Genomic DNA, 111,305 nt, shown 5'->3' on the forward strand with positions numbered 1-111,305 from the left:
ATGTAGGAGCCAGCTTGCCGGCGAAGAGGCCCTCAAGCCTTGCGCTGGCCAGGATGACGCTTTCGCTGGCAAGCCAGCTCTTGCGATCCGGGGGGAAATTCTTTCATTGGCCAGGAGGCCGCATGTTTACCCGAACCTTGCTGTGCCTGGCGCTGGCCAGCCCCTGGGCCTTGGCCGACAGCCCCGCCCAAGCCCTGCACCAGCGCCTGATCGTGCTCGACAGTCACCTCGATACCCCCATGCAACTGGCCCGCCCCGGTTGGGACATCACCCAGCGCCATCGCTACCAGGACGACCTGTCCCAGGTCGATCTGCCACGGATGAAAGAGGGCGGCCTGGACGGCGGTTTCTGGGCCATTTTCACCCCCCAGGGGCCGCTCACCGCCGAAGGCCGGACCCAGGCCAGCGAACATGGGCTGGCGGTGCTGGCGCGGATCCGCGACCTGCTGGGCGCCCACCCCGATGATTTCGCCCTGGCCCTGACGGCTGGCGATGTACCGGCCATTGTCGCCCGTGGCCAGCGTGTGGTTTTCATCAGCATGGAAAACGCCCAGCCCCTGGCCGCCGATCCGGCACGCTTGCACACCTATTACCGCCAGGGCCTGCGCATGCTCGGCCTGGTGCACTCGGCCAACAACGATTTCGCCGACTCGGCCACCGCCCTGCCGCAGTGGCGCGGCCTGAGCCCGGCGGGCCGGGAGCTGGTGGCCGAGGCCAATCGCCTGGGGATACTGCTGGATGTCTCCCATGCCTCGGACCAGGTGTTCGACCAGGTCCTGGCGCTGTCGAGGGCGCCGATCATTGCCTCCCATTCCAGCAGCCGTGCAATCACCGCCCATCCACGCAACCTGGATGACCGGCGCCTGCGGCAACTGGCGGCCAGGGGCGGTGTGGTGCAGGTCAACAGCTTTCCCAGCGACCTGATCAACCTTGCGCCCAATCCCGAGCGGGACAAGGCCCTGGGGCCGTTGTACCGCGAGTTCCGTCTGGCGGCGAGCATGAGCCCGGAACAGGTGGCGGACCTGGCCGAACGCATTCGCCAGGTCGAAGCCCGCTACCCGCAGCCCAGGGCCAGCCTGGACGATTACCTGCGCCACCTGCTGCACATCCTGGAAGTGGTCGGCCCGGATCATGTGGGCATCGGCGCCGACTGGGACGGCGGTGGCGGGGTACAGGGGCTCGAAGATGTCGCGCAACTGCCACGGATTACCCAGCGCCTGTTGGCGGCGGGCTACAGCGAAGCGGACCTGGCGAAGATCTGGGGCGGCAACTTGTTGCGCGTTCTCGACGCCGCCCAGGCCGTAGGAGCCGGCTTGCCGGCGAAGGGGCGCTGATGCCGGCGCGAGCCGTGGGGCTTCTTCGCTGGCAAGCCGGTTCCTGGCGGGGCGAGTATGGCCAGGCACGGCCAGGCGCAGGGCTATGCGCGGAGCGCAGAATCTTTTGGCTTGAATATGAAACAAAGTAATATTTGCATATGCTTAAAATGTATTTCTCTTATTAAATAAGCGCCCCTAGGATGGCTTCACATAGACCCAAGTGACTGCATAAGTCGCCGATCTATAACCGAACGCACTATCCATCCGCAGCAGGGAGCGCTTGCATGCCACTGACCAGAAGACAATTGATCGCCCGTATTGCCGCTGTCGGCGGGGTCCAGGCGGCGAGTGCGGTCATGGGCCTGTTCGGCGCCAGCGCAACGGCCGAAGCGTTCGAGGAAAACTACGCGGCGCTGCCCACGGCGGCGCTGGGCAAGGGCGCCAGCGTGGTGGTGATCGGCGCCGGGATCGGTGGCCTGGTCAGCGCCTACGAGTTGAGCAAGGCCGGGTTCAAGGTGACCTTGCTGGAAGCCCGGGACCGGGTCGGCGGGCGCAACTGGACGGTGCGTGGTGGCGATCGGGTGGAGTACAGCGACGGCAGCACCCAGGTCGCGCAATTCGGGGAGGGGTTCTACCTCAATGCCGGGGCCGGCCGCCTGCCCAGCCACCATCAGTTGATGCTCGGCTACTGCCGCGAGCTGGGGGTGGAGCTGGAGGTGCTGGTCAATACCAGCCGCAACGCCCTGGTGCGTCCGGACCTTGACCAGCCGGCGTTGCAGATCCGCCAGGCGGTCAATGACAGCCGCGGGCATTTTTCCGAGCTGCTGGCCAAGGCCGTCAATCGCCATGCCCTGGATCAGGAGCTGACACCAGCCGATCGCAGCAACCTGCTGAGTTTCCTGAAAACCTGGGGTGATCTTTCCGACAAGCTGGAGTACCTGGGTTCGGCCCGCTCCGGCTACAAGGTCTGGCCCGGCGCCGGCGACCAGTTGGCGCAGAAGAATGATCCGCTGCCGTTGCAGACCCTGCTCAACCCGGCGCTGACCACGGCGTTGATGATCGACGAATACCCGGAGTTCTCGCCCACCATGTTCCAGCCGGTGGGCGGCATGGACCGCATTCCCCAGGCCTTTGCCCGGCGCCTGAAAGGCCAGTTGCGGCTGCACAGCGAGGTGCGTTCCATCAGCAACCAGGCCGACAGCGCCGAAGTGGTCTACCTGGACCGGCGCACCGGCCGCACCCACAACCTCAAGGCCGACTACGTGATCAGCAGCCTGCCCCTGCCGCTGCTGGCCAAGGTGCAGAACAACTTCAGCGCCCCGGTGCGCCAGGCCATCGGCGCGGTGCAGTTCGGCTACGCCAACAAGGTGGCCTGGCAGTCGCGGCGCTTCTGGGAAAGCCAGTACCAGATCTACGGCGGGCTGTCGTTCATCAACCAGGAAGCCTCCGGGCTGTGGTACCCCAGCGGCGGTTTCAACCAGGCCGAAGGGGTGCTGGTGGCGGCCTACAACAACGGCGAAACCGCCCGACGGTTCGGGGAGAAAACCCTGGCCCAGCAGATCGAGATTTCCCGTCAGGCGGTGGAGCTCCTGCACCCCGGGCACAGCCAGGAACTGCGCAATCCGCTGGTGATTGCCTGGAGCAAGATCCCCTACAACTTCGGCCCCTGGATCAGCCATGAAGTGGCCGAGCCGGACTACGGCCTGCTCAACCAGCCCCAGGGCCGGGTCTACCTCACCAGCGACGGCCTGGCCCACAGCGGCGTGGGCATCTGGCAGGAAGCCGCCGCCGGCGCGGCGCGGCGGGTGGTGCGGCAACTTTTCCAACGGGCGCAAGGCTCGTCGCTACAGCAAACGGCCTGAAAAAGCCGAGCACTCACACAACAGCGGTAACCCATGCCGGGTAGCGGACCTCCGAGGCTGGCACACACAACCTTGGGAGCGTCTTTGCATGTCTTTGAAAAACACCGTCGTAGGGCTGGGGCTGTTGTTCGCCGCCAGCAGCAGTTGGGCCGCGGGAATCCAGCGCGTGCCGTCCAGCTACCCCAATTCGCCGATCCTGCAATCGGTGACCCTGCCCGCCAACAGCGAGGTGACCTACCTCTCCGGGCTGCTGCCGGACCCGGTGGATCCCAAGGCGTCCAAGGAGCAGATCCACGCCGAGGGCAACACCGAGGCCCAGGCCCGGGTGGTGCTGCGCAAGGTGGAGACGATCCTCGCCAGCCAGGGCCTGACCCTGGGGGACGTGGTGCAACTGCGCATCTACCTGGTAGGGGACCCGGCCCTGGGCGGCAAGCTGGATTTCGACGGCCTGCAAGTGGCCTTCCGCGAGTTCTTCGGCACCCAGAAGCAGCCGTTCAAGCCCGCCCGGACCACGGTGCAGGTGGCGGGGCTGGTGCTGCCCGGCGCCTTGATCGAAGTCGAAACCGTTGCCGCCCGAGCGCGCTGAGCCGCCTGTCAAAGGATCTGAAGTCATGAGTATTTCCTTGCATAAAATCCTCTTCGGCGCGGCCCCCCTGAGCCTTGGCCTGCTGGGCCTGGCGCTGCCCGCCGAACTGCTGGCGGCCGACGAAACCCTGGGCACGGTGGTGGTCACCGGGGTGCGCGGCAGCCAGCAACGCACGGTGACCGACAGCCCGGCGCCGATCGATGTGATCGACAGCGAGCAGTTGCGCAGCATCGGCCAGAACGGCCTGAAAGAAATGCTCGGGCGCCTGCTGCCGTCGTTCAACGTACCGACCATCAACGGCGGCGGCACGGCGTTCCTGGTGCGCGGGGTGAGCATGCGCGGCCTGGGCGGCGACCAGGTGCTGGTGCTGATCAATGGCAAGCGCCGGCACAACTCGGCGCTGATCAACAACGGCGCACGGGTCGGCAACGCCTCGGTGCCGGTGGACCTGGACCTGATTCCCACCGCCGCCATCGAGCGCATCGAAGTGCTGCGCGACGGCGCGGCGGCGCAGTACGGCTCCGACGCCATCGCCGGGGTGATCAACATCATCCTCAAGCGCAATGCCGAAGGCCTGACCTCCGACACCACCCTGGGCCAGTACTACGACGGCGACGGCACCACCGGCCACGAAGCCTTCAACTGGGGCAACAAACTGGGAGAGAACGGCGGCTTCATCAACCTGTCCTGGGACGCCAAGCTGCAGGAACCCTACGAGCGCTCCAGTGCCGCCAGCGGCCAGCTGTACTTCAAGCAGGCCGACGGCTCGCCGGACCCCCGGGAAAGCAATCGCCAGGGCTGGGGCACCGAGTACGGCCTGGGCCGCGACCGCACCACCAGCCTGGCCTACAACGCCGAGCTGCCTCTGGAGGACGACCTCAAGCTGTACTCGTTCTCGACCCTGAGCTACCGCAATAGCAACAAGGACCTGGGGCACCGCAAGCCCACCGACATCACCAGCCTGGCGGGCATTCCCAATGCGCCTTACCCCAACGGCGGCCAGGCGCGGCGGGAAATCCACGAGACCGATTTCCAGGTCGCCGGTGGTGCCAAGGGCCTGCTCGGTGGCTGGGACTGGGACCTGTCGAGCACCTACGGCAAGGATCGCGGCGTGCTCGACACGGCCAACAACCTGAACATTTCCAATGGCCCCTACAGCCAGCACGACTTCCACCTGGGCAACCTGGTGTTCGACCAGTGGACCAACAACCTGGACTTCTCCCGGGCCCTGGACATCGGCTGGAGCAGCCCGCTGGAAACCTCCTTCGGCGTGGAATACCGCTGGGAGAAATATGCGCTGGAGGAGGGCGAGCCCAACTCCTACAACCAGGGTAGCTATGTCCCCAACACCGGGCCTTTCGCCGGTGTGGTGCCGGACCCGGGGTTGTTCTCGGTCAACGGCACGACCCCGGAAGATGCCTACAGCCTCAAGCGCCACAGTGAGGCGGCCTATATCGACCTGGGCCTGAACATCACCCCCAACTGGTACGTCGGTGCGGCGGCGCGCTACGAGAAGTACAACCTAGGGGTAGGCGACACCACCAGCGGCAAGCTCACCACCCGTTACGAGTTCCTCCCCGGGTACGCGGTGCGGGCTGCGGTGAGCAACGGCTTCCGTGCACCGTCCCTGGCCCAGAGCGTCTTTTCCACCACCAGCACGGTCACCGAATTCGGCGCCGGTGGCACCACCACCTCGGTGCGTACCAAGCAGATGCGCCCCAACTCGCCGGAAGCGGTGGCGCTGGGCGCCAAGGACCTGGAGCCGGAAACCTCGCGCAACTACAGCCTGGGGTTCACCGCCGAGCCCACCGATCGGCTGCGCCTGACGGCCGACTTCTACCTGATCGACATCGACAAGCGCATTCTCCAGACCGGCATCCTCAAGGGCCCGGCAGTGTCGCAGATCCTGGTGGAGAACGGCCTCTCGCCGAACCTCGCCGGGCAGTACTACACCAACGCTGCCGACACCCGGACCAAGGGCGTGGACCTGGTGGCGGACTACCGCCAGTCCTTCGGCGAGTACGGCACGGCGAAATGGAGCGTCGCCTACAACCACAACAAGACCACCATCCGCGACCTGGCGGACACCCCGGCGGCCCTGTCGCGCCTGGGGGCGGGGTATGTGCTGTTCGACCGCCAGCAGCAGATCGACCTGACTAAATCCACGCCCAAGGACAAGTGGATCCTCTCCGGCAACTACAAGGTCGGCGACTGGACCACCAATCTGCAGTTGACCCGCTTTGGCGAGTACACCGAAGGCTCGAACATCCCGAGCAACGATCGCACCTACAGCGCCAAGTGGATCACCGACCTGGACGTGGCCTACGACGTGACCCAGAACCTCACCGTGGCCGTGGGCGCCAACAACCTGTTCGACGTATACCCGGACAAGATCGGCCTCAAGGCCTGGGCGGGAACCTATGAATACGGAATGTTCTCGCCCTATGGCCTGGGCGGCGGCTACTACTACAGCCGCGTCAGCCTGGCGTTCTGAGCATGACCACGATCACTCTCGCAGGAGCTGGCTTGCCAGCGAAGGCGGCGGCATGACCGGCGCAGGGTTCAAGGGCCATTCGCCAGCAAGCCGGCTCCTACAGCCGTGGCGTCCTGCCGGTCGTTTACCTGGTGGGAGCTGGCTTGCCAGCGAAGGCGGCGGCATGACCGGCGCAGGGTTCAAGGGCCATTCGCCGGCAAGCCGGCTCCTACAGCCGTGGCGTCCTGCCGGTCGTTCACCTGGTAGGAGCTGGCTTGCCAGCGAAGGCGGCGGCATGAAGGGCGCAGGGGGCAGGGGCGGTTCGCCGGCAGGCCGGCTCCTGCAAGGGCTGGTGTTGTGTTTGTGGCTGGGCAGTGCACTGGCGCAGCCGGCGCTGCGGGTGTCCAGCCAGAAGCAGTCGCTGAAGATTCTGCTGCAGGCGGCAGGCGAGCTGGAGCAGGTGCCGTACCCCATCGAGTTCGCCTCCTTCGCTGCCGCGGCCCCCACCGCCGAGGCCCTGGCCGCCGGGGCGGTGGATATCGGCAGCCTGGGGGATGCGCCCTTTGTGTTTGCCGCCGCGGCCGGGGCGCCGCTCAAGACCGTGGGGGTGATCAAGCTCAAGGTCACGCCGACCGCGGTGGCGATCGTGGTCAAGGAGGATTCGCCGCTGAAGCAGGCCGCCGACCTCAAGGGCCGGCGCATCACCACCACCCGGGGCTCCATCGGCCATTTCCTGGCCCTGGCCGCCCTGCGGTCGGTGGGCCTGCACGGCGCGGATGCGCAGTTCATCTTTCTCCAGCCGGCCGAATCCCGCAGCCTGCTGAGCAACGGCCAGGCCGATGCCTGGTCGACCTGGGACCCCTATACCAGCATGGTGCAGATGGAGGGCGGCAGCCGGGTGCTGGTCAGTGGCGAAGGGCTGTTCGCCGGGCACATGCTGCTGGTGGCCAACGACCAGGCGATTCGCGACAAGCCGCAGCAGATCGCCGACTTCCTGCAGCGCCTGGATCGTGCCTATGCCTGGGCCAACCAGCACCAGAGCGAGTTTTCAAAGATCCAGGCCGGCTACAGCGGTTTGCCGGTGGAGGTGCATGAGCGTTCCAATCGCTACTCGGTGCCCCGGCGTATCGCCGTAGGCCCGGCCGTGGTGGAGGACGTGCAGCACACCGCCGATCTCTACCGCGAGGAGGGCATTATTCAGAAGACTTTCGATGCCGCAGCTTACATGGATGCTCAATTCAATGAAGTTGAATGAGTGTGTGGCAGTTTTATTAATTGATCTCGGGAGGTTTTAAATAAATAAAGAGCAATAATGTCCTTCGCTTAATTTAACTATCAGCAAATTTCATAATCTTCTCGCAGCACTTTCAAAGTGCCTGTGGTGGCCGCTATTTGCCTGATTTTCGATACATTTTTAAGTTTGGATATTAGAGATAAAGGATATTTCACAAGGCCATCGCAACTGCCTAAGGTGGCCCTGAAACAAATTATTACGTTCTACCGATGTTGTTCTTCGTCGCTACTTCCAGGGAATTAAGGGAGCTTGCATGTTCACAGTCACTACGGCCGACAAACTTGAAGCGCGGCATATCCTCGATGTTGTGGAAAAACGCTCTTACGGCGTCCAGCTCAAAGGTTTCTGCCCACCGGATACCTTGCAGGTGGCGCGGGATCATCTGTATCAGCAGGAACTGCGCAGTGCCTTCAGCCAGCAGCAGGAATTCGTCCGGGTCGGCAAGGCCTATATCGAGATCCAGGATGAGCAGAGCCGGGCCGAATACCACGCCCTGGCCCTGCCCAACATTCGCAAGATCCGCAATCTGTTCCGGCCACTGGCCTCGCCCATCGACGAACTGCGCCTGCTGCTGGACGAAGTCTGGCCGCAGGGCGCGCACCTGTTGCAGGTGGACGGGCAGAAGTGTTTCGTCGGCATTGCCCGCTTCCAGGGTTCGGGGGTCGATCTCACGCCCCACACCGACAAGCTTGAACGCAATGCCCCCGAGGGCCACAGCCCGCAGTTGCTGACCCAGCTGTCCACCAACATCTACCTGGAGATCCCCGAGGATGGCGGCGAGCTGGAGATCTGGGGCATCGAGCCGGACGAGCAGGAGTACAACCGCCTCAAGGGCGAACGGGCCTACGGCATCGAACGCCACCTGCTGCCGCCGCCGGATTTCGTGGTCAAGCCCGAGCCCGGCGACCTGATCCTCCTCAACCCGCGGCTGATCCACGCCGTGCGCCCTTCGGCCAGCAGCACCCGGGTCACCCTCGGGGTCTTTATCGGTTACTACGGCGAACACCAGCCTTTGGCCTACTGGAGCTGAACTCATGAGCAAGGTGCAGGAAATCAACCTCAAGGCCTACTTCAACAAGGGCGGCGAGGAGCACGAATTCGACGGCAAGCGCGTGGTACTGGCGGTCAGCGTCGGCCAGGAATATCACGAGGACCAGAAGCTGCGGTCCACCATTCACTTGATCAACCAGTCCGGCTTCAGCCACGTCAAGGTGGTGGTGGCCGATACCCTGCAACGCCACAACAAGCACGGCAAGTCCCCCGGGGAGGCGCTGTCGGCGGCGATCCGCGATGGCGATGCCTGGCTGGCGCGCAACCAGAGCATCCTCGACGGCCTGCGGGTGCCGTACCACATCACCCGCTGGAACCAGGAACTGGCCAGCGACCGCTATGCCGAGCTGCGCCAGCAACTGAACCAGGTCTACCAGCAGCGCGAGGAACTGCGCGACGCCATCGACAGCACCATCGGCGTATTCACCGAGCGCCTGCGCCTGCGTGACGAACACGCGGACATCGAGCGGGCGGCGGCCCAGTGCCGGGAGTACATCCTGGAAGAGATCCCGATCATCCTGCCGCTGTGGGCCGACGAGGGTTACCACTACGTGCTCTACCCGCAGCAGATGACCACGGCCATGGCCACCAGCCGCGAGTTGCTGATCGAACCCCACAGCCCGGACCGGGTGCGCTGGCTGCCCCTGAAGTTCAAGAAGCGGGGGATCCCGATTCCCTTCACCTTGCCCGGCGCCATTCACCCCAACTGGACCAGCGGCGCCATCGCCATCTGATCCGCCGCGATCAATGTAGGCGCTGGCTTGCCAGCGAAAGCGCCCCTGCCGGCGTTGCCGTACTCAAGGGGCTGTTCGCCGGCAAGCGGGCTCCTACAGAGCGTTTTTTTATGACTGACAAGGAGTTTCCATGAGCGTTTTTGCGCAACAGCAACGCAAATGGTGGGCATTGCTCGGTGTGAGCATCGCCAGTTTTCTCGGCTGTGTGGATTTCACCATCGTCAACACCGCGTTACCGGCCCTGCAGGCCGACCTCGGGGCCTCGGTGGACGCCCTGCAATGGGTGATCAACGGCTTCATCCTGGCCCTGTCGAGCTTCATGGTGCTGGTGGGGCGCCTGGCCGACCTGCATGGGCGCAAGCGGGTGCTGTTCATCGGCCTGACGGTGTTCGGCCTGGCCTCCCTGGCGGCCGGGCTGGCGGGGCAGATCGATACCCTGATCGGCGCGCGGGTGGCCCAGGGGCTGGCATGCGCGGTGCTCTATACCGCCTCGGGGGCGATTGTCTCCAGCACCTTCGAGACCGCCGAGCAGGGTCGGGCCTTCGGCGTGCTGTTCGGGGTCAATGGAGTGGGGCTGGCGGTCGGCCCGGTGTTGGGCGGGCTGATAACCAGTGCCTTCGGCTGGCAGTGGATCTTTCTCATCAACGTGCCCTTCGTACTGCTGAGCCTGGGCATTTGCAGCTTCAGCGTGAAGGAGTCGCGTTCGGCCGAGACCGGGGCGCGCCTGGATGGTTGGGGTGCGCTGCTGTTGCTGATCGGCCTGCCGAGCCTGGTGCTGGTGATCGTCCAGGGCGGCAGCTGGGGCTGGGGCTCACCCCTGACCCTGGCCCTGGTGGCGCTGGCGGTGCTGGCCCTGGGCGCATTCCTGGCGGTGGAGCGGCGGGTGGCCGCGCCGATCATCGACCTCAAGCTGTTCGCCAACCGGCGTTTCGTTGCCGGGGTGGCGGCCAGTTTCGGCCTGGCGCTGTTCTACTGTGTGGCGTTTTTCGTCATGCCGCTGTACCTGGCGCAGATCCGCGGCGAAACGGTGCAGGCCAGCGGCCTGCTGTTGCTGCCCACCACCCTGGGGGTGGCGCTGCTGTCACCGCTGGTGGGGCGCCTGGTGGATCGCAAGGGGCCGGCGCTGCTGATCAAGACCGGGCTGCTGCTGTTCGTGCTGTCGGCGTTGTTGCAGGCCGGTTTCGATGGCCAGACTTCGCTGCCTTATCTGCTGGGCGCCTTTGTCGTCATGGGCCTGGGGTGGGCCAGCATTCTCGGGCCGTCCACGGTGCTGGGGATTTCCTCGGTGCCCCAGGAAGTGGGCTCGGTGGCCATGGGCTCGCTGATGACCTTGCACAACGTCGGTGGCGGTGTCGGGCTGGCGGTGGGGGTGGGGCTGTTCCATCACTTTTCCGCCACGCCGCTGGACGATGCCCAGGGCGCCTTTCTCAATGGTTACCGCGCGGTGATGGGCTTTCTGGCGGTGGTCACGCTGCTGGTCTGGGCCTCGGTGAGCCTGCTCTTGCGCACGGCCCCGGCGCCGGTGCCGACGGCCGAGGAGGGCACCAGCCGTGGCTGAGCGCGGCGGGCAGATGGGGCTGGGGGCCTTTCTCTCCGGCTCCGGCGCCCATGGCGGCAGTTGGCGCCATCCCCAGGCGGATGCCGATGCTTCGTTGAATTTCCAGCGCTACCGGCACTACGCGCAAACCCTGGAGCGGGGCTGTTTTGACGCCCTGTTTCTCAACGACAACGTGGCGGTGGGGGACCTGGACCCGCGGGTACTGGCCCGCAGTTCCTACAGCCTGCGCTGGGACCCGCTGACCCTGCTGCCGGCCCTGGCGGTGGTGACCCGGCATATCGGCCTGATCGCCACCGCCAGCACCTCCTACAACGAGCCCTACAACCTGGCGCGCAAGTTCGCCTCCCTGGACCACTTGAGTGAGGGCCGGGCTGGCTGGAACCTGGTAACCGGGCTGGTCGGCGGCGAGAACTTCAACCACCCCGAACCCCTGAGCCACGCCGAGCGGTACGCTCGGGCCGAGGAGTTCTTCAGTGTGGCCAGCGGGCTGTGGGACAGCTGGGCCGACGACGCCTTTCCCCGGGACAAGGCCAGCGGCCAGTGGCTGCGCCCGGAGCGCATGCACCTGTTGCAGCACCGGGGGCGGCACTTCCAGGTACAGGGGCCGTTGAATGCACCGCGGCCATTGCAGGGCTGGCCGGTGATCGCCCAGGCCGGGTCGTCCGGGCCGGGCTGTGAGCTGGCGGCGCGCTGCGCCGAGCTGGTGTTCACCGCCCAGACCGACCTGCAGCAGGCCAAGGCTTTCTATCGCGAACTCAAGGAACGGCTTCCCGCTTACGGGCGTCATGCCGGGCAGTTGAAAATCTTCCCCGGCATCGCCCCCACGGTGGGCCGCACCCTCAACGAAGCCGAGGAGAAGTACCAGCAATTGCAGGAATTGCAGGACCCCCAGGCACAGCTCAAGGCCCTGTCCTACCTGTTGGACCTGGGTATCGACCTGTCGCATCTGCCCCTGCATGCGCAGGTGCCGTTGCTGGACGACGCCGCCCCCACCGAGCGGCATAAAAGCCGCCGGCACCTGGTGCAGGAACTGATCCGCCGGGAGCGGCCGAGCCTGGCGCAACTGCTGCGCAGCCTGTCGGCCAGCGGGCACAAGGTACTGGTGGGCACGCCGGGGCAGATCGTCGATGAGCTGGCTACCTGGTACCAGGAATACGCCGCCGACGGCTTCAATGTGCTGTTCACCCATCTGCCGGGGGCCATCGACGATTTCGTGCAACTGATTACCCCCGAGCTGCAGCGCCGGGGTCTGTTTCGCCAGCGCTACACCGGCCACAGCCTGCGTGAACACCTGGGGCTGGCGCGGGTGGAAAACCGTTTCTTCAGCCACCGGGGCAATGGCTGAATGGCTGAAAGAGTCTTTACTCTCAAGGCGCAACGCCCATCGATCAACCCAGGAGCTACAGCATGTCCGGATGGTATGAGTTGAAGAAAAGCAGCAACGGCCAGTTTCGCTTCGTGCTCAAGGCGGCCAATGCCGAGGTCATTCTCAGCAGCGAGCAGTACACCACCCGCGCCGCAGCCGAGAACGGCATCGCCTCGGTGCAGGCCAACAGTCCCCTGGAAGAGCGCTACGAGCGCAAGAGCGCCAAGGATGGCAAACCCTATTTCAACCTCAAGGCGGCCAACCACCAGATAATCGGCAACAGTGAAACCTATTCCTCGGAAGCGGCCCGGGAAAAGGGCATCGCCAGCGTCAAGGCCAACGGCCCCAGCCACAACATCAAGGACCTGACGTCCGTTTAGGCCCGGCTCCACACACCCTCGACAGCACCAGGCCCGAACCCAGGCAGCGTTCGGGCTTTGTGCTGCCAGCGGGTTTTCACGAGCACCTGGCATTTGCCTGGAGGCCGGGCGAGGGCAGCGTATTGTGATCTGGCAGGCCGCCAGCCGATTGGCGACGGAGTTATGGCGCAATGCCATCATTTGCCTTATCCTCCGCGCCCGTCACCGGGCGCTCGGCAGGCCTGGCACTCTGGTTGACGTTATCAATCATTGTCCAAGGGATCTGCGACCTCATGATTCGCCCTCTCGTATTACTCGCCGCGCTGCTGGCGTTGAGCGGTTGCTACAGCCTGTCTTCCACGAAAGTTGCCGAGAGCATGCGCCCCGACTCGCAGTCGGGGGTGGCCTATGTGGTGGGGGTGGTCGGCATCTGGCCGAAGGCGGTGCACACCGCCAACGAACAAATGCTGCTGATTCGCCCGCGCGGCGGTGACGGGTTCGCCTCGGCGCGCTTGTACAACCAGATCTACGGCCGCACGCCACGGGATGTGCGCGAGACCTGGCACGGCATCGGCAGCCTGTTCGTGATGCCGCTCAAACCCGGGCGCTACGAGATCTACAACCTGCACTTCGACCGCGGCAACGCCACCGCCTGGAGCCGCGAAGATTTCTCCATCCCCTTGGAACTGGAAGCCGGCAAGGCTTATTACCTGGGTGATTTTCGCGCCGGCTGCCTGTCGGCGTCGGGGGCCAAGTGCGTGTTTCTGCACAGCGACCACCTGGAGCGCGACGCTGCCCTGGTGCGCGCCAAATACCCGCAGGTGCCGAACCTGCAACGGGTCGATCTGGAGAAGATGGAGGAGGTCACGTCGTTGATCGTCAGGGAGCAGGGGCCCAAGGCGTCGATGCTCAAGGCCATGCTGTCGGGGGATCTGTAATGCGTAGTCAATTGTGGTTTTTGATGGTGCTGATGCTGGGGCTTGGCGGTTGCCAGACCAGCCACAGTCTCAAGCCGGCCGAGGTGGATTATCAGCAGCGGCTACCGGCGATCAGCGTCAGTGTGATGGGGGCCATCCCTGCCGGCCTGATCCGTGACGAACTGCGTCGTCGCGGCACCTTCGAGCAGGTGCAGCCGGGGTTCAGTGCCGATGGCTACAACGTGATCGTGATGGCCAACAGTGATTACTTTGGCTGGCAGAACATTCCCATGGGGCTGCTCAGTGCCATGACCTTGTTTATCGTGCCGGGCCGGACCACTTGGGACAGCCAGGTGATGTTCCATGTCAGCCGCGGTGACCAGGAGGTGGCCAAGTATCGGGTCAGCAATCAGACCCGCTCCTGGCGTGGTTGGGCCAACACTGATGGCGGCCAATACCAGCATGTGCGGCGCATCACCGACGACTTCATTGCGCAGATGCTGCAGGACCCGCAGTTCAAGGCCCAGGCCCCGGTGGCGCTGGACAGTCACTGAGCCACGCTTGGACGCGGCACATGCCAAAGCCCGGACGGTGTCAGCCGTCCGGGCTTTTTTTTCAGGAAATCAACCCAGGCTCTGCAGCAGCGTCTGCAACTGTTGGCGACCGCTCTCGTTCAGCGCGAATACCGGCTTGCGCGGCTCGCCGGTGGGCAGCCCGGCGAGTTCCAGCCCGGCCTTGACCGTGGCCGGCAAACCGCCCTTGAGGATGAAGTCCAGCAGCGGCAACTGGCGGTAGAACAGCGCCCGGGCGCGAGCCAGGTCGTTGCTCAGCACGGCCTGATAGAGGTCGAGATTGAGCTGCGGGATCAGGTTCGCCGCCGCTGTGCACCAGCCACTGGCACCGGCAGCGAAAGCTTCCAGGGCCAGCGGGTTGCAGCCGTTGTAGAACGGCACCTGGCCTTCGCCCAGCAGTTGCAGCTTGTGCATGCGCTGGATGTCGCCGGTACTTTCCTTGACCAGGGTGACGTTTTCCACGGCGTGGAAGATCTTCAGGATCAGTTCCACCGACATGTCGGTGCCGCTGGTGGCCGGGTTGTTGTAGAGCATGATCGGCACGCCAATGCTGGCGCCGATGGCCTGGTAGTGAGCGAGGATCTCGGCTTCGCTGAGCTTCCAGTAGGAGGCGGGCAGCACCATCACCACGTCGGCGCCCTTGGCTTCGGCAAAACGCGCGCGGCGGATGGCCTTGGCGGTGGTCAGGTCGGAGACGCTGACGATGGTCGGCACGCGCTTGGCCACGTGGCGGATGCTGAACTCGCTGACCTGGTCCCATTCGGCGTCGCTCAGGTAGGCGCCTTCGCCGGTGCTGCCCAGGGGGGCGATGGCGTGGACGCCCGCGTCGATCATGCGGTCGATGGAACGCCCGAGGGCGTCCAGGTCCAGGCCTTCGCCGTTGGGGCCGAAGGGGGTGACGGTGTAGCCGATGATGCCGTGGATCTGGGTAGTAGGCATGGTGCAACTCCTGCAAGGCATAAGGGGTGGATCAGTTCAGGCAGTCGGCGTGTTTTTTCAGGTTTTGCCGAGCGTAGTAGTTGAAGGCGGCGCTGTGGCGCTTGGGCTTGGAAATCCAGTCGTGGGCTTCGCGGCCCAGCTCCGGGAGGATCGGCTTGATGGTGCCGGCGGCCATGGCCAGCAGTTGCAGCTTGGCCGCACGCTCGATCAGTTGAGCGATCACGCAGGCTTCCTCGATGCTCGCGCCGGTGGACAGCTGGCCGTGGTGGGAAAGCAGGATCGCGCGCTTGTCGCCCAGGGCGGCGGAGATGATTTCGCCTTCTTCGTTGCCCACCGGCACCCCTGGCCAGGCTTCGAGAAAGGCGCAGTCCTCGTACAGTGGGCAGAGGTCCATGTGCGACACCGCAAGCGGCACTTCGATCATCGACAGCGCGGCGACGTGGGTCGGGTGGGTGTGGATGATGCAGTTCACGTCCGGCCGGGCGCGGTACACCCAGCTGTGGAAGCGGTTGGCCGGGTTGGGCATGCCGTGGCCTTCGAGGACCTCCAGGTCTTCGTTGACCAGCAGCAGGTTGCTGGCGCTGATTTCATCGAAGCCCAGGCCCAGTTGCTGGGTGTAGTAGGTGCCGGGTTGCGGGCCGCGGGCGGTGATCTGCCCGGCGAGGCCCGAGTCGTGGCCGTTCTCGAACAGAATGCGGCAGGTCAGGGCCAGCTTTTGTCGGTCGGTCCACGTATTATCCGCCAGGGTATTTTGCATCTGGGTCAGGGCTTGCTTGACCAGTTGGTCTTTGGGCAATGCTAATGTCTTGGCCATGTCGAAGGTCCTTTGAGAAGTGCAATGGACGTCGGATCTGCGCTTCACCTGCTGCTTGCGACGGCGCTTGGTGAATCGCGATGACACTTAAGAGGCTATATGACACTTTGTGTCATTGGCAAGCGCCAATCGTTGTTTTCTAGATGGATTAACCGCTCTACATGTCTATCCGTTTGAAATTACTGAGAAAAAAACTGGGCGTGACCCTGGAAGCCCTGGCCGAGAAATCCGGGATGACCAAGAGCTATCTGTCGAAAGTCGAGCGCGGGCTGAACACGCCGTCGATCGCTGCCGCGTTGAAGCTGGCCAAGGCGCTGAACGTCAAGGTCGAGGAACTGTTCGCCGAGGACAGCATCAGCCTCGACAGCTACAGCCTGGTGCGCAGCGACCAGCGCCAGTCATTGGCAGCCAACGGGCAGACGCCGGGATATGCGGTGCTGGCCCATCAGGTCAGTGAACGCAATCTGCTGCCGTTCATCATCTATCCGGCCAAAGAGTTCAGTGACAAGACCTTCAAGGAACACCTGGGGGAGGAGTTCCTGTTTGTCCATGAAGGCCAGGTGGAAGTGGACTTCATGAACGAACGGGTGATTCTCAACCGTGGCGATGCATTGCACTTCAATGCGCAGAAACCCCACCGCATCCGTTCCGTGGGGGACGAGCAGGCGCAGTTGCTGGTGGTGGTGCACAGCAGCGAGGACTGAAGGCGTTCAGCACCGCCAGGAGCCGGCTGGTTGGCGAATGGGCACCAAGACATGCATCGCCCTGGCGGACGTCTTCGCTGGCAAGCCAGCTCCTACAGGGCGGGAGTGCTCAGCGCTCCACGGGCACCGACAGGGCCGGGTTGCCCAGGGCGTGGGTCTTGGAGTCGAAGAAACGCAGACTCAGGTCCAGGCCTTCGAACAGCTTGGCGTAGTGGCGTTTCTGGTGCTGGATGAACGCCGCGCTGCGCGGGTAGATGGAGATCGCCAGGGTCTGGGTCGCCGACTGGCGGATCGCCTGGACCAGGTGGCTGTCCTGGGGCCCCAGGTTGTGGCCGAAGATGCACAGCGCGCCGCTGTGATCCAGCAACTGCTGGTAGCAGAACGACAGGTAATCCGAGCTGCGGATGGTCTTGAGCTTGTCCGCCAGCGGCCCCTCGCTGACGAACAGCGGCACGTCGTCCAGGGTCTTGAGGGTGTTGTTGATGGCGAAGCTGCCCAGCAGGGTGCCTTCGGTGGAGGTCAGCTTGCGCGCGCTGCCGTCCAGGTTGCGCACCAGGTGCAGGCCGCCATGCAGGTAGAGAATGCGGGTCGGGGCGCTAGGGGCGCTGCCCAGTTCGAAGGCCGGATCGGCACCGTGGAACAGGTCGTCGATGCCTTGGCTGTCCTGTTGCACGGCCCAGTAGTTGAGCAGGTCATAGTTGCTGGTGAACACCGTGGGATAGCGCCGCAGTTCCTGGTTGATCGCCGCCAGGCTCTGCTCCTGGACCAGGCGCCAGGGAATGTGCACCGCGTGCACGGTGTTGATCAGCGCTTCCTTGATGGCGTAGTAGCGATTGCGCGGCGCCGCCGAGCTGACTGCCAGGGCCTTGTTGACTCGGCTGGTGGTTTTCAGGGCGCCCAGTACCTGCTCGAAACTGCGGGTCTGCAGGGCCTCGAATACGCTGAGCTCGGACTGGCTGAGGGGTTTTTCTTCCACTGTGCGAGCGTTTTCGAACAGTGAGTCGTAGGCAAAGTCTTCCCACACGGCACGGCTGGCGCCGTTGCCGATCAGCAGGCCACTGAACGGTGTGCTGGCACCCAGGGCGTTCCAGTCTTCAAGTTCGGCATCAAATTCCTGGAAATCCATCATCGCGGTCATCGGTCTCAAGGCTGGAGGTATTTCGGCTGGCGACTTTATCACGACCGACCCTTGAGCCAGATCAACAACGCCGGTGAGCGATCGGTCGATCCTGTTTGGCAAACATTGCATCGACACCGTGAAATCGGCATTCGCCGGGAGACCTTCTGATGAGCAGCACCTTTTTCATTCCAGCCGTGAACATCATGGGCATCGGCTGTCTCGACGAGGCCATGAGCGCCATCCGCAACTATGGATTTCGCAAGGCGCTGATCGTCACTGACACGGGCCTGGCCAAGGCTGGCGTGGCCAGCATGGTGGCCGAGAAGCTGGCCATGCAGGACATCGATTCGGTGATCTTCGACGGTGCCAAGCCCAACCCGAGCATTGCCAACGTCGAGCAGGGCCTGGCGCAATTGCAGCAGGCACAGTGCGATTTCGTCATCTCCCTGGGCGGCGGATCGCCCCATGACTGCGCCAAGGGCATTGCCCTGTGTGCCACCAATGGCGGGCAGATCCGCGATTACGAAGGCGTCGACCAGTCGGCCAAGCCGCAACTGCCCTTGATCGCCATCAACACCACCGCCGGCACTGCCAGCGAAATGACCCGTTTCTGCATCATCACCGACGAATCGCGCCACGTGAAAATGGCCATCGTCGACCGCAACGTCACGCCGTTGCTGTCGGTGAACGATCCGGCACTGATGGTGGCGATGCCCAAGGGCCTGACCGCCGCCACCGGCATGGATGCCCTGACCCACGCGGTGGAAGCCTATGTGTCCACCGCCGCCAACCCCATCACCGATGCCTGCGCCCTGAAGGCCGTGGAAATGATCAGCGCCAACCTGCGCCAGGCGGTGCACGACGGCAACGATCTGCTGGCACGGGAGAACATGGCCTATGCGCAGTTCCTCGCCGGCATGGCATTCAACAATGCGTCCCTGGGTTTCGTGCACGCCATGGCCCACCAGCTGGGCGGCTTCTACGACCTGCCCCATGGCGTGTGCAACGCGGTGCTGTTGCCCCATGTGCAGAGCTTCAACGCCACGGTATGCGCCCAGCGCCTGACCGATGTGGCCCACGCGCTGGGAGCGGACATTCGCGGTTTCAGCCCGGAAGAGGGCGCCCAGGCGGCCATCGCGGCGATCCGCACCCTGGCCCGTGATGTGGAGATTCCCGCCGGTTTGCGCGAGTTGGGCGCCAAGTTGCAGGACATTCCGCTATTGGCGGCCAATGCCCTCAAGGATGCCTGCGGCCTGACCAACCCGCGTCCGGCGGATCAGCGGCAGATCGAGGAGATTTTCCGCAACGCGTTCTGAGGGACGGGACCCTTCGCTGGCAAGCCAGCGAAGGGTTCATCCGCACGCCCGGCACCACAGACTCCCGAGCACCTGCTCCCGGCGTTGAAAGCGCCCGCGCCGCGGAGGATAGTGCGACCTGAAATGGCGCTCTATCCGCCTGTCACAAGGAGTCGTGAATGATCCGTTGCTCTTCCCTGGCCCCGCTTCTGGGCAGCCTGGCCCTGCTGGCCGGTGCCACATCCGCCGCCGCCCAGTGCCTGCCGCCGCCACGCAATGCCGAAGTCCCGGGCTTTTCCCTGTGCAAGGACTGGCCGGCCTTTGCCGACCAGAGCATCAGCCTGCTGTCCGAGCAGGTTCCGGACCCCAGCGACACCGGCACCGATGACGGCACCTACAACCTGCAACTGGCAGTGCTGGACCGCAGCAGCGGACAGGCCCTGGCCAGCTATGAGCAGCCTGCCGCCTTTGTCTCCGACGCCTTTCGCCTGGAGAGCGTGAAGCTCGATACCGGGCGCTTCCAACTGACGCCTCAGGTTCGAGCGTTCGGGGTCCGGGCCGCGTTCGAGGGTTCCTCCAGGGTCAACCCCTTCAATCAGACCTGGCTCAGCCTCTACGTGCGCGAGGGCAGTACCCTGCGCCCGGTGCTGGAGAAGTTCGTGGCCCATTCCTACAACGGCGAATGGGATGGCCAGTGCGCCGGCGAGGGCACTAAAACCACGCGCACCCTGGATATCGCCAAGACCCGCAGCCACGGTTACGCCGACCTGATCGTGCGTTCGGTCAGCGTCAGTACCCAGAGCAAAAAAGTCGGGGAAGAATGCCAGTCCACCTCCGTGGCCGCCAAACCGGTGGTCAGCACCCTGCACTACGATGGCCAACGCTACGTCCTGCCCAATGGCTTCAGTGGCATCTGATACCGGCGATCGATAAGGAAGCTTGATGAACCTGCTTGAACAATCGACCCGCGGGCTGGTGCTGTGCGCGTTGCTGGGCGTGGCGACGATGGCGCTGGCCGAGTGCGACAACAACCCCAATTCCCCGGGAGAACTCCATGTCTGCAAACCCTGGCCGGCGGAAGACGGCATCAACATCGGGGTTCGAGCAACGCCGGTGCAAGGGGCCGAAAACGCCAAGGTACCTCGCTACAACCTGGATGTGGCGCTGCTGCTCGACGACAGCGGCTGGGCCGTGGCCAGCTACAACAAGGACCTGGCCCGGCGTTCCGATGGCTTGGCCTTGCAGGGGTTGCAGATCGATACCGGGCGTTACCAGTTGAGCGAAGAGGAGCGGGCCTTTGGCCTGCGGGCCACCTACCGCCGCGCCTCAAGCACCCACCCCCATGAGAAAACCGTGCTGACCCTGTTCGTACGTGATGGCAAGGGCCTTCCGCCTAGGCTCGAAGGGCTGGTGGTGGATGAGCGCCGCGCTGAGCTCGGCCGGGGCGGTGAGTGTGTCGGGCGCAGCCGGACCCTGCACCGGACCCTGGAACTGGGCAACGGCCAGCGCAACGGCCATGCCGACCTGCTGGTGCGTACGCGAATCGTCGACACCGAGCATTTCAAGGGGGCGGCCGGTTGCGAGAGCCGCGACCTGGCGCCCAGGGACAGCCGTGTCACCTTGCACTACGACGGCCAGCGCTACCCCTTGGCGAAAACCTTGACGGGAGCGTGAACCATGCACAAGGGGCTCAACCACCTGAGCCTGGCCGTCAGCGATCTGGCCTCGCGATTGCTGGCCTGGCGCGATCATCCTTACCCGGGAATGCGCTTTTACTCCGCCGATTGAGAGACTGTTCCACAGGGGCAGCTGACGAAAGCGGCTGGTGGCAAGGTGCCTTGATCGTGCAGAATCCGCCACATTCCCCCTGTGCCTGGCGTTTTTGTCAGGCGCATCGTCCTGGAGTCTTGCTGATGACCTCATCGCTGTTGCTGGCCGTTATCGCCTCGGGTTTCATTTATGCGATCACCCCCGGGCCCGGAGTGCTGGCGGTGTTCGGCATCGGCGCGGCCCGCGGGCGGCAGGCGGGGGCCGGTTTTCTCTGCGGGCACATGCTGGGCGACGTGGTCTGGTGCAGCACGGCGCTGATCGCCATTGTCGGGGCCCGGGAGATCGGCAGCGATGCGTTCAATATCCTCGGCGTGCTCAGCGGCCTGTACCTGTTCTGGCTCGGCCTGCGGGCCATCCGCAGTAAACCGCGCGATGGCGATGAACCCCAGGGCCCGGCGCGCAACCCGTTCTGGCACGGGATCCTGTTCGGCCTGACCAATCCCAAGGCTTATCCGGTGGCGGTGGCAACCTTCACCGCGCTGCTCTCCAGCCGCGCGGAGCTGTTGACCTGGTCGATGCTGCCGGGGCTGATTGCCCTGAGTTTCCTTGGCGGCCTTGGCGCATACGCTATCCTCATCGGCATCGTCGGCGCGCGTAAGGTACGCAATTGGTACCAGCGCCACGAGCTGGCGATCACCCGGGTCTGCGGGGTGATGTTCATCGGTTTCGCGATCAATGCCCTGCTGCACGCAGTGCCAGGGTTGGTCGGCAACAAGGCGTGACGCGCCGCGCGGGTTGCGACGGTGTGCAGTTGCAGGCTTCGGCCTGCGACCGGGCTCAAGGGATGGGTACTCAGTGCATTTTTCATGGGTAGTAGCTTTCTCTGATGGCAACCAAGAACTCCGCGCCTCTGGCCAGTTTCATCGACCTGCTCCTGGACGCCGTGTGCGCCGTGGATGTCGAGGGTCGCTTCGTGTTCGTCAGCGCCGCCTGTGAGCGGGTCTTCGGCTACACCGCCGACGAGCTGATCGGCCGCCCGATGATCGAGCTGGTGCACCCGGCCGATCGTGAACGTACCTTGCAGGCCGCCCGGGAAATCATGGGCGGGGTGCCCAAGCCGAATTTCGAGAACCGCTACGTGCGCAAGGACGGGCGGGTGGCGCATATTCTCTGGTCGGCGCGCTGGTCGGAAGTGGACCAGTTGCGCATCGCCGTGGCCCGCGACATCACCGAGCGCAAGCAGGCGGAATCCCGGCAGGCGGCGCTGTACGCGATTTCCGAGGCGGCCCATGCCACCGAAGACCTGCTGGTGCTGTTCCGGCATGTGCATCGGATCATCGGCGAATGGCTGCCGGCGCTGAACTGTTCCCTGGCGCTCTACGACGAGCGCAGCGCCAGCCTGAGTTTTCCCTATCACGTCGATGACTGCGAAGGCAGCCCGGAACTGCCGGGCACCTTGATCGAACGCTTCTGCGTCGAGGTGCTGCAATGCGGCCAGCCCTTGCTGCTGGCGCCGGAGTGCCCGGTGAACCGGGTGCTCTGGAGCGAGTTCGCGGCTATCCAGGGTTCGCGCTGCTGGCTGGGCGTACCGCTGAATTCGCAAAAGGGCACCATCGGCGTGCTGATGGTCAAGAGCGCCCCGGGCACCGAAAGCTACAGCGAACAGGACCAGGAACTCTTGCAGTACGTCAGTGCGCAGCTGGCCGCGGCCATCGAACGCAAGCAGCTGCATGCACGCCTGCACTACATGGCCGAATACGATCAATTGACTCACCTGCCCAACCGCGAACTGCTGCGCGAGCGCCTGCGTTCGGCCCTGGCCCGGGCCCGGCGCGAGTCGGGGCGCATGGCCCTGCTGTATGTCGACCTGGACAAGTTCAAGGAGGTCAACGACACCTGCGGGCACGCGGTGGGGGACATGCTGCTGCAAGCGGTGGCCAACCGGCTCAAGGGCTGCGTGCGGGAAACCGACACCGTGGCGCGGATCGGCGGCGACGAGTTCGTGATCCTGCTGGAGAGCGTGCAGCACAGCGAGGATGCCCAGCGGGTAGCGGAGAAGATCCGGCGGACGCTGGGCGAGCCGCTGCGCCTGGACGGCCACTCGTTGAACATCCTGCCGAGCATCGGCATCGGCCTGTATCCCGAGCATGGCCTGGAGGAAAAGCAGCTGTTCAAGCACGCCGACGAAGCCATGTACGCGGTCAAGCGGGCACAGAAAAGCCGCTCCAACGCCTGAGCCGGCAAGCACCGGATGAAGCCCTGGCCCGGCCGTGCCGGGGTTCACCGTTCGTCGTGCAAGCGAGGGTTTTTCTAAACCTTTGCGCCCCCCACCTTTCCCTATGCAGACGGGAGCCATGGCTTCCGGCAGATCAATTTGCAAGCGGAGAGCCACCTCATGAACCCCATGGCCACAGTCATGCGCGGTGCCGGACTGGCACTGCTCCTGGGCCTTGGCGCCACCAGCGCCCTGGCCCAGTCCCCCGCGGATTTCATCGACGACGCCTCGGCCAAGGGCATGGCCGATATCGAAGCCAGCCGCCTGGCCCACCAGCAGACCTCATCCAAGGCGGTCAAGGAATACACCATCCAGGTGATCAACGACCGCACCACCGCCAACCAGCACCTGGCCAAGATCGCCAAGCAGCTGGACTTGCCGGTCGCCCCCCGGGAACAGGTGATGGACCAGGCCAAGCGCCTGATGCCCCGCGTACCTGAGGCCGAGGGCGAGGACTTCGACCGCGCCTACGCCGCCAGCCAGGTCAAGGCCACCGAAGAAGCCATCGAGCAGATCCAGCAGCAGGCGCAGACCAGCGAGGTGCCGGAGCTCAAGGCATTTGCCGAAGAGACCCTGCCCAAGCTGGAAAACCACCTGCAGATGGCCAAGGCCCTGCAGGCCGGGCGCCGGTCCGACCGGCTGGACGGTTGAGCCCCGCCGTTGCCCCATCCTTGCCCTTTAGTTGGAGAGCACCATGTCGACTCAACCCGTATCCAATCAGTACGCGATGCAGGATCCCCTGACCCAGTACCCCCAGCCGGAATTTCCCGACCAGCCGCAAACGGCGCCGGGCATCGACCAGGACATGATTCCCCGTCCCGACCACGGCGAGCACAGCTATCACGGTTTTGGCCGGTTGCTGGGGCGCAAGGCCCTGATCACCGGCGGCGATTCGGGTATCGGCCGCGCGGCGGCCATTGCCTATGCCCGTGAAGGCGCGGACGTTGCCATCAACTACCTGCCCGAGGAGGAGCGTGACGCCCGCCAGGTGATAGAGCTGATCAAGGCCGCCGGGCGCAAGGCCGTTGCGCTTCCCGGCGATATCAGCGACGAACGTTTCTGCCGCGACCTGGTGCGCCGGGCCCATGAGCAACTGGGTGGGCTGGACATCCTGGTCAACGTGGCCGGCAAGCAGGTGGCGCAGGAGGACATCGCCGACATCAGCACCGCTCAGTTCGACGCCACCTTGAAGACCAACGTGTATGCCTTGTTCTGGATCTGTCAGGCGGCCTTGCCGCTGATGCCGGCTGGCGCCACGGTGATCAACACCGCGTCGATCCAGTCCTACCAGCCTTCGGCCAGCCTCCTGGATTACGCCACCACCAAGGCAGCGATCGTGGCTTTCACCAAGGCCCTGGCCAAACAGGTGATCGGGCGGGGGATCCGGGTCAACGCCGTGGCGCCGGGGCCGATCTGGACCGTACTGCAACCCAGTGGTGGCCAGCCTCGGGAAAAGATCCCGCAGTTCGGCCTGCAAACCCCCATGAAGCGTCCGGGGCAGCCGGCCGAATGCGCCCCCCTGTACGTGCTACTGGCGTCACAGGAATCGAGCTACATCACCGGCGAAGTGTTCGGGGTCACCGGCGGCAACCCTCTGCCCTAGGATGATCGGCGCAGGGGCCAGCCTTCGCCGAGCCGATCTCAACACTGATTGAGATCGGTCTTGTCCTGCTGGCTGGAGGTGCTGACGGACAGCTCGGAATCGCCGCCCTGGCCGATCTCGCGGTATTCGCGGCGCATCTGCTCCAGCTGCTTGAGGTCCAGCCCGTCCAGGTTGAGCATGGCGTTGTGGGCCGCCTTGGTGGCCCGCAGCAGCTCGTCGATCTTCAAGTGCAGAATGTCGTTGTCGCGGTTCTGGGTGTTCTGGATCAGGAACACCATGAGGAAGGTGATGATGGTGGTGGAGGTATTGATGATCAACTGCCAGGTGTCGTTGAAGTGAAACACCGGCCCGCTGAGCCCCCAGATCAGAATCAGCAACAGCGCGCCGAGAAAGGTTTTCGGGCTGCCGGCCCACATCGACAGCGTTTGCGAAATCTTCGAGAACTTCATGACCGTGTTCCTTATGGGGGAGGTGTCTGAAGCTGTGACAGCAGGGCTCTGGTGAAAGTGCTTTTTTCCAGTGCCCGCTTACACCTCACAACACTCCTTCGCACAATAAAACAGGATTGTGCTGGAGCTGTCGGGGCGCTGGGCTTAACGTGGCCCGGGCCAGGTGCCCCATGGGGCGCCACGACGCTCAAGGAGGCAGCTTATGTCGGCCAGTACCGGTGCTTCGGTCATCGACCTGTATCACCAGGCGCAAGACTATTTCTTCGTTTCCATCTCCCAGTTCTATCGACGTTTCGGCAGTGGCCTGAGTGCCTATTGCACCGGGGTCGAAGCCAGCAGCCTGAACCTGTTGATGATGAATGTCTGCGCCGTCGACGAGCCGGGGGCGTTGGCCGAAGGCGTGGCGTTCCTGCAGCGCACGGGCATGCCGTTCTGTGTGGTGGTGCCCGAGGCGCTGGTGCCCCGGGTCAGCGGGCAATTGCACCAGCAGCATCTGCTGGCGGCGGACAAGACCACCTGCATGGTGCTCGATCTGACGCGCCATGAGCCCCGGCAAGCGCTTGCGGCGCAGGCCCAGGTGCGCTGTAGCGACCTGCGCCTGGAGGATTGGGCGCAGCCCGTGCAGAGTGCATTCGAGTCCGGCGAGGGGGGGATCGAGCAGTACCTGGCCCGGCATCGGGCGGCGCTGTCGGCGGGCCGGGCCCTGAGCCATTTCACCCTGTATGTCGAGGAGCGCCCGGTGAGTGCCCTGACTCTCTCGCTGCTGCCGGGGCTGGCGCGCCTGGATGACATCGGCACCGTGCAGGATTGCCAGGGCCAGGGCTATGCCACGGCGCTGATTCAAGCGGTGCTGGCGTTCGCCCGGGCCAGGGGCGCCAGGACCTGCGTGCTGGAAGCCTCCCTCGATGGCCTGTCGATCTACCGCAAGGCCGGCTTCGAACCGCTGTTCGACTACCGCACCTTCTGCCAGGAATGAGCCCGCCCTAGCGGGCAGCGTTCTGCCGGAACTGGCGCGGGCTGAGCCCGGTCAGGGCCTTGAACTGGCGGCTGAAGGCGCTGTGGTCGGTGTAGCCGCATTGCAGCGCCACCTCGGTGATGGGTTCTTCGGTGAGCAGCAACTGCGAAGCGTGTTCCAGGCGGACCTTGTGGATCATCTGCCGTGGCGTGAGGTGGAAGATGCGCTTGCAGTAGCGCTCCAGCTGGGCAGTGGACAGGCTGGCGATGCGGGTCAGGTCGTCCAGGCGGATGGCCTCGCTGTAGTGCTCGCGGATATGCCGGTCCACCGCTGCCAGGCGTTCATAGGCCGGATGGGTGTCATGGGCGGCCTGCAGGTCCAGGGAGATCCCGGCCATGCCGATGATCTGCCCGTCACGCCCGTACAGCGGCAGTTTGTGGGTCAGGCACCAGCCGGGCTCGCGGCTGCCATACAGATGCAGTTCCAGCTGGCCCTTGATGGTGATGCCCTGGCGCAGCACGCGCTGGTCCTGCTCGGTGTAGACCGGGCCGAGCACCGCCGGGAAGACTTCGGCGGAGGTCTTGCCCAGCAGGGGCCGCACATTCTTGAAACCGCAGCGCTGGGCCAGGGTCAGGTTCGCCACTCGGTAGCGGGCCTGCAGGTCCTTGATGAAGAACACCGCGCTGGGGATGCAGTCCAGCAGCGGGGTGATCGGCGCCATGTTGGCCAGCAGGCCATTGAGGTCCCGGGGTGCATGGGCGGCGATGGCCCGGGGCAAGTGGTGCAGCTGTGCGCCATCGATCATCGTCTGCCTCTCTCTATGGGGGCTTGGGGGATGGATCTGGGTCGATAAAGCCAAGGGGTTCACGGGCCGCCGGTTGCATTGTCGGCGCCGGGGCGTGCCTGCTGGCTGTCGAGCAGCAGCGTGGCGATCCGCGCCGGCACCAGGGGTGCCCGTGGCGGGGTGGGCGCCCAGCCGAACAGGCGGTGGGCCGCGCTGGCACAGACCCGGCCCTGGCAGGCGCCCATGCCGCAGCGGCTCTGCAGCTTGGCCTGGGCCCAGTCGGGGGCTGCGGCCACGGCGGCGTAGGGCACATCCTCGCACCGGCACAGCAGAGTATCAGCTCGGGCCAGTTGCAGGACCTGCGGCTGCAGCTCGAAATGCCGCAGCAGGCGCTCGGCAAAATGCTGCCAGTGACGGCGCTGCTGGATCAGTTCGGCGGCCCGGTCTGCCTGCCCGCTGGCCACACAGCCGGCGATCCGGCCTTCGATCAGCGCCAGTTCGCTGCCACCGATGCCCGTGCACTCGCCGGCGGCCAGGACCTGGGGCAGGCTGCTGCGCTGTTGCTGATCGACCGCGATGGCGCCCTGTTCCAGGCGGCAGCCCAGGTGGTTGGCCAGGCGCACATTGGGCACCAGGCCGAAGCCGCAGGCCAGGTAGTCGCAGGGGATTTCCAGGGTGCGCCGGCCCTGGCGGATGCGCACGGCCTGCAGGTGCTGCTCGCCCAGCGCCTCGACCACGTGGGCGTTGCAGCGATAGCTCGGGGTGGCCAGGCTCAGGGCCTGGGCCAGCTTGTTCGGCCAGCGCCACAACTGGGCGGCAAAACCCAGCAGCGAGGCCGCCGGGGCCTGTTCCAGCACCCGCACCACCCGGCCGCCGGCGCGGCGCGCGGTGGCGGCGCTGGCCAGCAGCAAGGGACCGCTGCCGGCGATCACCAGGGTCTTTCCTGCCACCGCCAGGCCGTTCTTGAGCAGCGCTTGCAGGCCGCCGGCCCCGGTCACCCCGGGCAGGGTCCAGCCGGGGAAGGGCAGCAGCAGTTCCTGGGCGCCACAGCACAGGATCAGTTGTTCGAATTCCACGTGCCAGGCCTGCCGCGCATCTTCGAGCAACAGGCTGTGGGTGCCCAGGGTCGAGATGATGCGGGTGGCACTGAGGTAGCGCACCGCCGGGTGCTGCAGCACCTTGAAGTGCTCGGCCTGGGCGGCGCTGGGCGGATGCTGGGGGCCGTGGCGCCAGATCTGGCCGCCGGGGCGCGGGTTGTCATCGACGATCAGGATCGAGCTGGCGCTGCGGCTGGCGGCCTGGGCGGCGGCCAGCCCCGCCGGGCCGCTGCCGACGATGAGGATCTGACACTGCAGGTGGCGGGCGGTCATTGGCTGCGCTCCACCTGCATGCCGTTCCGGCACAGGGTCTGGCAGGCCAGCTGGCGGCGGCCATCGATGGTCATCCGGCATTCCTGGCAGATGCCCATGCCGCAGAACACGGTCCGCGGCTGGCCACCGCAGGAGGTGCGGGTGCGCGGGTCGGCGCTGCCGGCCACGGCGGCGGCCACGCTGAGGCCGTCGGCCACCTGCAGGGCCTGCTGGTCCAGGTAGATGATCATGGCAAGTCTCCAGTCAGGGCGGCGAAGCGCCCGGGCAGATAGGGGCGCGGGTCGAGCGCCGGGCATTCGCCCAGCATCAGGTCCACCAGCAGTCGCGCGCTGCCGGGGGCGGTGGTGACTCCCAGGCCTTCATGCCCGACCGCCAGCCACAGGCCCGGTTGCCGCGGGTGTTCGCCGAGGATCGGCAGGCCATCCGGCGTGGCGGCGCGAAAGCCGGTCCAGGCGCGGATGCCGTTGAGCTCGGCGAGCGCCGGCAGGTAGTCCACGGCACGCCGCAGCATGGGCGCCAGTACGCTGGGGTCGATGGCCGGATCGAGGGTGTCGAACTGTCGGGACGAGCCGATCAGCAACTGGCCGGTGGGCCGCGGCTGGACATTGAACGCCACCGAGGTGCCGTGGCTGGCGTGGGCGCTGGCGGCGTAACCCAGCTCCACCAGTTGGTGGCCGACCTGTTGCGGGTAGCGGTCGCTGATCAGCAGATGGCCCTTCTTCGGGCGCAGGGGCAGAGCCGGCAACAGTTCCCGGGCAGCGAAGCCGTTGGCCAGCAGCACCCGTTGTGCCCTCAGCACGCGACCGTCGGCGAGCTCCACCTGGTCCCCGGCGACGCTGCGCACCCGGGCTGCCTGGCGCCTGATCAGCGAAGCGTTGCCGAGCAGCCAGTGGGCAGTGGCCGGGGCGTAGAGGATCGCGTCGCCGGGGATCTTCAGCGCACCGGCCAGGCCTTTGCGCAACATCGGTTCCAGGCTCGCCAGCCGGGTGCTGTCCAGCAGCTCGCCGCTGATGCCGTGGTCGGCCAGGGCCTGCTGCTTGGCCCGCGCCAGGTCCCTCTCGTGGTGGTCGGCGGCCAGCCACAAGGTGCCGCAGTTCCGGTAGGCGCAGGCCTCGGGCAGGCGTTCGCGCAACTGCCGCCAGAGGCCCAGGGAGTAGTGACTCAAGGCCAGTTCCGCCGGGTTGTCGTCCATCACCACCAGATGGCCCATGCCGGCCCCGGTGGCACCGCCCCGACCATCGTCGAGCACCTGCACCCGCAGGCCGCGCCGGGCCAGCTCATGGGCGCAGGCGGCACCGATGATGCCGGCGCCCACCACTATCACTTCGGCCTCGGCCACCGGCGTCACGAGCCGATGCCCCAGGCGAACGGATCGCTGTCGTCCAGCAGCAGAGTGGCTTCGGCGCTGATGTGGGCACTGCCGCGAAGGATCGGAATCAGTTGCTCGCCGGCCTTCTCATAGTGGGCGCTGAACTGGCTGCCGATGACACTGGCCTGGCGCCAGGCCTGGCCCGGGGCGAGCTTGCCGTCCGCCGCCAGGCACGCCAGCTTGGCGCTGGTGCCGGTGCCGCAGGGCGAACGGTCGTAGGCCTTGCCGGGGCAGAGCACGAAGTTGCGGCTGTCGGCTTGCGGGTCGTCGGCGAACAGTTCGATGTGGTCGATGACCCCGCCCTCGGCGCCGGTGATGCCGGCGGCTTCGAGGGCCTGGCGCACGTCCCGGGTGTAGTGGGTCAGGGCTTCGACATTGTCCAGGGCAATGCGCTGGCCGTGGTCGCTGATCAGGAAGAACCAGTTGCCGCCCCAGGCGATGTCGCCGTGCACCTTGCCGTGGCCGGGCAGTTGCAGCATCACCTGGGTGCGGTAGCGGTAGGCGGGGACGTTGCGCACGCTCACCGACAGGTCCTCGTGCAGGGTGGCCTCGACGGTGCCCACCGGGGTTTCGATACGGTGCACGCCCTGGTCGATGCGCCCCAGGTGATACAGCGAGCGCACCAGGCCAATGGTGCCGTGGCCGCACATGCCCAGGTAGCCGCTGTTGTTGAAGAAGATCACTCCGGCACAGGCGTCGCTGGCCTGCGGCTGGCACAGCAGGGCCCCCACCAGCACGTCGCTGCCCCTGGGTTCGAGGACGCAGGCCCGGCGCCACTGGTCGTGCTCGCGCTCCAGGATCTGCAAGCGTTCGGCCATGGAGCCACGGCCCAGGTCGGGAAAGCCGTCGATGACCAGGCGGGTGGGTTCACCCCCGGTGTGGGAGTCGATCACGGTTATTTTTTTCATGAGGGCACCTGAGGGCAAAGAGCTACAGAGTGGCCTTGGCGGGGGCGCTGCCGCTTGTGGGTTTTCGCTGTCGTGGATGACGAAATCGGCACAGTCCGTTCGGCTGTAGAGGCGGTGTGCGAGGAACGCGCCGGTGAGCCGCGAGCGCCGGGCAAGTGTGCCGATTTCGTCTCCTTCGGGGGTGAAAAGTCTCAAGCTGCGACGGGGATAAAAGGCGACTCTGGATTTCGTATCCAACGCCTGTCGGCCCGGCCGACCTCATACAAGGACAAGACCATGAGCCGTAAAGCCATCCAGTGGAGCGGTGTGTTCCCCGCAGTGACCACCCAGTTCAACGCCGATTTTTCCCTGAACCTGCAAGCCACCCACAAGGTCATGCGCAGCCTGGTGGACGATGGCGTCTCGGGGCTGGTGGTGTGCGGCACCGTGGGGGAGAACACCTCGTTGACCACCGCGGAAAAACTCGCGGTGATCGAAGTGGCCAAGGACGCCGCCGGCGGCCGGGTGCCGGTGATTGCCGGGGTGGCCGAATTCACCACCGAGTTTGCCCGCAACACCGTGCGCGAGGCCGCCAGGGCCGGGGCCGACGGGGTGATGGTGATGCCCGCCCTGGTGTACTCGGCCAAGCCCCATGAGACCGCCGCGCATTTTCGCGCAGTGGCCACCGGCACCGACCTGCCGGTGATGGTCTACAACAACCCGCCCATCTACAAGAACGACGTCACCCCCGACGTACTGATCGCCCTGCAGGACTGCGAGAACATCGTCTGCTTCAAGGATTCCTCCGGCGATACCCGGCGCTTCATCGACCTGCGCAATGCCGTCGGCGACCGCTTCGTGCTGTTCGCCGGGCTCGATGACGTGGTGGTGGAAAGCGTTGCGGTGGGCGCCGAGGGCTGGGTCTCCGGGATGTCCGTGGCCTTCCCCAAGGAGGGCGAGACGCTGTTCCGCCTGGCCAAGGAAAAGCGCTTCGAGGAAGCCCTGGCCCTGTACCGCTGGTTCATGCCGCTGCTGCACCTGGATGCCCGTCCGGACCTGGTGCAGTGCATCAAGCTCTGCGAGGAACTGGTAGGGCGTGGTTCGTCCATTACCCGGCCGCCGCGCTTGCCACTGCAAGGCGAGACCCTGGCCGAGGTCAAGGCGATTGTCGCCAAGGCCCTGGCCACGCGCCCGAGCCTGCCCAACGTCGGCTTGTAAGGCGTTCACGGGCGCCCAGGGTGAAGGGCGCCCGCTTCCAAACAACAGCTCCGGGCAGCCACAAGGCACAGCCCGGGTGCAGTGCTGCAAGCGTCGGACGGCCCCGCCGACGTGACATTCCATCTGCCCATTCCAATAATCCAAAACAGGCGCAGCCCCATGTCAGGCAAAGGCAAATTCAAGAAACAACTCTCTCTGGTGGACCTGACCTTTATCGGTCTGGGTGCGATTTTCGGTTCCGGCTGGCTGTTCGCTGCCAGCCACGTTTCGGCGATTGCCGGGCCGGCGGGGATCTTTTCCTGGCTGCTGGGCGGCTTTGCCGTACTGCTGCTGGGCATCGTCTACTGCGAGCTGGGGGCAGCCCTGCCCCGGGCCGGCGGGGTAGTGCGCTATCCGGTGTTTTCCCACGGGCCGCTGCTGGGCTACCTGATGGGGTTCATCACCCTGATCGCCTTTTCCAGCCTGGTGGCGATTGAAGTGGTGGCGGCCCGGCAGTACGCCGCGGCCTGGTTCCCGGCGCTGACCCACGAGGGCTCGAGCAACCCGACGATCATCGGCTGGCTGGTGCAGTTCGCCCTGTTGTGCCTGTTCTTCTGGCTCAACTACTACAGCGTCAAGACCTTCGCCAAATCCAACAACTTCATCAGCCTGTTCAAGTTCATCGTGCCGCTGCTGGTGATCGGGGTGCTGTTCACCTTCTTCAAGCCCGATAACTTCCATGTCCAGGGCTTTGCGCCGTTCGGTCTCTCGGGGATCGAGATGGCGGTCTCGGCGGGGGGCATCATCTTTGCCTACCTGGGGCTGACCCCGATCATTTCCGTGGCCAGCGAAGTGCGCAATCCGCAGCGCACCATTCCCATTGCCCTGATCCTTTCGGTGCTGCTCTCGACCCTGATCTACGGCCTGCTGCAACTGGCGTTCCTGGGCAGTATTCCCACGGAAATGCTGGCTAACGGCTGGAGTGGCATCAGCAAGGAGTTCTCTCTGCCGTACCGCGATATCGCCCTGACGCTCGGGGTCGGCTGGCTCGCCTACCTGGTGGTGGCCGACGCGGTGATCTCCCCCAGCGGCTGCGGCAACATCTACATGAACGCCACGCCGCGGGTGGTCTACGGCTGGGCCCGCACCGGGACCTTTTTCAAGATCTTCACCCGCATCGACGAAGAGTCCGGCATTCCGCGTCCGGCGCTGTGGCTGACCTTCGGCCTGTCGGTGTTCTGGACCTTGCCGTTCCCTTCCTGGGAAGCCCTGATCAATGTGGTCTCGGCAGCCCTGGTACTGAGCTATGCAGTGGCGCCCATCAGTGTCGCGGCCTTGCGCAAGAGCGCGCCGGAGTTGGCGCGGCCGTTCCGCGTGCGTGGTTTTGCCCTGCTGGGGCCGGTGTCCTTCGTGATCGCGGCGCTGATCGTCTACTGGTCGGGCTGGGGCACGGTGTCCTGGCTGCTGGGGCTGCAGATCCTGATGTTCGTGATCTACCTGTTGTGCAAGCGCCTGGTGCCCACCGATCACTTGAGCCTTGGCGAACAGGTGCGTTCGTCCCTGTGGCTGATCGCGTTCTATGCCCTGACCATCGTCATTTCCTACCTGGGCAGCTTCGGCGGCATCGGCGCCCTGGCTCACCCCTTCGACACCCTGACCGTCACCCTCATGGCCCTGTGTATCTACTACTGGGGCGCCAACACCGGCGTGCCCGGCGCCAAGCTGGTGCTGGACGGCGATGAGGTGGAATGAGGGTGCCCACTTTCAAGCAGACGAGGCAAACCATGACTGTTACTGGACAGATGCTGATCGGCCAGCAAGCCAGCTTAGGCACCCACGGGCATATCCATGGGCTGAACGCGGCCACCGGCGAGGTGCTGCAACCGGCTTTTGGCGGGGCCGCACCGGCCGACCTGGAGCGTGCCTGTGCCCTGGCCCAGGCGGCGTTCGAGCCTTATCGGCTGTTGCCGCTGGAGCGGCGGGCGGCGTTTCTGGAGAGTATCGCCAGCCAGATTATTGAGCTGGGGGATGAACTGATCGAGCGTTGCCTGCTGGAAACCGGCCTGCCCCGTGCCCGCCTGGAAGGCGAGCGCGGGCGCACCGTTGGCCAGTTGCGGCTGTTTGCCGCGGTGGTGCGCAAGGGCGGGTTTCTTGGGGTGCGGATCGACCCGGCGCAGCCCGGGCGCCAGCCTTTGCCCAGGGTCGACCTGCGCTTGCGGCAGATTAGTCTGGGGCCGGTGGCGGTGTTCGGTGCGTCGAACTTTCCTTTGGCCTTTTCCGTGGCCGGCGGCGATACCGCATCGGCCCTGGCGGCGGGCTGCCCGGTGATCGTCAAGGCGCACTCGGCCCACCCCGGCACCTCGGAGCTGGTGGCCCAGGCCATCGCCCGGGCGGCACGGCAGCAGGGAATGCCCGAAGGGGTGTTTTCACTGTTGTTCGACAGTGGCCGGGATATCGGCCAGGGGCTGGTGGCGGACTCGCGGATCAAGGCCGTGGGTTTCACCGGCTCGCGCAGTGGCGGGATGGCCCTGATGCAGATCGCCGCAGCGCGCGCCGAGCCGATCCCGGTGTATGCGGAAATGAGTTCGATCAATCCGGTGCTGCTGTTGCCCCATGCCCTTGAGGAGCGCGGCGAGCAGATCGCCCCGGCGTTTGTCGCCTCGCTGACCCAGGGCGCCGGGCAGTTCTGCACCAACCCGGGGTTGATCCTGGCCGTCGATGGGCCGGCGTTGCAGCGTTTTGAGCGGGCCGCCGCCGAGGCCCTCGGCCACGTGGCGGCGCAGACCATGCTCACGCCGGGCATTTACCGCAGCTACTGCCAAGGCGTGGCCAGCCTCGCGGCGCATGCCCGGGTGCAGCTCCTGGCCCAGGGCCCGGAAGGGCAGGGCCAGCAGGCGTGCGGGGCATTGTTCGCCACCTCGGCCGCGGCGTTCATGGCGTGCCCCGAGTTGCGCGGGGAGATCTTTGGCCCGGCCTCGCTGATTGTCCGCTGCGCCGACTTGACTGTCCTTCAACAGGTACTGCGCAGCCTGGAGGGCCAGCTGACCATTGCCATTCACCTGGGCGAGGGCGATCAGCCGCAGGTGCGGGCGCTGCTGCCGCTGCTGGAGAGCAAGGCCGGGCGCCTGCTGGCCAACGGTTTCGGCACCGGTGTCGAAGTGGCCCATGCCATGGTCCATGGCGGGCCGTTCCCGGCCACTTCCGACAGCCGCAGCACTTCCGTGGGCAGCCTGGCGATCCAGCGCTTCCTGCGCCCGGTGTCCTACCAGGACCTGCCCGAGTCGCTGTTGCCGGCTGAACTGCACAGCGCCAATCCATTGCAGGTGCCGCAGCTGCTCGACGGCCAGGGCCCGGGCTGACCCGAGGCGCGCCTGCTCTCCTCGGGAGTGCCGGCGCGCCTGCTCATCCTTCTTGCTTTACCTATCCGCAAACTCTCCCACAGGAGCGTTCCCCACCTGCCATAGAGGTTCCTGCATGTCTGAATACATCACCCTGTCACTGGATGAAGTCTGTGCCCTGTCCTATCAGGTCCTCACTCGCCACGGCCTGTCCGACGCCCATGCCCGGGCGATCGCCGAAGTCATCACCCAGGGCCAGCGTGACGAGTGCCATTCCCATGGGGTGTATCGTCTGCTGGGCTGCGTACGTTCGGTGCGCGAGGGCCGGATAGACCCCCGGGCCGAACCCAGCCTGCGGCATGTTTCTCCCGGGGTGCTGGAGGTGGATGCCCATTACGGCTACTCCCTGCTGGGTTTTCATACCGGTTTGCCGATCCTTGCGGAAAAGGCCCGCAGCCAGGGCATCGCCGCCATGGTGATCAAGCGCTGCTTCCACTTTTCCGCGCTGTGGCCGGAGGTCGAGGCGATTGCCGACTACGGCCTTGTGGGGATGGCGATGAACCCCAGCCATAGCTGGGTGGCCCCGGCGGGCGGGCGTCATCCGGTGTTCGGCACCAACCCCCTGGCCTTTGCCTGGCCGCGCCCGGGGGGCCAGCCTTTTGTCTTTGACTTCGCCACCAGTGCCATTGCCCGGGGGGATATCGAACTGCATGCGCGCCAGGGCAAGCCGATTCCCGAGCACTGGGCCATCGACGCCGATGGCCAGCCCACCACTGATGCGAAGGCGGCGTTGCAGGGCGCCATGCAGACGTTCGGCGGGCACAAGGGTTCGGCCCTGGCGGCGATGATCGAGTTGCTGGCCGGTGCCCTGATCGGCGACCTGACCAGTGCCGAGTCCATGGCCTTCGATGGAGGCGTGGGGGCTACGCCCTGCCATGGGGAACTGGTGCTGGCGTTCGATCCCAGGGTGTTTTTGGGGGAGGGCTATGCGCAGGGGCTGGAACGGGCGGAAGGGTTGTTCGCGGCGATTGCCCGACAGGGCGCACGGCTGCCGTCACAGCGGCGTTTTGCGGCCCGGGCCCGCAGCCTGGAGCACGGAGTGCAGATTCCCCGAGGGCTGCTGGAGGATATTCGCGGGTTGCTCTGAGGCCTGTTCACCGGCAGACGGCTCCTGCGGATGAGTGCAGGAGCCGGCTTTACGGCATCAGAAGCGTACGTTGGCCGCCAGCTCGGCGGAGCGCCCCGGCGCGACGGTGGCGAACATCCCCACGTGGGAGGCGTCGTAGTAAGTCTCGTCGGTGAGGTTGAGCACGTTGAGTTGCAGGTCCAGGTTCTTGTTCACCCGGTAGGCGAGCATGGCGTCGTAGCGCCAGTAGGAATCGAGGCTGCGGGTGTTTTCATCGTTGGTATAGCGCTTGTCCACATAGTTGGCGCCGCCGCCGACCTTCCAGCGGTCGGTGAGGGCGTAGGTGGTCCAGACCGAGCCGCTGTTGGGGGCGATGAACTTGGCCTGGTTGCCATCGAAGTTGGTGTTTTTTCCGGACGCATACTTGACCGTCTTGGCATCCAGGTAGGTGTAGCCCGCCATCACTTCCCACTGCTCGGTGAGATGGCCGGTGGCTCCCACTTCAAACCCCTTCACCTCGACGTCGCCGTCCAGCGTGACCTCGTTGCTGATCGGGTCGTAGGTCCGGGCGTTGGTCTTCTCGGTCTTGAACAGGGCCGCGGTCAGGGACAGGCGTTCGTTCAGCAGGTCCCACTTGGTGCCCAGCTCGATGCTGCGGCTCTTTTCCGGATCCAGGTTGCTCAACCGCCCGCCCGCGGCGCCGTCGGCCCCCCCGGATTGCCCGGCGGTTTCCCCCGATGGGTTGAACGAAGTGCCGTAGGACAGGTAGATGCTGCCGTACGGCAGGGGCTTGAAGACGATGCCGCTCTGGTAGGTCCAGAGGTTGCTGCGGTTGCTCTGCACACCATCTCGCACGTGGTAGTTGTCGAAGCGCGCCCCCAGGTTCAGGTCCCATTGTTCATGCAGGGCCATGGTGTCCATCACGTACAGGGCGCGGTTGTTGTGCTTGGTGACGCGATGCTGGCCATCGCCGCGTGGCACCGGGGTGAAGGGATCCTTGGGGTTAGGGTGGTTCAGGTCACCGAGGTCGGCGCTGCCCGCGCTGCCATAGCGGTTTTTCTCGTCGATCCGTTCCCGGGAGAATTCCAGGCCGGCGCTGTAGTTGTGGCCGATGGAGCCAGTGTCGAACTTGCCGAAAATATCGGTCTGGTTGATCAGCGAGGTATTGATCACGTTACGTGGGCGAGCGGTGCGTTGTGCGAGGTTGTTGCGCTCCTGGGCCGGTGTCGCAATCGGCCGGCTCATGATGTAGTCCTGCATGCTGCGCCCCTGGCGTGTGGTGTTGCGCAGGGTCAGCTGGTCATTGAAGTCGTGCTCCAGTTGCAGGGTGAACAGGTCGGCCGAGGTCTTGCGGAAGTCGCGTTTGCTGAAGCCGTAGAAATTGTCCCGGTCGACCTTGACCGGCTTGCCGCTGATGGCCGATACCGGAACACCCTGGTCGGGAATGTCGTCGCTCTGCATGTGGTAGTAGCTGAGGGTGCCGCGGGTATCGGTGTTCAGGCCGAAGGAAAAGCTCGGCGCCAGGCCCCAGCGGGTGACTTCCACATCGTCGCGCCCGGGGGTATCGGCTTCATGCTTCATGGCGTTCAGGCGCAGCGCCATGTTCTGTTCGGGCAGGTACTGGTTGAGGTCGACGGTGGTGCGGCGCAGTTGATCGGTGCCCAGGGTCAGGCTGCCGGCGGCGAAGGTTTCCTGCTGCGGCACTTTGCTGACCAGGTTGATGGTGCCGCCGGTGGAACCGCGCCCCGCGTAGGCCGAGCCCGGGCCCTTGACGATCTCGATCTGCTCGACGTTGAAGGCTTCGTGGGTCATGCGCCCGACATCGCGAATGCCGTCGATCATGATGTCGGTGCTGGCTTCGAAACCACGGATGAAGGGCCGGTCGCCCAGCGGCGTGCCGCCTTCGCCCGCGCCGAAGGTGATTCCCGGCGTGGTGCGCAGGGCATCGGCCAGGGTCGACACCGCACGCTCCTGCATCAGGGATTCGGTGATGATGGTCACCGACTTCGGGGTTTCGCGCAGCGGTGCGGTGAACTTCACCGAATCCGATGTTTCGCGCTTGTATCCCGGCTTGTGTTCGCCCTTGACGTGGGTGGTGCCGAGGGTGACGGATGCCGTGTCGGATGGGCGTTCGGTGGATTGCTCGGTGGCGCCGAGGCTGGCTTCGCTAAGGGCCATCAAACCGAGGGATGTGGACCACAACTTCCATGGGTGTGGGCGGGCAGGACTGGACATTTCAGATAAAGCCTCCGTTTTATTTGGAAGCGATTCTCATATGCGAATTTATGTCATTCAATCAGAACTATCTGAACAATCATGTCGAAAAGTGTATGCGTCGTTGTATGCGCGATAGCCGGCCCCTCCTCAGGACCGCTACCAAGGGGCCGTGGCCTGTTGCTGAACCGGAGGGTTCTTTTTTTTCCGGCGTTGCGGTTTCATGAGCGCCCCCTTTCAGGAAGCTCACGGATGAACCTGCATTTCGAAACCGCCCGCCTGTTGCTGCGCCCCCGTACCCTTGAGCACTTCCAGGCGTGCCTGGGTATGGATCAGGATCCCGAAGTCACGCGCTTCATCCCCGGGACCTGGGATGGCGGGCAGTGGCACAGGGACTTTTTACAGGGGCGCATGACCCAGGATTTCGGCCCGCGCTGCGGGTATTGGGCGATCTTCGCCAAGGACGCGCCGGATGAGCTGCTGGGCTGGGTTTCCTTCATTCCCTTCGATGCTGTGGGGCCCGAGCTGGAAATGGGCTGGCGCCTGGTGCGGCGGGCCTGGGGGCGGGGTTTTGCCAGCGAGGCCGCGCGGCGGATCGTCGAGCATGCGTTTGCCGACCCGGCGGTGCAGCGCATAGTCGCCGATGCCCATGTCGACAACGAGGCGTCGTTGGCGGTGGCGCGCAAGGTCGGTTTTCGCTTCACCCACAATGCCGATTTCGAAGGCTTGCCCTGCCGCTTCTTTGCAATGACCCGTGAGGATTTTTGCCAGCAACGGTCGGCTGGCTGAGGCGGGGGGGCAAGCGTGGGGCGCCGTTGGCGGCGCCCCGTATGGTCCATGCCTGCCGTCAGAGGTGGCGGCTGACCCACCACAGCACCAGGAAGGCAATGACGGCCACCAGGGCCGCGAACTGGAACAGATTGATCAGCCACTTCAGGCCCAGGGGGAATTTCCTGTAGTCCTTCACGTTCAGGCCGCCGTTGCGCAGGAACAGGTGGGGCATGGCGAACAGTGCGCCGATGCACAGCAGCATGAAGAAACGGCTAAGGGGGTCCTTGCCCAGGAGCGGCATGCGGATGGCAATGACCCGGCAGCGCGACAGGTGCTTGACCATGTCATCAAGCCTGAAATAGCCCAGGTAGACCTGGATCGCCAGGGACACCAGCCCGGCCATGACCACCAGGACCCAACCCGCGGTGTAGATATCTTTTGCGTTACACATATCTCTTCAGTGACCTCCTCAAGGTGGCGACCACGCGCTCAGCGTATTGCTCCTCCAGTGAGCCCTGGCACGCAGGGCAGCCGGCCACCATAGCACTTTGGGAGCCGTGTCGGGCGCAGGTGCTCCGGTACCCAGGGGCCAATGAGCACCGCATCAGGGCTGTTTAGCGCGGTCGTAGCCCTGGTCGGAGGCTGGGAGAGAGGGGGGGCAGGGCGGCCCTAGAGCTTGGCGCAACGCTCCACATCGGCCTGGGTGGTGACCTGGGTGTCGATGCCCAGGCGGTATTTGCAATAGTCGATGATCATCTGGCGCTGTTCATCGGTGAGCTTTTCCACGCGCCGGTAGTCGCCGTCATTGGCGTGGATGTTGAAGAATTCCAGGCGCAGGGTCGGGGATGTCTTGATAAACCAGCGGGTATGGGTTTCAGCCTCTTCAAGCTCGGTGTAGTAACCGAGGTTGAGCACCATCAGCAGGATGAGGGAGAGCAGCAACAGCAGTGTTTTCAAGGCACGGCTCCTTCCGTGGGGGGGCGCCAGGGGCGCGGGCTGCGAATGCTTCAGGTTTTTCCCCGGCTTGGCAAGCGCTCGGGCAGGAGGGGGGACAGCATCGATGGCGGGATTGGCTTCAGGTTCAGCAAGCAGACAGTTGCGCACTGGTAAAAATATCGGCACGCCTGGCAGGAGCCGGGCGGTGACAGGGGGCAAATGGTTTCAAGCGGATTCACGGCAGGTTGCCAAGAGTCTGCCGGGGCGAATGGCCCGGTGCATCCGTTTGCGAACCGCAGAGCGATCGTGGGCTCTGTACGAAAACTACCTGCGCTTCGATCAGACTGCGTTAAAAACAGGCTCGGAATGCTCATTTAGGTTCCTAAACTCCGCTTCCTCGCCTGTTTTTGCCTTGCCTGATCTTTGCTCGGCGAGTTTTCGTACAGACCCTGGGATCGCTCTTTTTTTGCCTGCATCCGGGCGTTTCAGCAACGGCATCAGACCAGGCCCAGGGTCGCGGGCCGGGAACCGGGGAACACCGCCTGTACCTGAGCGCTGGAAAGCCCCCAGGTAGCGCCCAGTAGGCCGCCGAGCAGATCCCGGTAGTTGTTGAGCACCGGGTAGTCGCGGTTCTGCAGCAGGCTTTGCGCGTTCACCGTCACTTGCTCGCCGGCCAGGCGCCCGCCGCGAATGCTGCCGCCCAACACCCAGTACACCGTGCCATGGCCGTGGTCGGTGCCCCGGGCGCCGTTCTCGCGAAAGGTCCGGCCGAATTCGGAGACCACGACCACCAGGCTGTCCTTCCAGTGCTCGCCCATGGCCTCGGCATAGGCCGCCAGCCCTTGCCCGAGGTTGGCCAGGTTGCTGGCCAGCTGGCCCTGGGTGCTGCCCTGGTTGACGTGGGTATCCCAGCCGCCGACATCGACGAAGCCCAGGCGATACTGCTCGCGCATCAGGCCGGCCATGCGCCGGGTCTGGGCGGCGAAGCTCTGTGCATTGGCGGCCCCGCGATTGGCTGCGAGCATCTCTTGCTGCAGCTCCCGGGAGACCTTCTGGCGCAGGGCCAGTCCATCGCTGGCCGCGGCGGCATAGGGCGTGTGCTGGTACATGGCGGCCAGAATCGCTGCCTGGCGCTCATCGAAGGGCGTCTTGCCGGCGCTGCGCAAGGACAGGTTGGGAATCTCCTGGCCGCCCTGGAAGCTCAGGGGCAGGGCGTCGGTAAAGGCGATAGGCGCGCTGTCGGGCACCTGCCGCGCCAAGCGTGCGAGGAACCCCGAGTCGTAGCGCCGGTGCTGCTGGCTCGGCTGGCCGGCCTCGATTGTGTCCTGGGTCTGGAAGTGGCTGCGGGACAGGTCGTCGGTGCCGGCAAAGGGCACGAAGGCGAGTTCCTGGCGCTGCCACAGCGGGTACAGCGAATCGCGCAGCACCGGGTTCAGGCCCCAGTGGCTGTCCAGGGCGATGGCGCTCTGCGGGTTGTGCCCCTCGGGCCGGGCTATCGCGAGGGTCGGGCGCGACTCGTAGTAGAAGTCGCTGCTGTAGGGCACCAGCAGGTTGTTGCAGTCATAGCCGCCGCGCAGGAACACCAGCAGGGTGCGCGGCGTCGAGGCCGGTGCGGCGAACAGCCGGGCACAAAACGTCAGGCTGGGCAGGGCGGCGGCTGCGATCAACAATTGGCGACGATTCATGACGGCTCCTGGTCAGGTGGGGCGCTCTCAGCGATTGTTGAAATCCGGCGAAGACAGCAGGAAGGTGTTCCATTCCTGGGGGGAAACGGCCTGCTCCAGGGCGTTGCGGGTGGTGCTGGAGAGGTAGGGGGCGATCGCCTGGTAATACATCGGCGTGGTGATCATGGGAAACCCCGGCCCCGGGACCTGGCTACCCTCGGCGGTGAACAGCCGGTTGTTGCCCGAGCCCATGGCCCGGGCGATTTCAAAGCGCCTGGCCATCTGCCCGGAACTCGACCAGCCACTGGCTACCAGCGGCCAGCCGTCGGGAGTGATGCGCCCGAACAGCGGCTGGCCCATCTGATTCAGCCAGTTGAGCAGTGGTCGCGGGTTGGCCAGGGGCTTGCCGTCATAGGTCAGGCGCAGCGCCGAGACCACGAACTGTTGCGGGTCCTTGAATTTCCTGCCGGCCGTGTGCAGCAGCTCCGGCGATTGCATCAGGGTGGCCATGACCTGGGCGATGTCGCCATCGCTGTCACTGAAGCTCTTGGCCATGCGCGCCACCAGCGCCGGCGGCGGCTCGTCCGCGACGAAGTACTGGGCCAGCTTGCGCGAGATGAACCGCGCGCAGGCCGGTTGCCGGGTGATGAGGTCTACGGCCTGGGTGATCTCGTCATACCCGCTGCCCTTGATGGTATGGCCCAGCAGGTGCTTGTCGCTGAAGTCGTGACGTTTGGGGTTGAACTGGAACAGGCCCTGTTGCACCACCAGGGGCTGCAGGTTGCGGGGAAAGCGCTGCTCGCGACCGTCCAAGGGCGCCAGCCCGGCTCCGGTGAGGATCAGCGCCAGCTGTTGCACGTCTTCCTGGCTGTAGCCGGCGTCGACGCCCAGGCTGTGCAGTTCCATCAGTTCACGGGCGTAGTTCTCGTTGACCTTGCCCCTGGCGTTGCTGCTGTTGTCCAGGTATTCGAGCATGGCCGGGCTTTGCAGGGTGGCCAGCAGCAGGTCCTTGAACTTGCCCAGGGCGTGGGGGCGGAGGGTGTTTTCAAGGTAGTCGGCGGTCAGCAGCCGCACCCTGCCCTTGCCCTGGAACACGCTGAAATGGTTGAGCCAGAACAGCACCAGTTGTTCCTTGAGCTGGTTGGGGCCGTAGACAGCTTGCAACAGCACACTGGACTGGGTCTGTTCAGCCAGTTGGGCGGCGTACTGGCGCAGGTCTTTTTGCGCCTGGTTGCGCGCTTCGCCCTCGGGCATTGCCTTGATCTGTTCCTGGCGCTGCCGGAACTCCTCCAGCAGGGAGCGGGGCGAATCGTTCAGGGCCGGATAACTGCGCAGCAGGGTGTCGATGGCCGGTGGCAACGGATCGTGCAGGCGATCGTCCAGTTGCGCCCTCAGCAGCTCATTGCGCCCCAGGGTGCGCAGGCGCTGGAGTTGCGCCGCGTCCAGGTCGAAGCCGTCACGCCGCAGCCATGCGATGTCGGCGGCACTGGGCGCTTGAGGTTGTGCGGCGTGGGCCAGGATTGGCAGCAGCACAGCCAGGGCAGTCGACAGGTACAGGCAGCGGGGCAACGGGGAAAGCCTTGGCATGGGCGGTTGGTCCGAAGTGAGAGGTCGCGGCCGATGGGGATTTTCGCCGTCCGTCGCCAGGTTCAGGGCAGGGCGTGAAGCCTGTCCCGGCTCCCTGGGCAGCACAGCGGTATAGCGTCGCAGGCTACCAGAGGGTTGTACCGGCTTTCAGTTGGCAATGCTCTAGGACAAGTGTTTCAACGCAGGGTTGGGGGGCTTGCCGTCGACCGTTCGTCCGACGGATGGAATTGGCAAGCACTAGTCACTGCGTCATGCTGTCGATGGATGTCGTAGTGCCACTACTTCAAGGCCCGACCCGGTTTCCGGGTGTCGTTCCATCCCTGCGTTGGTGAGATAGATTGGTGATGAGTGTGTTGATCCTGCCCGAGGCGCAATATGCCCGATAAGGCGCTGGCCGAGGAGCAGCGCCTGGCTGCCCTGTATGCCCTGGAACTGCTGGATACGGCCCGGTGCGAGCGTTTTGACCGCATCTGCCGGCTGGCCGCAGAGTACTTCAAGGTGCCCACGGCCCTGATCACCCTGGTGGACCGTGATCGGCAGTGGTTCAAGTCGCGGGTGGGCTTTGCGCCCGAGCAGACCCCCATCGAGCAATCGTTCTGCGCCTATACCATCAAGTCCGGTGATGTATTCGAGGTGGAAAACGCCCGCCAGGATGTGCGTTTCCACGCCAACCCCCTGGTGACCCAAGACCCGGGCATCGGTTTTTATGCCGGCGCGCCGCTGATTACCTCCACCGGGCATGCGATCGGCAGCCTGTGCGTCATCGATCGCCAGCCCCAGCGCCTGAACGCTGCCGAGCGTCAGCAACTGCGCGACCTGGCATCCCTGGTGATGGAGCAGGTGGAGCAGCGTCAGCGCCTGACCCGGCGCGACCCGGTGAGCAGGCTGCCCAACCGTGAGCAATTTCAGAGCGACCTGTACGACCTGGCGGATGAGAACCCGGGAGAACGGCGCGTGCTGGTGCTGGTGGACGCGGTGGACATGACCGTGGCCCACGAGCTGACCCTGGCCATGGGCCTGGCGCCGTTCGAGACCATCGTGCGTTTCCTGGCCCAGCAACTGCTCGCCTACCTGGGGCGCCATGTGCGGGTGTATCACGTATCGGTCAAGCGCTTCGGCTTCCTGCTGCCGGCGGCTCCCGGGATCGAGCGCTTCCTGGAAGGCCTGGTGCGGCGCCTGCGGCGTCAGCCGCCAGGGCTGGAACTGCCGATGATTCCCGGGGTATGCGCGGGCACGGTGGAGTTCTCCACGGACCGCGACGCCGTGCCCGACGTGTTGCGCAAGGCCATGTTCGCCCTGGAACTGGCGACCCTCAACCGCAGCACCTGGGCGCCTTACGACGTGGTGCGGGACCAGGCCTACCGGCGAGCCTTCAACCTGGCCTCGGATATCAGCGAAGCCCTGGACAGTGGGCAGATCTACCTGATGTTCCAGCCGCGTTTCGCCCTGCCCGACGGCGCCCAGGTCAGCGCCGAGGCGCTGATCCGCTGGGATCACCCCTGGCTGGGGCCGATTTCACCGGCGGAGTTCATTCCGGTGATGGAGCGCAATGCGTTGATCCACCGGGTAACCCACTGGGTGATCAATGCGGTGCTCGGCAAGCTGCAGGCCTGGAGCGACGGTGAAGTGCAGCGCCTGTCGATCAACCTCTCGCCCCAGGATTTCGAGGACCAGGACATCGCTGATGTGCTCAAGGCGGCCTGTCGCCGCCACGGCATCGAACCCCATCGCCTGGAAGTGGAAATCACCGAGGGTGCCTGGTTGCGTTCCAACCCGCGGGTGCTGGACCAGTTGAGCAAGATCCGCGCCCTGGGCATGGATGTGGCCATCGACGATTTCGGTACCGGCTACAGTAACTTCGCCTATCTGCATCAGATTCCGGCCAACGTGGTGAAGCTCGACAAATCCATGGTCACCGACCTTGAGAGCAGTGCCCAGCACCAGAAGATCACCCGCTCGGTCATCGCCCTGGCCCGGGAACTGGGCTACCGCACCGTGGCCGAGGGCATTGAAAGCTTCAAGTGCCTGCAGATGCTGCGCACCTTCGGCTGCGATGAGGCCCAGGGTTATTTCCTGGCCCGGCCCATGGTCCAGGAAAAATTCCTGGCCCGCAGCGCGGCCCAGCGCTTTCCACTACAGCAAGGCTACTGACTGCGGCTTCTGTAGCCGCGGTCGCAGGCTGCGAGCGGCCCGAAGGGGCGTTAAAAACCTTGAGGGCGCCGCACCTCCTCACCGCTGCGCTGCCACCAGCAACAGCATCGGCCGCTCCCGCTCCTCTGCCAGCGCCGGAAGGTCCTCGACCTGCTGCGCCGTGGGGCCCCACTCCTGCACATGGCGCAGGTTGAAGCCGGTATCGATCAGCGTGTTGAGCAGCGTGCCCAGGGTACGGTGCTGCTTGATCACCCCTTCGGCCAGCCAGTGGGTCACCCGCTCGCCTTCCTGCTGGTAGCTGTCCACCGGCCAGGACTGGCGGCCCTGCGCGTCCACCTGCCAGCCCGGGTTGCGCGGTGCCATGAAGATCGGGTGCTCGATGGAGAACACCAGGCGCGCCCCCGGTACCAGGGCCGCATAGACCTGGGCGAACAGGCCGGGCAAATCCTTTATGTAGTGCAGGGCCAGTGAGCTATAGGCCAGGTCGAAGCTGCAGGCGGGCAGGCGCAGTTGCTCCAGGTCCTCTTGCTGATACTGCACATTGGGTGCCGAGGTGGTGGCGCGGGCGGTGGCCAGCATCTTCTGCGAAACGTCCAGGCCCACTACCTGGCGGGCACCGTGCTCGCTGGCCCAGCGGCTGAACCAGCCATAGCCGCAGCCCAGGTCCAGCACCCGCAGGCCGTTCATCGGTGGCAGCAGGGCTTGCAGGGCCGGCCATTCCGGCGCGGCGTCGAGGCCGCCGAGGGAGCGGCCCATCTGGCTGTAGGCCTGGAAAAAAATCGGGTCGTCGTAGATGTTCTGAGTCATGTCGGGAGGCTCTATCAGGTTCGTGTGCAGCCCTGGTGGGCAGGGAATGTCATGCAGTTGAAACAGCTGAGGGGCTTCTCCCTCGCAGGGCGCGACGCAGGTATCGTCGATGGCCGGGCAGGTGGTGCAGCAAAACAGGTCGGATATCTTAGCCAGTTTTGCGGGCCGGGCCATCGCCGGATGCTTTGCACGCCAGGATCTTCATCGGCACAATCGCCGGCCGGGAACACCGAGTGTCCCCGGCCCCGAATTCGTACCCCAAGAGAGGCATCATGGGCAAAGCGAGAGTGACAGGCACGACGATCGAGGCGATCCGCGCGGCAGAGATGGCATTGGGGCGTACCTTGCCCTGCTCGTTCGCGCGCTGGTTGCTGGAGCACAACGGCAAGGCCCTGGGGGCGCTGGAGGTGTTTCCGGTCTTCGATGCCCGGGATCCGCGCAAGACCTGGGAGTCGATAGTCCGCCATTTCGAAGGCGGCTGGCGGGCCTGGCAGGACAACGTCTGCGCTGACCCGGCGGGTTTCTCCAACCTGCTGCCGTTCGCCCAGTTCGGCACGGGCGACTACTACTGCTTCGATTACGCCGTGCTGGGGGAGGCCGGTGAGCCGGTGGTGGTGCTCTGGTCCCATGAGACTGGCGCCACGTCCGTGGTTGCCGATGGCTATGCAGCTTTTCTGGCCTGCACCGATCGGCCCGGGTAGGCACAAGGCTTGGGCTTGAATGGTCAGGTCTGGAGGGAGAGATCGTTGCGGTTCAACGACTGGGAAACTGCTTGGAGCTTCTGCGTGGGTACGCAGATTGGGGAAGTGGAGCGGGTGAAGGGAATCGAACCCTCGTTATCAGCTTGGGAAGCTGGAGTAATGCCATTATACGACACCCGCTCGAACGGCTGACTTTGTACCAGATGTGGCCGTGGATTTGAAGTTTTTCTTTAGCTGACTTGCGCTTGCGCGCCGCTGACCTTCATCGCCAGCCCGCCCCATACCGTGAAAACCGGGGTTGTCACGGTATGCAGGCGGCGTGCGAGGAGGGCTTTTCAGAGGGCTCGTACATGCTGCTCCTGGACATGCGGGGCACGCGAACGGTTGTCGTATTGGCCCGGTTTGAGGAACCCCATCAGGGCCTGGCGGGTGTCGCGGCAGGCGGCCTTGTGCTCCATGTCGAGAAAGTGCCCGGTGGCCTGGATGGTGCTGAAGCTCGACTGCTGCACATGGTTGGCAAACAGCCGGGCATCGTTGGCCGAGGTGTATTCGTCCCATTCGCCGTTGATGAACAGCACCGGGACCTGGATGTTGCGTGCGGCCCTGAGGTAGCACTGGCGATCACCATGGAGCACATGGCTGATGTGGAAGTGCATCTGCCCGTACTCATGTTCCGCCAGGCTGCTGACGTGGCGATAATTGAAACGCTTGAACAGCGACGGCAGGTGCTTGCCGATGGTGTTGTTGACCAGGTCGCCGACGCGATGGCCATCGCGGCTGCCGAGGTAGTCGACACCGCGTTCCAGGTAGTCGCGCATCGGCTCGTTGATCACCGGCGAGAACGAGCTGATCACCGCCTTCTCGATGCGTCGCGGGCGCTGGGAGAGCGCTTGCAGGGCGGCGGCGCCGCCCCAGGAAAACGACAGCACATGTTCGGCGGCGAAGTGCTCGATCAACTCCAGCAGGATCTGCCCCTCTACTTCCTTGGTGAGCATCCGTTCGTGCCTGTTGTGGGCCTTGGAGCGACCCGCGTAGGGCTGGTCGTAGAGCACCACATTGAACTGCGGGTGGAGGTTCTTCACGGTCTGGGCAAAGGACGCAGTGGTGGCCAGTGAGCCGTTGACCAGAATGATGGTCTTGTCTGCGGCATCTGCGCGATAGAACTCCGTGTAAACCCGATACTGACCCTGTATATCCAGCACAGCGATTTCTGGCCTCATGTCATAAGACTCCTGGCAAGCGGGTATGCGCGCAACGTGAGTGTGCACGGGCAATGTGACAGGTAGGCATACGCCTGGAATCGGAGCCCATGTCGATCCGGTAAGGCAGGTCGACGGGTGTTGTTATAGGCGGGCGATTTGCCGGGGGGAAGGCAGAGCAGGCAGGGCTCAGGCCGGCAAAGGGTTTCTTAGATGTGTGGTTGTGACTCATCGGTCACAATTCGGCCGACGGACAGATTCAAGCAGGGCAACCGGGAACCTGCAAGGTCATTGGGCAAATTGTTCGACAGCTTCTGCCCAGCGGTCGTGTGGCGCGGCGCAACGCTCAGATCAGGCGTATTTCGGCGTCGCTCAGAGCACGGTATTCACCGGGGGCCAGGCGTTCGTCCAGCAGCAGCGGGCCCATGCGTTCGCGGTGCAGGCGCAGCACCTTGTTGTTGAAGTGGCCGAACATGCGCTTGACCTGGTGATAGCGCCCTTCGACGATGCTCAGCCGGGCGCTGCGGGGGCCGAGGATCTGCAGTTGAGCGGGCAGGGTGGTCAGGTCCTCGAAGGCGAAATACAGGCCATGGGCGAAAGTCTCGACGTATTCGGGGCCGATCTCCTGCTCGGTTTCCACGTAATAGAGCTTGGGCAGTTTGGTCTGGGGCTGGGTCAGGCGCCGCGACCAGTTGCCATCGTTGGTGATCAGCATCAGCCCGGTGGTGTTGTAGTCCAGGCGCCCGGCGATATGCAGATCCTGCGGGTCCGGCTCATGGATCAGTTCGAGCACGGTCTTGTGCTCGGGGTCGCGGGTGGCGCTGACGCAGCCCATGGGCTTGTGCAGCATGAAGTAGCGCGCCGGCTTGCCGGCCTGCAGCACTTCGTCGTCCAGCTCCACCCGGCTGAACTCGCGGACCTCGGCCTTGGGGTCGCTGACCGGCTGCCCATCGATGCGAATGCGTCGTTGCACCAGCAGCACGCGCACTTGCTGGCGGTTGAAACGGGGCAGGTTGCTGAGAAAACGGTCAATGCGCATGGTGATCGGTGGCTATCGGCTGGAGGGGCTCAGGGACGGGGCAGGGTAGCGGCGCGCAGCTGCGCGTCGACCCCGGCACAGCGCGGGCACAGGCAGGCCTGGTTGCGCAGCTCCGGCGCCAGGGCTTCGATGATCGCCGGGTCGATGTCCACGCTGTAGCACCAGCAGGCCTGGCCGGCACGGCGCGGGTCGGCCAGGGTGCAGTCGTTGCGGGCACCGCAGGCGGGGCAGAGTTCAGGTTCATTCATGGCTGGAGTGAGGCATTTCCATGCAGGTTCGATTGCGTCCGGTGTGCTTGGCACGGTACATCGCGTGCTTGGCACGGTACATCGCGTGGTCGGCACGGGACAGCAGGCTGTGCAGGGTGTCCTGGGCTTGCAGGCTGGTCAAGCCGATGCTGACGGTCAGTTGCAGCGGCTGCCCTTCATAGTGATAGCGCTGCTGTTCGGTGAGCAGGCGGATCTTCTCGGCGATGCCCAGGGCCACGCTGCTGTCGGTGTCCTTGAGCAGGACGATGAATTCTTCGCCGCCCCAGCGGCAGACGATGTCGGACTGGCGCAGGCAGCCCTGCAGGTCCCGGGCGAAGCCACTGAGCACCTGGTCCCCGGCCAGGTGGCCGTAGGTGTCGTTGAGGCGCTTGAAGTGGTCCAGGTCCAGCAGCATGGCGCACAGCGGCGTCAGGTCGCGCCAGGCCTCTTGCAGGGCCTGGGCCGCCAGCAGGTCGAACCCGCGGCGGTTGGGCAGACGGGTAAGGCTGTCGAGGGTGGCCTGGGCTTCGATCTTGCGCTGATAGCGGCGCACCACGGCGCTGAGCAGGACCAGCACGATGGCGGTGATCACCAGGCAGATCAGCAGGTTCAGGTACAGCGACTGGCGGATACTGTTGAGGGCGCCGTCTTCGCGTTTGTCGACGAACAGGTACCAGTTCAGCTCGGGAATGAAGCGCACATTGAGAAAGTGCCCCTGGCCCTGGGAATTGTATTCATAGCTGCCGCTGTGGGGCTTGGGCAATTGGCTCAGCAGCTCCTTGAGGCTGTCCAGCTCATGAAGCGACTGGCCGCTGCGGGCGCCCTGGGGGCCACCGTCGGCACCGGTGAGGACGATGCGGCCGAAGGCGTCGACGAAGTACACGCTGCGCTGGTAACGCTGCTGGTACTTGTCGATCAGCTTGATCACCGCATCCACGGTCAGGCCGACCCCGGCGGCGCCGATGAAGCGGTCCTGGTAGTCGTAGACCTTGTAGTTGATGAAGAAGGTCAGCTTGTCCTGGTTGGCCAGGTCCGGGTCGACGTTGATCTCGTAGGGCGTGCTCATGTCGCGTACGCGAAAGTACCAGGCGTCCCGGGGCTCATCGGCCTTGACCTTCTTCAGCACGCCCTTGGCCTGGTAGTAGGTGAGGCTGGTATTGGAGACGAAGAACGCGGTGTAGGCGTCGTAGTGGGTCATGACCTCGTTGAGGTAGCGGGTCATCTGGCTCGGGTCGCGCTCGCCGGCCACCACCCAGTCGCGCATGAAGGTATCGCGGGCCATCATCGAGGAGATCAGCACCGGCCGCACCAGGTCCTTCTGGATTTCCGAGTACACGGTATCGGAGGTCAGGGGCAGTTCGGTATTGACGATGCTGTCGCGGATCGAATCCCGCGAGGCGTAGTAGCTGAGCAGCGAGGTGGCGAGAAAACCGCTGCCCAGCAGGGCGATCAGGACCAGAACCAGCGAGCGCTGGGAATACAGGGGAGAGCGGCGCGGCATGGTGATTCCGTGATAGTGGCCCGATGACGCATTCTAGTGGCACGGCGCGCAAATAACTCGTTCATCACGCGCCTGAATTGTCTCGATTTCGATACGTTTGCCAGGCGCTGGAAGGCCCGCGGGGGGGCTCGTTGCAACTGGAGCCTGCAAGGCCGCCAAGCAGGCCCCGCCACTGGTCGGTGAAGTCATCGGGGCGCTGCTACGCGGCGCACCGCAAAGGCGTTTTGCGGTCCTATGCAATGCCAGTCATGCCGTTTCGATTGGCGTCGTCCAGCGTCGCTGGTACGGCTTGCACGCGGTCCGGGAGGCCGCCATGTTCCGTCGAATCTTGCTCGGTGTTGTGCTTGGTTTGAGTCTGTCCGCCTGTGTGCCCTATTACGTCGAGCCGGGGTACTACCGCACTGACGTGTATGCGGTTCCAGGCCCCTATTACTACGGTGGCTACCCCTACTATGGAGGCGGCTACAGGCCTCACTACTATTACCGGCCCTACTATCACGGGGGCTACGGGCCGCACTACTACGGCGGCTACCGACGCTGGCACCACTAGCCGGCACCAAGGCCCGTACAACAGGCCACCGCCTCGGATGACAAGAGGCCAAGGGCCGAGAGTCGTTGCCCACAGCGCTGCCTTTGCCTGAGGCAGCGCTTTTTCGTGGGCGTGGAAAACCGCGGGAAAGGACGTCAGCAGCACTTGTTTCAAAGTGTTGCGCAAATCGCACCACAAGCGCTTTTCACGGTCAGATATTGCGTCAGTCAGCCTGTTGCTGATTGCCGCCTGCCAGCGTCGCTGGCGAGGCTTCTTCGCGGTCCAGGAGGCCGCCATGTATCGTCGACTTCTACTGATTGCCTTACTGGGTTCGAGCCTTGCTGCGTGTGCCCCTTATTACGGTGGAGGCTCCGGCTACTACAGCTCGGAGGTCTACAGCGCTCCCGCGCCGGCCTATTACTACGGTGGCGGGTCTTCCTACTATTCCACGGGGCGCAGTTACTACCCACCGCGCTACTACCAGCCGGCGCCGCGCTATTACCAACCGGCCCCGCGTTACTACCAGCCACCGCGCGCGGTATACCGGCCTTATCCGAACCAGGGTTGGGGTGGGCATGGCCGGCCGAACAACTGGAGCAACCAGGACTGGGGCGGCCACGGCGGGCGTGACAATGGAGGGCGCGGCGATCACGGGCGCGGCGACCATGGCCACGGTGGCCGCGGTCATTGAGCCGAACCCTGTAGCCGCTGCCGCAGGCTGCGACCAGGTCCGCAGGACCTTCGGCGAGTCCACTGTCGCCGCGTCCTTTCGGGCAGTGCGCAGCCTGTGACGATCTAGTAATCCGTCAGGTCCGCCAGGGGATGGCGACCTTCCCAGGCCTTGTGGAAATGCGCCTCCACCACGGCCTCGGGCACGCTGTTGATATCCGCCCAGTGCCAGTGCGGCTGATGATCCTTGTCGATCAGCCGCGCGCGCACGCCTTCGGCAAATTCCGGATGCCGGCAGCAGTTCAGGCTCAGGGTGTACTCCATCTGGAACACCTCGGCCAGGGACAGGTAGCGGGCGCGGCGGATCTGTTCCCACACCAGGTGTGCAGTCAGCGGGCAGCCTTCGACTAGGGTCTTGGCTGCACGGCTGTAGAGGGCATCGCTGTGGTTGTGCAATTGGCTGATAGCCCGCCAGGCACAGCCCACGTCACTGACATCCAGCCAGCTGTCGATCTGTTGCCGGCGCGGCAGCCATTGAGCGTCGGGCATCTGCTCTAGGGCTTCCTGTTGCAGGGCCTTGAGCAGGCTGTTGAGCTGCCTTGGGGTCTGTTCCTGCCAGTTCAGTTGCAGCAGGCCCTCGATCAGCGCTTCCTGTTGCTCATCGAGCAGGAAACGGTCGGCAAGGTTCAGGTCCAGAGCGTCGCGGCCGTTCATATGGGCGCCGGTAAGGCCCAGGAACAGCCCGAGCTTGCCGGGCATGCGCGACAGGAACCAACTGGCGCCCACGTCCGGGTACAGGCCAATGCTGATTTCCGGCATCGCCAGGCGGCTGCTGGGGGTGACGATACGAATGCCAGCACCTTGCAGCAGCCCCATGCCGCCACCGAGGACATAACCGTGGCCCCAGCAGATCAGTGGTTTGGGGTAGGTGTGCAAGCGATAGTCGAGGCGGTATTCCGCGGCGAAGAAGTGCCCGGCCAGCGGCGGCACTTCGCCGGGATGGGCCAGGCAGGCCTGGGCCAGGCTGCGCACTTCGCCGCCGGCGCAGAAAGCCTTGGCGCCGTTGCCGCGCAACAGCACGCACACTACCTGCGGGTCCTTGGCCCAGGTGTCGAGGTGTTCGCTCAACTGCTGGATCATGGGCAGGGACAGGGCGTTCAGGGATTTTTCCGCGTCCAGGGTGGCAATGGCGATGCGTGCACCATCGGTGCCGGTGAGTTCTTCGACGTGCAGGTTCATCGTGACCTCGATGGGAAATTTAAGCGGTCAGTATGATCGCTGTAAGGGAAAGTGCCGGTTCTGTGTCAGATCAATTGACAAGCGAAGTGGGCTTTCCTAGGGTGCGGCCATTGTTTTTTCACGGGCATGGCCATGACTGCTGACGATCGTATCAAACTCGAACCGAGCTGGAAGGAGGCCCTGCGTGCCGAATTCGACCAGCCCTACATGAGCGAACTGCGGGAGTTCCTGCGCCAGGAACATGCCGCCGGCAAGGAAATCTACCCGCCGGGGCCGATGATCTTCAACGCCTTGAACTCCACGCCGCTGGACAAGGTCAAGGTGGTGATCCTCGGCCAGGACCCCTACCACGGGCCGGGTCAGGCCCATGGGTTGTGCTTCTCGGTGCAGCCCGGGGTGCCCGCGCCACCGTCGCTGGTGAATATCTATAAAGAGCTCAAGCGCGACCTGAACATCGACATCCCCAACCATGGCTACCTGCAGAGCTGGGCCGAACAGGGCGTGCTGATGCTCAACACCACCATGACCGTGGAACGGGCGAACGCCGCTTCCCATGCGGGTAAGGGCTGGCAGTTCTTCACCGACCGGATCATCGAAGTGGTCAGCGAGCATCAGCCGCACCTGGTGTTCCTGCTGTGGGGCGCCCATGCCCAGAGCAAGCAGAAGCTGATCGACGCCACCAAGCACCTGGTGCTGACCTCGGTGCACCCGTCGCCCTTGTCGGCCTACCGCGGCTTTCTTGGTTGCGGGCACTTCAGCCGCACCAACAAATACCTCGAGCAGAACGGCGAGACGCCGATCGAGTGGCGCCTGCCGCCGTTGTAACCAGTGCTCGATGGGGAGGCTGCTTGGCGGCCACCCCACTCGCGACTTGAACCAAGGCATATCTGTAGCCGCTGCCGCAGGCTGCGAACTGCCCCTAGGGACGCAGCGGTGGTTCGGCCACTGAAAGTCCTGCGGACCTTGTCGCAGCCGGCGGCTACAGGGGGCCTTTGTTCCAGTGGCGGAACAGGGGCTCGGCGAGAAACAGCACGAACAGCAACCTCATGACCTGCATCGCCGTTACCAATGGCACCGACAGTTGCAGGACCTCGGCCGTCAGGCTCATTTCCGCAATACCGCCGGGCATCATGCCGAGGGTCAGCGAGCGCAGGTCCAGGCGGGTCAGGGCGCTCAGGCCCAGGGCTGCGAGGCTGGCGATCAGCATGGTCAGGGCGGTGCCGATCAGGGTGCGGCCCATGAACGAAGGGGCCCGGCGAAAGAACTGGCGGTTGAAGTGGCAGCCCAGGCCGCTGCCAATCAGCCACTGGCCCATCTGGCTGGCGCCGTCGGGCAGGCCGATGTGCAGGTCCCAGGCGATGCTCAGTGTCGCGCTGAGCAGCAGGGGGCCGAACAGCCAGGGGTTGGGCTGGCGCAGGCGCTGCCAGAGCCAGGCCAGCAGGGCACCGGCCGGAAACAGCAGGGCCAGCCAGCGCCAGTCCACCGTAGCGGCATGCAGGGCGGGCGTGCCTTCCCCCAGCAGGTACTTGAACGCCGCCGGCACACAGAGCACCACCGTCAGTACCCGCAGGCTCTGCCCGGCCGCTACCCGGCTGAGCACCGCGCCGTTGCGCGCGCCGAGGTTGACCATCTCCCCGGAGCCGCCGGGCATGCTGGAGAAGAACGCGGTGGCCCGGTCCTCGCCGGTGCGCCGCAAGAGCCAGACCCCGACCACGCTGGACAGGCTGGTGACCAGGGCACCGAAGAAGATCAGGCCGAAATGGCTCAGCACCTGCTCCATCACCTGCGGGGTGAAGTGCAGGCCGATGCCGATGCCTACCACCCATTGCCCGCATTTGCGCCCGCCGGGGATTTCCGCCAGTTGCCAGGGCGTCAGGCAGCGCACCAGGATGATCGCCAGCAACGAGCCGACCATCCACGGCAGCGGCCAGCCGATCTGGCTGGCGAGGTAGCCGCCAACCAGGCCCACCAGGGGCGTGCCCCACCACTGTTTCCAAGTGGATTCAGACATCGGCCACGGCACGTTGCTGGGCCGCGCGCTTGCGCCAGATACGCAGCAGCGGCATCAGCAGCATGATCACGGTCAGCACCCAGACCCCGACGGTGATCGGGCTCGACCAGAGGATCTCCATGGCGCCGTTGGAAATCGACAGCGCCCGGCGCAGGTTCTGCTCCATCAGGCCACCGAGGATGAAGCCCAGCAGCACTGGCGACAGCGGGAAGTCCAGCTTGCGCAGGACGTAGCCGAAGATGCCGATGCCCACCATCAGGAACAGGTCGAAGGTGGTGGCGTGTACCGCATAGACGCCGATCCCGGTAATGATGGCGATCACCGGCACCAGGGCCCAGTTCGGCACCGCAAGGATGCGGGTGAAGATACGGATCATCGGAATGTTGAGGATCACCAGCATGATGTTGGCGATGAACAGCGAGGCGATCAGGCCCCAGACGATATCCGGCTGTTGCTGGAACAGCAGCGGGCCGGGGGTGATGTTGTACAGCGACAGGGCGCCGATCATCACCGCGGTGGTGCCGGAACCGGGCACGCCGAGGGTCAGCATTGGTACCAGGGCGCCACAGGCCGAGGCGCCGATGGCGGTTTCCGGGGCTGCCAGGCCGCGCTTGTCGCCCTGGCCAAAGGTGCCGCTGGCACCGGCGATGCGTTTCTCGGTCATGTAGGCCACGGCGCTGGCCAGGGTCGCGCCGGCTCCGGGCAGCACGCCCATGATGAAGCCCAGCAGGCCGCAGCGGATGTTCACCACGAACACCGAGGCCGCTTCCTTGAAGTTGAACATCATGCGCCCGGTGGCCTTCACCGCTTCCTGGCCGCGATGGGTCTTTTCCAGCAGCAGGAGAATCTCGCTGATGGAGAACAGGCCCAGCACCAGCACCACGAACTGGATGCCGTCGGTGAGGTGGATGTTGTCCCCGGTGAAGCGGTACACGCCGCTGTTGGCGTCGATGCCCACGGCCGACAGGAACAGCCCGATCAGCGCGGCGATGAAGGTCTTCAACGGTCGGTCGCCGGCCATGCCGCCCAGGCAGACGATGGCGAACACCATCAGCACGAAGTACTCCGCCGGGCCGAAGGCGATCGCCCACTTGGCCAGCAGCGGGGCGAACAGCACCATGCCGCAGGTGGCGATGAAGGCACCGATGAACGAGCTCCAGGCCGACAACGACAGGGCTACGCCCGCCAGGCCCTTGCGTGCCATGGGGTAACCGTCGAGGGTGGTCATCACGGTGGAGGCTTCGCCGGGAATGTTCAGCAGGATCGAGCTGATCCGGCCGCCGTATTCGCAGCCCAGGTACACCGCCGCCAAGAGGATCAGCGCCGATTCCGGCGGCAGGCCCAGGGCGAAGGCGATGGGGATCAGCAGCGCCACGCCGTTGATCGGGCCAAGGCCCGGCAGCAGCCCGACCACGGTGCCGATCAGGGTGCCGGACAGGGCGGTGACCAGGTTGTAGGGGGTCAGTGCAACGCCGAAGCCCTGGCCCAGATAGCTGAGGGTATCCATATCAATTCTCCAGAACGTCGAGCAGGCCGAGGGGCAGGGGGACGTCCATGACTCGGTCGAACAACCAGTAGAGGCCGACACTGAGCAGGCAGATGATCACCAGGCTGGGCAGCCAGCGGCCGCCGTACAGGCGGGCCATGGGCACGCCGATGAGAATGCTGGCGACGATGAAGCCCAAGGGCTCGAAGGCCCCGGCGAAGACCAGCAGCAAGGCCACGCAGAGGGCGATCTTGGTCAGGGTCTGCCGGTCCAGGGGCGGTTCTTCTTCGCTGTGCTTGATCGGTGCCGGGCGAAACAGCATGTACAGCAGGGCCAGGCCCATCAGCCCGAGCATCAGCAGGGGGAAGGCCCGCGGGCCCACCGGTTCGTAGGAAAAGGCCGCCTGGTAGGGCCAGGCCATCAGTGCCAGGCCGGCACAGGCCAGCAGCAACACCGCGGCGAAGAGACGTTGAACGAGCATGGCTAACTCCCGGGCCCGGCCCCCGATGCGCGAGGGCCGGGCCGTCAGAAAGGGACGGTCACTGGATCAGGCCGAACTCTTTGGCCAGGGTCTTGTAGTCGGCTACCTGCTTCTTCACGTAGGTATCCAGTTCCGGGCCGGTCATGGCGAAGGGGAACAGCTCGCGCTGGTCGCGCAGCTTGGCGAACTCTTCGGAGGCCAGCAGCTTGTCGAAGGCCTCTTTCCACCAGGCGTACTCCGCATCGCTGACCTTAGGCCCGAGGTAGAAGCCGCGTACCACCGGCCAGACGATGTCGTAGCCCTGCTCCTTGGCGGTGGGGATGTCTTTCATTTCCGGCTCGTCCAGGCGCTGCTCGGAGAACACCGCCAGCAGGCGCATGTCGCCGGCCAGGATATGCGGCATGGAGTCGGAGATGTCGGTACTGCCGACCTGGATATGCCCGCCCAGCAGGGCAGTGGCGATCTCGCCGCCGCCTTCCAGGGCGACATAGCGCAGGTCCCGCGGGTTGATCCCGGCGGCCTTGGCGATCAGCGCGGTCTGCATCCAGTCCTGGCTGCCGACGGTGCCACCGGAGCCGATCACCACTTTGCTCGGGTCTTTCTTCAGGGCCTGGACCAGATCGTCGAGGTTCTTGTAGGGCGAATCGCTTTTCACCGCGATGGCGCCGTAGCTGGTGCCCACCGCCGCCAGCCAGCGCACCGCGCTTTCATCGAAGCGGCCGAACTTGCCCTGGGCCAGGTTCAGCAGCGAACCACTGGACCAGGCCACCAGGGTCCCGGCATCGGCCGGACGCTGGGCCACCACCGCGTTGTAGGCCACGGCCCCGACACCGCCGGGCATGTAGGTCACGCGCATTGGCTTGGACAGGAGTTTCTCGTTGACCAGGGCGCTTTGTGCCAGCTTGCAGGTCAGGTCGAAGCCGCCGCCAGGGGAGGCCGGGGCGATGCATTCCGGGCGCTTGGGCTCGGCGGAGGCTGCCAGCAACTGGCCGGCGAACAACATGCAGCCGGCGGCGAGGGCGAGTTTGCGCAGTGAAAGGTCCATGAGCGTCTCCACAGGAGTTGTTGTAGGTATGTCCGGGTCATCCCCGACCCGTTTTTCGTAGGAGCGTGATAGGGGGGGCTTACCACAGCGCTACGCTGTAGCTCACCAGCAGGCGTACTTCATCCGCATCGCGTGCCGAATAGTTGGAACGGTAGGTGGCGTTGCGCAGGCGCACGGCGACGTCCTTGAAGGTGCCGCTTTGCACTACGTATTTGACCTCGGTGTTACGTTCCCACTCTTTGCCGGTGTCGCCGTTCTTCAGGGCAATGTTGTCGCCGCTGAGGTAGCGGGTCATGAAGCTCAGGCCGGGCACTCCCAGCTTGGCGAAGTCGAAGTCGTAACGGGCTTGCCAGGAGCGCTCCTCGGCCCCGGCGAAGTCGTTGATCTGCACGAAGTTCACCAGGTATGGGTCGCTGCCATCGACGTAGGGGAAAGCGCTGTCGCCGGACATGTGCTGGTAGCCGGCGCTGAGTTTATGCCCGTTGAGGGCGTAGCTCACCAGGCCGTTGAGGGATTTGTTGTCGATCTTGCCGCCGCGGGCCTGGCCCTGGTCGTCGCTGATGGCCAGGCGCAGGTCGGTGCCGAAGGTGCCCGGGCCCATGGGCTGGGAGGCTACCAGGCCGAGAAAGTGCTGGTTGTAGACATCGTCCAGTTGGGCGAAGTGGTAGCTGCCGGTGATCTTGTCGGTGAACTTGTAGTCCAGGCCGCCGAAATTGAAGTGCTTGCCGGCCACGGTGCCGGCGAAGCGGCTGTTCTTGTTGTTGAGGCGGATATCCTCGTAGTTGCTGTCATCGCGGTCCTTGGCCTTGTCCAGGCGACCACCGGTGAAGGTCAGGTTCTTGATCTCCCTGGAGGTCAGCAAGCCGCCCTCGAAGGTCTGCGGCAGGATGCGCCCGTCGTTGGGCTTGAGGATCGGCAGTTCCGGAATCAGGCTGCCGATTTTCAGTTCGGTGGCGGAAATCTTCACCTTGCCGGTCAGGCCGAGCTTGGAGTACTCGTTGGCCGCGCGCCCGTCATCGTGGGTCGGCAGCAGGCCGGTGCCGGTGCGGTCGGGGCTGGAGTCGAGCTTGACCCCGAGCATGCCCAGGGCGTCCAGGCCAAAGCCCACGGTACCTTCGGTGTAGCCCGACTGCAGGTTGAGCATGAACCCCTGGGCCCATTCGTCGCGCTTGGACTGCTGGGCGCTGGTGCCGTCGCGAAAGTCGCGGTTGAAGTACATGTTGCGGGTTTCGAAGGTGGCGCTGCTGTCTTCGATAAAGGCGGCCTGGCTCAAGGGCGCGAAACCGGCAAGGGTGGCGGCGCTGGCAAGAGCAGTCGGGGTCAGACGGGAAAAGCGCGTGGGCTGGACAGCCTGAGGGTGCGTGGATGGCATCCTGGAGTACTCCGTTATTGTTCTTATTTTGACGAAAACGCTTCGAGGCGTTTTGCGGGTCAGCGGCCTTCACGGCCAGGGCAGTCGAGACTGTCCGTGGCGGGACTCTAAAGGGCCAACCTTTCGCTAACCTTTCAGTGCACTTTCGTGGCTTTCGGGCTTCACAGCGGCGGTTGCGGCGGTACACTCCGCGCCAAAGAGCGGCGTCGATCCCCCCTGAAACGAGGTAAACAGCCATGCGAGTCCTGCTCGTGGAAGACCACCTGCAACTGGCCGAAAGTATCGCCCAGGCGCTCAAGAGCACCGGCCTGACCGTGGATGTGCTGCACGATGGGGTGGCGGCCGACCTGGCCCTGGGCAGCGAGGAATACGCCGTGGCGATCCTTGATGTCGGCCTGCCGCGCATGGATGGTTTCGAAGTGCTGGCGCGCCTGCGGGCCCGCGGCAAGAACCTGCCGGTGCTGATGCTGACCGCCCGCAGTGACGTCAAGGACCGGGTCCACGGCCTGAACCTGGGGGCCGACGATTACCTGGCCAAGCCCTTCGAGCTGACCGAGCTGGAGGCCCGGGTCAAGGCCCTGTTGCGCCGCAGCGTGCTGGGGGGCGAGCGCCAGCAGCGTTGCGGAGTGCTGGCCTATGACCTGGACACCCGGCGTTTCACCCTGGGCGAGGAGTTGCTGACCCTGACTTCCCGCGAACAGGCGGTGCTCGAAGCCTTGATCGCCCGCCCTGGCCGGGTCATGAGCAAGGAGCAACTGGCCTCCCAGGTGTTCGGCCTGGACGAAGAGGCCAGCCCCGACGCCATCGAGATCTACGTGCACCGCCTGCGCAAGAAGCTCGACGGCCATGCGGTCGCCATCGTCACCTTCCGCGGCCTGGGCTACCTGCTGGAAAGCCGCGATGCATAAGCCCAGCAGCCTGCGCTGGCGCTTGCTGTGGAACCTCGCACTGCTGCTGGTGGTGCTGATGCTGGCCAGCGGCCTGAGCGCCTACTGGAACGGCCGTGAGGCCGCCGATACCGCCTATGACCGGACCTTGCTGGCTTCGGCGCGAACCATCGCCGCCGGCTTGTCCCAGCGCGATGGCAGCCTGAGTGCCAACGTGCCCTATGTGGCCCTGGACACCTTTGCCTACGACAGCGCCGGGCGCATCTACTACCAGGTCAACGACATCCATCAGACACTGATTTCCGGTTATGAGAACCTGCCCGGGCCGCCGCCCGGCACGCCGCGAACCGATGATTACCCGGCCCTGGCGCGCTTCTACGACGCCCGCTACCAGGGCCAGAACGTACGGGTGGTGAGCCTGCTCAAGGCGGTCAGCGAGCCGAACATGAACGGCATGGCGGAAATCCGCGTGGCGGAGACCGACGAGGCGCGGGTGGCCATGGCCCGCAGCCTGATGGCCGATACCCTGCTGCGCCTGGGCATGCTGGCCATCGGCGCCCTGGTGCTGGTGTGGTTTGCGGTGAGTGCGGCCTTGCGCCCCCTGGAACGCCTGCGCGGGGCGGTGGAAGAGCGCCAGCCGGACGACCTGCGGCCGCTGCCCCTGGTCTCGGTGCAGCGCGAACTGTGGCCGCTGGTACGCGCCTTGAACCATTTCACCGAGCGCCTGCGCGGGCAGTTCGAGCGCCAGGCGCAGTTCATCGCCGAGGCCGCCCATGAGTTGCGCACCCCGTTGGCCGCGCTCAAGGCCCGCCTGGAACTGGGCTTGCGCGCGAGTGAGCCGGATACCTGGCGCGCCACTCTGGAGAGTGCGGCCCAGGGCACCGACCGCCTGACCCACCTGGCCAATCAGTTGCTGTCCCTGGCCCGGGTGGAAAACGGCGCCCGGGCGATCGCCGAGGGCGGGGCGCAGTTGCTCGACCTCAGCCAGCTGGCCCGGGAACTGGGCATGGCCATGGCGCCTCTGGCCCATGCCCGGGGCGTGGCCCTGGCCCTGGAGGCCGACGAACCGGTGTGGCTCAGGGGCGAACCGACCCTGCTCAATGAACTGCTCAGCAACCTGGTGGACAACGCCCTGGCCCATACTCCGCCGGGTGGCAATGTGGTGCTGCGGGTGTCACCGCCCGGGGTGCTGGAGGTGGAGGACGATGGGCCGGGCATTCCCCTGGAAGACCGTGACCGGGTCTTCGAGCGCTTCTACCGGCGCAATCAGCAGGGTGCGGGTTCGGGCCTGGGGCTGGCGATCGTCGGTGAGATCTGTCGCGCGCACCTGGCACAGATCAGCCTGCACGATGGTGAGCCGTCGGGGTTGAAGGTGCGGGTGAGCTTTACAGCCGGCTAGGGGATGCTCAATAGAGCATGGAGCGGGATTCTTCCAGGTCCAGGCACATGGCCTTGTTGTCCGGGTCTATCCCCAGCTTCTTGAAGGCCGGCACGCTGAAGGCGTCGATCCGCGACAGCGGGTGCTCGGTGTCCTTGTGGCAGTACAGGGTCGCCACCTGGACCAGGTCGACGTAGTCGATCCGGCTCGACTGGCGGCTGAAGTCCAGGTATTGCCCGGGGATCTCCACCAGTTGCTCGGGGAACTCCCAGACCCGCAGCAGCTTGTCTCCCAGCAACGGGTGGATGCGCTCGATCACGTGATTGAGGCTGACCGGGTCGGAGAGCAGTTCGTAGTGGTCTTCGGCGTAGGTAAGAATCGGCAGCACGCCAATCTGGTGCACAAGGCCGCCCAGGGCCGCCTGGTCCGGCTTGAGCTGGCTGTAGCTGCGGCACAGCGCATAACTGACCCCGGCCACCTCCAGGCTGCGGCGCCAGACATCGCGCATTTTCTGTTCCACCACTTCGGAGCGGGCGTTGAAGATCTGCTCCATCACCAGGCCGATGGCCAGGTTGCTGCTGTAGTTGACCCCCAGGCGGGTGATTGCCGTGTGCAGGTCGGTGACTTCCTGGGCCGCCCTTAGCAAGGGGCTGTTGACCACCTTGATCAGCCGCGCCGACAGCGCGGTATCGCGGCCTATCACCTTGCTCAGGGTACTGACGCTGATTTCCGGGTCTTCGGCGGCCTGGCGAATCTGCAGGGCCACCTCCGGCAGGGTTGGCAGAACCAGGTCATCGTTGCCGATGGCCTCCAGCAAATCCTGTTGGACCTTTTGCGCCAGCTCAGTCATGTAAGTTCTCTAGGGTGTTGCAAGAAAAGGCAGGCAATCAGCGCTGGATCTCGCGGTCGCGATCCAGCTGGTACGGCAGGTCCAGCAGTTGCAGGGTTGGCCCTTCGAGTGTTTCCAGGTGCAGTTCGCCCCCTTCCACCGCTTCGGCCTGCAGCACGGCCAGCAGTTCCACGCCCTGCTGCGCCCGGGTGGCCAGGACCACTTCGCCAATGGCGCTGTTGTGGCTGGGAGCGAACAGTGCAGTGCCTGGAGCGGGGAGGGCGTCGCCAGGCAGGGCAAGGCGGTACAGGCGACGCTTGAGCTTACCCAGGTACTGCATGCGGGCGACGATTTCCTGGCCGGTGTAGCAGCCTTTCTTGAAGCTGACGCCGCCAACGGCCTGCAGGTTGAGCATCTGTGGAATGAACAGTTCACGGGTCTCGGGCATGACTTGGCCGAGGCCGGCGCGGACTTGCCCCAGCAGCCACTGGTTCAGCTCGCCCTCGGGCAGTTGCGCGGCCAGTTGCTGGCGCAGGCTGGCGGCGCGCTCGGCCGGCACCCAGAGTTCGGCGCGCTGGCTGGATACGCGCAAGGCGATCAGGCCATCGGCGCGGGCCACGGAGCCGTCTTCCTCGGGCAGCTCAAGGCCCAGACCGTTCAGGGCTGCCTGGGCATCGGCCAGGCCGAAACGCGCCCAACTGGCGCTTTCGTCGGCAAGCTTGGCCTTGGAGAACACCGCGTACTTCTTCAGGTCCGCCAGTTGCGGCTCGATCAGCTCGCGGGCCATGGCCAGTAGGCAGCCGTCGCCTTCCAGAAGGATGCGGAAGCTCGATTGCATGCGGCCTTTCTGATTGCAGCGGGCGCCGAGGCTGGACTGGCTGTCACTGAGGTAATTGAGGTTGCAGGTCAACTGACCCTGAAGGAATTTGCTGGCGTCAGGCCCGCGGACAGCGAGCACGCCTTCGTGGGAGAGGGGGCAGAAAAAAGCGGAGTCAGCCATGGTTCATCGCAGGGTAAAAAGTCTGGAGCACATCATAAGGGGGCGCCCCTGAAATGGATAGTTCACAAAGGATGGGTGGCCACCGACCAAAGCCGACTGTTCTCGTCTCCCCCGGGCTGTATACTTGCGCTCTATTTGAGGAGCGCTCCATGGTTGAAGATGTTGAACTGAATCGCCTCTACTGGCACAGCCGCCGCGGCATGCTTGAGTTGGACGTATTGCTGGTGCCGTTCGTCAGGGAGGTGTACCCGCATCTCAATGAGACCGACCGCGAGTGCTATCGCAAGCTGCTGGAATGCGAGGATCAGGACATGTTTGGCTGGTTCATGGAGCGCAGCGAGTCCGAGGACCCCGAGCTGCAGCGCATGGTCCGCATGATTCTGGACCGTGTCCAACCCAAGTAGGTTGTTCGAATGCCGCTGGCGTGCCTCACGGCAACTGTTGGCGGCCTACCTGCTGGCCCAGGCGTTCGCCCTGGGCGCGTTTTTCCTGCTGGATCTTCCGTCTGTCGCTAGGTTCGTGGGGCTAGGGTTGTGCCTGCTGCACGCCGGCTGGGTGTTGCCGCGGCAGGTTCTCTTGAGCCATCCACGGGCCTTCACCGGGTTGCGCCATTCGCCCGACGGCTGGCAGCTGTGGAGTCGATCCGAGGGGTGGCAGGCCGTGCAGTTGCGCCCCGACAGCCTGGCGCTGCCATTGATCGTGGTGCTGCGTTTTCGGCTGCGTGGGGAGCGCTGGGTGCGCTCACTCTGTGTACCGCGGGACGCGCAGGCCGCCGACCAGCATCGGCGCCTGCGGCTGCGGCTCAAGTTCAGCCGGCGTAGGTGGGCGGCACCAGAATAGTGTCCCGGGCCTCGGGCAGCATCTGCGGGTAGTCCAGGGTGTAGTGCAGGCCGCGGCTCTCCTTGCGCTCCATGGCCGAGAGAATCATCAGCTCGGCCACCTGGGCCAGGTTGCGCAGCTCGATCAGGTCACGGCTGACCTTGTAGTTGCTGTAGAACTCGTCGATCTCGTCCAGCAGCAGGCGCACCCGGTGCTGGGCCCGCTGCAGGCGCTTGTTGGTGCGCACTATGCCTACGTAGTCCCACATGAACCGCCGCAACTCGTCCCAGTTGTGCGCAATGATCACGTCTTCATCGGAATCGGTGACCTGGCTGGCATCCCAGGCGGGCAGGGCGATGGGGATCGACACCTGGGGCAGTTGCCGAAGGATGTCGGCCGCCGCCGAACGGGCGTAGACGAAGCACTCCAGCAACGAGTTGCTGGCCATCCGGTTGGCGCCGTGCAGGCCGGTGAAGCTGGTTTCGCCAATGGCGTACAGGCCCGGCACGTCGGTGCGGCCCTGTTGGTCCACCATCACCCCGCCGCAGGTGTAGTGCGCGGCCGGCACCACCGGGATCGGCTGCCGGGTGATATCGATGGAAAACTCCAGGCAACGCTCGTAAACGGTGGGGAAGTGGCTCTTGATGAAGGCTTCCGGCTTGTGGCTGATGTCCAGGTAGACGCAGTCGATGCCCAGGCGCTTCATTTCATGGTCGATGGCCCGGGCCACGATGTCCCGTGGTGCCAGCTCGGCCCGAGGGTCGAAGCGCGGCATGAAGCGTTCGCCGTTGGGCAGCTTGAGGTGGGCGCCTTCGCCACGCAGGGCTTCGGTAATCAGGAAGCTCTTGGCCAATGGGTGATACAGGCAGGTGGGGTGGAACTGGTTGAATTCCAGGTTGGCCACCCGGCAGCCCGAGCGCCAGGCCATGGCGATACCGTCGCCGCAGGCACTGTCGGGGTTGCTGGTATAGAGGTAGACCTTGGCTGCGCCGCCGGAGGCGAGGATCACGAAGCGTGCGCCGAAGGTGTCGACCTGGCCGGTGCTGCGGTTGAGCACGTAGGCTCCCAGGCAGCGGTCGCCTTCCAGCCCCAGGCGTTTTTCGGTGATCAGGTCGACGGCGACCCGTTGTTCCAGCAATTCGATATTGGGGTGTTGCCGAGCCTGGGCCAGCAGGGTCTTGAAGATGGCCGCACCGGTGGCGTCCGCCGCGTGGATGATCCGCCGGTGGCTGTGGCCGCCCTCGCGGGTCAGGTGGAATTCGAAGCTGTTGTCGTCGCTGCTGGAGTCTTCGTCGCGGGTAAAGGGCACACCCTGGTCGATCAGCCACTGGATGGCCTCGCGGCTGTGTTCAACGGTAAAGCGCACCGCATCCTCGTGGCACAGGCCGCCGCCGGCATTGAGGGTGTCATCGACGTGGGATTCTACGGTGTCGGTATCATCCAGCACGGCCGCGACGCCGCCCTGGGCCCTGAATGTCGAGCCGTTGGCGAGGTCGCCTTTACTCAAGACGGCAATACGCAGGTGGCTGGGCAGGGTCAGGGCCAGGCTCAAGCCGGCGGCACCGCTGCCAATCACCAGAACATCGTGTTGAAACTGTTGGCTCATTTGAAGGATTCCGCTCAAAGCGACCCGGGAAGGGGTTGGCGCAAGACGCCTGAATCGGCAAGTCAAAGCAGCCACACAGCCCACTAGTATATAGAGGGGGGGATCGGCACAATAGTCGCGCCTTCATGGCATTGTGCGACTTCACCGAGCAAAAGCGTTGCTCTCGGCCAGTCCGATATTCGGAGCATTCCAGCCTCTGGAGCGGCTGATCGAAGACATAGGGCGGTTTTTCTTGCCACCGTTACACAATCTTCGTCTGGCGCAGCTATAAAGATTGGGAACTTTTGCCAAGGCCCCAAACTCAATAGAAGGTTGCCTGAAAGAAGGGACAGCGTCGGTTATATCCAAGGTTTACAGTGTGTCCCTTGTGACAGAATTCGACGACAGGATTATTCGCGCAGCCGGCCTCGCCCGTGCTGCGTTTTTCGTGCGTGCCGGATCAGAGCACGCAGGAAACTTGCTTGGAGGGGGAGAACTTTTGCGAAAAGCCCGAGTCTATGTTTGCAAGCCTGATCGTTTAGTGATGCAAGCCTCCTCCGAGCTTATCGAGGAGTGTTCATGCTAACCCAGGAAGAGGATCAGCAGCTGGTCGAACGCGTTCAGCGTGGCGACAAGCGAGCGTTCGATCTGCTCGTGCTGAAGTACCAGCACAAAATTCTCGGGTTGATCGTGCGTTTCGTGCACGACACCCATGAAGCCCAGGATGTTGCACAAGAAGCTTTTATCAAGGCTTACCGTGCGCTAGGTAATTTTCGGGGTGACAGCGCGTTTTACACGTGGCTGTACCGTATCGCCATCAACACGGCGAAAAACTATCTGGTTTCACGCGGCCGCAGGCCGCCGGATAGCGATGTAAGTTCTGAGGATGCGGAGTTCTATGACGGCGATCATGGCCTGAAGGATCTCGAATCGCCGGAGCGTGCGTTGCTGCGGGATGAGATCGAGGGCACCGTCCATCGAACCATCCAGCAACTGCCTGAAGATTTGCGTACGGCCTTAACTTTACGTGAATTCGATGGTCTGAGTTACGAGGACATTGCCAGCGTCATGCAGTGTCCGGTGGGTACCGTGCGCTCCCGGATTTTCCGCGCTCGGGAAGCCATCGATAAAGCCCTGCAGCCGTTGTTGCAGGAAACCTGAGACAGCGGCGACAGCCAAGAGAGGAACCGCCATGAGTCGTGAAGCCCTGCAGGAATCGCTGTCCGCGGTGATGGATAACGAAGCGGACGAACTGGAATTGCGTCGGGTATTGAATGCCGTCGACGAAGTGGAAACCCGTGAGACCTGGGCCCGTTATCAAATCGCCCGGGCAGCCATGCACAAGGAGTTGCTGCTTCCGCGTCTGGACATCGCCGCTGCCGTTTCTGCAGCTCTGGCTGATGAGGCCGTGCCGGCCAAAGCCTCCCGCGGACCTTGGCGCAGCCTGGGCCGTCTGGCAGTAGCTGCCTCGGTGACCGTGGCCGTGCTGGCGGGTGTTCGCCTGTACAACCAGGACGAGATCGCAGGTGTCGAACTGGCACAGCAAACCGGCCAGCCCACCCTGGCGACTCCACAAGTCAAAGGGCCGGCAGTACTGGCCGGCTACAATGAAAGCTCGGAAGCTACTGGCCCCATGGCCAATGGCGTACTGCAAGGGCAGCCAGGCTGGCACGATCAGCGTCTGCCGAGCTACTTGCGCCAGCATGCCCAGCAAGCTGCACTCAAAGGCACTGAAAGCGCTCTGCCTTACGCCCGTGCGGCAAGTCTGGAAAACCGCTAAGGAGGATCATGCGCGCCATACCTCTATTAACGCTTCTGCTCAGTGGCTGGTTTGTGGTTCCAGCCCATGCCGACGAAGCCCAGGACTGGTTGCAGCGTCTTGGGCAAGCGGAACAGCAGCAAAGCTTTCAGGGCACTTTCGTTTACGAGCGCAACGGTAGTTTTTCTACCCATAACATCTGGCATCGCGTCCAGGATGGAAAGGTCCGTGAGCGGTTGATCCAGCTCGATGGGTCCGCTCAAGAGGTGGTGCGTGTCGATGGTCGTACCCAGTGCGTCAGTGGCGAGTTGGTGGCAGGGCTCGGGGATTCCCCGGACGGTGCCGCCCGAGCCCTGGACCCGCAAAAACTCAAGAATTGGTACAACCTTGCTGTCATCGGCAAGTCGCGCGTGGCCGGTCGCCAGGCGGTGATCGTCTCGGTCACGCCCAAGGACCAGCATCGCTATGGTTTCGAGCTCCACCTGGATCGTGAGACCGGGCTGCCGCTCAAGTCCCTGTTGCTCAACGACAAGGGGCAGTTGCTGGAGCGCTTCCAGTTCACTCGCCTGGATACTGCGGATGTCCCTGACGACGTCGAGTTGCGTCCCAGCGCTGGCTGCAAGCCGGTGTCTCTGGACAGCGACAAGGCCTCGGCGGTCAAGACTGTGCAAACCTGGCATTCCGACTGGCTGCCTCCGGGCTTCGAATTGACCAGCAGCAGTGCCCGCAAGGATCCGGAAACCAAATCCATGGTCAACAGCCTGCTGTATGACGATGGTCTTGCGCGCTTTTCGGTGTTTCTCGAGCCGCTCAACGGCGCGACGGTCACCGATACCCGCACTCAGCTCGGACCTACGGTGGCTGTATCACGCCGCCTGACTACCCCCGATGGCGAGATGATGGTCACGGTGGTCGGGGAGATCCCCATTGGTACTGCTGAACGTATTGCGCTGTCGATGCGTTCCGATGCCACTGCCAAGCAATGAGCCTTTGTTGGTTGTGTAAGAGGTCAGTGATGCCCGCTCCACAATTGAGAAGATGAAATGTTTGGTCAGCAATTTCATTTGCAAAATTCCCAGAGTTTTTCTATAGGTCAGAACCCCCTCGGTTCTGACCTTATTTGTCGTTCCTGGAACAAAGATGCCGCCCCTGCAGTTTCGGTATTTGCTGTTCCATATCGCTTAACCACGCTCGTCGTAACGGGAGCCGTATGTCGATACCACGCTTGAAGTCCTACTTCACCATTCTTGCCACCGTGCTGGTGCTTGGGCAGGCCGTTTCTGCCCAGGCGGCCGAGCTGCCTGATTTCACCCAACTGGTCGAGCAGGCCTCGCCTGCGGTGGTGAACATCAGTACCACGCAGAAACTGCCGGACCGCCGGGTTTCCAATTCGGCGCAGATGCCCGATCTCGAAGGCCTGCCGCCAATGCTGCGCGAGTTCTTCGAACGGGGCATGCCCCAGCCACGCTCTCCGCGCGGGGATCGTCAGCGCGAAGCGCAGTCGCTGGGTTCCGGGTTCATCATCTCCGCGGACGGTTACATCCTCACCAACAACCACGTGATCGCCGATGCGGACGAAATTCTTGTGCGTCTGGCCGATCGCAGTGAGCTGAAAGCCAAGCTGATCGGTACCGACCCACGCTCCGATGTAGCACTGCTGAAAATCGATGGCAAAGACCTGCCGGTGCTGAAACTGGGTAAATCCCAGGACCTCAAGGCCGGCCAGTGGGTGGTGGCCATCGGCTCGCCGTTCGGCTTCGACCATACCGTGACTCAGGGTATCGTCAGTGCCATCGGTCGCAGCCTGCCGAACGAAAACTACGTGCCGTTCATCCAGACCGACGTGCCGATCAACCCGGGCAACTCCGGTGGCCCGCTGTTCAACCTGGCCGGTGAAGTGGTGGGGATCAACTCGCAGATCTACACCCGCTCCGGTGGTTTCATGGGCGTGTCTTTCGCCATCCCGATCGATGTGGCGATGGACGTTTCCAACCAGCTGAAAACCGGTGGCAAAGTCAGCCGTGGCTGGCTTGGCGTGGTAATCCAGGAGGTCAACAAGGACCTGGCTGAATCCTTCGGCCTGGAGAAACCGGCCGGCGCGCTGGTGGCACAGATCCAGGATGATGGCCCGGCGGCCAAGGGCGGCCTGCAAGTGGGTGACGTGATCCTCAGCCTCAATGGCCAGCCCATCGTCATGTCGGCCGACCTGCCGCACCTGGTAGGCGCGCTGAAGGCCGGGGCCAAGGCCAACCTGGAAGTGATCCGCGACGGCAAGCGCAAGAATGTCGAGCTGACCGTCGGCGCGATTCCTGAAGAAGACAAAGACCTGAGCATGCTGCCCAAGTCGGGTGTCGAGCGCAGCAGCAACCGTCTGGGTGTAGCGGTGGTCGAGCTCAACGATGAGCAGAAGAAAGCCTTCGACCTCAAGGGCGGGGTAGTTATCAAGGAAGTCCAGGACGGTCCTGCGGCGCTGATCGGCTTGCAGCCGGGCGACGTGATCACTCACCTGAACAATCAGGCGATCACTTCGGCGAAGGAGTTCACTGAAATCGCCAAGGCATTGCCGAAGAACCGCTCGGTGTCCATGCGGGTACTGCGTCAGGGGCGAGCCAGCTTCATCACCTTCAAGCTGGCCGAGTAATTCGCCAGCCCCTGAGGTTGCCCAATAAAAAGCCCGCCTCGTAAGAGGCGGGCTTTTTTGTGGCTTGCGTCAATGTCAGCGCATCATGTCCTTGACCATCTGTTCCTGGTCCATCATCTCGCGCTGGCGAGCGTCGATCCTCGACGACAGGGGGAAGTTGCTGCCGGCCCGGCGCTTGGCGAAGTCCAACTGCTGGATGGCCTGGCGATAGTCGCCCACCAGGGCGAAGTACTCGGCTCGGGCCTGGTGCAGGCCGATGATATTGCCCGACAGGCCGCGGGTTTCCGCCACCAGGTACCAGACATCCGGGTCGTCCGGGCGGCTTTTCAGCAGGCCTTCCAGGGCCTTTTCGGCATCGGCCGGGCGGTTCTGCTTGAGCAGCAGGTCCACGCGGATCTGGTTCAAGGGGTAATTGCCCGGGTACAGGTTGAGCATCCTTTCGACCCGAGTCTGCGCGTCCGGCAGGCGGCTGTTGGCCATGTCCAGTTCGATCTGAGCCAGGTTGTAGGTCACGTCGTTGGGCGACTTGGCCAGCAGCGGCTTGAGGTTTTCCCGTGCTTCGTTCCACTGGCTGCCCTTGATCTGGGCGATGGCCAGGCCGTAGCGAGCGATGTCGTTCTTCGGGTTCTCATCGAGCTGCGCGCGAAAGCGCTTGGCGGCCAGCCCTGGCGATTCCTCATAGGTCAGTTGCACCCGGGCGCGGATCAACTGGTAGCGCAGGCTGTCTTCGGTGCCGCCTTGCCGGGCCTGTTCCGCACGGTTGCGGGTGTCGGCGATCCGCGATTCGGTCACCGGGTGAGTCAGGAGAAATTCCGGCGGCTTGGCATCGAAGCGGTACTGGCGCATCAGGCGTTCGAACATGGTGGGCATCGAGCGCGGGTCGTAGCCGGCCTTTTCCAGGTTGAGGATGCCGATGCGGTCGGCTTCCTGCTCGTTCTGCCGGGAGAAGCGCCGCTGTTCCTGGATGGCTGCGGCCTGGGTGCCGGCGATGGTGGCGATCCCCGCGTCCCCGGCGCCAGCGGCGGCAATCACGATCCCGGCCAGCAGGGCGGCCATCATCGGTACCTGCATGCGCTGCTGGGCTTCGACCCCCCGGGCGAAGTGGCGCTGGGAAAGGTGCGCCAGTTCGTGTGCCAGCACTGAGGCGTACTCGCCTTCGGTCTGGGCATTGAGGAACAGCCCGCCATTGACCCCGATGATTCCCCCGGGAGCGGCGAAGGCGTTGAGCTGCGGGCTGTTGATCAGGATGAACTCCAGGCGCCGGTCGTTGACCTGGCTGGTTTCCACCAGTTTGTAGACGCTGGTTTCGACATAGTCCTTGAGTTGCGGGTCGTTGAGCTGCGAAACCTGGCTGCGCAGCAACGCCAGCCAGGCACGGCCCAGTTGGTATTCCTGTTGCGGAGAGACAATGGCTGAACTGGCATCACCGAGTGACGGCAGGTCGTCGGCGAAGCCCGGTGAGGCGAGCAGGCAAGCGAGCGTCAGCAGGGTAGGGCGCAATACATTCATGCACAAAGCCTTAATCGACAAAGGCTCTACTGTAGCTGGACACCTGGCCGGGGACCAGACAAAGCCAGTGAAAACTCTGAGGATAAAAAGTGCTTTTGGGTAAATTCCGGCGTCTACCTGATCGTGGCTCCGGCAGCGCGCGGCAGTGCTCTGGTGTCGGGCTTCTTTATTGCCGGTGGGCCTGGCTTGCAGGGTATTCTAGACGCCTTGAATTGATGATCGGAGTAACCCAATGACCGATGTTGTCGCCCATGATGCCGAGCTGGACGCCAGCGGCCTGAACTGCCCGCTGCCGCTGCTCAAGGCCAAGATGGAACTCAATCGCCTGGCCAGTGGCGCGGTACTCAAGGTCATTGCCACCGATGCTGGCTCCCAGCGTGACTTCCGCACTTTCGCCCGCCTGGCCGGTCATACCCTGCTGCGTGAAGAGGATGAGGCCGGGGTGTATCGCTACTGGTTGAAAAAGGCCTGAGCGCAGTCTGCCCTTGAGGGCCTTCATCTAAGGAACATCGATGTTCAAAGTGCTACGTGACTGGATTCAGCGCTACTTCTCGGATGAAGAGGCGGTGGTGCTGGCCGTTCTGCTGTTTCTGGCCTTCACTGCCGTCCTGACCCTGGGCGGCATGCTCGCGCCGGTGCTGGCGGGGATGGTCCTGGCCTACCTGATGCAGGGGCTGGTGGTGAGCCTGGAGCGGCTGCGCCTGCCTGGCGGGGCGGCCGTGGGGCTGGTGTTCGCGCTGTTCATGGGGCTGCTGCTGGTGTTCATCCTGGTGGTGGTGCCGTTGCTCTGGCATCAGTTGATCACCCTGTTCAACGAGCTGCCGGGCATGCTCGCCAAGTGGCAGTCGCTGTTGCTGCTGTTGCCCGAGCGCTACCCGCATCTTGTGTCCGACGAGCAGGTGCTGCAGGCCATCGAAGTGGCCAGGGGCGAGATCGGCAAGTTCGGCCAGTGGGCGCTGACCTTCTCCCTGTCCAGCCTGCCCTTGCTGGTGAACATCATGATCTACCTGGTGCTGGTGCCGATCCTGGTGTTCTTCTTCCTCAAGGATCGGGCGATGATCAGCCGCTGGGTGATCAGCTATCTGCCCCGCGAACGTACGCTGATTACTCGCGTGGCCCATGAAATGAACCGGCAGATCGCCAACTACATTCGCGGCAAGGTCATCGAGATCGTCATCTGTGGCGGGGTGACCTACATCGCCTTCGTCGCCCTGGGCCTGAACTATGCGGCCCTGCTGGCTCTGCTGGTGGGGGTCTCGGTGGTGGTGCCCTATGTCGGCGCCGTGGTGGTAACGGTACCGGTGGCGCTGATTGCGCTGTTCCAGTGGGGCTGGAGCGATCAGTTCATCTACCTGATGGCGGTCTACGGGATCATCCAGACCCTGGATGGCAACGTGCTGGTGCCGCTGCTGTTCTCCGGCGCGGTGAACCTGCACCCGGTGGCGATCATCTGTGCGGTGCTGCTGTTTGGCGGGCTGTGGGGGTTCTGGGGGATATTCTTTGCGATTCCCCTGGCGACCCTGTTCAAGGCGGTGCTGGATGCCTGGCCCAGGAAGGACCCGGTGGTGGCACCTCTACTCTAGATAAACGGGGCGGCTGATACAGCCGCCCCGGTCATTTCAGGCCTTGTTCAGGGCCTGGGCCGCGGCCAGTACGGCGTCGACGTGCCCGGGTACCTTCACCCCGCGCCATTCCTGGCGCAACACACCGTCCTTGTCGATCAGGAAGGTGCTGCGGTCCACGCCCAGGTATTCCTTGCCGTAGAGCTTCTTCAGCTTGATCACGTCAAACAGCTGGCAGACGGCTTCGTCCTTGTCGCTGATCAGCTCGAAGGGGAATTCCTGCTTGCACTTGAAGTTCTCGTGGGACTTCAGGCTGTCGCGGGAAACGCCGAAGACTTCGGTGTTGGCAGCCTGGAAGGCGGCGTATTGATCGCGAAAGCCCTGGCCTTCGGTGGTGCAGCCCGGGGTGCTGTCCTTGGGATAGAAGTAGATCACCACTTGCTTGCCCTTGAGGCCGGACAGGCTGACGGTCTGCCCACTGGTGGCGGGGGCCTGGAAATCGGCAATAGGTTGATCGATAGCAACGGCCATGGGGCTTCCTTACATAGGGTTCTGTGGGCGCCAGGGTTCGATCAGCGCGTCGAGGTTCATGGCATCGGCAAAGTCCAGGAACTGGTCGCGCAGCCAACTGATCTGAGTGCCGGCGGGCAGGGTCACGGTAAAGGTGGCATTGAGCATGGTGCCGCCGGTCTGTGGAGCCTGGTAGGTATCGCAGGTGAGGTTTTCCAGCTCGACCTGATGGTCGATGAAGAACTGGCACAGCTCATTGACGATGTCCGAGCGGTACGCGGCGCTGACGTAGGCCACGTAAGGCAGGGCCTGGGGGCGGCTTTCCAGGGCGGCGCTGCGCACCACGTTGACCGTGAAGGCATGCTTCTTGGCCAGGAACGGCAGGCTGCTTTCCAGGCGCGCCAGGGCGTCCCAGCTGCCGGAAATCTCCAGAACCAGCGCGCTGCACTCGCCATGCCGGGTCAGGCGCGACGTCACCACGGCGCAGCGGTTTTCATGGCTGGCGCGGCACAGGACGTTGGTCAGCTCCATGGGGTTGGCGCCGAGGGCACTGATGACAAGGAATTGTTCGCGAACTGTGGGGGTGGACATGCAGCATTCCTAAAGCGATGAGCGGTCGGTACTTTTTGACAAGCCAGTACCGGGCAAGCGTCGCCGGCGGAACTTCAAGGCCTCGGACCACAAGCCGGCGACTGGCCCCGAAACGCTCGGAACACAGGCTGGCAACGCGGGAATGGGGCTTTGCAGATCCAACAGGCAGGCGATAACCCGGTCTACACGCTTATCAGTAGCGATCAAAGCCTGAAGGGTAGCGAAAACCATCGCTCAGGGGAATGCTCATGGCGCGGGACTTCGCTTGTGCAAGGAACTTGGCGCCAGTACCATTACCGCTCTCTTTTTCCGGCAGGAGCGGTTGCATGATTGCGGGCAGTATGGTGGCACTGGTCACACCCATGGATGCACAGGGAAATCTCGACTGGGACAGCCTGAGCAAACTGGTGGACTTCCACCTGCAAGAGGGCACCAACGCCATCGTGGCGGTCGGCACCACAGGTGAGTCGGCCACCCTGGATGTGAACGAGCACATCGAAGTGATTCGTCGGGTGGTCACCCAGGTTGCAGGGCGCATTCCGGTGATCGCCGGTACCGGCGCCAACTCGACGCGCGAAGCGATCGAGCTGACCACCAATGCGAAGATCGCCGGCGCCGATGCGTGCCTGCTGGTGACCCCGTACTACAACAAGCCGACCCAGGAAGGCCTGTACCAGCATTTCCGCGCCATTGCCGAGGCCGTGGACATCCCGCAGATCCTCTACAACGTTCCGGGCCGCACCGCATGCGACATGCAGGCCGAGACCGTGATCCGCCTGTCCAGCGTGAAGAACATCATCGGGATCAAGGAAGCCACCGGCGACCTGCAGCGCGCCAAGGCCATCCTGGCCGGCGTGCCCGGCGATTTCCTGGTGTACTCCGGCGATGACGCCACCGCAGTCGAGCTGATCCTGCTGGGCGGCAAGGGCAATATCTCGGTGACCGCCAACGTCGCGCCACGGGCCATGAGCCAGATGTGCGCCGCGGCCATGGCCGGCGATGCCGCCAAGGCCCGGGAGATCCACGAGACCCTGATGCCGCTGAACAAGACTCTGTTCATCGAATCCAACCCTATTCCCGTGAAATGGGCCCTGCACGAAATGGGCTTGATGCCGGACGGTATCCGTCTGCCGCTCACCTGGCTCAGTGCCGCCTGTCACGAACCGCTGCGGCAGGCCATGCGCCAGTCCGGCGTCTTGGTTTAATTGAGGAAGTACAACGCATGAAGCGAATGGCCGGACTTTCCGCACTTGCCTTGATTATCTCCAGCACCAGTGGCTGCGGTTGGATCTGGGGCCCGGAAGGCTACTTCCGTGACCGGGGTAGCGATTACCTGCAAGCGCAACAAACAGCACCGATGCAATTGCCGCCGGATGTACAGACCGCCAAGCGTCTGGACCCTCTGCTGCCGATTCCGCGCAACGTGGCCGACGACAACGTCAAGGGCGAGTACGAAGTGCCTCGTCCACAGCCGCTGTCGGCCATTGCCGATGCCAGCGACTACACCCTGCAAAAGAGCGGCGATTCGCGTTGGGTCATGGCCCAGCATCCACCGGCCGAAGTCTGGCCAGTGGCGGTGCAGTTCTTCCAGGACAACGGTTTCCGCCTGGATCAGCAGCGCCCGCAAACCGGTGAGTTCACCACCGGCTGGCAGCGTTCCGACGAGCTTTCCGCGGCCGTGGCCAAGCGCCTGAGCAGTGCCGGCGTCGCCGCCGACAGCGAAACCCGCGTACGGGTACGCATCGAGCCAGGCGTGCAGCGCAACACCAGTGAAGTCTATGTGGTCAGTGCCGAGCGTCCCGCCGGCAGCACTGCCGACGTGGAGTTCACCAACCGTTCGGTCAACACCGGCCTGGACGCAGCGCTGGTGGACGACATGCTGGCAAGCATGAGCCGCACCTCCGAGAAGGGCGGTTCGGTGTCTCTGCTGGCGGCCCGCGATTTCGATACCCCGAGCCGAGTCAGCCTCAGCGAGGATGGCAGCGGCAACCCGGTACTGAACCTGGGCGCCGACCTCGATCGCGCCTGGTCCAGTGTTGGCCGTGCCCTGGAACAGGGCGAATGGCGGGTTGAGGACATCAACCGCAGCCTGGGCCTGTACTACATCAACCTGGCGGAAAAAGCCGAGAAGAAAGACGACGAGCCGGGCTTCTTCGGCAAGTTGTTCGGCAGCAAGCCGGCCAAGGAAGAGATCGAAGCCCGTGCCGAGCGCTATCAGGTTCGCCTGAGCAAGGTAGGCGAGAACGTCCAGGTCACCGTCGAGAAGAACATCAACACCGTGGCGCCGGCCGATGTGGCACGCAAAGTGTTGGGCGTGATTCAGGACAACCTGGGCTGATCCGATGCGTTTTGCCGTTCTCGGCAGTGGTAGCCAAGGGAATGGCACGCTGATCGTCAGTGCCGACACCTGCGTTCTGGTGGATTGTGGTTTCTCCCTGCGGGAAACCGAGCGGCGCCTGCTGCGTCTGGGAGTCGATCCCGCGCAGTTGAGCGCCATCCTGGTAACCCACGAACATGCCGACCACGTGCATGGCGTGGGTTTGCTGTCTCGGCGCTACAATCTACCGGTCTACCTCAGCCAGGGCACCTTGCGCGGGATGCGCAAACCGGTGGAGGTCGCGGGTTTTGTCCGCGGTGGCGAGTCGCTGCAGATCGGCGCCTTGCGCATCGACGTGATTGCCGTGGCCCACGACGCCCAGGAACCTACGCAATTTGTCTTCAGTGATGGCCAGCGGCGCTTCGGCCTGCTGACCGACCTCGGCTCCTACTGCGCCGGGGTGCTGGACGGCTACCGTGGTCTGGATGCCTTGATGATCGAGGCCAACCATTGCCGGGATCGGCTGGCACGGGGTTATTACCCGTACTTTCTCAAGCAGCGGGTTGGCGGCGACCTGGGACATTTGAACAACCATCAGGCCGCAAGCCTGGTGGCCGAATTGGGATGGCAGGACCTGCAGCACCTGGTCCTGGCTCATCTGAGCAGCAAGAACAACCTGCCGCAGCTGGCCCGGCAATGTTTTGTCGACACCCTCGGGTGCGACCCGGACTGGCTGCAACTGGCCGATCAAGATTCAGGGCTCGACTGGCGCCACATCGCCTAGCCCACCTACTTAGCAAGCGGAGCCCATCATGGAAAAACGTGAAGAACTCTACCGCGGCAAAGCCAAATCGGTTTACAAGACCGACGACGCCGACCGCTTGATCCTGCTGTTTCGCAACGACACCTCGGCGTTCGACGGCAAGCGCATCGAGCAGCTGGACCGCAAGGGGATGGTGAACAACAAGTTCAACGCCTTCATCATGCAGAAACTCGAAGCCGCCGGCGTGCCGACCCAGTTCGACAAGCTGCTGGGCGACAACGAATGCCTGGTGAAGAAGCTCGACATGATTCCGGTGGAGTGCGTGGTGCGCAACTACGCCGCCGGCAGCCTGGTCAAGCGCCTGGGCGTGGAAGAGGGCATGAAGCTCAACCCCTACACCTTCGAGCTGTTCCTCAAGGACGACGCCAAGGGCGACCCGTTCATCAACGAATCCCACGTGGTGGCATTCGGCTGGGGCACCGTCGAGCAACTGGCACGCATGAAAGAGCTGTCGCTCAAGGTCAACGAAGTCCTGAGCAAGCTGTTCGATGACGCTGGTCTGCTGCTGGTGGACTTCAAGCTGGAGTTCGGCGTGTTCAGCGACGGCTCCATCGTCCTGGGCGACGAGTTCAGCCCGGACGGTTGCCGTCTGTGGGACAAGGACACCAAGAAGAAGATGGACAAGGACCGCTTCCGCCAGGGCCTGGGCGATGTGATCGAAGCCTACGAAGAAGTGGCCCAGCGCCTCGGCGTACCGCTGTAATCGACGCAAGCATCTGATAGCACGGAAAAAATTTGCTCGGGGGGCTTCGCTTCGAGCAAAGGTGCTGTTATGATGCGCGCCGTTGGAGAGATGCCAGAGTGGCCGAATGGGACGGATTCGAAATCCGTTGTACCTTCACCGGTACCTAGGGTTCGAATCCCTATCTCTCCGCCATACAAATGAAAGCCCCGGAAATCATCGATTTCCGGGGCTTTTTTGTTGCTCGCAATCGGCCGCCCCGGGCCGTGCGCCCCCCTCGTTTTCCAGCAACGCCTTCTGCCGAACTGTTAGCGCCGGCGGAATCAGTGCGTCCTGCGCCCGGTCGATTCGGCGGTGCGTGGCCAAATATCAATAGTCCACAATACTTGATGCTGTTATCGGCTATTGGATTGATATTCCAGGAAGTTGTTATTGGCGAGTAACTTTAGTTTGTCTGTTGTTTAAGTCGGTTTTCCCTTCCGAGAAATTTCCTGTTTCTCTGCGCGAGCATTCCCGGAAATCATGCTGTAGTGATCTTGATCCAAATAAATCGACTCTTCTATATGCTTGGTCGCTGCTGGCAGACCCGATCCGAACTTGTAGTTCAAGCCGGCCGGGATGCCGGGAACAAGCAGCATTAATTAACTTTTATAAGGTCAGGCAAATCCGTTCTTCCAGGCTGGCGGCAGTATTATTGTCGGTTGCTTTCGGAGGGAAGTGTTTTGTTGTTGTTTCCTTATAATCATTTGGAAAAGGAAATCAGATGAAACGCAAGACTCTCTTGTCCATGGCAACTTCCGGGTTGATGCTGGCAGCATTGATTCCATCCTTTGCCCAGGCTACCGATGGCGTGGTGAAGTTCAGTGGCAGCATCTCTGACACCACCTGCGATATCAACGGCAAGGCCCCGGGCGAAGGTAACGAGACTAACGTTGAACTCGGTACTATCAACCCGTCTGTATTTAGCGAGATCGGCAAGACCTCTACGCTGAAACCGTTCGTACTACAGCTTTCGGGTGCCAGCTGTACTGCTGGTAAGAGCGTTTCCATCGAGTTCGATCAACTCGGCAACGTCGACCCTGCCTCCGGCAACCTCAAGCTGATCGGTAGCAAGCCTGCAAGGGGCGTGCAGATCCAGATCTACAACGACCACGGCACTACTCCGGCGAAGATCGCCCTGGGTCAGGCGGAAGCCGCACCCCAGGTCGCTACGATCTCCACTGAAAAGACTGCAACCCTGAAGTACCAGGCCGCTTACGTATCTACTGAAGCCTCCGTCGGTGCGGGTTCGGGCGTGTCCTACATCCGCTACACCCTTGCATACCAATAACAGCAGTTAGTTATTAAGGGGCAGGTCATGACGCCGACTGCGCGTTTTGTTCATTCTCTCGTTATCGGTGTCATGTTCCTGGGGATACTGTCGGGGGTCGCGCATGCCGGGATAGTACTGGAAGGTACGCGCCTGGTTTATCCAGCAGAGGCTCGTGAAGTTACATTGAAGTTGAGTAACACCGGCTCTGTGGCCTTGTTGGCGCAAAGTTGGATCGACGAAGGCGATGCCAACAAGTCTCCTGAGGAAATCAAGGTTCCCTTTCTTCTGGCCCCAGCAGTCAGCCGGGTGGAAGCGGGAGGCTCGGCAATATTGCGTTTGTCTTATTCAAAAGAACCCTTGGCAAAAGATCGTGAGTCATTGTTTTGGCTGAATGTACTGGAAACGCCACCACGGCGAAAACAGGACGAGAACGTGTTGCAGTTTGCATTCAGGACTCGGATCAAGATTTTCTTCCGTCCTGACAACTTGATTGGCAATGCGGGCATGGCTGGCGAAAAGCTCAAGTGGGAATTAAGTCGAGCAGGCGCTTCGCAAGTTCCGGTTATCAAAGTGTTCAATCCAACACCTTATTACGTGTCCTTCGGACGCATGGAAGTTGCTGTGTCAGGCCGTCGAATCGATTTGAAGCCAGGCATGGTCGCACCCTTCGGATATGAGTCTTTCCCCTGGCCAGCGAGCGCTCCGTCACAGCCGACCAAGGCATCAATTGAATATGAGGTGATCGATGATTTCGGCGGCCGAGGCCTGCTGAAAAAGTCGCTTCTTTGACGGGGTTCCTCATCACTTCTGCGGGCTTTTCAGTGGCTTGGTTTTCTTGAGGGGCAGGGATCTCGTTATGTCGCGTATTCCGTGCCATCGGCATTTGCGTGCGAGCTGTTCTGGGCCTTCATCCGGCCGCAGACGGGTTCCGGCGACGCAGTCACTGTGTCTGGCGGCGGTGCTGATGAGCAATTCCATGGTGCTGGTGGCCGACCAGGACGGCATCGCGCCGGCGACGGCAGAGGCTGCGGATACGGGCTCCAGCCAGGATGTGTTGTTCGACAGCCAGATGCTATTTCAAGGTAAGGGCACTCCCATCGATACCTCGCGCTTTCAACAATTGGGCTATGTCGCGCCCGGCACATACTTGCTTGATGTGCTGGTGAGCAGTCAGTGGCGGGCGTTGCAGGAAATCCAGTTCCGCGCCAGCGATGACCCCCAGGGCAGCCAGCCGTGCTACGACCGTTCGTTGTTGCAGCAGTTGGGTATCGACTTGAAAAAGACCGATGCGAGTCTGGGCACCCATTCCTCTCACCCTCTCATGGGCGATGGGCTGTTTTGCGGCGACCTGGGCAGCTACATCCCTGGCGCGACCACCCGCGTCAAAATTGCGGAACAGAAGATCGAGTTGTCGGTGCCGCAGCTTTTCCTGCAGCAGAACCTGTCGAAAACCTATGTCGATCCGGCGAGCTGGGATTACGGCGTGTCCGCGGCCACGCTCAACTACAACACCAGCCTGTTCAGTTCCCAGAGCAATGGGCGAAGCCAGACCGATGGCTATGCCGGGCTCAACCTGGGGCTCAACCTGGGTGACTGGCGTCTGCGTCACAGCGGCACCGCCACCTGGTCGCCGGAGGTGGGCGGCCATTATCAGCGCGGTTACATCTATGCCCAGACCGACCTGCCGGCCTGGCACTCGCAGTTGCTGGTGGGAGAGAGCGTGACCGAAGCCGATCTGTTCGACTCGGTATCGTTTCGCGGTGTCCGGCTGGCCAGCGATCCGCGCATGCTGCCCGAGAGCCAGCGCTACTACGCACCGCAGATCCGCGGCACGGCCAGCACCAATGCCAAGGTCTCGGTCTATCAGCGCGGCTACATGATCTATGAAACCTCCGTTGCACCGGGGCCGTTCGAGATTTCCGATCTGCAAGCGGCAAGCTTTGGTGGGGATCTGGACGTGACGGTCACCGAGGCCAACGGCCAGACCAGCCGCTTTACCGTACCTTTTGCCACCACCGTGCAAACCCTGCGCCCCGGCACCTCACGCTACAGCCTGACGGCGGGCAAGGTGGCGAACCCCGGGCTCGGTGGCAGCGAGCAATATGTGGCCCAGGGCACCCTGCACTACGGCCTGGATAACCAATTGACCGGTTATGCCGGCACGGCCCTCACCGGCAGCTACATGTCGGCGCTGATCGGCAGCGCACTGAATACTTCCCTCGGGGCTTTTGGCCTGGACCTGACCCAGGCCCGAACCGAGCTGCCCCGGGGCGGCAGCATGCAGGGCCAAAGCGTGCGCCTGTCCTACAGCAAGAACCTGCCCAACAGCGGGACCAACTTCTCATTGCTGGCCTACCGCTATTCCACCAGCGGTTACCTGGGCCTGCAGGACGCCATCACCCTGCTGGACCACGTCAACCAGGGCGAGAGCGTCGACTCGTTCGCCCGGGTCCGTGACCGCCTGGATATCAACATCAACCAGCAACTGGGCGACGGCGCAGGGCAGCTCTATGCCACGGGCTCCAGCCTCCAGTACTGGAATCGACAGGGCCAGACCCTGAACTTCGCCATGGGCTACAGCAACCAGTGGCGCGGTAACAGCTACTCCTTCATGGCTCAGCGCATGCGTGCTTCCAGCAGTGGTTCACGGGCAGGCGCGGGGGCGGACAACACGTTTTTCAGCTTCAGCCTGTCGATTCCCCTGGGGCGGGAAGGGCGCCGGGGTACCACGATCAACAGCTACGCCAGCCATGACAAGCGTTCTGGCGCGCACTACACCAGCGGCATTTCCGGCGTACTGGACAAGGAAGGCGACGCCACCTATGCGTTGTCCGCCGCCCATGACCAGCGCCAGGGCGAAACCTCGACCAACGCCAGCCTCAACTATTTCCTGCCCGAGGTTTCCCTGAGTTCGAGCTTTTCCCAGGGCCGCGACTATCGCCAGCAGTCTCTGGGGGCTTCCGGGGGCATGGTGCTGCATTCGGGTGGCTTGACCTTCGCCCAGACCCTGAGTGAAACCACGGGCCTGGTGCATGCTCCCGATGCCAAGGGCGCCCGGGTCGGCTATGCCGATACGCGGGTGGATGGAAGCGGCTATGCCGTGGTCTCCAGCCTGAGCCCCTATCAATTGAACACCGTGGACATCGACCCCACTGGCGTTGCCGACGACGTCGAGCTGCTGCTCAGCTCACGCCATGTGGCGCCGGTGGCGGGGGCGGTGGTGATGCTTTCGTACCCGACCCGCAGGGCGCGTGCGGTGCTGATCGACAGCCAGCAGCCCGATGGCCAGCAGTTGCCGTTTGCTGCCGTGGCCGTCGATGCCCAGGACGGTGCCGAGCTGGGGGCGGTGGGCCAGGGCAGCCGCCTGGTGCTGCGTACCGAGCAGGACCAGGGCACGATTCGCGTGGAATGGGGCCAGGAGCCGGATCAGCAGTGCCTGATCGACTACCAGTTGCCGCCCCGCGATACGGCCTCCGCCACGGGCTATGTGGTGCTTCAGCGCCCCTGCCGGGCGATGCCGGCAGGTTCCGTAGAGGAGCGGCCTTGATGGACCATCAAGGCGGATATGGCCGTCTTTGCTCCCTGCGTGGTTGCCGGTGGCTGCTGGGGCTGCTGGCCTTGTCCAGCGGCTGGGCCCAGGCCGACCTGTCGATTGTCGGCACACGGTTCATCTATCCCGCCGGCAAGCCGGCCATCAGCATCCGGGTCGGTAATAGCGGCCGTGCGCCGATCCTGTTGCAGGCCTGGCTGGACAAGGGCGACGCCGAGGCCGACCCCAGCGCCCTGGTGGTGCCGTTCGTGCTGTCGCCACCCATCTCCCGGCTCGAGCCAAGGCAGAACGCAGCCCTGGTCCTGCGCTACAGCGGCGAGCCATTGCCCGGCGATCGGGAGTCGGTGTTCTGGATCAACTTTCTCGAAGTACCGCCCCTGGCGGCCGCGAAGGACGACTTGCTGCGGCTGGCATCGCGCATGCGCATGAAGCTGCTGTACCGCCCCCAGGGCTTGTCCGGCAAGGCTGACGAAGCGGTCCGCCAGTTGCGCTGGAGCCTTGTGGCGGCGGGGCAGGCTGGCGCTGCGCTGCTGGCCGGCAACCCGACCCCGTACTACGTGTCCTTCGCTGAGGTGGCGCTGGGCAGCGGCAATCGATCAATCACATTGCAGGGGATCACCGTGGAGCCCTTCGGCTCGGCGCGGATCGCCCTGCCCGATATGCAGGGAATTACCCCGGATCAGGCGGTGGTTCATTACCAAGTGGCAACTGACAGCGGGGAGACGCTGAGTGGAAGTGCGCGGATACAAGACTGAAGTTGCCTTGGGCAAGTCATCGAACAGCCTGCTTGCGGGGGGCCTTGAACGGCGCTGGCAGCGATTGTCCGGGGGCTGCCTGGGCTTGCTGCTGATGTTGCCCGCAGTGGCGGCTGCCGCGGTGTATGTGCCCAACGCCGGGCAGGCGATGCGCGACATCCAGGCCACGCAACCGGCCTTGCCGGAGCAGCCGGCACCGGAGCTGGACCTGCCGGCGAAGCCGCCGAGCGCCCCTGCCCAGGCTCCGGACACCTCCGGCATCCGCTTGCAGGTCAACGACTTCGTGATCGTCGGCAACCAGGTGTTCAGCAACGAGACGCTGCAAGCCCTGCTGGCGGACCTCAAGGGCCAGGAGCTGGACCTGAACCAGCTGCGCGCGGCCGCCGAGCGCCTGACGACCTATTACCAGGACCAGGGCTACATGCTGGCCCGGGCCTTCCTGCCGGCCCAGGACATCGAGGACGGCGTGGTGCGTATCGAGGTCATGGAAGGTCGCTACGGACGTATTCAAGTGAACAACCAGTCCCGGGCCCTGAACTCGGTGATCACAGGCCCGTTGTCGTCACTGCACAGCGATACCGCGGTCCGCAGTGAAGATCTTGAACGCAGCCTGCTGCTGTTGAGCGACCTTCCCGGGGTCCGGGTCAAGGGCACTCTCAGTGCCGGCGAGCAGCGCGGCACCACCGACCTGCTGGTCAATGCGCAGCCCGGGCCCTGGGCCAGCGGCACCCTGGAAGCCGACAACTTCGGCGGCTACTACACCGGCGAATACCGCCTCGGGGGCAGCCTCAACCTCAACAACCCCTTGCGCCTGGGCGATCAGTTCAACCTGCGCCTGCTCGGCAGCGACGAGGACCAGCGTTACTACCGCGCCGCCTACAAGCTTCCCCTGGGCCCCTGGTCCACCAGTGTGGGCGTGGCCTATTCGCGGATGAACTACGAGTTGAGCCGGGACTTTGAGGTGCTGGAGGCCCACGGCCAGGCGAGCATCGGCAGTGTCTTCATCACTCAGCCGCTGATCCGCAGCCGCACCTTCGATCTCAGCGCCCAGTTGCAGTACGAGGACAAGCGCCTGCGCGACGACATCGACCTGTTCGAAGTCAGCAGCCAGAAGCATGTGGAACTGTGGAGCCTGAGCCTCAACGGCAACTCCCAGGACAGCCTGCTCGGCGGCGGGCAGAACTTCTTCTACCTCACCTACGGCAGTGGCCGGTTGAGCATCGACGACCCGATGGACCAGTGGCGCGACCATTTCACGGCCGGCACCAACGGTGGCTTTCAGAAGCTCAACCTCAATGCCGCGCGCCTGCAGTACCTGAGCCCGCGCTTTCAGCTCTATGGCCAGTTCAACGGCCAATGGTCCTCGACCAACCTGGACAGCTCGGAAAAATTCGGCATCGGCGGCCCCTTCGATGTGCGCGCCTATCCCCAGGGCAGCGGCAGTGGCGACCAGGGCTGGCAGGCCAGCCTGGAACTGCGCTTTCTCCTGGCCCCGCGCTGGCAGCTCAAGGCGTTTGTCGATCACGGCGCGGTGCAGGTCAACAAGAGCCCCTGGATCCACGACGAGAACCGCCGCCAGTTGTCGGGCGCCGGTGTGGGTGCCAGTTGGAGCGGTCCTTCGCAACAGATCAGCGTGACCAGTGCCTGGGCCCTGGACAACAACCAGGAAGGCAGCGGGCCCGAGCGCACGCCGCGGATCTGGGCCAGCGCGACACAGTATTTCTGAAGGCCGGCGTGTGCTTCGGAGGTGGTGCCGTCCTGCATAGGTTGCAGGGCGTTAATAAGTAGATAAGGAGTCAACGTGAATAAGGTTTATGCATTGGTGTGGAATCAGGCCCAGGGCTGCTGGAGTGTGACCGACGAGGGCGCACGCCGTCGTCGCCGCTCCGGAACACGCAAGGGCCTGGTGGTGATGGTGGCCGGGCTGCTGGGCATTGGTGTTCTGCCTGTGGCCTTCGCGTTGCCGACGGGAGGCACGGTGGTCTCCGGCACGGCGGACATCCTGACGTTCGACAATGGCAAGCAGATGTCGATCAACCAGCACTCCGACAAGCTGATCACCTACTGGAACGACTTCAGCGTGAACCGTGGCCAGACGGTGACCTTCAGCCAGCCGACCAAGACCTCGGTGGCCCTGAACCGGGTGACTGGCGTCAATGGCAGTAACATCCAAGGGCAGATCAATGCCAACGGCCAGGTGTTCCTGATCAACCCCAATGGGGTGGTATTCGGCAACAACGCCCAGGTCAACGTCGGTGGCCTGGTGGCCTCGACCCAGAACATCACCGATGCCAACTTCACCGCCGGCAACTACAAGTTCGCCGGGACCTCGCAGGCTGAAGTCGTCAATAACGGCATGATTACCGCCACCGATGGCGGCAGCGTGGCGCTGATCGGCAAGACCGTGCGCAACGAGGGTGACATCAAGGCGCAGAAGGGCAGCGTGGCCCTGGGTGGCGGCAACGAGTTCACCGTCAGCTTCGACAGCAACAACCTACTGGACCTGAAAGTCGATGCCGCGGCGATCGATGCGCTGGTCAGCAACGGCGGGCTGCTCAAGGCCGACGGCGGGCAGGTATTGATGACCGCCAAGAGCGCAGGCTCGATGCTGCAGACCGTGGTCAACAACCAGGGCGCCATCGAAGCCAACACCCTGTCGCGCAAGGCCGGCAAGATCACCCTGGACGGCGGTGACGTCGGCGTGGTCAACGTCGGCGGCTCGCTGAGCGCCAACGCACTGACTGCCATCGGCGATGGCGGCGTGGTGGAAACCAAGGGCGCCACCACCAAGGTGCAACTGGCCGCCCGGGTCAACACCCTGGCCAACAATGGCCGGGCCGGGACCTGGAAGATCAGCTCTTCGGACGTCACGGTCAATCCGACCTCCACGCCCGGTGAAACCACCGTGTATGCCGATACCCTGTCGCACAACCTGGCTACCACCAACATCGAGTTGAACAGCAAGGCCGGCAACGTGTCGATCGATGGTGATATCGCCTGGGCCAGCGGCAATCAATTGAGCGTGGCCTCGGCCCAGGACATCAGCCTCAACAAGAACCTCAAGAGCAGCGGTGCGGGCGCCCGTATCGAACTCAATGCCAATCGGGACATCAAGATCAATGGTGCCGTAGCGCTGACCGGGGTCAACAGCAGCCTGGGCCTGGACTACGGCAACAGCTACGCCCTGGGGCCGAAGGGCCAGGTCACCCTGTCCGGCAGTGGCGCCTGGTTCGACGCCAATGGCGACCTGTACAAGGTGATCCAGAACGCCGCGCAATTGCAGGCGATCGGTACCAGCCTCGACGGCCTGTATGTGCTGGGCAACGACATCAAGGGTACCGGCAGCATCAAGTCCATTGGTGGCAGTCGAGAGTTCAACGGGGTCTTCGACGGCCTGGGCAATACCATCAGTGGTTTCACGGTCAATACCGACGGCCCTTACGGCGGCCTGTTCGGTCGCTCGTCCGGCACCATCAGCAACCTCAAGCTGGCGTCGATGAACATCTACGGCGCCACCTCCAACGCAGGCTTCGGCAAAATCGGTGGTCTGGTCGGCGTAAACACCGGCCGCATCGAAAACGTCAGTGGCACCAACCTCAACGTCTTCGCCAACAGCAACCAGAACAACATTGTCGGCGGCCTGGTCGGTGTCAACGCCGGCGGCACCATCGATCGTGGCTCGATGGCCGGTACGGTGACCGGTAATGCCAACACCTCCGCCGTCGGTGGGCTGGCGGGGGAAAACAACGTCGCTTCGGCTGGCCTCGGCACCATTACCAACAGCACCACCGACGTGCGGGTGCTGGGCACCATGCAGGTCACCACCAATGGCGGCATGGGCGGCCTGGTAGGCGTCAACAAGGGCGGCCTGATTAGCGACTCTTCGAGTGCTGGCACCGTCGGTACCGGGTTCAACCGTTACGTCCAGGACCCGAACCTGGGTGGCCTGGTGGGTTACAACCAGGGTGGCAGGATCGAACGCGCCAGCTCCTCGGTCGGCGTCTGGGGGTACACCGCCAGCCGTATCGGCGGCCTGGTGGGCTTCAACAACAACGGCGCTATCGTCGACTCCAGCGCCAGTGGCGCGGTGGTCGGTGCGGGCTCCGTGGCTGCCGGTGGCCTGGTGGGCTGGAACCAGAACAGCGAGCTCAATAACGTCAAGGCCACAGGCAAGGTCAGCGATTCGACCGGTGCCAACGTCGGCGGGCTGGTGGGCAAGAACGACAACAGTCGGATCCACACGGCTGAAGTGACAGGTGATGTGGTCGGCGGAGCCAGCGGCAACATCGGTGGCCTGATCGGGCACAACTTTGGTGGCAACACCGAATATGTCGTGGCCCGTGGCAAGGTCAGCGGCGGCAACCTCAGCTACGTCGGCGGCCTGGTGGGCTACAACGACGGTGACCTGAGTTCGGCCGAGGCCAGCGGTGACGTCAGCGGCGGCGCCAACAGCTTTGTCGGCGGGCTGGTGGGGACCAACGGCGACTTTGTCGATCACCGGATCAACAGTGCCTCGGCCAAAGGCAATGTGGTGGGCGGTAGCCAGAGTTCGGTGGGTGGCCTGGTCGGCCAGAACAATTCGTTCATCACCAACTCCCTGGCCAATGGTCAGGTGAGCGGCGGCACCTATGCCCGCCTGGGTGGCCTGGTCGGCTTGAACATGGGCGATCTGCGCAACTCCGTGGCCTACGGCAACGTCAAGTTCGTGTCGAACTACGCCCAGACCTATGGCGGCCTGGTCGGGGTCAACTACGGCGACATGCGCTACAACACGGCGCTGGGCCTGGCGACTCAGGTACCCGCGGTCGGCCTGAACCAAGGCGACATTCGCAACTGATGATCCACAACCACTGATCCGAGGAATGGCAGTTGCCCCCGGTGCGCCTGGCGCACCGGGTTCCGGCTGCTGGCGGGTACCTGCTTGTCTCGTTCCTTGATGATCTTTTTTAGGGGTGGCCGCGAGCAGCCGGCCACTGTTGGGCAATCCATCTCGTTTGTGCAGAACGCTGCCCTTGTCAGGGGCGGTATCACCAAGGCGCAGACAGGGAGAAAGACAGATGATTCGCCAATGGCTGAGGCTTGTAGCCGATTGCAGACCGCTGCCCCTGTGGGTTCATGGCGTCATGCTCGCAGGGGTGCTTTGCGGCTGGGGCGGCGCAGAGGCGCAAGCGGCCTCGTTGAACGGTTATGCCAGGGATTGCAACCTCAGCAGCAAGGCCGGTTCCCCCTGGAGGCTGGTCAACCCGTTGAACACCAATACCCCGGTGGGAACCGTGTTGTGGGAGCGTACGGTGACCTTGCATACCAGTTTCAACCTGGCGATCTCCGGGAAACCGCGGGAGCTGGTGACCGCCGGACATTGGAGCCCCGGTACGCCGCAGACCGATGACGCCGCGCCTACCGATGTCGCCGGCATTGGCCTGCGACTGGACGTAGCTCCGCAAGGGCGGGAGAGAATACGAGTGACCCAGGTCACTTCTCCCATTGTCCTGGAAAAAAATGATGACCTGATCTACGAGAGCGGTTTACCCGCTCAGACCATGGTCACCCAGATTATTCAATCGCTGATCCTGACCGTACCGCCGGATCAGTTGCCCACGGGCACTCTCAAAGTGACCCAGGTAACAGGCTCGTCCTACCTGCAGTTGTATGCGTACGACCTGGAAAAAAACGAATCAACCCTGGGATCCCAATTGGGCAAGCTCAGCCCGCCGCTGACCTACAGCTGCCGCAAGAGCCTGGTCATGGGCGGCCTGGACTTCAACATGGACATCGAGCTGCCCAAGACCTGTGTGGTGGAAGCCTACAAGGAGATCGGCGTGCGCCTGGGGCGCTTCTCCCTGGCGGACTTTCCCCAGGTCAATGCCACCTCGCCCGAGGTTCCCTTCAGCATCGGGTTGAGCCGCTGTTCGATGCAGGCCCGGCCTCGCGTCAGCTTTATCGACAAGTCAGGGGGCTCTGCGGTCAAGGGCGTGCTGGGCCTGATCGATTCCACCACCCGCGGGTTCGGCATTGTCATGACCAATGGGCTGACCTCGGAGCGCATCGAGTACAGCGGCCAGAGCTACGAGATGCAGCGCATCGGCGATGGCGCAAGCATTCCCCTGCGAGCCAGCTACATCCGCATCGGCAATGACCAGGAGGTTCACGCCGGAGGGGCTGCCAACGGGGCTGCAGAGTTCACTTTTACCTTCCCATGATCGCGACCGCTCATTGAGCCGGGCCGTCCGTGGGCAAGTTCTACCCAACACCGTCGTCCAGTTTGAAGGCCTAGCGAGCGCTTCAGCGGCAGTGCCGTGCTGCAAAGGTTTGCAGTACGTAGATAAATCGATATGGAGTTTTCATGAACAAGATCTATGCATTGGTATGGAACCAGGCCCAGGGCTGCTGGAACGTCACTCACGAAGGCGCCCGGCGTCGGCGTGCCGGCTCCGGCAAGTGCCTGGTGGTGGCAGTTGCCAGTCTGTTGGCATTGACCGGGTTGCCTTCGGCGTTTGCGTTGCCCACGGGAGGGGAGGTGGTGTCCGGCAGTGCCGATTTCCATACCCAGGGCCAGCACATGTCCATCAATCAGCAGACGGACAAGCTGGTTACTCAGTGGAAGGATTTCAACGTGCAGAACGGTCAGTCGGTGACCTTCAACCAGCCCACCAGCACTTCGATCGCCCTGAACCGGGTCGTGGGTGTCAATGGCAGCCAGATTCACGGGCAGATCAACGCCAATGGCCGGGTGTTCCTGATCAACCCCAACGGCGTGGTGTTCGGCCAGGGCGCTCAGGTGAATGTCGGTGGCCTGGTGGCTTCGACCCGGGATATCAGCGATGCCGATTTCAAGGCCGGCAACTACAAGTTCGCCGGCACCTCGGCAGCCGAGGTGGTCAACCAGGGCTCCATCACTGCCGCTGACGGCGGTGGCGTGGCGCTGCTCGGGGCCAGGGTGACCAACCAGGGCACCATCAAGGCGCAGAACGGCCGTGTGGCGTTGGCCGCAGGCGATGGCTTCACCGTCAGCTTCGATGACAACCAACTGCTGGACCTGCATGTCGACAGCGCAGCGCTCGACGCGCTGGTGCACAACACCGGCACCGGCCTGCTCAAGGCCGATGGCGGGCAGGTGCTGATGACCGCCAAGAGCGCGGGTTCCATGCTGCAGACGGTGGTCAACAACCAGGGCACCGTCGAAGCCAACACCCTGTCGCAGAAGGCCGGGCGCATTACCCTGGATGGCGGCGACGTGGGCGTGGTCAGCGTCGATGGCTCGCTGCGCGCCAGTGCGCTGGACGGCAAGGGCGATGGCGGGGTGATCGAAACCCGGGGCGCCAACACTCGGGTGCAACTGACGACCAAGGTCGACACCCAGGCCAGGGATGGCCAGACGGGCACCTGGAAGATCGCCAGCAACGAAGTCAAGGTGGGCTCCTTCCTCACCGCCAAGAGCAACACCACCCATGCCGAAACTCTGTCGCGCAACCTGGCAACCACTCATATCGAACTGGCCAGTGGCAAGGGCGACGTGGCGGTGGAAAACGGGCTCTTCTGGTTCAGTGGCAACCAGTTGACCCTCTCTTCGGCCAAGGACATCCGCCTGGATGACAGCCTGTTTGCCGGTGGCGCCAATGCCCGGGTGGAACTCAACGCCCAGGGGGACATCAAGCTCAATCGTCAGCTGACGCTGAGCGGCAGCAACAGCAGCCTCGGGCTGAACCATGGCGGCAACTTTGCGCTGGGCCAGAATGGCGGCGTCACCCTGTCCGGCAACGGCGCCCGCTTCGATGCCAACGGCGAAGCCTACAGCGTCATTCAAAACGCCACGCAGTTGCAGGCGATCGACCAGGATCTGGCGGGCCGCTACGTGCTGGGCAACTCCATCGACAGCAGTGCACGCCTGACCTCCATCGGTGGGCAGCAAACCTTCAGCGGCGTCTTCGAGGGCCTGGGCAACACCCTCAGCGGTTTGACGGTCAACAGCAACGGCACCGACGGCGGGCTGTTCGCCAGTTCGTCCGGCAGCATCGGCAACCTCAAGCTGGCCTCGATGACCATCAACGGCGCCACGTCCACCACCGGTAGCAGTGCCGTCGGTGGCCTGGTGGGGCGCAACAGCGGGAAAATCGCCAACGTCAGTGCCAGCAAACTGCGGGTGAATGCCAAGGGCCGGCAGGACAACCTGGTCGGCGGCCTGGTGGGCAGCAACGCCGGTGGCTCCATCGACGCGTCGTCGGTGGCCGGTGTGGTATTGGGCAATAGCTTTACCTCGGCGGCCGGTGGCCTGGTGGGCGAGAACCGTCAGGTGGCGGGCAGTGGCGGCACCGTGACCAACAGCAGCGCCGATGTCCGGCTCACCGCCAGCATCGCCAGCAACGCCGAGGGCGGTGTGGGCGGGTTGGTGGGCGTCAATCATCAAGGGCTGATTGCCGGTTCCTCCAGTTCTGGAACGGTTTCCAGTGGTGACAGCTACAGCTACAAGGGCACCAACCTGGGTGGCCTAGTGGGTTACAACCAGGGCGGCCGCATCGAGGGGTCCCAGTCTTCGACGGCGGTCTCGGGCAATGGCGCGAGCCATGCCGGCGGCCTGGTGGGGCGCAACGAGTCGGGCCGCATCAGTGACTCTGTCGCCAGCGGCGGGCTGCTGGGCAAGAACTTTGCCACGGCCGGTGGCCTGGTGGGCCTGAACCAGGACAGCACGTTGCACAACGTCACGGCCAGTGGTTCGGTCAATGGCGGCAGCAGCCTGCACATCGGTGGTCTGGTGGGGCAGAACATCGACGGCCACATCAGCCTTGCCGAGGCCTTCGGCCTGGTCCAGGGCGCGAGCAACAGCAACGTGGGCGGGCTGGTCGGCTACAACGTGGGCGGGCTGGTTGCCAACTCAACGGCCTGGGGCAACGTCGTGGGCAAGGACCAAAGCCATGTCGGCGGGCTCATCGGCTACAACGCCGGGGACCTGAAGTCGGTGGAAGCCCGTGGTGATGCCAGTGCTGGCGCCAAGAGCGCGGTGGGCGGCCTGGTGGGTACGCATGGCGTTCTCAAGGGTGACAGCCTTATCGACACCGCTTCGGCCAAGGGCAATGTCTCCGGGGGCAGTTACAGCGTGGTCGGTGGCCTGGTGGGGCAGAACAACGCGCGGATCGTCAACGCGCTTGCCAGTGGTGAGGTTTCAGGCAGCCGGGATGCACGGCTTGGCGGCTTGGCGGGGGTGGACCTGGGTGACATTCGCCAGTCCGCAGCCTTCGGCAATATCCAGGTGATTGCGCCCAACTACGCAAGCCTGGGTTACGACCGCCCGTTCAGTCAGGCGGCCGACTTCAACCAGGGGGTGATGGGCAACTGAATCGCCCCCGGCCGTCGATAGAGGCGCTTGCCCACTTCGGATATGCCCTGGCAACCCAGGGCGTGTCCGGAATCGGCTGCCTGCTTCAGCATCGATGGAGTGTCCTGCCCTTGGGCACTTTCGATTGGCTGGCGTTTGGGCAACCTTGAAACCAACCCCTGCATCCATCGCGGATCAGGGGTTTTTTATGGCCTGCCTCAGACGCCCAGGCTTTCCAGGTCCCGTGCCAGCATCACCAGTTGGTGGGCCAGGGAGCTTTCGAGTTTTTCGCTGGACAGCTGGAAGCTCGGGGCGCCGCAGGTCAGGGCCATGATGCTGCCGTCGGCCAGGCGCAGTGGCACGCCGGCACCGTTGACGTTGCGGTCCCACTCGCCCAGTGACAGGCAGAAGCCGAACTCTTCGTATTCACGGAAGGAGTCTTCCAGGGATTTTTCCAGGGCAGGCCATTCATCACCGAGCTTTTTCGCCACTTCCCCCAACAGATGGTCACGCTCGATTTTCGGCGTGGCGGCCAGGTAGGCGCGCCCGGCGGCGCTGGTGGCCAGGGGCAGGCGCAGCCCGGGCTCCATGCGCAGGCTGGCAACTTCCGGCGGGCGGCTGCTGTCGACGTGGATCATCGACAGGCGATCGCGGCAAGTCAGGCTGACGGTGGTGTTGGTGCGGCGCGAGAACTCGTCCATGAACGGCTTGCCCAGCTGGCGCACCCGCAGGCTGGCGGAGTAGGCGTAGCCCAGGGCCAGTACCGCTGAATCCAGCTGGTACTTCTCCAGGTCCTGGTTGTACTTGAGGTAGCCCAGTTGCGTCAGGGTGTAGGTCAGGCGCGACACCGTGGGCTTGGGCAGGCCGGTGATGCGCGCGATGTCCTGGTTGCCGCGTACCGCGTGACCGTGGGTAAAGGCCCGCAGGACTTCCAGGCCTCGGGCCAGGGCTTCGACGAACTTACGGTCTTTGGGCGCTTGTTCCGGGGAGTCGTTCGGGTCTTGCATGGGGTCTTCCGGTAGGGGCTGGTGCCGGGCGCAATGCCGGTTGACCACGCAGCGGATTCGTGGAAACAAAGGAAAAATGTTATCCCGGAACCGCCGCAATTGAAATCTGCGATTCCCTGACGAAACCCGATTCCGTTCCTGACGCCATCACCGGCCAATCAAGGGCACGCCATAACCTCAGTGGCTGCCGCGCGCAGGCGGCCGCGCTTGAACACCCCTTCGGCGCTGGCCAGCAGGCGGTCCTGGGCATCCAGCAGGTCGCAGCTGGCCATGAAGATCTTGGCCCCGCCGCCGCGCAGGCGGGCCACGGCCCGGACCTCGGTGGCCGGTGGGATCGCGGCCATGTAGTTGATGTTCAGGGACAGGGTCAGGGCCAGCCGCCACTGGGCGGGGTCGGCATGCCAGGTGCCGCTCATGCCCATGGCGGTGTCGGCCAGGGAGGCGATGACACCGCCGTGCAGATTGCCGGCCTGGTTGAGGTGATGAGGTTGGACGGTGACCGCGATAACGGTTTGTGCCTGCTGGTATTCCCGCAGGTTCAACCCGAGATGGGCCGCGAATCCGCTGAACAGGCCTTGCAGCATCGAAACTTCGGGTACGGCACTCATGGGCGATGGCTCTTGGGTCAGTCCCGGTCGGGTGTCCTGGAGGGCAGGTGTTCCCCGTGGCCAGGCAGCAGTGATTGTTCTGATTGTGTTTCGCAGGGCAAATGGCTCGTTGAAATGCAGGATGTCAGCGAATATTCTACTGGTCAATATGGAATGTTATTTCGCACAGCGGAATATAAGTGGTTGAAAATCACGCCCCGCATGGGGCAGGATCGACCCGGGGCGGTGGCCCATCAACGTGCGGCCTGGCTGGCCAGCCGGCACCGGATGACGCTGTCCATGGCTGTTCCCTCGATCATTCCCGGGCTTGAAGGAGTCTTCCATGTCCACCGCTCGTACCCAGCGCCCCCATCACCGTGTCTGGCCCAAGCGCCTGCCCCTGGCCTTGTCGGTGCCGGCCACCTCGCTTTGGTTCAACCTGGAGGTGGCGGCCCGGCGTTACCCGGACAAGGTCGCCTACCGGTTTTTCGGCCACACGCTGAGCTTTGCCCAGTTGCAGGCCGAGGCCCTGGCGCTGGCCGGCTGGTTGCAGGGCGAAGGGGTCGAGCCCGGTGACCGGGTGGCGCTGTACCTGCAGAACTGCCCGCAATTCGTCATCGCCTGCTACGCCATCCTGCGGGCCAATGCGGTGCTGGTGCCGATCAACCCGATGAACAAGGTGCAAGAGCTGAGCTACCAGCTCGGCGATGCCCAGGCGCGGGTACTGATCTGCGCCGCGGACCTGGCGCCCATCGCCCAGGCGGCGAATGCCAGCCTCGAACCCGAGCAGCGACTGCACCGGGTCCTGGTGACCCGCTACAGCGATGCCATGCCGGCATCGGCGGACATGCACCCGGCGGAGGTCGCCAGCGCCGAGATCGATGCCTGGCTGCGCAGCGAGCCAGCGCTGCCCGAAGGCTACCAGCGCTGGAACGAGGCCCTGGCCCAGGCACGTTGCCCCGGCCCGCACACTGCCCAGGCCGATGACCTGGCGCTGCTGCAATACACCTCGGGCACCACCGGCCATCCCAAGGGCTGCATGCACACCCATCGCAGCCTGATGAGCAACGCGGTCAGCGGCAGCTGGACCCAATCCACCGTGGAGTCGGTGGGCCTTGGGGTCGTGCCGTTCTTCCACATCACCGGCCTGGTGTGCTTTGTCCTGCGGGCGGTGTTCGACGCCACCAGTACGGTGATCATGCCGCGCTGGGATCGGGAGCTGGCCGGGCGGCTGATCTCGCGGTACCGGGTGACCCACTGGACCTGCATCCCGACCATGGTCATCGACCTGTTCGCCAGCCCCCATTACCAGGACTTCGAACTGTCGAGCCTGGTGCATATCAACGGTGGCGGGGCGGCGATGCCCGAGGCGGTGGCGCAGCGCCTGCGCCAGGAGTTCGGCCTGACTTTTCTCGAAGGCTACGGCCTCACCGAAACCGCCGCCGCCAGCCATGGCAACCCCCCTGAGCGGGCCAAGCTGCAATGCCTGGGCATGCCGTTCTTTGGCGTCGATTCACGGGTGGTGGACCCGCGCACCCTGGAGGAACTTGCACCCGGCGAGGTGGGGGAAATCATCACCTCTGGCCCGATGCTGTTCAAAGGCTACTGGCGCAACCCTGAAGCTACCGAGGCGGCGTTCGTCGAGTTCGAGGGCAAGCGTTTCCTGCGCACCGGCGATCTGGGGCACATGGATGAGGAGGGCTATTTCTTTCTCACCGACCGCCTCAAGCGAATGATCAACAGCAGCGGCTTCAAGGTCTGGCCGGCGGAAGTGGAGGCGCTGCTGTTCAAGCACCCGGCGGTGCACGAAGCCTGTGTCATCGCCACCCGGGACGCCTACCGCGGGGAAAGCGTCAAGGCCCTGGTGGTGCTGCGCAGCGAGGCCCGGGGCCGCACCGCCAGCGAAGAGATCATCGCCTGGGCGCGCGAGCACATGGCCGCCTACAAGGTGCCGCGGGTGCTGGAGTTCGTCGACAGCCTGCCCAAGTCCGGCTCCGGCAAGGTGATGTGGCGCGTGCTCCAGGATCGCGAGGCGACCCATAGCTGAAGAGTGATTTCCCAGGCGGGCCAACCCGCGACTGCGTCGGAGACGACAATGACTACAACAACAATAACGGTCCATGATCCCCACGCCTCACCCGAGCATGCCCGGCAGCTCGACACGCTGTACGCCAGGATCCGCTGGCGCCTGCTGCCGCTGTTGATGCTGTGCTACATGGTGGCCTTTCTGGACCGGGTGAACATCGGCTACGCCCAGTTGCAGATGAAGCAGACCCTGCCGTTCGGCGATGCGGTGTATGGCCTGGGGGCGGGGATCTTCTTCATCGGCTACTTCATCTTCGAGGTGCCCAGCAACCTGATGCTCAAGCGCAGCGGCGTGCGCAAGACCCTGTTGCGGATCATGTTCTGCTGGGGCCTGGTGGCCGCGGCGATGATGTTCGTCAGCACCCCGATGCAGTTCTACGTTCTGCGTTTTCTTTTGGGGGCCTTCGAGGCCGGGTTCTTCCCCGGGGTGATCCTGTATTTCACCTACTGGTTCCCGGCGCCGCGCCGGGGGCAGGTGATCGCCATCTTCATGACCGCCGCCGCGGTCGCCGGGCTGATTGCCGGGCCGGTCTCGGGCAGCATCCTCAAGTACCTGGACGGCGCGGTCGGCCTGCACGGCTGGCAATGGATGTTCATGATCCAGGGGCTGCCGGCCAGTGTCCTGGGGGTAGTGGCTTTTTTCTATCTGCAGGACAGCCCGGCCCGGGCCCGCTGGCTCAGCGCCGGGGAAAAGCGCCTGCTGGACGCCGACATGGCCCGGGATCTGGCGAACGCCCGGGACAAATCCCAGGACAGCCTGGCGCAGATGTTTCGCGACCCCAGGATCTACCTGCTGTCCACGGCCTATTTCATGTTCCTGGGCGCCACCTACATGCTGGTGTTCTGGATGCCGAGCCTGATCCAGGGCTGGGGCAGCAAGGACCTGTTGCAGGTCGGGCTGATCACCGCGATCCCCAATATCGTCGGGATCGTCGGCATGGTGCTGATCGGGCAGCACTCCGACAAGCACCGGGAGCGGCGCTGGCACTTCGTCGGCTGCATGGCCATCGCGGTGTTCGGCCTGGCGGTCACCACCTTGCTCAACGGCCACCTGCTGCTGTCGGTTACGGCCCTGGGTTTTGCCTACGTGGGGATCAAGGCCGGCACGCCGATCTTCTTCGCCCTGGTCAGCGAGTACCTGTCGGTGGCGGCCACCGCCGGGGGCATTGCCTTCATCAGCAGCCTGGGCAACCTCGGCCCGGCGGTCACACCCTGGCTCAACGGGGTGATCAACAGCCATACCGGCGGCCACGTGTCGAGCATGTACCTGGGGATTGTCATGTACCTGCTGGCGGGCGGGCTGGTACTGGTGACCGCGCGCATCGCCCGGGCGCCCAAGGTCGCTGCGGTCGTCGCCGAATCATGAACTACCCATTGGATTGCCCAGGAGCCCGAACATGAGCCTGCCGAAGATTCTCACCCAGCATTTGCGCCTGCCAGTGGTGGCCGCGCCGCTGTTCATCATTTCCACTCCCGAGCTGGTGATCGCCCAGTGCAAGGCCGGGATCGTCGGTTCCTTTCCGGCGTTGAACGCACGGCCGGCCGAGCGCCTGGGGGAGTGGATCGAGCAGATCACCCAGGCCCTGGCCGAGCACGACCGGCTGCACCCGCAGCGGCCCGCCGCGCCGTTTGCGGTGAACCAGATCGTCCACCGCTCCAATGACCGGCTGGAGCAGGACATGGCGGTCTGCGTGCAGCACAAGGTGCCGATCATCATCACCTCCCTGGGCGCGCGCCCCGAGATCAACCAGGCGGTGCACAGCTACGGCGGCATCGTGCTGCACGACGTGATCAACAACCGTTTCGCGCGCAAGGCCATCGACAAGGGTGCCGACGGCCTGATTGCCGTGGCGGCCGGCGCCGGAGGGCATGCGGGCACCCAGTCGCCGTTTGCCCTGGTGCAGGAAATCCGCCAATGGTTCGATGGCCCGCTGCTGCTTTCCGGGGCCATTGCCTCGGGGCGTTCGATCCTCGCGGCCCAGGCCCTGGGGGCGGACCTGGCCTACATCGGCTCGGCCTTTATCGCCACCCAGGAGGCCAACGCGGTGGCGGGCTACAAGCAGATGATCAGCCAGTCGACGGCCGAGGATATCGTCTACACCAACCTGATCACCGGCGTGCACGGCAATTACCTGAAGGCCTCGCTGGTGGCTGCGGGGCTGGACCCCGATGACCTGCCCAGCAGCGATCCCTCGCAGATGAACTTCGGCGCAGACAGGCACAAGCCCAAGGCCTGGAAGGAGATCTGGGGCTGCGGCCAGGGGATTGGCGTGGTTGACGGCGTACCGAGCGCCGGAGACTTGGTGGCGCGCCTGGGCAGGGAGTATCAGCAGGCCTGCCAGGAGCTGCGCACCCGGTTGCTGTAACGCGCAAGTGGGAAGGGGAGGCTGCCGGCAATGGCCGGCAGCGTCGTTTTCGCGATCTACCAGATCTTGTGGATGAGGCTCAGGGCGTGGCCGCGGTAGGCCAGGCTCTCCATGATCTCCAGGTAGCGGTTGTCGACCTCGGCCACGCCCTTGCCTGGCGCCGCGCTGATGCGGCGCCAGGCTTGGCTTGGGTTCAGCAGAGGGATTGAGCGCAGCGTCGGGCAGCGCGCTGCGCACCGGGCAAGGAAGGCGGCGACACCTGCTGCCCTTGCGACAGGCTCAGGTGGCCGCCCGGGCCGCGATTCATGGGGCCTATTGCTTGCCGAGGGCGATGTAGCGTTGCAGGTGGTGATCCTCGTCCCCCAACTGATGGTCGATCATCACCAGCCGCTTGGCGTAATGGGCCAGGGGCAGCTCCCAGGTCATGCCGATGCCGCCGTGCAACTGGATGCATTCTTGCGCCACCAGGGTGCCGATGCGGCCGATGCTGACCTTGGCCGCTGACAGCGCGCGCTCGCGGTCCAGGCGATCGGCCTCCAGGGCCGAGGCGGCATTGATCACCGCCGAGCGCGCTTGTTCGATCTCCAGCAGCAGCACCGCCATGCGATGTTGCAGTGCCTGGAAACTGCCGATCGGGCGGCCGAACTGCTGGCGGGTGCGCAGGTAATCCAGGGTCGCCACTTTGGCCACTTCCATGGCGCCCAGGGCTTCGGCGCACAACGCCAGCACGCCGCGGCCAATGGCCCGCTCCAGGGTGGCATGGCCCTGGTGCAGGGTGCCCAGCAGGGCAGAGCCCGGCACAAGCAGCTGGTTCAGGCGCACCTGCGCCACGGGGCCGCCATCGAGGGTGGCGCTGCCGCGGATCTCCAGGCCCGGGGTATCCCTGGGCACCAGGAACAGCGAAATGCCCTGGCTGTCGTCAATGGCTCCGGCGGTGCGGGCCGACACCACCAGCAACCCGGCCTGCTCGCCGTGCAGCACCAGGCTCTTGGTGCCATCCAGGCGCCAGCCGTCGGCCTGGGGTTCGGCGCGGCAGGCGACCCGGTTGAGTTCGTAGTGGCTGTCGGGTTCGTCATGGGCCAGGGCGGCGATCAGGCTGCCGTCGATGATCTGCGCCAGCTCGATCTTCTGCGTTTCGCTACCGGCGCTGGCGATGGCGTCCCCGGCCAGCACCGCGCTGCCCAGCAGCGGTTCCACCAGCAGCCCGCGGCCCACGGCCTCGAAGACCAGGGCCAGGTCGAAGCCACCGCCGCCGTAGCCACCGTCGGCTTCGCTGAACAGGGCGCCGATCACCCCCATCTCTGCCAGCTGCTGCCAGATCCCGGAGTTGAAACCCTGGCCTGACTGCAGGCTCTGCTGGCGTTTTTCCAGGTTGTAGTGCTGGGCGATAAAGCGGTTCAAGCTGTCGCCGAGCATGCGCCGTTCTGCGCTGTGTTCGAAGTTCATGTGCGCACCCTCAGAGCCCGAGAATCATTTTCGAAATGATGTTTTTCTGGATTTCATTGGAGCCGCCGAAGATCGACAGCTTGCGATTGTTGAAGTACTGCGCCGCCGCGCTGCTGGCGAAGGCCGGGCCCAGGTCCATCGCCCCGGTGTCGCCTTCGTCCTGCATGACCCGGGCGGTGGGGCCCATGGCCCGGCGCAGCAGAGCGGTGAGCTCCTGGCGGATTTCCGTGCCGCAGATCTTCAGCATCGAGCTTTCCGCGCCGGGCGCGCCGCCACCGGCCACCGCTGCGATCACCCGCAGGTTGGTGGTCTTCATGTTCTCAAGGTCGATCTCGACCCGGGCCAGGCGTGCAGCGAACTGCGGGTCTTCCAGCAGCGGCCGGCCATTGCGGGTGCGCTGTGCTGCCACGCGCTTGAGGCGTTGCAGCGCGGCCATGGACAAGCCGACCCCGGCAATGTTGGTGCGCTCGTAGGTCAACAGGTACTTGGCACAGGTCCAGCCCTTGTTTTCCTCGCCCACCAGGTTGGCCACCGGCACCCGCACGTCGGTGAAAAACACCTCGTTGATCTCGTGGTCGCCTTCCAGGGTGATGATCGGACGCACCTCGACCCCGGGGCTGGCCATGTCGATCAGCAGGAAGCTGATGCCTTCCTGGGGCTTGGCCTCGCGGTCGGTGCGCACCAGGCAGAAAATCATGTTGGCGTGCTGGCCCAGGGTGGTCCAGGTCTTCTGGCCGTTGACCACATAGTGATCGCCGTCGCGCACGGCCGTGGTCTTGACCGCCGCCAGGTCCGAGCCGGCGCCGGGTTCCGAATAGCCCTGGCACCACCAGTGGCGGCCGTCGAGGATGCGCGGCAGCCAGTAGTCCTGCTGCTGTGGGGTGCCGTACTTGATCAGCACCGGGCCCAGCATGTTGACCCCGAACGGCACGATGCGCGGCGCGTTGGCCAGGCCGCATTCGAGTTCGAAGATGAATTTCTCCACGGCGCTCCAGCCCGGCCCGCCAAAGGCCTCGGGCCAGTGGTTGGCCAGCCAGCCGCGGGTGTTGAGGGTCGAATGCCAGTGCTCCATGTCGGCCTTGGACAGGCGTTCGCCATTGGCCACCTTGTCACTCAGTTCGCTGGGCAAGTGTTCGGCGAGGAAGGCCTGCACCTGATTGCGGAAGGCTTCTTCTTGGGGGGTGAAACTCAGGTCCATGTCGGCGTCCTCAATAGATTTCGAACAGCGCGGCGGCGCCCATGCCGCCGGCAATGCACATGCTGACCACGGCGTACTTGACCCCGCGGCGCCGACCTTCGAGCAGCACATGGCCGGCCAGGCGCGCACCGGTCATGCCGAACGGGTGGCCGAGGGCGATGGCCCCGCCGTTGACGTTCAGGCATTCATCGGCGATGCCCAGCCGCTGCTGGCAATAGAGCGCCTGGGAGGCGAAGGCTTCGTTGAGTTCCCAGAGGCCGATGTCGTCCACCTTGAGGCCGTGCCGGGCCAGCAGCCGGGGTACGGCGAACACCGGGCCGATGCCCATTTCGTCGGGTTCGCAACCGGCCACCGCCATGCCACGGAACACGCCCAGCGGTTGCAGGTTGGCGCGGGCCGCTTCACGGGCCTCCATCAGTACGCAGGCCGAGGCGCCGTCGGACAGTTGCGAGGCGTTGCCGGCGCTGATGAAGCGCTGTGGGCCCAGCACCGGTTCCAGTTTGGCCAGGGCCTCGTAAGTGCTCCCCGGGCGGTTGCAGGTGTCGGCGTCCACCGTGACCTGGTGCTGGCTGACCTCGCCGCTCTGCTTGTCGGTCACGGCCATGGTGGTGGTGCAGGGAATGATTTCCTCGCGGTAGTGCCCGGCCCGTTGCGCCGCTTCGGTCTTGTGCTGGCTGCGCAGCGAGAAACGGTCCTGGGCCTCGCGGCTGATGCCGTAGCGCGCGGCGACGATGTCCGCGGTCTCGATCATCGGCAGGAACAGCTCCGGTTTGTGCTGCACGAGCCAGGGATCGAGGTCCGGGTCGTCGCTGCCGCGGCCGCGGATCTGCGAGATGCTTTCCACGCCACCGGCAATGATGGCGGGGGCGCCATCGACCACGATACGCCCGGCGGCCATGGCGATGGCCTGCAAGCCGGAGGCGCAGAAGCGGTTCACCGTGGTGCCGGCGATGCCGGTGGGCAGGCCGGCGCGGACCACCGCCAGGCGCGCGACGTTGCGCCCGGTGGTGCCTTCGCCGTAGCCACAACCGAGGATGGCGTCCTCGATCAGCCCCGGGTCGATGCCGGCCCGTTCCACGGCGGCGCGTACCGCGAAAGCGGCGAGGGTCGGGCCGGGAGTGATGTTGAATTCGCCGCGGTGGGCCTTGGTCAGGGGCGTGCGTGCGGTGGATACGATGACGGCTTCGCGCATGGCGCGTGCTCCTTGAGTCAATGGCTGTGGTTGAGGCTGTCGAAGTTCTCGCCGCGCTCCACCAACTGCTCCAGCAGTGGTGAGGCTTTCCAGAACAGCGGGTCTTGTTCGGCGAATTCGCGGATGTCCGCCAGCACCTGGGGCAGGCCGTACTGGTCGGCGTACTTGAGCGGGCCACCGCGATAGCGCGGGAAGCCATAGCCATGGATAAAGGTGATGTCCACATCCAGGGGGCGCAGGGCGATGCCTTCGTGCACCACGTTGGCGCCTTCGTTGATCATCGCCGCCATGTAGCGCCGCAGGATCTCCGGGTTGCCGAAGGGGCGGGGCGTGATGCCGGCCCGGGCCCGCTCGGCGTCGATGATGGCCAGGACTTCCGGGTCCTGGGTGGCGCTGCGCGGGCCCTGGGCATAGAGGTAGTAGCCACGGCCGGTCTTTTGTCCGAACCAGCCGCGCTCGCACAGGCGGTCGGCAATCTGCACGTAGCGCGCGTCGGGATTGCGGGTGGCGGCCTTGCGTTTGCGCGTCGCCCAGCCGATATCGCCGCCGGCCAGGTCGGCCACCTGGAAGGGGCCCATGGGGAAGCCGAAGTCGCGCAGGGCCTGGTCGATCTGATAGGGCGAAGCGCCGTCCTCCATCATGTAGTCCGCCGCCTGGCGGTAGACCGCGAGGATCCGGTTGCCGATGAAACCATCGCAGACCCCGGCACGCACCGGCACCTTGCGCAGTTTCTTCGCCAGTTCGAAGGCCGTGGCCACCACGTCCGGTGCGACCTTGGCCGGGACCACGATCTCCAGCAGCTTCATGATGTTGGCGGGGGAGAAGAAGTGCAGCCCGATGACATCGGCAGGCCGCGAGACGCTGTCGGCGATGGCGTTGAGGTCCAGGTAGGAGGTGTTGCTGGCCAGCACCGCGCCAGGTTTGCACACCCGGTCCAGTTCCTTGAACACCGCCTGCTTGGCGGCCATGTCCTCGAACACCGCTTCGATCACCAGGTCGGCCCGGGCCAGGTCCTGGTAGTCCAGGCTGGCGCGGAAGCGGGCCAGGGTCGCGGCCTTGCCGGCGGCATCCAGGCGGCCTTTTTCGATCAGCCCGTCATAGACCTTCTCGACGTTGCCCCGGCCGCGGTCCAGGGCCTGCTGGTCGCGCTCGATCATGGTGACCTGCAGGCCGGCGTCGAGGGCCGAGACAGCGATGCCGGCGCCCATGGTGCCGCCGCCGACCACGGCCACCTGTTCGATGGGGCGAGGCTGGGCGATGCGGGTTTCCGGGGCCTTGAGCACTTCGCGCTCGGCGAAAAAGGCGTGTACCAGCCCGGCACGCTGCGGGCTGTCGAGGCATTCCTGGAACAGCCGGCGTTCTTCCTCCAGGCCTTGATCGAAGGGCCGGTCAAGGGCCGCCTCGACCGCACGAATGATGTTCTGCGGCGACAGCAGGCCCTTGGCCTTGTGCGTGAGCTGTTCGCGGGCGGCGTTGATCTGTTCGCGTTGCAGATGCTGATCGCCCAGGGCCCGGGCGTCCCGGGTGCGCCGCACGCCGGCATGGCTGTCCGCCAGCTCGCGGGCATAGGCCAGGCCGGCAGCCAGGGCATCCTCACCCTCCGCCAGGCGGTCCACCACCCCCAGGTCGAGGGCCTCCCGGGCATTCAGGTGACGGCCGCTGAGCATCAGTTCCAGGGCCGCCCGGGCACCGATCAGGCGTGGCAGGCGCTGAGTGCCACCGGCCCCGGGCAGCAGGCCGAGCAGCACTTCCGGCAGGCCGAGGCGGGCGCTGCCCAGGGCCAGGCGGTAGTGGGCCGCCAGGGCCACTTCCAGGCCGCCTCCCAGTGCCACGCCCTGGATGGCCGCCACCACCGGTTTGGCGCTGTCCTCGATGCGCTTGACCACCGCTGGCAATGCCGGGGCCTGGGGCGCCTGGCCGAATTCGCGAATATCGGCGCCGCCACAGAAGTGGCGCCCGGCGCCGACCAGCAGGATGGCGGCCACCGTCGGATCGTCGGCGGCGCTGTCCAGGGCGGCCAGCAGCCCGCGCCTGACCTCCACGCCAAGGGCGTTCACCGGCGGGTTGTCGAGGGTCAGGACCAGGATGTTGCCGTGCAGGGCGGATGCCACAGAGGGCTGGGCGGTGTCGCGACTCATTGCAGCAGTCTCCCGAGGAAAGGGCAGCGTGAGGCCGATGGTTGCCCAGGGGGCTCCGGGCGCTGAACGGAAATCAGGATTGGATTCCGCTGTTTGAATCGGCTGGTGAAAATAATCCTGTCATCAATAAATTAGTGGGTCAATACGGAATAGTATTTCGCAGTGCGGAATAAAAAGATTCTTTTTACTTGATTTAAGCCCTTGATTGCTTCAGAGACGTGAGGATGAATATTTGACATATTTGATTTGTGATCACATATTGCTGCCCACAAGAATCACAACACAGGTGTCACCCCCATGTCCGAAGGTCCTATCCCCCTGCCTACCTTGCGTCAGGTTTCTCGCGATACCTTGCAGGAACAGGTGTATCGACAGATTCGCGAAGCCTTGATGAGTGGCCGATTCCAGCCCGGCCAGAAACTGACCATTCGTGGCCTGGCCGAAGCCCTGGGTTCCAGCCCGATGCCGGTGCGCGAAGCCCTGCAGCGCTTGAGTGCGGAAAATGCCTTCGAGGTCACGGAAACCTCCCGCCTGCGGGTACGCATGATGACGGTGGAGCGCCTGCGGGAAATCCGTGATGCACGGGTGGCCCTGGAGGGGCTGCTGGCGGAAAAGGCCGTGCAGCATCTGCACAAGGCCGATATGCAGGAGATCGCCGATCTCTGCCGGCAGATGCAGAAGGCCGCCGACGAGGTGGATGTCTCCCGCTACCTGTGGACCAACTTCGCTTTCCACCGGCGCATCTATGCGGTGGCCCGGGCCGAACTGACCATGGCCGCCGTGGAGAACTTCTGGCTGCACATGGGCCCCTGCTTCGCCCTGGTGGCGCCGGACAAGGCCCACCTGCAACGTTCCATGGAGGCCCACAACCGAATCGTCGAGGCCCTGGTCGCCGGCGATGGCCCGGCGGCGCGAGCAGCGGTCACCGACGACATCATGCAGGCGGCGGATTCCCTGGGCCGCCTGCTGGCCAAGAGCGACGGTGCAGCACAGCGTAAAGGAGGCCGGGCATGAGCATCCTTCAGCGTTTGCAGCCTTATCCGGGCTTGCGGGTGATGATTTCCGGTGGCGCGGCGGGCATAGGTGAAGTGCTGGCCGCTGCCTACCTTGAAGCCGGCGCCCAGGTGCATGTGTGCGATGTCAGCGAAGCGGCCCTGGCGGCCTTTCGCGATCGCTACCCCGAGGCCCTGGCAACCCGTACCGATGTCGCCGACCCGGCGCAGATCGAAGCCTTGTTCAAGCTTCAGGTGCAGCACTTCGGTGGCCTCGATGTGCTGGTCAACAACGCCGGCATTGCCGGGCCGACCGCGGGCATCGATGCCGTCAGCGATGCCGACTGGCAGCGCACCATCGATATCAACCTGACCGCGCAATACCGCTTCGCCCACCACGCGGTGCCCCTGCTCAAGGCCTCGGACAAGGCCCACCTGCTGCACATCGCCTCCGTGGCCGGGCGCCTGGGCTACGCCTGGCGCACGCCCTATGCCGCTACCAAATGGGCGATTGTCGGGTTGATGAAGTCTTTGGCGGCGGAGCTGGGTGCCAGCGATATCCGGGTCAACGCGCTGTTGCCGGGGATAGTCGAGGGGCCGCGGATGGAGGCGGTGATCCAGGCCCGGGCCGAACAGACCGGGGTACCGGTGGCGCAGATGCGCGAGCAGTACCTGGAGAAGATCTCCCTCAAGCGCATGGTCAGTGCCGAAGACGTGGCGGCCATGGCGCTGTTCCTCTGTTCGCCGGCGGCATGCAACGTCACCGGCCAGGCGATCAGCGTCGACGGCAACGTCGAATACCTCTAGCTCCCGCCGGCTGGCCGCGCCGGCGAGGACCGCCGGCGCTGAAACCTGTAGCGACACCCTGGGATTTTTTTCATCAAGAATAAAAGTCGGAGTACCGTCATGCCTGGAAAAACACCCGTCATCATCACTTGCGCCGTTACCGGTGCCATTCATACCCCGTCCATGTCGCCCCACCTGCCGGTCACGGCCGGGGAGATCGCCGCCGAGGCCATCGCCGCCGCGGAGGCCGGGGCGGCCATCGTCCACCTGCATGCCCGGGACCCGGAGGACGGCCGACCGAGCCAGGACCCCGAGCTGTTCCGGCGCTTCCTGCCGCAGATCAAGGCCGCCTGCGACGTGGTGATCAACCTCACCACCGGCGGCGCGCCGACCATGGGTGTCGAGGAGCGCCTGCAACCGGTGCTGGAGTTCAAGCCGGAACTGGCCTCGCTGAACATGGGCTCGATGAACTTCGGCCTGTACGAAATGCTCAACCGCTTCACCGAGTTCAAGCACGACTGGGAGCGGCCGTACCTGGAGGAAAGCGACGACCGGATTTTCCGCAATACCTTCCGCGATATCGCCCATATCCTCAGTGCCTGTGCCGAGAACCGCACGCGCTTCGAGATCGAGTGCTACGACATCGGCCACCTCTACACCGCTGCGCATTTCCTGGAGCGCGGCCTGCTCAAGGCGCCGCTGTTCATCCAGTCGGTGTTCGGCCTGCGGGGCGGCATCGGCGGCCACCCCGAGGACCTGGCACACATGCGCCGCACCGCTGACCGGCTGTTCGGCGATGCCTATCACTGGTCGATCCTCGGCGCCGGGCGCAACCAGATTCCCCTGGCGACCATGGGCCTGGCCATGGGCAGCCATGCCCGGGTCGGCCTGGAGGACTCGCTGTGGGACGGCCCCGGCAAGCTGGCGGCGAGCAACGCCGACCAGGTACGACGCATCCGCAGCGTCATCGAGGCCCTGGGCGGCCGGGTGGCGACGGCGGACGAAGCCCGCACCCTGCTCGGGCTCAAGGGACGCGACCAGGTCGCGTTCTAAGCCCCGCAGGCCCGCTGCCGGCGCCTTCCGGGCGCTGGCGATCCCGCATAACAATTACAAAGGGATATGCCCATGAACACTGCAACCGCCGCCCCGCCCCGGGACCCGCAACAACTGACCCGGCTGATGTTCCTCAAGCTGATGCCGCTGCTGATCGCGGCCTATGTCTTGAGTTTTCTCGACCGCACCAATATCGCCCTGGCCAAGCATCAGCTGGATGTGGACCTGGGGATTTCCGCCGCGGCCTACGGGCTGGGGGCCGGACTGTTCTTCCTCACCTATGCGCTGTCCGAAGTGCCGAGCAACCTGATCATGCACAAGGTCGGCGCGCGCTTCTGGATCGCCCGGATCATGGTGACCTGGGGGCTGATCTCCGCCGCCATGGCTTTCGTCCAGGGCGAGACCTCCTTCTATGTGCTGCGCCTGCTGCTGGGGATTGCCGAGGCCGGGCTGTTTCCCGGGGTCATGCTGTACCTGACCTACTGGTTCGACCGCCAGCAGCGGGCCCGGGCCACCGGCTATTTCCTGCTGGGGGTGTGCCTGGCCAATATCATTGGCGGCCCGCTGGGCGCGGCGCTGATGAAGATGGACGGCCTTTTGGGCTGGCACGGCTGGCAGTGGATGTTCCTGCTCGAAGGCCTGCCGGCGGTGTTCTTCGCCTGGGTGGTATGGCGGCGCCTGCCGGACCGCCCGAGCCGTGCTCCCTGGCTGAGCGCCGAGGAAGCGGCGGCCATCGAACAGCGCCTGGCCCGGGAAGCCGACGAGGGCGCGGGGCAGGGCGGGCACTCGTTCCGGCAATGCTTCACGCCACAGATCCTGCTGGCGATCTTTGTCTACTTCTGCCATCAGATCACCATCTACACCGTGATCTTTTTCCTCCCCAGCATCATCGGCAAGTACGGCAACCTGAGCATCATGAGCGTTGGCCTTTTGACCTCGCTGCCCTGGATCGCCGCAGCCGTCGGGGCTATCGCCTTGCCCCGGCTGGCCAACAGCCCGCAACGCTCGCGGCGCCTGCTGGTCTGTGGCTTGCTGGTGATGGCGGCGGGGCTGTCGATCGCGGCGTTTTCCGGGCCGGTGTTCAGCCTGCTGGGGTTCTGCGTGGCGGCGCTGATGTTCTTCGTGGTGCAGTCGATCATCTTCCTGTACCCGGCTTCACGGCTCAAAGGCGCGGCGTTGGCGGGTGGCCTGGGCTTCGTCAATTCCTGCGGGCTGCTGGGCGGTTTTGTCGGCCCTTCGGTGATGGGCGCGATCGAGATGAGCACCGGCAATGCCATGAATGGCCTCAAGGTGATTGCCCTGGTGCTGCTGGTGGCGGCATTGGCGGCCCTGCGTTTGCGCCAGGGCCAGGAGGACCGCTGTGAGCAAAGGGCGAGTGGGCTGGCGAGAAACTCCGCCTGAGGTCTGCCCGGGGTTGGCGTCGCTTGGCAGATCTTGCCTGGACGCCAGCCCTCCGGCCTTTCTACACTGCTTCCCGTCTGGGGACCGGGGGCAACATCAATGAATCGCAATGAACTGCGCAAGGCCGATATCAACCTGATGGTGGTGTTCGAGGCGCTGATGCTCGAGCGCAATGTCACCCGGGTGGCGGAGAAGCTGTTCCTCGGCCAGCCCACCATCAGTTCCGCGCTCAACCGCCTGCGGGCGATGTTCAACGACCCGCTGTTCATTCGCGTCGGCCATCGCATGGAGCCCACGGCCCGTGCCGAGCAGATCATCCAGCACCTGTCGCCGGCCCTGGACGCACTGTCCTCGGCCCTGAGCCTGACCCACGATTTCGATCCCGCCAGCAGCACCATGACCTTTCGCATCGGCCTGTCCGACGACGTCGAGTTCGGCCTGCTGCCCCCCCTGCTGCGGGCCCTGCGCCAGGAAGCGCCGCAAGTGGTGGTCGTGGTGCAGCACGTGGACTACTGGCGGATTCCCGACCTGCTGGCGTCCGGCGATATCACCGTGGGCATCAGCCAGACCCGCGGCCTGCCGGCCAACGCCAAGCGCAAGCTGCTGCGGCATATCCAGCCCAGCGTGCTGCGGGCCGATGCCAGCGACACACCGCTGACCCTCGATGAGTACTGCGCGCGGCCCCATGTGCTGGTGTCCCACACCGCCAATGTCGCCGGCTTCGCCGATGAGTGGCTGGCGGAGATCGGCCGCACCCGCCAGGTCGTGTTGTCGGTGCCCCAGTACAGCTCGCTGCCGGCCCTGCTCGCCGGCACCAAGCTGATTGCCAGCCTGCCCGACTATGCCGCCGCCGCCATGGCCGCCTCGGGGCAGCTGTACTGCGAGCCGTTTCCGTTCAAGACCCCGACCCTGGACCTGTCCATGGTCTGGCTCAGCCATGTGGACACCGACCCCGCCGAACGCTGGCTGCGCTCGCGGCTGGAAGCCTTCATGAGCGAGCGGGCGCCCCTCGCGAGCTAATCGCGCCTGGTAGCCGCTGCCGCAGGCGGCGATGGACCGCGCAGCGGGGCCCCAAAGCTGCCCATGCGGTCTGCCTGGCGGATCGCATGGGCGGCCTTGCCAGTCCTGCGGACCGGGTCGCAGCCTGCGGCAGCGGCGACAGCGGTGCAGTGAACGGAGGCCGCCAGCTTGGCATAGGCACAGGCGGCTGCTTTGCTGTGTGGATCGTCTGTTGAAACATTGATCGGTGGAGTGTGCCCATGAGTCGTTCCCGTTCCCTGTTGCGTGGGCGTGGCAGCCACGACAGCGGCAAGGTTGGCATGGTCGAGTTGTTCTTCGACCTGGTGTTCGTGTTTGCCGTGACCCAACTGTCCCACTCCCTGCTGGCTCATCTGTCCCTGGGCGGAGCGCTGCAGGTGGCGTTGCTGATGGTGGCGGTGTGGTGGGTGTGGATCTTCACCTCGTGGATCACCAACTGGCTGGACCCGGAAGCCCTGCCGATCC

Annotated in this window: 99 protein-coding genes and 2 tRNA genes (1 of these 101 only partly in view); 63 read left to right on the plus strand and 38 right to left on the minus strand. The window is 64.4% G+C overall.

Annotated elements, in window-relative coordinates; genetic code table 11:
* Window positions 1–122 precede the first annotated feature (122 nt).
* The 12 genes from AC1RMG_RS10405 (at window position 123) to AC1RMG_RS10460 (ending at window position 14,069) form a co-directional block, all read left to right on the plus strand.
* A complete protein-coding gene (locus AC1RMG_RS10405; RefSeq protein ID WP_161466765.1) occupies window positions 123–1,334 on the plus strand; it encodes a dipeptidase in 1,212 nt (403 codons plus the stop codon).
* A gap of 266 nt (window positions 1,335–1,600) precedes the next feature.
* Window positions 1,601–3,178 carry a flavin monoamine oxidase family protein gene (locus AC1RMG_RS10410; protein ID WP_015634470.1) on the plus strand — a complete coding sequence of 526 codons (1,578 nt, stop codon included), beginning with the start codon at window positions 1,601–1,603 and terminating at the stop codon, window positions 3,176–3,178.
* An 88-nt stretch (window positions 3,179–3,266) separates the two neighbouring features.
* Window positions 3,267–3,764, plus strand: a complete 498-nt coding sequence (locus AC1RMG_RS10415; protein ID WP_493169157.1) for a RidA family protein — start codon at window positions 3,267–3,269, stop codon at window positions 3,762–3,764.
* Window positions 3,765–3,789: 25 nt separating this feature from the next.
* Complete coding sequence (locus AC1RMG_RS10420) at window positions 3,790–6,258, plus strand: TonB-dependent receptor plug domain-containing protein (RefSeq protein WP_011059728.1); 2,469 nt, start codon at window positions 3,790–3,792, stop codon at window positions 6,256–6,258.
* 163 nt (window positions 6,259–6,421) lie between these two features.
* Window positions 6,422–7,492 (plus strand): aliphatic sulfonate ABC transporter substrate-binding protein, encoded by a 1,071-nt coding sequence (locus AC1RMG_RS10425; RefSeq protein ID WP_053149494.1) that lies wholly within the window; start codon window positions 6,422–6,424, stop codon window positions 7,490–7,492.
* Window positions 7,493–7,784: 292 nt separating this feature from the next.
* The gene (locus AC1RMG_RS10430) at window positions 7,785–8,561 is read left to right on the plus strand and encodes a 2OG-Fe(II) oxygenase (RefSeq protein WP_011059730.1); all 777 of its coding nucleotides are present in this window, start codon (window positions 7,785–7,787) and stop codon (window positions 8,559–8,561) included.
* 4 nt (window positions 8,562–8,565) lie between these two features.
* Window positions 8,566–9,315: a tRNA-dependent cyclodipeptide synthase gene (locus AC1RMG_RS10435; protein WP_011059731.1), complete on the plus strand. Its 750-nt coding sequence runs from the start codon at window positions 8,566–8,568 to the stop codon at window positions 9,313–9,315.
* Window positions 9,316–9,445: 130 nt separating this feature from the next.
* Window positions 9,446–10,873 carry an MFS transporter gene (locus AC1RMG_RS10440; RefSeq protein WP_026020181.1) on the plus strand — a complete coding sequence of 476 codons (1,428 nt, stop codon included), beginning with the start codon at window positions 9,446–9,448 and terminating at the stop codon, window positions 10,871–10,873.
* Between the two features lie 13 nt (window positions 10,874–10,886).
* Window positions 10,887–12,218: an LLM class flavin-dependent oxidoreductase gene (locus AC1RMG_RS10445; protein ID WP_019094811.1), complete on the plus strand. Its 1,332-nt coding sequence runs from the start codon at window positions 10,887–10,889 to the stop codon at window positions 12,216–12,218.
* A 62-nt stretch (window positions 12,219–12,280) separates the two neighbouring features.
* Window positions 12,281–12,619 (plus strand): YegP family protein, encoded by a 339-nt coding sequence (locus tag AC1RMG_RS10450; RefSeq protein WP_011059734.1) that lies wholly within the window; start codon window positions 12,281–12,283, stop codon window positions 12,617–12,619.
* Between the two features lie 272 nt (window positions 12,620–12,891).
* Complete coding sequence (locus tag AC1RMG_RS10455; protein ID WP_019094812.1) at window positions 12,892–13,536, plus strand: hypothetical protein; 645 nt, start codon at window positions 12,892–12,894, stop codon at window positions 13,534–13,536.
* Entirely contained in the window at window positions 13,536–14,069 is a 534-nt protein-coding gene (locus tag AC1RMG_RS10460) for a hypothetical protein (RefSeq protein WP_011059736.1), read from the plus strand. The genes AC1RMG_RS10455 and AC1RMG_RS10460 overlap by 1 nt, the downstream gene beginning before the upstream one ends.
* 69 nt (window positions 14,070–14,138) lie before the next feature.
* Here the strand turns inward: AC1RMG_RS10460 and AC1RMG_RS10465 are convergent, their stop codons facing one another.
* Window positions 14,139–15,026, minus strand: a complete 888-nt coding sequence (locus AC1RMG_RS10465) for a dihydrodipicolinate synthase family protein (protein WP_011059737.1) — start codon at window positions 15,024–15,026, stop codon at window positions 14,139–14,141.
* 31 nt (window positions 15,027–15,057) lie between these two features.
* Entirely contained in the window at window positions 15,058–15,840 is a 783-nt protein-coding gene (locus AC1RMG_RS10470) for an aldolase (RefSeq protein ID WP_011059738.1), read from the minus strand.
* Window positions 15,841–16,001: 161 nt separating this feature from the next.
* Here AC1RMG_RS10470 and AC1RMG_RS10475 point away from each other — a divergent pair, with 161 nt between their 5' ends.
* Complete coding sequence (locus AC1RMG_RS10475) at window positions 16,002–16,544, plus strand: helix-turn-helix domain-containing protein (protein WP_053156739.1); 543 nt, start codon at window positions 16,002–16,004, stop codon at window positions 16,542–16,544.
* A gap of 109 nt (window positions 16,545–16,653) precedes the next feature.
* On the opposite strand, the gene AC1RMG_RS10480 is transcribed toward AC1RMG_RS10475, so the two are convergent.
* Window positions 16,654–17,673 carry a DUF4917 family protein gene (locus tag AC1RMG_RS10480; RefSeq protein ID WP_041752724.1) on the minus strand — a complete coding sequence of 340 codons (1,020 nt, stop codon included), beginning with the start codon at window positions 17,671–17,673 and terminating at the stop codon, window positions 16,654–16,656.
* A gap of 158 nt (window positions 17,674–17,831) precedes the next feature.
* Between AC1RMG_RS10480 and yiaY the strand changes: the two genes are divergently transcribed.
* From yiaY to AC1RMG_RS10515, 7 genes are all read left to right on the plus strand, one after another.
* Window positions 17,832–18,980 (plus strand): L-threonine dehydrogenase, encoded by a 1,149-nt coding sequence (yiaY, locus tag AC1RMG_RS10485; protein ID WP_011059741.1) that lies wholly within the window; start codon window positions 17,832–17,834, stop codon window positions 18,978–18,980.
* A gap of 158 nt (window positions 18,981–19,138) precedes the next feature.
* A complete protein-coding gene (locus AC1RMG_RS10490; protein WP_053149500.1) occupies window positions 19,139–19,876 on the plus strand; it encodes a PA3715 family protein in 738 nt (245 codons plus the stop codon).
* A 25-nt stretch (window positions 19,877–19,901) separates the two neighbouring features.
* Window positions 19,902–20,633, plus strand: a complete 732-nt coding sequence (locus AC1RMG_RS10495) for a PA3715 family protein (RefSeq protein ID WP_493169161.1) — start codon at window positions 19,902–19,904, stop codon at window positions 20,631–20,633.
* Window positions 20,634–20,872: 239 nt separating this feature from the next.
* A complete protein-coding gene (locus AC1RMG_RS10500; protein WP_011059744.1) occupies window positions 20,873–21,511 on the plus strand; it encodes a LysE family translocator in 639 nt (212 codons plus the stop codon).
* A gap of 104 nt (window positions 21,512–21,615) precedes the next feature.
* Window positions 21,616–22,965: a sensor domain-containing protein gene (locus tag AC1RMG_RS10505; RefSeq protein WP_011059745.1), complete on the plus strand. Its 1,350-nt coding sequence runs from the start codon at window positions 21,616–21,618 to the stop codon at window positions 22,963–22,965.
* 159 nt (window positions 22,966–23,124) lie between these two features.
* A complete protein-coding gene (locus tag AC1RMG_RS10510) occupies window positions 23,125–23,655 on the plus strand; it encodes a DUF4142 domain-containing protein (protein WP_011059746.1) in 531 nt (176 codons plus the stop codon).
* Between the two features lie 43 nt (window positions 23,656–23,698).
* Window positions 23,699–24,607 carry an SDR family oxidoreductase gene (locus AC1RMG_RS10515; protein WP_011059747.1) on the plus strand — a complete coding sequence of 303 codons (909 nt, stop codon included), beginning with the start codon at window positions 23,699–23,701 and terminating at the stop codon, window positions 24,605–24,607.
* A gap of 38 nt (window positions 24,608–24,645) precedes the next feature.
* Here the strand turns inward: AC1RMG_RS10515 and AC1RMG_RS10520 are convergent, their stop codons facing one another.
* The gene (locus tag AC1RMG_RS10520; protein ID WP_015634485.1) at window positions 24,646–25,056 is read right to left on the minus strand and encodes a low affinity iron permease family protein; all 411 of its coding nucleotides are present in this window, start codon (window positions 25,054–25,056) and stop codon (window positions 24,646–24,648) included.
* Window positions 25,057–25,258: 202 nt separating this feature from the next.
* Between AC1RMG_RS10520 and AC1RMG_RS10525 the strand changes: the two genes are divergently transcribed.
* Window positions 25,259–26,032 (plus strand): GNAT family N-acetyltransferase, encoded by a 774-nt coding sequence (locus AC1RMG_RS10525; protein ID WP_019096079.1) that lies wholly within the window; start codon window positions 25,259–25,261, stop codon window positions 26,030–26,032.
* 7 nt (window positions 26,033–26,039) lie between these two features.
* Here the strand turns inward: AC1RMG_RS10525 and AC1RMG_RS10530 are convergent, their stop codons facing one another.
* Genes AC1RMG_RS10530 through AC1RMG_RS10550 form a run of 5 tightly spaced genes read right to left on the minus strand, consistent with a single transcriptional unit; the run spans window position 26,040 to window position 30,442 of the window.
* Complete coding sequence (locus AC1RMG_RS10530; protein ID WP_011059750.1) at window positions 26,040–26,816, minus strand: AraC family transcriptional regulator; 777 nt, start codon at window positions 26,814–26,816, stop codon at window positions 26,040–26,042.
* 59 nt (window positions 26,817–26,875) lie between these two features.
* A complete protein-coding gene (locus AC1RMG_RS10535) occupies window positions 26,876–28,165 on the minus strand; it encodes an NAD(P)/FAD-dependent oxidoreductase (RefSeq protein WP_174394854.1) in 1,290 nt (429 codons plus the stop codon).
* Window positions 28,162–28,395, minus strand: a complete 234-nt coding sequence (locus AC1RMG_RS10540) for a 2Fe-2S iron-sulfur cluster-binding protein (RefSeq protein ID WP_047284305.1) — start codon at window positions 28,393–28,395, stop codon at window positions 28,162–28,164. Before AC1RMG_RS10540 ends, AC1RMG_RS10535 begins: the two co-directional genes overlap by 4 nt.
* Complete coding sequence (locus AC1RMG_RS10545) at window positions 28,392–29,513, minus strand: NAD(P)/FAD-dependent oxidoreductase (protein ID WP_053149521.1); 1,122 nt, start codon at window positions 29,511–29,513, stop codon at window positions 28,392–28,394. Before AC1RMG_RS10545 ends, AC1RMG_RS10540 begins: the two co-directional genes overlap by 4 nt.
* Window positions 29,510–30,442 (minus strand): 4-hydroxyproline epimerase, encoded by a 933-nt coding sequence (locus AC1RMG_RS10550; RefSeq protein ID WP_493169164.1) that lies wholly within the window; start codon window positions 30,440–30,442, stop codon window positions 29,510–29,512. Before AC1RMG_RS10550 ends, AC1RMG_RS10545 begins: the two co-directional genes overlap by 4 nt.
* Before the next feature lie 276 nt (window positions 30,443–30,718).
* Here AC1RMG_RS10550 and AC1RMG_RS10555 point away from each other — a divergent pair, with 276 nt between their 5' ends.
* The 4 genes from AC1RMG_RS10555 (at window position 30,719) to AC1RMG_RS10570 (ending at window position 36,103) form a co-directional block, all read left to right on the plus strand.
* On the plus strand, window positions 30,719–31,639 hold the full coding sequence (locus AC1RMG_RS10555) for a dihydrodipicolinate synthase family protein (RefSeq protein WP_011059755.1): 921 nt from the start codon (window positions 30,719–30,721) through the stop codon (window positions 31,637–31,639).
* A 159-nt stretch (window positions 31,640–31,798) separates the two neighbouring features.
* On the plus strand, window positions 31,799–33,370 hold the full coding sequence (locus AC1RMG_RS10560) for an APC family permease (protein WP_015634493.1): 1,572 nt from the start codon (window positions 31,799–31,801) through the stop codon (window positions 33,368–33,370).
* A 32-nt stretch (window positions 33,371–33,402) separates the two neighbouring features.
* Window positions 33,403–34,977, plus strand: a complete 1,575-nt coding sequence (locus AC1RMG_RS10565) for an aldehyde dehydrogenase (NADP(+)) (RefSeq protein ID WP_493169167.1) — start codon at window positions 33,403–33,405, stop codon at window positions 34,975–34,977.
* Window positions 34,978–35,092: 115 nt separating this feature from the next.
* Window positions 35,093–36,103: an Ldh family oxidoreductase gene (locus AC1RMG_RS10570; RefSeq protein ID WP_065364411.1), complete on the plus strand. Its 1,011-nt coding sequence runs from the start codon at window positions 35,093–35,095 to the stop codon at window positions 36,101–36,103.
* 57 nt (window positions 36,104–36,160) lie between these two features.
* Here AC1RMG_RS10570 and AC1RMG_RS10575 read toward each other — a convergent pair whose 3' ends face one another.
* Entirely contained in the window at window positions 36,161–38,317 is a 2,157-nt protein-coding gene (locus AC1RMG_RS10575; RefSeq protein ID WP_493169169.1) for a TonB-dependent receptor, read from the minus strand.
* Between the two features lie 231 nt (window positions 38,318–38,548).
* Between AC1RMG_RS10575 and AC1RMG_RS10580 the strand changes: the two genes are divergently transcribed.
* Entirely contained in the window at window positions 38,549–39,085 is a 537-nt protein-coding gene (locus AC1RMG_RS10580; protein WP_015634497.1) for a GNAT family N-acetyltransferase, read from the plus strand.
* A gap of 58 nt (window positions 39,086–39,143) precedes the next feature.
* On the opposite strand, the gene AC1RMG_RS10585 is transcribed toward AC1RMG_RS10580, so the two are convergent.
* The 4 genes from AC1RMG_RS10585 to AC1RMG_RS10600 form a co-directional block, all read right to left on the minus strand.
* A complete protein-coding gene (locus AC1RMG_RS10585; protein WP_015634498.1) occupies window positions 39,144–39,518 on the minus strand; it encodes a hypothetical protein in 375 nt (124 codons plus the stop codon).
* Between the two features lie 218 nt (window positions 39,519–39,736).
* On the minus strand, window positions 39,737–40,024 hold the full coding sequence (locus tag AC1RMG_RS10590; RefSeq protein ID WP_015634499.1) for a hypothetical protein: 288 nt from the start codon (window positions 40,022–40,024) through the stop codon (window positions 39,737–39,739).
* Between the two features lie 476 nt (window positions 40,025–40,500).
* Window positions 40,501–41,688: a DUF1501 domain-containing protein gene (locus tag AC1RMG_RS10595; protein ID WP_493169171.1), complete on the minus strand. Its 1,188-nt coding sequence runs from the start codon at window positions 41,686–41,688 to the stop codon at window positions 40,501–40,503.
* Window positions 41,689–41,715: 27 nt separating this feature from the next.
* Window positions 41,716–43,254 (minus strand): DUF1800 domain-containing protein, encoded by a 1,539-nt coding sequence (locus AC1RMG_RS10600; RefSeq protein WP_404673131.1) that lies wholly within the window; start codon window positions 43,252–43,254, stop codon window positions 41,716–41,718.
* Window positions 43,255–43,629: 375 nt separating this feature from the next.
* Between AC1RMG_RS10600 and AC1RMG_RS10605 the strand changes: the two genes are divergently transcribed.
* Window positions 43,630–45,405 (plus strand): sensor domain-containing diguanylate cyclase, encoded by a 1,776-nt coding sequence (locus tag AC1RMG_RS10605; RefSeq protein WP_053149541.1) that lies wholly within the window; start codon window positions 43,630–43,632, stop codon window positions 45,403–45,405.
* 78 nt (window positions 45,406–45,483) lie between these two features.
* Here the strand turns inward: AC1RMG_RS10605 and AC1RMG_RS10610 are convergent, their stop codons facing one another.
* On the minus strand, window positions 45,484–46,212 hold the full coding sequence (locus tag AC1RMG_RS10610; protein WP_053156769.1) for a class I SAM-dependent methyltransferase: 729 nt from the start codon (window positions 46,210–46,212) through the stop codon (window positions 45,484–45,486).
* Between the two features lie 272 nt (window positions 46,213–46,484).
* Here AC1RMG_RS10610 and AC1RMG_RS10615 point away from each other — a divergent pair, with 272 nt between their 5' ends.
* Entirely contained in the window at window positions 46,485–46,913 is a 429-nt protein-coding gene (locus tag AC1RMG_RS10615) for an SMI1/KNR4 family protein (protein WP_073698945.1), read from the plus strand.
* A 106-nt stretch (window positions 46,914–47,019) separates the two neighbouring features.
* Here the strand turns inward: AC1RMG_RS10615 and AC1RMG_RS10620 are convergent.
* The 5 genes from AC1RMG_RS10620 to AC1RMG_RS10640 all read right to left on the minus strand — a co-directional run bounded on the left by AC1RMG_RS10620 (window position 47,020) and on the right by AC1RMG_RS10640 (window position 50,900).
* Window positions 47,020–47,093: transfer RNA gene (locus tag AC1RMG_RS10620), tRNA-Gly, on the minus strand.
* Window positions 47,094–47,248: 155 nt separating this feature from the next.
* Window positions 47,249–48,133, minus strand: a complete 885-nt coding sequence (locus AC1RMG_RS10625; protein ID WP_015634505.1) for an alpha/beta fold hydrolase — start codon at window positions 48,131–48,133, stop codon at window positions 47,249–47,251.
* Between the two features lie 325 nt (window positions 48,134–48,458).
* Window positions 48,459–49,151 carry a pseudouridine synthase gene (locus AC1RMG_RS10630; protein WP_011059770.1) on the minus strand — a complete coding sequence of 231 codons (693 nt, stop codon included), beginning with the start codon at window positions 49,149–49,151 and terminating at the stop codon, window positions 48,459–48,461.
* A gap of 29 nt (window positions 49,152–49,180) precedes the next feature.
* Window positions 49,181–49,399 carry a cysteine-rich CWC family protein gene (locus AC1RMG_RS10635; RefSeq protein WP_011059771.1) on the minus strand — a complete coding sequence of 73 codons (219 nt, stop codon included), beginning with the start codon at window positions 49,397–49,399 and terminating at the stop codon, window positions 49,181–49,183.
* Complete coding sequence (locus AC1RMG_RS10640) at window positions 49,392–50,900, minus strand: sensor domain-containing diguanylate cyclase (RefSeq protein ID WP_493169175.1); 1,509 nt, start codon at window positions 50,898–50,900, stop codon at window positions 49,392–49,394. The genes AC1RMG_RS10635 and AC1RMG_RS10640 overlap by 8 nt, the downstream gene beginning before the upstream one ends.
* A 340-nt stretch (window positions 50,901–51,240) precedes the next feature.
* On the opposite strand from AC1RMG_RS10640, the gene AC1RMG_RS10645 reads away from it, so the two are divergent.
* Together AC1RMG_RS10645 and AC1RMG_RS10650 are read left to right on the plus strand one after the other, a co-directional pair.
* Window positions 51,241–51,450: a hypothetical protein gene (locus tag AC1RMG_RS10645; protein ID WP_227454106.1), complete on the plus strand. Its 210-nt coding sequence runs from the start codon at window positions 51,241–51,243 to the stop codon at window positions 51,448–51,450.
* A 274-nt stretch (window positions 51,451–51,724) separates the two neighbouring features.
* Entirely contained in the window at window positions 51,725–52,120 is a 396-nt protein-coding gene (locus tag AC1RMG_RS10650) for a hypothetical protein (RefSeq protein ID WP_065364737.1), read from the plus strand.
* Window positions 52,121–52,224: 104 nt separating this feature from the next.
* Here the strand turns inward: AC1RMG_RS10650 and dspII are convergent, their stop codons facing one another.
* Complete coding sequence (dspII, locus tag AC1RMG_RS10655) at window positions 52,225–53,337, minus strand: enoyl-CoA hydratase/isomerase DspII (RefSeq protein WP_011059774.1); 1,113 nt, start codon at window positions 53,335–53,337, stop codon at window positions 52,225–52,227.
* Window positions 53,338–53,469: 132 nt separating this feature from the next.
* On the opposite strand from dspII, the gene ung reads away from it, so the two are divergent.
* Entirely contained in the window at window positions 53,470–54,162 is a 693-nt protein-coding gene (gene ung, locus AC1RMG_RS10660; protein WP_011059775.1) for a uracil-DNA glycosylase, read from the plus strand.
* A 154-nt stretch (window positions 54,163–54,316) separates the two neighbouring features.
* Here ung and AC1RMG_RS10665 read toward each other — a convergent pair whose 3' ends face one another.
* From AC1RMG_RS10665 to AC1RMG_RS10685, 5 genes are all read right to left on the minus strand, one after another.
* Window positions 54,317–55,348, minus strand: a complete 1,032-nt coding sequence (locus tag AC1RMG_RS10665; RefSeq protein WP_262214197.1) for an AbrB family transcriptional regulator — start codon at window positions 55,346–55,348, stop codon at window positions 54,317–54,319.
* Window positions 55,341–56,855: a tripartite tricarboxylate transporter permease gene (locus tag AC1RMG_RS10670; RefSeq protein WP_015634511.1), complete on the minus strand. Its 1,515-nt coding sequence runs from the start codon at window positions 56,853–56,855 to the stop codon at window positions 55,341–55,343. The genes AC1RMG_RS10665 and AC1RMG_RS10670 overlap by 8 nt, the downstream gene beginning before the upstream one ends.
* Before the next feature lies 1 nt (window position 56,856).
* On the minus strand, window positions 56,857–57,315 hold the full coding sequence (locus tag AC1RMG_RS10675; protein ID WP_011059778.1) for a tripartite tricarboxylate transporter TctB family protein: 459 nt from the start codon (window positions 57,313–57,315) through the stop codon (window positions 56,857–56,859).
* Between the two features lie 58 nt (window positions 57,316–57,373).
* Window positions 57,374–58,360 (minus strand): Bug family tripartite tricarboxylate transporter substrate binding protein, encoded by a 987-nt coding sequence (locus tag AC1RMG_RS10680; protein WP_011059779.1) that lies wholly within the window; start codon window positions 58,358–58,360, stop codon window positions 57,374–57,376.
* 79 nt (window positions 58,361–58,439) lie between these two features.
* Window positions 58,440–59,732 carry an OprD family porin gene (locus tag AC1RMG_RS10685; RefSeq protein ID WP_169892607.1) on the minus strand — a complete coding sequence of 431 codons (1,293 nt, stop codon included), beginning with the start codon at window positions 59,730–59,732 and terminating at the stop codon, window positions 58,440–58,442.
* A 236-nt stretch (window positions 59,733–59,968) separates the two neighbouring features.
* Here AC1RMG_RS10685 and AC1RMG_RS10690 point away from each other — a divergent pair, with 236 nt between their 5' ends.
* Window positions 59,969–60,640, plus strand: coding sequence for a response regulator (locus AC1RMG_RS10690; protein ID WP_011059781.1), 672 nt, complete (start codon window positions 59,969–59,971; stop codon window positions 60,638–60,640).
* Complete coding sequence (locus AC1RMG_RS10695; protein WP_011059782.1) at window positions 60,633–62,018, plus strand: sensor histidine kinase; 1,386 nt, start codon at window positions 60,633–60,635, stop codon at window positions 62,016–62,018. The genes AC1RMG_RS10690 and AC1RMG_RS10695 overlap by 8 nt, the downstream gene beginning before the upstream one ends.
* Window positions 62,019–62,025: 7 nt before the next feature.
* On the opposite strand, the gene AC1RMG_RS10700 is transcribed toward AC1RMG_RS10695, so the two are convergent.
* Together AC1RMG_RS10700 and ygfZ are read right to left on the minus strand one after the other, a co-directional pair.
* The gene (locus AC1RMG_RS10700; protein WP_011059783.1) at window positions 62,026–62,847 is read right to left on the minus strand and encodes an HDOD domain-containing protein; all 822 of its coding nucleotides are present in this window, start codon (window positions 62,845–62,847) and stop codon (window positions 62,026–62,028) included.
* A 37-nt stretch (window positions 62,848–62,884) separates the two neighbouring features.
* On the minus strand, window positions 62,885–63,826 hold the full coding sequence (ygfZ, locus tag AC1RMG_RS10705; protein ID WP_493169179.1) for a CAF17-like 4Fe-4S cluster assembly/insertion protein YgfZ: 942 nt from the start codon (window positions 63,824–63,826) through the stop codon (window positions 62,885–62,887).
* Between the two features lie 149 nt (window positions 63,827–63,975).
* Here ygfZ and AC1RMG_RS10710 point away from each other — a divergent pair, with 149 nt between their 5' ends.
* Window positions 63,976–64,230, plus strand: a complete 255-nt coding sequence (locus AC1RMG_RS10710; RefSeq protein WP_011059785.1) for an FAD assembly factor SdhE — start codon at window positions 63,976–63,978, stop codon at window positions 64,228–64,230.
* Window positions 64,214–64,666, plus strand: coding sequence for a protein YgfX (locus AC1RMG_RS10715; RefSeq protein WP_065364400.1), 453 nt, complete (start codon window positions 64,214–64,216; stop codon window positions 64,664–64,666). Before AC1RMG_RS10710 ends, AC1RMG_RS10715 begins: the two co-directional genes overlap by 17 nt.
* Here the strand turns inward: AC1RMG_RS10715 and nadB are convergent.
* Complete coding sequence (gene nadB, locus AC1RMG_RS10720) at window positions 64,635–66,251, minus strand: L-aspartate oxidase (protein ID WP_072451051.1); 1,617 nt, start codon at window positions 66,249–66,251, stop codon at window positions 64,635–64,637. The two genes, AC1RMG_RS10715 and nadB, sit on opposite strands and share 32 nt — an antisense overlap.
* A 558-nt stretch (window positions 66,252–66,809) precedes the next feature.
* On the opposite strand from nadB, the gene rpoE reads away from it, so the two are divergent.
* The 4 genes from rpoE to AC1RMG_RS10740 all read left to right on the plus strand — a co-directional run bounded on the left by rpoE (window position 66,810) and on the right by AC1RMG_RS10740 (window position 70,630).
* Window positions 66,810–67,391, plus strand: a complete 582-nt coding sequence (gene rpoE, locus AC1RMG_RS10725; RefSeq protein WP_007930230.1) for an RNA polymerase sigma factor RpoE/AlgU — start codon at window positions 66,810–66,812, stop codon at window positions 67,389–67,391.
* 31 nt (window positions 67,392–67,422) lie between these two features.
* The gene (locus AC1RMG_RS10730) at window positions 67,423–68,010 is read left to right on the plus strand and encodes a sigma-E factor negative regulatory protein (RefSeq protein ID WP_011059788.1); all 588 of its coding nucleotides are present in this window, start codon (window positions 67,423–67,425) and stop codon (window positions 68,008–68,010) included.
* Window positions 68,011–68,018: 8 nt separating this feature from the next.
* Window positions 68,019–68,975 carry a MucB/RseB C-terminal domain-containing protein gene (locus AC1RMG_RS10735; RefSeq protein WP_041116484.1) on the plus strand — a complete coding sequence of 319 codons (957 nt, stop codon included), beginning with the start codon at window positions 68,019–68,021 and terminating at the stop codon, window positions 68,973–68,975.
* A 224-nt stretch (window positions 68,976–69,199) separates the two neighbouring features.
* Window positions 69,200–70,630, plus strand: coding sequence for a DegQ family serine endoprotease (locus AC1RMG_RS10740; protein WP_011059790.1), 1,431 nt, complete (start codon window positions 69,200–69,202; stop codon window positions 70,628–70,630).
* A 75-nt stretch (window positions 70,631–70,705) separates the two neighbouring features.
* On the opposite strand, the gene AC1RMG_RS10745 is transcribed toward AC1RMG_RS10740, so the two are convergent.
* Complete coding sequence (locus AC1RMG_RS10745) at window positions 70,706–72,139, minus strand: M48 family metalloprotease (protein ID WP_011059791.1); 1,434 nt, start codon at window positions 72,137–72,139, stop codon at window positions 70,706–70,708.
* 232 nt (window positions 72,140–72,371) lie between these two features.
* On the opposite strand from AC1RMG_RS10745, the gene AC1RMG_RS10750 reads away from it, so the two are divergent.
* Window positions 72,372–72,611, plus strand: coding sequence for a sulfurtransferase TusA family protein (locus AC1RMG_RS10750; RefSeq protein ID WP_011059792.1), 240 nt, complete (start codon window positions 72,372–72,374; stop codon window positions 72,609–72,611).
* 40 nt (window positions 72,612–72,651) lie between these two features.
* The gene (locus AC1RMG_RS10755; RefSeq protein ID WP_011059793.1) at window positions 72,652–73,722 is read left to right on the plus strand and encodes an AI-2E family transporter; all 1,071 of its coding nucleotides are present in this window, start codon (window positions 72,652–72,654) and stop codon (window positions 73,720–73,722) included.
* A 36-nt stretch (window positions 73,723–73,758) separates the two neighbouring features.
* On the opposite strand, the gene AC1RMG_RS10760 is transcribed toward AC1RMG_RS10755, so the two are convergent.
* Window positions 73,759–74,232, minus strand: coding sequence for a peroxiredoxin (locus AC1RMG_RS10760; RefSeq protein WP_015634519.1), 474 nt, complete (start codon window positions 74,230–74,232; stop codon window positions 73,759–73,761).
* 9 nt (window positions 74,233–74,241) lie between these two features.
* Entirely contained in the window at window positions 74,242–74,802 is a 561-nt protein-coding gene (locus tag AC1RMG_RS10765) for a glycine cleavage system transcriptional repressor (protein ID WP_011059795.1), read from the minus strand.
* A gap of 326 nt (window positions 74,803–75,128) precedes the next feature.
* Between AC1RMG_RS10765 and dapA the strand changes: the two genes are divergently transcribed.
* From dapA to AC1RMG_RS10830, 13 genes are all read left to right on the plus strand, one after another.
* The gene (gene dapA, locus AC1RMG_RS10770; RefSeq protein WP_011059796.1) at window positions 75,129–76,007 is read left to right on the plus strand and encodes a 4-hydroxy-tetrahydrodipicolinate synthase; all 879 of its coding nucleotides are present in this window, start codon (window positions 75,129–75,131) and stop codon (window positions 76,005–76,007) included.
* A 17-nt stretch (window positions 76,008–76,024) separates the two neighbouring features.
* Window positions 76,025–77,140, plus strand: coding sequence for an NlpB/DapX family lipoprotein (bamC, locus tag AC1RMG_RS10775; RefSeq protein ID WP_011059797.1), 1,116 nt, complete (start codon window positions 76,025–76,027; stop codon window positions 77,138–77,140).
* 4 nt (window positions 77,141–77,144) lie between these two features.
* Window positions 77,145–77,903 carry an MBL fold metallo-hydrolase gene (locus tag AC1RMG_RS10780; RefSeq protein WP_011059798.1) on the plus strand — a complete coding sequence of 253 codons (759 nt, stop codon included), beginning with the start codon at window positions 77,145–77,147 and terminating at the stop codon, window positions 77,901–77,903.
* A 28-nt stretch (window positions 77,904–77,931) separates the two neighbouring features.
* Window positions 77,932–78,645 carry a phosphoribosylaminoimidazolesuccinocarboxamide synthase gene (purC, locus tag AC1RMG_RS10785; protein ID WP_058433542.1) on the plus strand — a complete coding sequence of 238 codons (714 nt, stop codon included), beginning with the start codon at window positions 77,932–77,934 and terminating at the stop codon, window positions 78,643–78,645.
* Window positions 78,646–78,729: 84 nt separating this feature from the next.
* Window positions 78,730–78,819 (plus strand) — tRNA-Ser (locus AC1RMG_RS10790).
* A gap of 568 nt (window positions 78,820–79,387) precedes the next feature.
* Entirely contained in the window at window positions 79,388–79,954 is a 567-nt protein-coding gene (locus AC1RMG_RS10795; protein ID WP_493169183.1) for a fimbrial protein, read from the plus strand.
* Window positions 79,955–79,981: 27 nt separating this feature from the next.
* The gene (locus tag AC1RMG_RS10800; RefSeq protein WP_315868895.1) at window positions 79,982–80,725 is read left to right on the plus strand and encodes a fimbrial biogenesis chaperone; all 744 of its coding nucleotides are present in this window, start codon (window positions 79,982–79,984) and stop codon (window positions 80,723–80,725) included.
* A gap of 175 nt (window positions 80,726–80,900) precedes the next feature.
* Complete coding sequence (locus AC1RMG_RS10805) at window positions 80,901–83,483, plus strand: fimbria/pilus outer membrane usher protein (RefSeq protein WP_493169186.1); 2,583 nt, start codon at window positions 80,901–80,903, stop codon at window positions 83,481–83,483.
* A complete protein-coding gene (locus tag AC1RMG_RS10810; protein WP_493169188.1) occupies window positions 83,483–84,241 on the plus strand; it encodes a fimbria/pilus periplasmic chaperone in 759 nt (252 codons plus the stop codon). The genes AC1RMG_RS10805 and AC1RMG_RS10810 overlap by 1 nt, the downstream gene beginning before the upstream one ends.
* 94 nt (window positions 84,242–84,335) lie before the next feature.
* Window positions 84,336–85,967, plus strand: coding sequence for a ShlB/FhaC/HecB family hemolysin secretion/activation protein (locus tag AC1RMG_RS10815; RefSeq protein WP_202602883.1), 1,632 nt, complete (start codon window positions 84,336–84,338; stop codon window positions 85,965–85,967).
* 75 nt (window positions 85,968–86,042) lie between these two features.
* Window positions 86,043–89,078 carry a two-partner secretion domain-containing protein gene (locus AC1RMG_RS10820; protein WP_368994469.1) on the plus strand — a complete coding sequence of 1,012 codons (3,036 nt, stop codon included), beginning with the start codon at window positions 86,043–86,045 and terminating at the stop codon, window positions 89,076–89,078.
* A 220-nt stretch (window positions 89,079–89,298) separates the two neighbouring features.
* On the plus strand, window positions 89,299–90,441 hold the full coding sequence (locus AC1RMG_RS10825; protein WP_262214182.1) for a fimbrial protein: 1,143 nt from the start codon (window positions 89,299–89,301) through the stop codon (window positions 90,439–90,441).
* Between the two features lie 143 nt (window positions 90,442–90,584).
* A complete protein-coding gene (locus tag AC1RMG_RS10830; protein WP_493169191.1) occupies window positions 90,585–93,572 on the plus strand; it encodes a two-partner secretion domain-containing protein in 2,988 nt (995 codons plus the stop codon).
* Between the two features lie 197 nt (window positions 93,573–93,769).
* Here the strand turns inward: AC1RMG_RS10830 and AC1RMG_RS10835 are convergent, their stop codons facing one another.
* Together AC1RMG_RS10835 and AC1RMG_RS10840 are read right to left on the minus strand one after the other, a co-directional pair.
* Entirely contained in the window at window positions 93,770–94,558 is a 789-nt protein-coding gene (locus tag AC1RMG_RS10835; protein ID WP_015634531.1) for an IclR family transcriptional regulator, read from the minus strand.
* A gap of 158 nt (window positions 94,559–94,716) precedes the next feature.
* Window positions 94,717–95,166 (minus strand): PaaI family thioesterase, encoded by a 450-nt coding sequence (locus AC1RMG_RS10840; protein ID WP_019093300.1) that lies wholly within the window; start codon window positions 95,164–95,166, stop codon window positions 94,717–94,719.
* Between the two features lie 322 nt (window positions 95,167–95,488).
* Between AC1RMG_RS10840 and AC1RMG_RS10845 the strand changes: the two genes are divergently transcribed.
* From AC1RMG_RS10845 to AC1RMG_RS10855, 3 genes are read left to right on the plus strand one after another with little or no spacing between them, the layout of a single operon-like run.
* Window positions 95,489–97,192 (plus strand): long-chain fatty acid--CoA ligase, encoded by a 1,704-nt coding sequence (locus tag AC1RMG_RS10845; protein ID WP_493169193.1) that lies wholly within the window; start codon window positions 95,489–95,491, stop codon window positions 97,190–97,192.
* Between the two features lie 48 nt (window positions 97,193–97,240).
* Window positions 97,241–98,596 (plus strand): MFS transporter, encoded by a 1,356-nt coding sequence (locus AC1RMG_RS10850; protein WP_493169195.1) that lies wholly within the window; start codon window positions 97,241–97,243, stop codon window positions 98,594–98,596.
* Between the two features lie 31 nt (window positions 98,597–98,627).
* Window positions 98,628–99,596, plus strand: a complete 969-nt coding sequence (locus AC1RMG_RS10855; protein WP_342402860.1) for an NAD(P)H-dependent flavin oxidoreductase — start codon at window positions 98,628–98,630, stop codon at window positions 99,594–99,596.
* A gap of 312 nt (window positions 99,597–99,908) precedes the next feature.
* Here AC1RMG_RS10855 and AC1RMG_RS10860 read toward each other — a convergent pair whose 3' ends face one another.
* From AC1RMG_RS10860 to AC1RMG_RS10875, 4 genes are read right to left on the minus strand one after another with little or no spacing between them, the layout of a single operon-like run.
* A complete protein-coding gene (locus AC1RMG_RS10860; protein WP_047284350.1) occupies window positions 99,909–101,042 on the minus strand; it encodes an acyl-CoA dehydrogenase family protein in 1,134 nt (377 codons plus the stop codon).
* A gap of 10 nt (window positions 101,043–101,052) precedes the next feature.
* Entirely contained in the window at window positions 101,053–102,240 is a 1,188-nt protein-coding gene (locus AC1RMG_RS10865; RefSeq protein WP_493169197.1) for an acyl-CoA dehydrogenase family protein, read from the minus strand.
* A 10-nt stretch (window positions 102,241–102,250) separates the two neighbouring features.
* Window positions 102,251–103,432, minus strand: a complete 1,182-nt coding sequence (locus tag AC1RMG_RS10870) for an acetyl-CoA C-acyltransferase (protein WP_258611570.1) — start codon at window positions 103,430–103,432, stop codon at window positions 102,251–102,253.
* 17 nt (window positions 103,433–103,449) lie between these two features.
* Complete coding sequence (locus AC1RMG_RS10875; RefSeq protein ID WP_493169200.1) at window positions 103,450–105,570, minus strand: 3-hydroxyacyl-CoA dehydrogenase NAD-binding domain-containing protein; 2,121 nt, start codon at window positions 105,568–105,570, stop codon at window positions 103,450–103,452.
* Window positions 105,571–105,867: 297 nt separating this feature from the next.
* Between AC1RMG_RS10875 and AC1RMG_RS10880 the strand changes: the two genes are divergently transcribed.
* From AC1RMG_RS10880 to AC1RMG_RS10905, 6 genes are all read left to right on the plus strand, one after another.
* Window positions 105,868–106,584, plus strand: coding sequence for a GntR family transcriptional regulator (locus AC1RMG_RS10880; RefSeq protein ID WP_011059818.1), 717 nt, complete (start codon window positions 105,868–105,870; stop codon window positions 106,582–106,584).
* A complete protein-coding gene (locus tag AC1RMG_RS10885; protein WP_011059819.1) occupies window positions 106,581–107,369 on the plus strand; it encodes an SDR family oxidoreductase in 789 nt (262 codons plus the stop codon). The genes AC1RMG_RS10880 and AC1RMG_RS10885 overlap by 4 nt, the downstream gene beginning before the upstream one ends.
* A gap of 99 nt (window positions 107,370–107,468) precedes the next feature.
* The gene (gene kce, locus AC1RMG_RS10890; RefSeq protein WP_011059820.1) at window positions 107,469–108,401 is read left to right on the plus strand and encodes a 3,5-dioxohexanoate:acetyl-CoA acetone transferase; all 933 of its coding nucleotides are present in this window, start codon (window positions 107,469–107,471) and stop codon (window positions 108,399–108,401) included.
* A 72-nt stretch (window positions 108,402–108,473) separates the two neighbouring features.
* Window positions 108,474–109,802: an MFS transporter gene (locus AC1RMG_RS10895; protein WP_015634541.1), complete on the plus strand. Its 1,329-nt coding sequence runs from the start codon at window positions 108,474–108,476 to the stop codon at window positions 109,800–109,802.
* 99 nt (window positions 109,803–109,901) lie between these two features.
* Entirely contained in the window at window positions 109,902–110,822 is a 921-nt protein-coding gene (locus AC1RMG_RS10900) for a LysR substrate-binding domain-containing protein (protein WP_011059822.1), read from the plus strand.
* A gap of 239 nt (window positions 110,823–111,061) precedes the next feature.
* Window positions 111,062–111,305, plus strand: the start of a protein-coding gene (locus tag AC1RMG_RS10905) for a low temperature requirement protein A (protein WP_493169202.1). It continues 944 nt past the right edge of the window; the window shows 244 of its 1,188 coding nt (coding positions 1–244); it begins with the start codon at window positions 111,062–111,064; its stop codon lies beyond the right edge, outside the window.

The organism is Pseudomonas sp. GW822-FHT04H02 (assembly GCF_058800645.1).

What these genes read in the sequence shown, in the direction of transcription:
- AC1RMG_RS10405 (WP_161466765.1), top strand. Translation starts at nt 123, where the DNA reads ATGTTTACCCGAACCTTGCTGTGCCTGGCGCTGGCCAGCCCCTGGGCC.
- AC1RMG_RS10410 (WP_015634470.1), top strand. Translation starts at nt 1,601, where the DNA reads ATGCCACTGACCAGAAGACAATTGATCGCCCGTATTGCCGCTGTCGGC.
- AC1RMG_RS10415 (WP_493169157.1), top strand. Translation starts at nt 3,267, where the DNA reads ATGTCTTTGAAAAACACCGTCGTAGGGCTGGGGCTGTTGTTCGCCGCC.
- AC1RMG_RS10420 (WP_011059728.1), top strand. Translation starts at nt 3,790, where the DNA reads ATGAGTATTTCCTTGCATAAAATCCTCTTCGGCGCGGCCCCCCTGAGC.
- AC1RMG_RS10425 (WP_053149494.1), top strand. Translation starts at nt 6,422, where the DNA reads ATGACCGGCGCAGGGTTCAAGGGCCATTCGCCGGCAAGCCGGCTCCTA.
- AC1RMG_RS10430 (WP_011059730.1), top strand. Translation starts at nt 7,785, where the DNA reads ATGTTCACAGTCACTACGGCCGACAAACTTGAAGCGCGGCATATCCTC.
- AC1RMG_RS10435 (WP_011059731.1), top strand. Translation starts at nt 8,566, where the DNA reads ATGAGCAAGGTGCAGGAAATCAACCTCAAGGCCTACTTCAACAAGGGC.
- AC1RMG_RS10440 (WP_026020181.1), top strand. Translation starts at nt 9,446, where the DNA reads ATGAGCGTTTTTGCGCAACAGCAACGCAAATGGTGGGCATTGCTCGGT.
- AC1RMG_RS10445 (WP_019094811.1), top strand. Translation starts at nt 10,887, where the DNA reads ATGGGGCTGGGGGCCTTTCTCTCCGGCTCCGGCGCCCATGGCGGCAGT.
- AC1RMG_RS10450 (WP_011059734.1), top strand. Translation starts at nt 12,281, where the DNA reads ATGTCCGGATGGTATGAGTTGAAGAAAAGCAGCAACGGCCAGTTTCGC.
- AC1RMG_RS10455 (WP_019094812.1), top strand. Translation starts at nt 12,892, where the DNA reads ATGATTCGCCCTCTCGTATTACTCGCCGCGCTGCTGGCGTTGAGCGGT.
- AC1RMG_RS10460 (WP_011059736.1), top strand. Translation starts at nt 13,536, where the DNA reads ATGCGTAGTCAATTGTGGTTTTTGATGGTGCTGATGCTGGGGCTTGGC.
- AC1RMG_RS10465 (WP_011059737.1), bottom strand. Translation starts at nt 15,026, where the DNA reads ATGCCTACTACCCAGATCCACGGCATCATCGGCTACACCGTCACCCCC.
- AC1RMG_RS10470 (WP_011059738.1), bottom strand. Translation starts at nt 15,840, where the DNA reads ATGGCCAAGACATTAGCATTGCCCAAAGACCAACTGGTCAAGCAAGCC.
- AC1RMG_RS10475 (WP_053156739.1), top strand. Translation starts at nt 16,002, where the DNA reads ATGTCTATCCGTTTGAAATTACTGAGAAAAAAACTGGGCGTGACCCTG.
- AC1RMG_RS10480 (WP_041752724.1), bottom strand. Translation starts at nt 17,673, where the DNA reads ATGATGGATTTCCAGGAATTTGATGCCGAACTTGAAGACTGGAACGCC.
- yiaY (WP_011059741.1), top strand. Translation starts at nt 17,832, where the DNA reads ATGAGCAGCACCTTTTTCATTCCAGCCGTGAACATCATGGGCATCGGC.
- AC1RMG_RS10490 (WP_053149500.1), top strand. Translation starts at nt 19,139, where the DNA reads ATGATCCGTTGCTCTTCCCTGGCCCCGCTTCTGGGCAGCCTGGCCCTG.
- AC1RMG_RS10495 (WP_493169161.1), top strand. Translation starts at nt 19,902, where the DNA reads ATGAACCTGCTTGAACAATCGACCCGCGGGCTGGTGCTGTGCGCGTTG.
- AC1RMG_RS10500 (WP_011059744.1), top strand. Translation starts at nt 20,873, where the DNA reads ATGACCTCATCGCTGTTGCTGGCCGTTATCGCCTCGGGTTTCATTTAT.
- AC1RMG_RS10505 (WP_011059745.1), top strand. Translation starts at nt 21,616, where the DNA reads ATGGCAACCAAGAACTCCGCGCCTCTGGCCAGTTTCATCGACCTGCTC.
- AC1RMG_RS10510 (WP_011059746.1), top strand. Translation starts at nt 23,125, where the DNA reads ATGAACCCCATGGCCACAGTCATGCGCGGTGCCGGACTGGCACTGCTC.
- AC1RMG_RS10515 (WP_011059747.1), top strand. Translation starts at nt 23,699, where the DNA reads ATGTCGACTCAACCCGTATCCAATCAGTACGCGATGCAGGATCCCCTG.
- AC1RMG_RS10520 (WP_015634485.1), bottom strand. Translation starts at nt 25,056, where the DNA reads ATGAAGTTCTCGAAGATTTCGCAAACGCTGTCGATGTGGGCCGGCAGC.
- AC1RMG_RS10525 (WP_019096079.1), top strand. Translation starts at nt 25,259, where the DNA reads ATGTCGGCCAGTACCGGTGCTTCGGTCATCGACCTGTATCACCAGGCG.
- AC1RMG_RS10530 (WP_011059750.1), bottom strand. Translation starts at nt 26,816, where the DNA reads ATGATCGATGGCGCACAGCTGCACCACTTGCCCCGGGCCATCGCCGCC.
- AC1RMG_RS10535 (WP_174394854.1), bottom strand. Translation starts at nt 28,165, where the DNA reads ATGACCGCCCGCCACCTGCAGTGTCAGATCCTCATCGTCGGCAGCGGC.
- AC1RMG_RS10540 (WP_047284305.1), bottom strand. Translation starts at nt 28,395, where the DNA reads ATGATCATCTACCTGGACCAGCAGGCCCTGCAGGTGGCCGACGGCCTC.
- AC1RMG_RS10550 (WP_493169164.1), bottom strand. Translation starts at nt 30,442, where the DNA reads ATGAAAAAAATAACCGTGATCGACTCCCACACCGGGGGTGAACCCACC.
- AC1RMG_RS10555 (WP_011059755.1), top strand. Translation starts at nt 30,719, where the DNA reads ATGAGCCGTAAAGCCATCCAGTGGAGCGGTGTGTTCCCCGCAGTGACC.
- AC1RMG_RS10560 (WP_015634493.1), top strand. Translation starts at nt 31,799, where the DNA reads ATGTCAGGCAAAGGCAAATTCAAGAAACAACTCTCTCTGGTGGACCTG.
- AC1RMG_RS10565 (WP_493169167.1), top strand. Translation starts at nt 33,403, where the DNA reads ATGACTGTTACTGGACAGATGCTGATCGGCCAGCAAGCCAGCTTAGGC.
- AC1RMG_RS10570 (WP_065364411.1), top strand. Translation starts at nt 35,093, where the DNA reads ATGTCTGAATACATCACCCTGTCACTGGATGAAGTCTGTGCCCTGTCC.
- AC1RMG_RS10575 (WP_493169169.1), bottom strand. Translation starts at nt 38,317, where the DNA reads ATGTCCAGTCCTGCCCGCCCACACCCATGGAAGTTGTGGTCCACATCC.
- AC1RMG_RS10580 (WP_015634497.1), top strand. Translation starts at nt 38,549, where the DNA reads ATGAACCTGCATTTCGAAACCGCCCGCCTGTTGCTGCGCCCCCGTACC.
- AC1RMG_RS10585 (WP_015634498.1), bottom strand. Translation starts at nt 39,518, where the DNA reads ATGTGTAACGCAAAAGATATCTACACCGCGGGTTGGGTCCTGGTGGTC.
- AC1RMG_RS10595 (WP_493169171.1), bottom strand. Translation starts at nt 41,688, where the DNA reads ATGAATCGTCGCCAATTGTTGATCGCAGCCGCCGCCCTGCCCAGCCTG.
- AC1RMG_RS10600 (WP_404673131.1), bottom strand. Translation starts at nt 43,254, where the DNA reads ATGCCAAGGCTTTCCCCGTTGCCCCGCTGCCTGTACCTGTCGACTGCC.
- AC1RMG_RS10605 (WP_053149541.1), top strand. Translation starts at nt 43,630, where the DNA reads ATGCCCGATAAGGCGCTGGCCGAGGAGCAGCGCCTGGCTGCCCTGTAT.
- AC1RMG_RS10610 (WP_053156769.1), bottom strand. Translation starts at nt 46,212, where the DNA reads ATGACTCAGAACATCTACGACGACCCGATTTTTTTCCAGGCCTACAGC.
- AC1RMG_RS10615 (WP_073698945.1), top strand. Translation starts at nt 46,485, where the DNA reads ATGGGCAAAGCGAGAGTGACAGGCACGACGATCGAGGCGATCCGCGCG.
- AC1RMG_RS10625 (WP_015634505.1), bottom strand. Translation starts at nt 48,133, where the DNA reads ATGAGGCCAGAAATCGCTGTGCTGGATATACAGGGTCAGTATCGGGTT.
- AC1RMG_RS10630 (WP_011059770.1), bottom strand. Translation starts at nt 49,151, where the DNA reads ATGCGCATTGACCGTTTTCTCAGCAACCTGCCCCGTTTCAACCGCCAG.
- AC1RMG_RS10635 (WP_011059771.1), bottom strand. Translation starts at nt 49,399, where the DNA reads ATGAATGAACCTGAACTCTGCCCCGCCTGCGGTGCCCGCAACGACTGC.
- AC1RMG_RS10640 (WP_493169175.1), bottom strand. Translation starts at nt 50,900, where the DNA reads ATGCCGCGCCGCTCTCCCCTGTATTCCCAGCGCTCGCTGGTTCTGGTC.
- AC1RMG_RS10650 (WP_065364737.1), top strand. Translation starts at nt 51,725, where the DNA reads ATGTATCGTCGACTTCTACTGATTGCCTTACTGGGTTCGAGCCTTGCT.
- dspII (WP_011059774.1), bottom strand. Translation starts at nt 53,337, where the DNA reads ATGAACCTGCACGTCGAAGAACTCACCGGCACCGATGGTGCACGCATC.
- ung (WP_011059775.1), top strand. Translation starts at nt 53,470, where the DNA reads ATGACTGCTGACGATCGTATCAAACTCGAACCGAGCTGGAAGGAGGCC.
- AC1RMG_RS10665 (WP_262214197.1), bottom strand. Translation starts at nt 55,348, where the DNA reads ATGTCTGAATCCACTTGGAAACAGTGGTGGGGCACGCCCCTGGTGGGC.
- AC1RMG_RS10670 (WP_015634511.1), bottom strand. Translation starts at nt 56,855, where the DNA reads ATGGATACCCTCAGCTATCTGGGCCAGGGCTTCGGCGTTGCACTGACC.
- AC1RMG_RS10675 (WP_011059778.1), bottom strand. Translation starts at nt 57,315, where the DNA reads ATGCTCGTTCAACGTCTCTTCGCCGCGGTGTTGCTGCTGGCCTGTGCC.
- AC1RMG_RS10680 (WP_011059779.1), bottom strand. Translation starts at nt 58,360, where the DNA reads ATGGACCTTTCACTGCGCAAACTCGCCCTCGCCGCCGGCTGCATGTTG.
- AC1RMG_RS10685 (WP_169892607.1), bottom strand. Translation starts at nt 59,732, where the DNA reads ATGCCATCCACGCACCCTCAGGCTGTCCAGCCCACGCGCTTTTCCCGT.
- AC1RMG_RS10690 (WP_011059781.1), top strand. Translation starts at nt 59,969, where the DNA reads ATGCGAGTCCTGCTCGTGGAAGACCACCTGCAACTGGCCGAAAGTATC.
- AC1RMG_RS10695 (WP_011059782.1), top strand. Translation starts at nt 60,633, where the DNA reads ATGCATAAGCCCAGCAGCCTGCGCTGGCGCTTGCTGTGGAACCTCGCA.
- AC1RMG_RS10700 (WP_011059783.1), bottom strand. Translation starts at nt 62,847, where the DNA reads ATGACTGAGCTGGCGCAAAAGGTCCAACAGGATTTGCTGGAGGCCATC.
- ygfZ (WP_493169179.1), bottom strand. Translation starts at nt 63,826, where the DNA reads ATGGCTGACTCCGCTTTTTTCTGCCCCCTCTCCCACGAAGGCGTGCTC.
- AC1RMG_RS10710 (WP_011059785.1), top strand. Translation starts at nt 63,976, where the DNA reads ATGGTTGAAGATGTTGAACTGAATCGCCTCTACTGGCACAGCCGCCGC.
- nadB (WP_072451051.1), bottom strand. Translation starts at nt 66,251, where the DNA reads ATGAGCCAACAGTTTCAACACGATGTTCTGGTGATTGGCAGCGGTGCC.
- rpoE (WP_007930230.1), top strand. Translation starts at nt 66,810, where the DNA reads ATGCTAACCCAGGAAGAGGATCAGCAGCTGGTCGAACGCGTTCAGCGT.
- AC1RMG_RS10730 (WP_011059788.1), top strand. Translation starts at nt 67,423, where the DNA reads ATGAGTCGTGAAGCCCTGCAGGAATCGCTGTCCGCGGTGATGGATAAC.
- AC1RMG_RS10735 (WP_041116484.1), top strand. Translation starts at nt 68,019, where the DNA reads ATGCGCGCCATACCTCTATTAACGCTTCTGCTCAGTGGCTGGTTTGTG.
- AC1RMG_RS10740 (WP_011059790.1), top strand. Translation starts at nt 69,200, where the DNA reads ATGTCGATACCACGCTTGAAGTCCTACTTCACCATTCTTGCCACCGTG.
- AC1RMG_RS10745 (WP_011059791.1), bottom strand. Translation starts at nt 72,139, where the DNA reads ATGAATGTATTGCGCCCTACCCTGCTGACGCTCGCTTGCCTGCTCGCC.
- AC1RMG_RS10750 (WP_011059792.1), top strand. Translation starts at nt 72,372, where the DNA reads ATGACCGATGTTGTCGCCCATGATGCCGAGCTGGACGCCAGCGGCCTG.
- AC1RMG_RS10755 (WP_011059793.1), top strand. Translation starts at nt 72,652, where the DNA reads ATGTTCAAAGTGCTACGTGACTGGATTCAGCGCTACTTCTCGGATGAA.
- AC1RMG_RS10760 (WP_015634519.1), bottom strand. Translation starts at nt 74,232, where the DNA reads ATGGCCGTTGCTATCGATCAACCTATTGCCGATTTCCAGGCCCCCGCC.
- AC1RMG_RS10765 (WP_011059795.1), bottom strand. Translation starts at nt 74,802, where the DNA reads ATGTCCACCCCCACAGTTCGCGAACAATTCCTTGTCATCAGTGCCCTC.
- dapA (WP_011059796.1), top strand. Translation starts at nt 75,129, where the DNA reads ATGATTGCGGGCAGTATGGTGGCACTGGTCACACCCATGGATGCACAG.
- bamC (WP_011059797.1), top strand. Translation starts at nt 76,025, where the DNA reads ATGAAGCGAATGGCCGGACTTTCCGCACTTGCCTTGATTATCTCCAGC.
- AC1RMG_RS10780 (WP_011059798.1), top strand. Translation starts at nt 77,145, where the DNA reads ATGCGTTTTGCCGTTCTCGGCAGTGGTAGCCAAGGGAATGGCACGCTG.
- purC (WP_058433542.1), top strand. Translation starts at nt 77,932, where the DNA reads ATGGAAAAACGTGAAGAACTCTACCGCGGCAAAGCCAAATCGGTTTAC.
- AC1RMG_RS10795 (WP_493169183.1), top strand. Translation starts at nt 79,388, where the DNA reads ATGAAACGCAAGACTCTCTTGTCCATGGCAACTTCCGGGTTGATGCTG.
- AC1RMG_RS10800 (WP_315868895.1), top strand. Translation starts at nt 79,982, where the DNA reads ATGACGCCGACTGCGCGTTTTGTTCATTCTCTCGTTATCGGTGTCATG.
- AC1RMG_RS10805 (WP_493169186.1), top strand. Translation starts at nt 80,901, where the DNA reads ATGAGCAATTCCATGGTGCTGGTGGCCGACCAGGACGGCATCGCGCCG.
- AC1RMG_RS10810 (WP_493169188.1), top strand. Translation starts at nt 83,483, where the DNA reads ATGGACCATCAAGGCGGATATGGCCGTCTTTGCTCCCTGCGTGGTTGC.
- AC1RMG_RS10815 (WP_202602883.1), top strand. Translation starts at nt 84,336, where the DNA reads ATGTTGCCCGCAGTGGCGGCTGCCGCGGTGTATGTGCCCAACGCCGGG.
- AC1RMG_RS10825 (WP_262214182.1), top strand. Translation starts at nt 89,299, where the DNA reads ATGATTCGCCAATGGCTGAGGCTTGTAGCCGATTGCAGACCGCTGCCC.
- AC1RMG_RS10830 (WP_493169191.1), top strand. Translation starts at nt 90,585, where the DNA reads ATGAACAAGATCTATGCATTGGTATGGAACCAGGCCCAGGGCTGCTGG.
- AC1RMG_RS10835 (WP_015634531.1), bottom strand. Translation starts at nt 94,558, where the DNA reads ATGCAAGACCCGAACGACTCCCCGGAACAAGCGCCCAAAGACCGTAAG.
- AC1RMG_RS10840 (WP_019093300.1), bottom strand. Translation starts at nt 95,166, where the DNA reads ATGAGTGCCGTACCCGAAGTTTCGATGCTGCAAGGCCTGTTCAGCGGA.
- AC1RMG_RS10845 (WP_493169193.1), top strand. Translation starts at nt 95,489, where the DNA reads ATGTCCACCGCTCGTACCCAGCGCCCCCATCACCGTGTCTGGCCCAAG.
- AC1RMG_RS10850 (WP_493169195.1), top strand. Translation starts at nt 97,241, where the DNA reads ATGACTACAACAACAATAACGGTCCATGATCCCCACGCCTCACCCGAG.
- AC1RMG_RS10855 (WP_342402860.1), top strand. Translation starts at nt 98,628, where the DNA reads ATGAGCCTGCCGAAGATTCTCACCCAGCATTTGCGCCTGCCAGTGGTG.
- AC1RMG_RS10860 (WP_047284350.1), bottom strand. Translation starts at nt 101,042, where the DNA reads ATGAACTTCGAACACAGCGCAGAACGGCGCATGCTCGGCGACAGCTTG.
- AC1RMG_RS10865 (WP_493169197.1), bottom strand. Translation starts at nt 102,240, where the DNA reads ATGGACCTGAGTTTCACCCCCCAAGAAGAAGCCTTCCGCAATCAGGTG.
- AC1RMG_RS10870 (WP_258611570.1), bottom strand. Translation starts at nt 103,432, where the DNA reads ATGCGCGAAGCCGTCATCGTATCCACCGCACGCACGCCCCTGACCAAG.
- AC1RMG_RS10875 (WP_493169200.1), bottom strand. Translation starts at nt 105,570, where the DNA reads ATGAGTCGCGACACCGCCCAGCCCTCTGTGGCATCCGCCCTGCACGGC.
- AC1RMG_RS10880 (WP_011059818.1), top strand. Translation starts at nt 105,868, where the DNA reads ATGTCCGAAGGTCCTATCCCCCTGCCTACCTTGCGTCAGGTTTCTCGC.
- AC1RMG_RS10885 (WP_011059819.1), top strand. Translation starts at nt 106,581, where the DNA reads ATGAGCATCCTTCAGCGTTTGCAGCCTTATCCGGGCTTGCGGGTGATG.
- kce (WP_011059820.1), top strand. Translation starts at nt 107,469, where the DNA reads ATGCCTGGAAAAACACCCGTCATCATCACTTGCGCCGTTACCGGTGCC.
- AC1RMG_RS10895 (WP_015634541.1), top strand. Translation starts at nt 108,474, where the DNA reads ATGAACACTGCAACCGCCGCCCCGCCCCGGGACCCGCAACAACTGACC.
- AC1RMG_RS10900 (WP_011059822.1), top strand. Translation starts at nt 109,902, where the DNA reads ATGAATCGCAATGAACTGCGCAAGGCCGATATCAACCTGATGGTGGTG.